Source organism: Franzmannia qiaohouensis, assembly GCF_031451695.1.
Taxonomy (GTDB): domain Bacteria; phylum Pseudomonadota; class Gammaproteobacteria; order Pseudomonadales; family Halomonadaceae; genus Franzmannia; species Franzmannia qiaohouensis.
Genome location: NZ_JARWAM010000006.1, coordinates 112,253 through 223,303 on the forward strand (window position 1 = coordinate 112,253; position 111,051 = coordinate 223,303).

At 65.0% G+C, this 111,051-nt stretch carries 114 protein-coding genes and 2 tRNA genes (2 of these 116 only partly in view); 60 read left to right on the forward strand and 56 right to left on the reverse strand.

Translation table 11 applies throughout. The features are described 5' to 3' along the window. The 3 genes in view from QC821_RS09600 to QC821_RS09610 are tightly spaced (at most 20 nt apart) and all read right to left on the reverse strand, a layout consistent with a single transcriptional unit that may run on beyond the window. On the reverse strand, positions 1-314 hold the 5' end (the start) of the coding sequence (locus QC821_RS09600; RefSeq protein WP_309720249.1) for an aldehyde dehydrogenase. The gene continues 1,183 nt to the left of window position 1, outside the view; only the first 314 of its 1,497 coding nucleotides appear in the window; it begins with the start codon at positions 312-314; its stop codon lies off the left edge, out of view. Continuing rightward, the gene (locus QC821_RS09605) at positions 311-1,693 is read right to left on the reverse strand and encodes an aspartate aminotransferase family protein (protein WP_309720253.1); all 1,383 of its coding nucleotides are present in this window, start codon (positions 1,691-1,693) and stop codon (positions 311-313) included. Before QC821_RS09605 ends, QC821_RS09600 begins: the two co-directional genes overlap by 4 nt. A 20-nt stretch (positions 1,694-1,713) precedes the next feature. Next, positions 1,714-2,490 carry a gamma-glutamyl-gamma-aminobutyrate hydrolase family protein gene (locus tag QC821_RS09610; protein ID WP_309720256.1) on the reverse strand — a complete coding sequence of 259 codons (777 nt, stop codon included), beginning with the start codon at positions 2,488-2,490 and terminating at the stop codon, positions 1,714-1,716. Between the two features lie 267 nt (positions 2,491-2,757). Here QC821_RS09610 and QC821_RS09615 point away from each other — a divergent pair, with 267 nt between their 5' ends. Beyond that, positions 2,758-4,137 carry a glutamine synthetase family protein gene (locus QC821_RS09615; protein ID WP_309720259.1) on the forward strand — a complete coding sequence of 460 codons (1,380 nt, stop codon included), beginning with the start codon at positions 2,758-2,760 and terminating at the stop codon, positions 4,135-4,137. Between the two features lie 80 nt (positions 4,138-4,217). On the opposite strand, the gene QC821_RS09620 is transcribed toward QC821_RS09615, so the two are convergent. The 14 genes from QC821_RS09620 to hemA all read right to left on the reverse strand — a co-directional run bounded on the left by QC821_RS09620 (position 4,218) and on the right by hemA (position 19,326). Continuing rightward, positions 4,218-4,763, reverse strand: coding sequence for a glycine zipper 2TM domain-containing protein (locus QC821_RS09620; RefSeq protein WP_309720262.1), 546 nt, complete (start codon positions 4,761-4,763; stop codon positions 4,218-4,220). Positions 4,764-5,000: 237 nt separating this feature from the next. Beyond that, positions 5,001-6,290 (reverse strand): NAD(P)/FAD-dependent oxidoreductase, encoded by a 1,290-nt coding sequence (locus QC821_RS09625; protein ID WP_309720264.1) that lies wholly within the window; start codon positions 6,288-6,290, stop codon positions 5,001-5,003. Between the two features lie 352 nt (positions 6,291-6,642). Continuing rightward, complete coding sequence (locus QC821_RS09630; protein WP_309720267.1) at positions 6,643-7,473, reverse strand: ABC transporter permease subunit; 831 nt, start codon at positions 7,471-7,473, stop codon at positions 6,643-6,645. 2 nt (positions 7,474-7,475) lie between these two features. Then, complete coding sequence (locus QC821_RS09635; protein WP_309720270.1) at positions 7,476-8,387, reverse strand: ABC transporter permease subunit; 912 nt, start codon at positions 8,385-8,387, stop codon at positions 7,476-7,478. Positions 8,388-8,401: 14 nt separating this feature from the next. Further along, positions 8,402-9,538 (reverse strand): polyamine ABC transporter ATP-binding protein, encoded by a 1,137-nt coding sequence (gene potA / locus QC821_RS09640; RefSeq protein WP_309720272.1) that lies wholly within the window; start codon positions 9,536-9,538, stop codon positions 8,402-8,404. A 66-nt stretch (positions 9,539-9,604) separates the two neighbouring features. Further along, positions 9,605-10,708: a polyamine ABC transporter substrate-binding protein gene (locus tag QC821_RS09645; protein ID WP_309720274.1), complete on the reverse strand. Its 1,104-nt coding sequence runs from the start codon at positions 10,706-10,708 to the stop codon at positions 9,605-9,607. Positions 10,709-10,832: 124 nt separating this feature from the next. After that, positions 10,833-12,179 (reverse strand): glutamine synthetase family protein, encoded by a 1,347-nt coding sequence (locus tag QC821_RS09650; protein ID WP_309720276.1) that lies wholly within the window; start codon positions 12,177-12,179, stop codon positions 10,833-10,835. A 54-nt stretch (positions 12,180-12,233) separates the two neighbouring features. Continuing rightward, entirely contained in the window at positions 12,234-13,523 is a 1,290-nt protein-coding gene (locus QC821_RS09655) for an NAD(P)/FAD-dependent oxidoreductase (protein ID WP_309720278.1), read from the reverse strand. A 176-nt stretch (positions 13,524-13,699) separates the two neighbouring features. Further along, positions 13,700-14,620, reverse strand: coding sequence for a LysR family transcriptional regulator (locus QC821_RS09660; protein WP_309720281.1), 921 nt, complete (start codon positions 14,618-14,620; stop codon positions 13,700-13,702). Positions 14,621-14,630: 10 nt separating this feature from the next. After that, positions 14,631-15,386 (reverse strand): HesA/MoeB/ThiF family protein, encoded by a 756-nt coding sequence (locus QC821_RS09665; RefSeq protein ID WP_309720775.1) that lies wholly within the window; start codon positions 15,384-15,386, stop codon positions 14,631-14,633. Between the two features lie 7 nt (positions 15,387-15,393). Continuing rightward, positions 15,394-15,894: an Lrp/AsnC ligand binding domain-containing protein gene (locus QC821_RS09670; RefSeq protein ID WP_095622024.1), complete on the reverse strand. Its 501-nt coding sequence runs from the start codon at positions 15,892-15,894 to the stop codon at positions 15,394-15,396. Positions 15,895-16,080: 186 nt separating this feature from the next. Then, positions 16,081-16,920, reverse strand: coding sequence for a peptide chain release factor N(5)-glutamine methyltransferase (prmC, locus tag QC821_RS09675; RefSeq protein ID WP_309720285.1), 840 nt, complete (start codon positions 16,918-16,920; stop codon positions 16,081-16,083). Next, positions 16,920-18,008 carry a peptide chain release factor 1 gene (gene prfA / locus QC821_RS09680; RefSeq protein WP_309720288.1) on the reverse strand — a complete coding sequence of 363 codons (1,089 nt, stop codon included), beginning with the start codon at positions 18,006-18,008 and terminating at the stop codon, positions 16,920-16,922. The genes prmC and prfA overlap by 1 nt, the downstream gene beginning before the upstream one ends. A 46-nt stretch (positions 18,009-18,054) precedes the next feature. After that, positions 18,055-19,326: a glutamyl-tRNA reductase gene (gene hemA / locus QC821_RS09685; protein WP_309720291.1), complete on the reverse strand. Its 1,272-nt coding sequence runs from the start codon at positions 19,324-19,326 to the stop codon at positions 18,055-18,057. 168 nt (positions 19,327-19,494) lie between these two features. Between hemA and QC821_RS09690 the strand changes: the two genes are divergently transcribed. The 9 genes from QC821_RS09690 to QC821_RS09730 all read left to right on the forward strand — a co-directional run bounded on the left by QC821_RS09690 (position 19,495) and on the right by QC821_RS09730 (position 26,776). After that, positions 19,495-21,231 (forward strand): tetratricopeptide repeat protein, encoded by a 1,737-nt coding sequence (locus tag QC821_RS09690; RefSeq protein WP_309720294.1) that lies wholly within the window; start codon positions 19,495-19,497, stop codon positions 21,229-21,231. Between the two features lie 64 nt (positions 21,232-21,295). After that, a complete protein-coding gene (gene lolB, locus QC821_RS09695) occupies positions 21,296-21,916 on the forward strand; it encodes a lipoprotein insertase outer membrane protein LolB (RefSeq protein ID WP_309720297.1) in 621 nt (206 codons plus the stop codon). Further along, a complete protein-coding gene (gene ispE / locus QC821_RS09700; RefSeq protein ID WP_309720300.1) occupies positions 21,909-22,760 on the forward strand; it encodes a 4-(cytidine 5'-diphospho)-2-C-methyl-D-erythritol kinase in 852 nt (283 codons plus the stop codon). Before lolB ends, ispE begins: the two co-directional genes overlap by 8 nt. A gap of 76 nt (positions 22,761-22,836) precedes the next feature. After that, a tRNA-Gln gene (locus tag QC821_RS09705) sits at positions 22,837-22,911 on the forward strand. Between the two features lie 67 nt (positions 22,912-22,978). Further along, entirely contained in the window at positions 22,979-23,920 is a 942-nt protein-coding gene (locus QC821_RS09710) for a ribose-phosphate pyrophosphokinase (protein ID WP_176475823.1), read from the forward strand. A gap of 115 nt (positions 23,921-24,035) precedes the next feature. Beyond that, positions 24,036-24,707 carry a 50S ribosomal protein L25/general stress protein Ctc gene (locus tag QC821_RS09715; RefSeq protein WP_309720305.1) on the forward strand — a complete coding sequence of 224 codons (672 nt, stop codon included), beginning with the start codon at positions 24,036-24,038 and terminating at the stop codon, positions 24,705-24,707. A 123-nt stretch (positions 24,708-24,830) separates the two neighbouring features. After that, entirely contained in the window at positions 24,831-25,424 is a 594-nt protein-coding gene (pth, locus tag QC821_RS09720; RefSeq protein WP_309720308.1) for an aminoacyl-tRNA hydrolase, read from the forward strand. Positions 25,425-25,556: 132 nt separating this feature from the next. Further along, the gene (gene ychF, locus QC821_RS09725; RefSeq protein WP_309720311.1) at positions 25,557-26,648 is read left to right on the forward strand and encodes a redox-regulated ATPase YchF; all 1,092 of its coding nucleotides are present in this window, start codon (positions 25,557-25,559) and stop codon (positions 26,646-26,648) included. A gap of 51 nt (positions 26,649-26,699) precedes the next feature. Next, positions 26,700-26,776, forward strand: a tRNA-Met gene (locus QC821_RS09730). A gap of 103 nt (positions 26,777-26,879) precedes the next feature. Here QC821_RS09730 and QC821_RS09735 read toward each other — a convergent pair. Beyond that, complete coding sequence (locus QC821_RS09735) at positions 26,880-28,178, reverse strand: M18 family aminopeptidase (protein WP_309720314.1); 1,299 nt, start codon at positions 28,176-28,178, stop codon at positions 26,880-26,882. A gap of 128 nt (positions 28,179-28,306) precedes the next feature. Here QC821_RS09735 and QC821_RS09740 point away from each other — a divergent pair, with 128 nt between their 5' ends. Together QC821_RS09740 and ligB are read left to right on the forward strand one after the other, a co-directional pair. After that, complete coding sequence (locus tag QC821_RS09740; RefSeq protein ID WP_309720317.1) at positions 28,307-30,346, forward strand: carboxy terminal-processing peptidase; 2,040 nt, start codon at positions 28,307-28,309, stop codon at positions 30,344-30,346. A 113-nt stretch (positions 30,347-30,459) separates the two neighbouring features. Then, positions 30,460-32,181 carry an NAD-dependent DNA ligase LigB gene (gene ligB, locus QC821_RS09745; protein ID WP_309720320.1) on the forward strand — a complete coding sequence of 574 codons (1,722 nt, stop codon included), beginning with the start codon at positions 30,460-30,462 and terminating at the stop codon, positions 32,179-32,181. On the opposite strand, the gene QC821_RS09750 is transcribed toward ligB, so the two are convergent. From QC821_RS09750 to QC821_RS09765, 4 genes are all read right to left on the reverse strand, one after another. After that, entirely contained in the window at positions 32,167-33,390 is a 1,224-nt protein-coding gene (locus tag QC821_RS09750) for an RNA polymerase sigma factor (protein ID WP_309720322.1), read from the reverse strand. The genes ligB and QC821_RS09750 overlap by 15 nt on opposite strands. A 3-nt stretch (positions 33,391-33,393) precedes the next feature. Further along, positions 33,394-33,753 carry a YciI family protein gene (locus tag QC821_RS09755; protein ID WP_309720325.1) on the reverse strand — a complete coding sequence of 120 codons (360 nt, stop codon included), beginning with the start codon at positions 33,751-33,753 and terminating at the stop codon, positions 33,394-33,396. A 90-nt stretch (positions 33,754-33,843) separates the two neighbouring features. Then, the gene (locus QC821_RS09760) at positions 33,844-34,470 is read right to left on the reverse strand and encodes a LysE family translocator (RefSeq protein WP_095621988.1); all 627 of its coding nucleotides are present in this window, start codon (positions 34,468-34,470) and stop codon (positions 33,844-33,846) included. Positions 34,471-34,581: 111 nt separating this feature from the next. Next, a complete protein-coding gene (locus tag QC821_RS09765; RefSeq protein WP_422720101.1) occupies positions 34,582-35,478 on the reverse strand; it encodes a LysR family transcriptional regulator in 897 nt (298 codons plus the stop codon). Positions 35,479-35,598: 120 nt separating this feature from the next. Between QC821_RS09765 and trpB the strand changes: the two genes are divergently transcribed. Beyond that, the gene (gene trpB / locus QC821_RS09770) at positions 35,599-36,804 is read left to right on the forward strand and encodes a tryptophan synthase subunit beta (RefSeq protein ID WP_309720332.1); all 1,206 of its coding nucleotides are present in this window, start codon (positions 35,599-35,601) and stop codon (positions 36,802-36,804) included. A gap of 20 nt (positions 36,805-36,824) precedes the next feature. Beyond that, positions 36,825-37,643: a tryptophan synthase subunit alpha gene (gene trpA / locus QC821_RS09775; RefSeq protein WP_309720335.1), complete on the forward strand. Its 819-nt coding sequence runs from the start codon at positions 36,825-36,827 to the stop codon at positions 37,641-37,643. Between the two features lie 200 nt (positions 37,644-37,843). Here the strand turns inward: trpA and QC821_RS09780 are convergent, their stop codons facing one another. After that, entirely contained in the window at positions 37,844-38,749 is a 906-nt protein-coding gene (locus QC821_RS09780; protein ID WP_309720338.1) for a LysR substrate-binding domain-containing protein, read from the reverse strand. A 143-nt stretch (positions 38,750-38,892) separates the two neighbouring features. On the opposite strand from QC821_RS09780, the gene QC821_RS09785 reads away from it, so the two are divergent. Next, positions 38,893-39,588, forward strand: a complete 696-nt coding sequence (locus QC821_RS09785) for an FMN-dependent NADH-azoreductase (RefSeq protein WP_309720341.1) — start codon at positions 38,893-38,895, stop codon at positions 39,586-39,588. A gap of 136 nt (positions 39,589-39,724) precedes the next feature. Beyond that, positions 39,725-40,678 (forward strand): OmpA family protein, encoded by a 954-nt coding sequence (locus tag QC821_RS09790; protein WP_309720343.1) that lies wholly within the window; start codon positions 39,725-39,727, stop codon positions 40,676-40,678. Positions 40,679-40,700: 22 nt separating this feature from the next. Here the strand turns inward: QC821_RS09790 and QC821_RS09795 are convergent, their stop codons facing one another. Then, positions 40,701-41,441, reverse strand: a complete 741-nt coding sequence (locus tag QC821_RS09795) for an SDR family NAD(P)-dependent oxidoreductase (protein WP_309720346.1) — start codon at positions 41,439-41,441, stop codon at positions 40,701-40,703. Positions 41,442-41,554: 113 nt separating this feature from the next. Between QC821_RS09795 and QC821_RS09800 the strand changes: the two genes are divergently transcribed. Continuing rightward, positions 41,555-42,166: a TetR/AcrR family transcriptional regulator gene (locus QC821_RS09800; protein ID WP_309720349.1), complete on the forward strand. Its 612-nt coding sequence runs from the start codon at positions 41,555-41,557 to the stop codon at positions 42,164-42,166. On the opposite strand, the gene QC821_RS09805 is transcribed toward QC821_RS09800, so the two are convergent. Beyond that, entirely contained in the window at positions 42,163-43,752 is a 1,590-nt protein-coding gene (locus QC821_RS09805) for an MFS transporter (protein ID WP_309720352.1), read from the reverse strand. The two genes, QC821_RS09800 and QC821_RS09805, sit on opposite strands and share 4 nt — an antisense overlap. A 111-nt stretch (positions 43,753-43,863) precedes the next feature. On the opposite strand from QC821_RS09805, the gene QC821_RS09810 reads away from it, so the two are divergent. From QC821_RS09810 to QC821_RS09835, 6 genes are all read left to right on the forward strand, one after another. Beyond that, positions 43,864-44,667 (forward strand): helix-turn-helix transcriptional regulator, encoded by an 804-nt coding sequence (locus QC821_RS09810; RefSeq protein ID WP_309720355.1) that lies wholly within the window; start codon positions 43,864-43,866, stop codon positions 44,665-44,667. Between the two features lie 172 nt (positions 44,668-44,839). Continuing rightward, positions 44,840-45,772, forward strand: coding sequence for a CysB family HTH-type transcriptional regulator (locus QC821_RS09815; protein WP_309720358.1), 933 nt, complete (start codon positions 44,840-44,842; stop codon positions 45,770-45,772). 99 nt (positions 45,773-45,871) lie between these two features. Continuing rightward, positions 45,872-46,924, forward strand: coding sequence for a sulfate ABC transporter substrate-binding protein (locus tag QC821_RS09820; protein WP_309720361.1), 1,053 nt, complete (start codon positions 45,872-45,874; stop codon positions 46,922-46,924). 65 nt (positions 46,925-46,989) lie between these two features. Further along, on the forward strand, positions 46,990-47,820 hold the full coding sequence (cysT, locus tag QC821_RS09825; protein WP_309720364.1) for a sulfate ABC transporter permease subunit CysT: 831 nt from the start codon (positions 46,990-46,992) through the stop codon (positions 47,818-47,820). A gap of 12 nt (positions 47,821-47,832) precedes the next feature. After that, on the forward strand, positions 47,833-48,720 hold the full coding sequence (gene cysW, locus QC821_RS09830; RefSeq protein ID WP_309720366.1) for a sulfate ABC transporter permease subunit CysW: 888 nt from the start codon (positions 47,833-47,835) through the stop codon (positions 48,718-48,720). Positions 48,721-48,744: 24 nt separating this feature from the next. Continuing rightward, on the forward strand, positions 48,745-49,824 hold the full coding sequence (locus tag QC821_RS09835; RefSeq protein ID WP_309720369.1) for a sulfate/molybdate ABC transporter ATP-binding protein: 1,080 nt from the start codon (positions 48,745-48,747) through the stop codon (positions 49,822-49,824). A gap of 125 nt (positions 49,825-49,949) precedes the next feature. Here QC821_RS09835 and QC821_RS09840 read toward each other — a convergent pair whose 3' ends face one another. Together QC821_RS09840 and QC821_RS09845 are read right to left on the reverse strand one after the other, a co-directional pair. Next, positions 49,950-50,333 (reverse strand): VOC family protein, encoded by a 384-nt coding sequence (locus QC821_RS09840; RefSeq protein ID WP_309720372.1) that lies wholly within the window; start codon positions 50,331-50,333, stop codon positions 49,950-49,952. Positions 50,334-50,359: 26 nt separating this feature from the next. Then, positions 50,360-51,529, reverse strand: coding sequence for an MFS transporter (locus QC821_RS09845; protein WP_309720375.1), 1,170 nt, complete (start codon positions 51,527-51,529; stop codon positions 50,360-50,362). 67 nt (positions 51,530-51,596) lie between these two features. On the opposite strand from QC821_RS09845, the gene QC821_RS09850 reads away from it, so the two are divergent. After that, a complete protein-coding gene (locus QC821_RS09850; protein WP_309720378.1) occupies positions 51,597-52,148 on the forward strand; it encodes an Lrp/AsnC family transcriptional regulator in 552 nt (183 codons plus the stop codon). Here QC821_RS09850 and ada read toward each other — a convergent pair. Then, positions 52,046-53,215 carry a bifunctional DNA-binding transcriptional regulator/O6-methylguanine-DNA methyltransferase Ada gene (ada, locus tag QC821_RS09855; protein ID WP_309720380.1) on the reverse strand — a complete coding sequence of 390 codons (1,170 nt, stop codon included), beginning with the start codon at positions 53,213-53,215 and terminating at the stop codon, positions 52,046-52,048. The two genes, QC821_RS09850 and ada, sit on opposite strands and share 103 nt — an antisense overlap. A 255-nt stretch (positions 53,216-53,470) precedes the next feature. Between ada and QC821_RS09860 the strand changes: the two genes are divergently transcribed. The 3 genes from QC821_RS09860 to QC821_RS09870 all read left to right on the forward strand — a co-directional run bounded on the left by QC821_RS09860 (position 53,471) and on the right by QC821_RS09870 (position 55,039). Continuing rightward, positions 53,471-53,821, forward strand: a complete 351-nt coding sequence (locus QC821_RS09860; protein WP_309720383.1) for an antibiotic biosynthesis monooxygenase family protein — start codon at positions 53,471-53,473, stop codon at positions 53,819-53,821. Between the two features lie 102 nt (positions 53,822-53,923). After that, positions 53,924-54,499, forward strand: a complete 576-nt coding sequence (locus QC821_RS09865) for a histidine phosphatase family protein (RefSeq protein WP_309720386.1) — start codon at positions 53,924-53,926, stop codon at positions 54,497-54,499. Between the two features lie 102 nt (positions 54,500-54,601). Next, entirely contained in the window at positions 54,602-55,039 is a 438-nt protein-coding gene (locus QC821_RS09870; protein WP_309720389.1) for a VOC family protein, read from the forward strand. A gap of 50 nt (positions 55,040-55,089) precedes the next feature. Here the strand turns inward: QC821_RS09870 and gcvA are convergent, their stop codons facing one another. Beyond that, entirely contained in the window at positions 55,090-56,010 is a 921-nt protein-coding gene (gene gcvA / locus QC821_RS09875; protein WP_309720391.1) for a transcriptional regulator GcvA, read from the reverse strand. Between the two features lie 138 nt (positions 56,011-56,148). Between gcvA and QC821_RS09880 the strand changes: the two genes are divergently transcribed. Both QC821_RS09880 and QC821_RS09885 read left to right on the forward strand, forming a co-directional pair. Further along, complete coding sequence (locus QC821_RS09880; RefSeq protein WP_309720394.1) at positions 56,149-56,868, forward strand: FMN-dependent NADH-azoreductase; 720 nt, start codon at positions 56,149-56,151, stop codon at positions 56,866-56,868. A 127-nt stretch (positions 56,869-56,995) separates the two neighbouring features. Continuing rightward, complete coding sequence (locus QC821_RS09885; protein WP_309720397.1) at positions 56,996-57,442, forward strand: GNAT family N-acetyltransferase; 447 nt, start codon at positions 56,996-56,998, stop codon at positions 57,440-57,442. Positions 57,443-57,460: 18 nt separating this feature from the next. Here the strand turns inward: QC821_RS09885 and QC821_RS09890 are convergent, their stop codons facing one another. Genes QC821_RS09890 through QC821_RS09905 form a run of 4 tightly spaced genes read right to left on the reverse strand, consistent with a single transcriptional unit; the run spans position 57,461 to position 60,615 of the window. Continuing rightward, positions 57,461-58,231, reverse strand: a complete 771-nt coding sequence (locus QC821_RS09890) for a phosphodiesterase (protein ID WP_309720399.1) — start codon at positions 58,229-58,231, stop codon at positions 57,461-57,463. A gap of 5 nt (positions 58,232-58,236) precedes the next feature. Continuing rightward, complete coding sequence (gene arsH, locus QC821_RS09895; RefSeq protein ID WP_309720402.1) at positions 58,237-58,986, reverse strand: arsenical resistance protein ArsH; 750 nt, start codon at positions 58,984-58,986, stop codon at positions 58,237-58,239. Further along, positions 58,983-60,146, reverse strand: a complete 1,164-nt coding sequence (locus QC821_RS09900) for an MFS transporter (protein ID WP_309720405.1) — start codon at positions 60,144-60,146, stop codon at positions 58,983-58,985. Before QC821_RS09900 ends, arsH begins: the two co-directional genes overlap by 4 nt. A 49-nt stretch (positions 60,147-60,195) precedes the next feature. Beyond that, on the reverse strand, positions 60,196-60,615 hold the full coding sequence (locus tag QC821_RS09905) for a PadR family transcriptional regulator (RefSeq protein ID WP_309720408.1): 420 nt from the start codon (positions 60,613-60,615) through the stop codon (positions 60,196-60,198). A 125-nt stretch (positions 60,616-60,740) separates the two neighbouring features. Here QC821_RS09905 and QC821_RS09910 point away from each other — a divergent pair, with 125 nt between their 5' ends. Beyond that, positions 60,741-61,472 (forward strand): DUF899 domain-containing protein, encoded by a 732-nt coding sequence (locus tag QC821_RS09910; RefSeq protein ID WP_309720411.1) that lies wholly within the window; start codon positions 60,741-60,743, stop codon positions 61,470-61,472. Between the two features lie 18 nt (positions 61,473-61,490). Here the strand turns inward: QC821_RS09910 and QC821_RS09915 are convergent, their stop codons facing one another. Next, complete coding sequence (locus QC821_RS09915) at positions 61,491-62,297, reverse strand: helix-turn-helix domain-containing protein (RefSeq protein ID WP_309720414.1); 807 nt, start codon at positions 62,295-62,297, stop codon at positions 61,491-61,493. A 99-nt stretch (positions 62,298-62,396) separates the two neighbouring features. On the opposite strand from QC821_RS09915, the gene QC821_RS09920 reads away from it, so the two are divergent. Then, positions 62,397-62,855: a carboxymuconolactone decarboxylase family protein gene (locus QC821_RS09920; protein WP_076748592.1), complete on the forward strand. Its 459-nt coding sequence runs from the start codon at positions 62,397-62,399 to the stop codon at positions 62,853-62,855. Between the two features lie 15 nt (positions 62,856-62,870). Here the strand turns inward: QC821_RS09920 and QC821_RS09925 are convergent, their stop codons facing one another. From QC821_RS09925 to QC821_RS09940, 4 genes are all read right to left on the reverse strand, one after another. Next, positions 62,871-63,728, reverse strand: coding sequence for a PhzF family phenazine biosynthesis protein (locus QC821_RS09925; protein ID WP_309720419.1), 858 nt, complete (start codon positions 63,726-63,728; stop codon positions 62,871-62,873). Between the two features lie 81 nt (positions 63,729-63,809). After that, entirely contained in the window at positions 63,810-64,709 is a 900-nt protein-coding gene (locus QC821_RS09930; RefSeq protein ID WP_309720422.1) for an arylamine N-acetyltransferase family protein, read from the reverse strand. Positions 64,710-64,971: 262 nt separating this feature from the next. Beyond that, positions 64,972-65,886, reverse strand: coding sequence for an ectoine hydroxylase (gene thpD / locus QC821_RS09935; RefSeq protein WP_309720425.1), 915 nt, complete (start codon positions 65,884-65,886; stop codon positions 64,972-64,974). Between the two features lie 184 nt (positions 65,887-66,070). After that, entirely contained in the window at positions 66,071-66,790 is a 720-nt protein-coding gene (locus tag QC821_RS09940) for a GntR family transcriptional regulator (protein WP_309720428.1), read from the reverse strand. Between the two features lie 146 nt (positions 66,791-66,936). On the opposite strand from QC821_RS09940, the gene QC821_RS09945 reads away from it, so the two are divergent. From QC821_RS09945 to QC821_RS09955, 3 genes are read left to right on the forward strand one after another with little or no spacing between them, the layout of a single operon-like run. Then, positions 66,937-69,036 carry a TRAP transporter permease gene (locus tag QC821_RS09945; RefSeq protein WP_309720431.1) on the forward strand — a complete coding sequence of 700 codons (2,100 nt, stop codon included), beginning with the start codon at positions 66,937-66,939 and terminating at the stop codon, positions 69,034-69,036. Between the two features lie 56 nt (positions 69,037-69,092). Further along, entirely contained in the window at positions 69,093-70,070 is a 978-nt protein-coding gene (locus tag QC821_RS09950; protein ID WP_309720434.1) for a TAXI family TRAP transporter solute-binding subunit, read from the forward strand. Between the two features lie 21 nt (positions 70,071-70,091). After that, positions 70,092-71,423: a class-II fumarase/aspartase family protein gene (locus QC821_RS09955; RefSeq protein WP_309720436.1), complete on the forward strand. Its 1,332-nt coding sequence runs from the start codon at positions 70,092-70,094 to the stop codon at positions 71,421-71,423. 76 nt (positions 71,424-71,499) lie between these two features. Here QC821_RS09955 and QC821_RS09960 read toward each other — a convergent pair whose 3' ends face one another. Further along, the gene (locus QC821_RS09960) at positions 71,500-72,393 is read right to left on the reverse strand and encodes a LysR family transcriptional regulator (protein WP_309720438.1); all 894 of its coding nucleotides are present in this window, start codon (positions 72,391-72,393) and stop codon (positions 71,500-71,502) included. Between the two features lie 159 nt (positions 72,394-72,552). Here QC821_RS09960 and QC821_RS09965 point away from each other — a divergent pair, with 159 nt between their 5' ends. Continuing rightward, positions 72,553-72,864 carry a hypothetical protein gene (locus tag QC821_RS09965; protein ID WP_309720441.1) on the forward strand — a complete coding sequence of 104 codons (312 nt, stop codon included), beginning with the start codon at positions 72,553-72,555 and terminating at the stop codon, positions 72,862-72,864. A 120-nt stretch (positions 72,865-72,984) separates the two neighbouring features. Here QC821_RS09965 and QC821_RS09970 read toward each other — a convergent pair whose 3' ends face one another. Next, the gene (locus tag QC821_RS09970; RefSeq protein ID WP_076748600.1) at positions 72,985-73,479 is read right to left on the reverse strand and encodes an Lrp/AsnC family transcriptional regulator; all 495 of its coding nucleotides are present in this window, start codon (positions 73,477-73,479) and stop codon (positions 72,985-72,987) included. A gap of 134 nt (positions 73,480-73,613) precedes the next feature. Between QC821_RS09970 and QC821_RS09975 the strand changes: the two genes are divergently transcribed. Next, the gene (locus QC821_RS09975) at positions 73,614-74,234 is read left to right on the forward strand and encodes a LysE family translocator (RefSeq protein ID WP_309720445.1); all 621 of its coding nucleotides are present in this window, start codon (positions 73,614-73,616) and stop codon (positions 74,232-74,234) included. 210 nt (positions 74,235-74,444) lie between these two features. Here the strand turns inward: QC821_RS09975 and QC821_RS09980 are convergent, their stop codons facing one another. After that, the gene (locus tag QC821_RS09980; RefSeq protein WP_309720448.1) at positions 74,445-74,945 is read right to left on the reverse strand and encodes a MarR family winged helix-turn-helix transcriptional regulator; all 501 of its coding nucleotides are present in this window, start codon (positions 74,943-74,945) and stop codon (positions 74,445-74,447) included. 91 nt (positions 74,946-75,036) lie between these two features. On the opposite strand from QC821_RS09980, the gene QC821_RS09985 reads away from it, so the two are divergent. The 14 genes from QC821_RS09985 (at position 75,037) to QC821_RS10050 (ending at position 83,648) form a co-directional block, all read left to right on the forward strand. Then, entirely contained in the window at positions 75,037-75,981 is a 945-nt protein-coding gene (locus QC821_RS09985; RefSeq protein WP_309720451.1) for an EamA family transporter, read from the forward strand. 37 nt (positions 75,982-76,018) lie between these two features. Continuing rightward, complete coding sequence (locus QC821_RS09990) at positions 76,019-76,660, forward strand: nitroreductase family protein (RefSeq protein WP_309720454.1); 642 nt, start codon at positions 76,019-76,021, stop codon at positions 76,658-76,660. Positions 76,661-76,727: 67 nt separating this feature from the next. Beyond that, positions 76,728-77,195, forward strand: a complete 468-nt coding sequence (locus QC821_RS09995; protein ID WP_309720456.1) for an OsmC family protein — start codon at positions 76,728-76,730, stop codon at positions 77,193-77,195. 71 nt (positions 77,196-77,266) lie between these two features. Then, entirely contained in the window at positions 77,267-78,109 is an 843-nt protein-coding gene (nfo, locus tag QC821_RS10000) for a deoxyribonuclease IV (RefSeq protein WP_309720458.1), read from the forward strand. A gap of 5 nt (positions 78,110-78,114) precedes the next feature. Next, entirely contained in the window at positions 78,115-78,267 is a 153-nt protein-coding gene (locus QC821_RS10005) for an Nmad3 family putative nucleotide modification protein (protein WP_309720461.1), read from the forward strand. After that, positions 78,255-78,461 carry a ParD-like family protein gene (locus tag QC821_RS10010; RefSeq protein ID WP_309720465.1) on the forward strand — a complete coding sequence of 69 codons (207 nt, stop codon included), beginning with the start codon at positions 78,255-78,257 and terminating at the stop codon, positions 78,459-78,461. Before QC821_RS10005 ends, QC821_RS10010 begins: the two co-directional genes overlap by 13 nt. Beyond that, a complete protein-coding gene (gene map, locus QC821_RS10015) occupies positions 78,454-79,239 on the forward strand; it encodes a type I methionyl aminopeptidase (RefSeq protein WP_309720467.1) in 786 nt (261 codons plus the stop codon). The genes QC821_RS10010 and map overlap by 8 nt, the downstream gene beginning before the upstream one ends. Before the next feature lie 39 nt (positions 79,240-79,278). Beyond that, positions 79,279-80,139: an Nmad3 family putative nucleotide modification protein gene (locus QC821_RS10020; protein WP_309720470.1), complete on the forward strand. Its 861-nt coding sequence runs from the start codon at positions 79,279-79,281 to the stop codon at positions 80,137-80,139. Positions 80,140-80,256: 117 nt separating this feature from the next. Further along, on the forward strand, positions 80,257-80,976 hold the full coding sequence (locus tag QC821_RS10025; protein WP_309720473.1) for an SDR family NAD(P)-dependent oxidoreductase: 720 nt from the start codon (positions 80,257-80,259) through the stop codon (positions 80,974-80,976). A 53-nt stretch (positions 80,977-81,029) separates the two neighbouring features. Then, positions 81,030-81,392, forward strand: coding sequence for an ArsR/SmtB family transcription factor (locus QC821_RS10030; protein WP_309720476.1), 363 nt, complete (start codon positions 81,030-81,032; stop codon positions 81,390-81,392). Next, entirely contained in the window at positions 81,389-81,940 is a 552-nt protein-coding gene (locus QC821_RS10035) for an SRPBCC family protein (protein ID WP_309720479.1), read from the forward strand. The genes QC821_RS10030 and QC821_RS10035 overlap by 4 nt, the downstream gene beginning before the upstream one ends. After that, positions 81,913-82,308 carry a VOC family protein gene (locus QC821_RS10040; protein ID WP_309720482.1) on the forward strand — a complete coding sequence of 132 codons (396 nt, stop codon included), beginning with the start codon at positions 81,913-81,915 and terminating at the stop codon, positions 82,306-82,308. The genes QC821_RS10035 and QC821_RS10040 overlap by 28 nt, the downstream gene beginning before the upstream one ends. A 13-nt stretch (positions 82,309-82,321) precedes the next feature. Next, positions 82,322-83,026 (forward strand): DUF899 domain-containing protein, encoded by a 705-nt coding sequence (locus QC821_RS10045; protein WP_309720485.1) that lies wholly within the window; start codon positions 82,322-82,324, stop codon positions 83,024-83,026. An 82-nt stretch (positions 83,027-83,108) separates the two neighbouring features. Then, positions 83,109-83,648, forward strand: coding sequence for a GrpB family protein (locus QC821_RS10050; protein WP_309720488.1), 540 nt, complete (start codon positions 83,109-83,111; stop codon positions 83,646-83,648). Positions 83,649-83,667: 19 nt separating this feature from the next. Here the strand turns inward: QC821_RS10050 and QC821_RS10055 are convergent, their stop codons facing one another. The 3 genes from QC821_RS10055 to aroQ all read right to left on the reverse strand — a co-directional run bounded on the left by QC821_RS10055 (position 83,668) and on the right by aroQ (position 86,081). After that, the gene (locus QC821_RS10055; RefSeq protein WP_309720491.1) at positions 83,668-84,675 is read right to left on the reverse strand and encodes a zinc-dependent alcohol dehydrogenase family protein; all 1,008 of its coding nucleotides are present in this window, start codon (positions 84,673-84,675) and stop codon (positions 83,668-83,670) included. A 66-nt stretch (positions 84,676-84,741) separates the two neighbouring features. After that, positions 84,742-85,497, reverse strand: a complete 756-nt coding sequence (locus tag QC821_RS10060; protein ID WP_309720494.1) for an aminoglycoside adenylyltransferase family protein — start codon at positions 85,495-85,497, stop codon at positions 84,742-84,744. Next, entirely contained in the window at positions 85,494-86,081 is a 588-nt protein-coding gene (aroQ, locus tag QC821_RS10065) for a gamma subclass chorismate mutase AroQ (protein ID WP_309720496.1), read from the reverse strand. The genes QC821_RS10060 and aroQ overlap by 4 nt, the downstream gene beginning before the upstream one ends. Positions 86,082-86,203: 122 nt before the next feature. Here aroQ and QC821_RS10070 point away from each other — a divergent pair, with 122 nt between their 5' ends. Further along, on the forward strand, positions 86,204-86,833 hold the full coding sequence (locus tag QC821_RS10070) for a cell wall hydrolase (protein WP_309720498.1): 630 nt from the start codon (positions 86,204-86,206) through the stop codon (positions 86,831-86,833). Here QC821_RS10070 and QC821_RS10075 read toward each other — a convergent pair. After that, positions 86,830-87,705: a LysR family transcriptional regulator gene (locus tag QC821_RS10075; RefSeq protein WP_309720501.1), complete on the reverse strand. Its 876-nt coding sequence runs from the start codon at positions 87,703-87,705 to the stop codon at positions 86,830-86,832. The genes QC821_RS10070 and QC821_RS10075 overlap by 4 nt on opposite strands. A gap of 88 nt (positions 87,706-87,793) precedes the next feature. Here QC821_RS10075 and QC821_RS10080 point away from each other — a divergent pair, with 88 nt between their 5' ends. Then, on the forward strand, positions 87,794-88,543 hold the full coding sequence (locus QC821_RS10080; protein ID WP_309720503.1) for an NAD(P)H-dependent oxidoreductase: 750 nt from the start codon (positions 87,794-87,796) through the stop codon (positions 88,541-88,543). On the opposite strand, the gene QC821_RS10085 is transcribed toward QC821_RS10080, so the two are convergent. The 3 genes from QC821_RS10085 to QC821_RS10095 form a co-directional block, all read right to left on the reverse strand. After that, the gene (locus tag QC821_RS10085) at positions 88,540-89,943 is read right to left on the reverse strand and encodes a TolC family protein (protein ID WP_309720505.1); all 1,404 of its coding nucleotides are present in this window, start codon (positions 89,941-89,943) and stop codon (positions 88,540-88,542) included. The genes QC821_RS10080 and QC821_RS10085 overlap by 4 nt on opposite strands. Before the next feature lie 22 nt (positions 89,944-89,965). Then, positions 89,966-93,139 carry an efflux RND transporter permease subunit gene (locus tag QC821_RS10090; protein ID WP_309720508.1) on the reverse strand — a complete coding sequence of 1,058 codons (3,174 nt, stop codon included), beginning with the start codon at positions 93,137-93,139 and terminating at the stop codon, positions 89,966-89,968. 87 nt (positions 93,140-93,226) lie between these two features. After that, positions 93,227-94,381 carry an efflux RND transporter periplasmic adaptor subunit gene (locus tag QC821_RS10095; protein WP_422720102.1) on the reverse strand — a complete coding sequence of 385 codons (1,155 nt, stop codon included), beginning with the start codon at positions 94,379-94,381 and terminating at the stop codon, positions 93,227-93,229. A 295-nt stretch (positions 94,382-94,676) separates the two neighbouring features. Here QC821_RS10095 and QC821_RS10100 point away from each other — a divergent pair, with 295 nt between their 5' ends. Together QC821_RS10100 and QC821_RS10105 are read left to right on the forward strand one after the other, a co-directional pair. Next, the gene (locus tag QC821_RS10100; protein ID WP_309720513.1) at positions 94,677-95,651 is read left to right on the forward strand and encodes a LysR family transcriptional regulator; all 975 of its coding nucleotides are present in this window, start codon (positions 94,677-94,679) and stop codon (positions 95,649-95,651) included. A 63-nt stretch (positions 95,652-95,714) separates the two neighbouring features. Further along, positions 95,715-96,101, forward strand: a complete 387-nt coding sequence (locus QC821_RS10105) for a RidA family protein (RefSeq protein ID WP_309720516.1) — start codon at positions 95,715-95,717, stop codon at positions 96,099-96,101. On the opposite strand, the gene QC821_RS10110 is transcribed toward QC821_RS10105, so the two are convergent. After that, positions 96,073-97,959: an ABC transporter ATP-binding protein gene (locus QC821_RS10110; protein ID WP_309720518.1), complete on the reverse strand. Its 1,887-nt coding sequence runs from the start codon at positions 97,957-97,959 to the stop codon at positions 96,073-96,075. The genes QC821_RS10105 and QC821_RS10110 overlap by 29 nt on opposite strands. 69 nt (positions 97,960-98,028) lie before the next feature. Here QC821_RS10110 and soxR point away from each other — a divergent pair, with 69 nt between their 5' ends. Beyond that, positions 98,029-98,478 carry a redox-sensitive transcriptional activator SoxR gene (gene soxR / locus QC821_RS10115; RefSeq protein WP_095621882.1) on the forward strand — a complete coding sequence of 150 codons (450 nt, stop codon included), beginning with the start codon at positions 98,029-98,031 and terminating at the stop codon, positions 98,476-98,478. Between the two features lie 75 nt (positions 98,479-98,553). Further along, positions 98,554-98,961: a YciI family protein gene (locus QC821_RS10120; RefSeq protein ID WP_076748616.1), complete on the forward strand. Its 408-nt coding sequence runs from the start codon at positions 98,554-98,556 to the stop codon at positions 98,959-98,961. On the opposite strand, the gene prpF is transcribed toward QC821_RS10120, so the two are convergent. The 5 genes from prpF to QC821_RS10145 all read right to left on the reverse strand — a co-directional run bounded on the left by prpF (position 98,958) and on the right by QC821_RS10145 (position 105,668). After that, a complete protein-coding gene (gene prpF, locus QC821_RS10125; RefSeq protein WP_309720526.1) occupies positions 98,958-100,151 on the reverse strand; it encodes a 2-methylaconitate cis-trans isomerase PrpF in 1,194 nt (397 codons plus the stop codon). The genes QC821_RS10120 and prpF overlap by 4 nt on opposite strands. Continuing rightward, positions 100,148-102,781: a Fe/S-dependent 2-methylisocitrate dehydratase AcnD gene (acnD, locus tag QC821_RS10130; protein ID WP_309720529.1), complete on the reverse strand. Its 2,634-nt coding sequence runs from the start codon at positions 102,779-102,781 to the stop codon at positions 100,148-100,150. Before acnD ends, prpF begins: the two co-directional genes overlap by 4 nt. Positions 102,782-102,818: 37 nt before the next feature. Further along, the gene (gene prpC / locus QC821_RS10135; RefSeq protein WP_309720532.1) at positions 102,819-103,946 is read right to left on the reverse strand and encodes a bifunctional 2-methylcitrate synthase/citrate synthase; all 1,128 of its coding nucleotides are present in this window, start codon (positions 103,944-103,946) and stop codon (positions 102,819-102,821) included. Between the two features lie 84 nt (positions 103,947-104,030). Continuing rightward, complete coding sequence (prpB, locus tag QC821_RS10140; protein ID WP_309720535.1) at positions 104,031-104,918, reverse strand: methylisocitrate lyase; 888 nt, start codon at positions 104,916-104,918, stop codon at positions 104,031-104,033. 36 nt (positions 104,919-104,954) lie between these two features. Next, positions 104,955-105,668 carry a GntR family transcriptional regulator gene (locus tag QC821_RS10145; RefSeq protein WP_095621876.1) on the reverse strand — a complete coding sequence of 238 codons (714 nt, stop codon included), beginning with the start codon at positions 105,666-105,668 and terminating at the stop codon, positions 104,955-104,957. Positions 105,669-105,923: 255 nt separating this feature from the next. On the opposite strand from QC821_RS10145, the gene pabB reads away from it, so the two are divergent. Both pabB and QC821_RS10155 read left to right on the forward strand, forming a co-directional pair. Further along, entirely contained in the window at positions 105,924-107,285 is a 1,362-nt protein-coding gene (gene pabB, locus QC821_RS10150; protein WP_309720538.1) for an aminodeoxychorismate synthase component I, read from the forward strand. Positions 107,286-107,448: 163 nt separating this feature from the next. Further along, the gene (locus QC821_RS10155; RefSeq protein WP_076748623.1) at positions 107,449-108,069 is read left to right on the forward strand and encodes a phosphoadenosine phosphosulfate reductase domain-containing protein; all 621 of its coding nucleotides are present in this window, start codon (positions 107,449-107,451) and stop codon (positions 108,067-108,069) included. 85 nt (positions 108,070-108,154) lie between these two features. On the opposite strand, the gene cysB is transcribed toward QC821_RS10155, so the two are convergent. Beyond that, entirely contained in the window at positions 108,155-109,126 is a 972-nt protein-coding gene (gene cysB / locus QC821_RS10160; RefSeq protein ID WP_309720542.1) for an HTH-type transcriptional regulator CysB, read from the reverse strand. A gap of 269 nt (positions 109,127-109,395) precedes the next feature. On the opposite strand from cysB, the gene trxA reads away from it, so the two are divergent. After that, on the forward strand, positions 109,396-109,719 hold the full coding sequence (gene trxA, locus QC821_RS10165; RefSeq protein WP_095621872.1) for a thioredoxin: 324 nt from the start codon (positions 109,396-109,398) through the stop codon (positions 109,717-109,719). A 19-nt stretch (positions 109,720-109,738) separates the two neighbouring features. Here the strand turns inward: trxA and QC821_RS10170 are convergent, their stop codons facing one another. Then, a complete protein-coding gene (locus tag QC821_RS10170; protein WP_309720546.1) occupies positions 109,739-110,872 on the reverse strand; it encodes an AI-2E family transporter in 1,134 nt (377 codons plus the stop codon). A 177-nt stretch (positions 110,873-111,049) separates the two neighbouring features. Between QC821_RS10170 and QC821_RS10175 the strand changes: the two genes are divergently transcribed. Continuing rightward, positions 111,050-111,051 carry a 2-nt sliver of an SIMPL domain-containing protein gene (locus QC821_RS10175; RefSeq protein WP_309720548.1) on the forward strand. It continues 787 nt past the right edge of the window, so just 2 of its 789 coding nucleotides fall inside the window; only part of the start codon is in view: it crosses the right edge, with 2 bases visible at positions 111,050-111,051; its stop codon lies off the right edge, out of view.

Sequence of the window (111,051 nt, forward strand, 5' to 3'; positions counted from 1 at the left end):
AGCGCCAGCTCGTGCTTGTGGGCCGCCATCAGGTCCGCCAGGCGCAGCAGCACCGCCTTGCGCTTGCCCGGCGCCAGCCGCGACCACTCGCCGCGTTCGAAGGCGGCGCGGGCGTGCTCGACCGCCAGCTCGGCGTCGGCGGCATCGCAGCTGGCCACCTCGGCCAGGGTCTCGCCGGTGGCCGGGTTGACGCTGGCAAAGGTCTCGCCGCTGACGGCATCGACGAACTGGTCGTCGACGAAGGCGCGGGTCTCGAAGGTCAGCGAGGCGGCCAGCGCCTGCCACTCGGCCAGGGTAGTGGGACGGGTGCTCATGCCAGGGTCTCCTGCAATGGGGGTGTCGGGGTGTTGGCCAGGCGCCGCGCGGTCTCGTCCAGCGCCGCGCGGGCCTTGTCCACCAGTTCGTCGATCTCATGGTGAGCGATCACCAGCGGCGGCGAAATGATCATGGTATCGCCTACCGAGCGCATCACCAGCCCGCTGGCGAAGCAGATGTCGCGGCACAGGTTGCCCGCGCCCAGCGACTTGTCGAAGCGCTCGCCGGTGGCCGGATCGATCAGCTCCAGGGCGCCGATCAGGCCCAGCGAACGCGCCTCACCAACCAGCGGGTGCGCGGCGAGCTCGGTCCAGCGCCGGGACAGATAGGGGCCGAGATCATTGCGCACCCGCTCGATGATACCCTCGCTCTCCATCAGTTCGAGGTTCTTGAGCGCCACGGCGGCGCAGGCCGGATGCCCCGAGTAGGTGAAGCCGTGGAAGAACTCGCCGCCCTCCTCGATCAGCGTCTCGGCGACCCGGTCGCCGACCAGCACTCCGCCAATCGGCAGGTAGCCCGACGACAACCCCTTGGCGATCGGCATCAGGTCCGGCTCGAGGCCGTAGTGCACGCTACCGAACCACTCGCCGAGGCGCCCGAAGCCGCAGATCACCTCATCGACCACCAGCAGGATATCGTACTTGTCGAGCACCGCCTTGACCGCCGGCCAGTAGCTCTCGGGGGGAATGATCGCGCCCCCGGCGCCCTGCACCGGCTCGGCGATAAAGGCTGCTACCCGCTCTTCACCGAGGGCCAGGATTTTCTCTTCCAGGGCCGCGGCGCACTCGCGGCCGAAGGCCTCGGGGTCCTGACCGTCCGCCTCGCCGAACCAGTAGGGCTGGCGAATATGGCAGATGCCCGGCACCAGCGGCCCGCCCTGGGCATGCATCGGTGCCATGCCGCCGAGGCTCATGCCGGCCACGGTGGAGCCGTGATAGGCGTTATCGCGGGCAATCACCAGCTGCTTGTCGGGCCGCCCCTTGAGCGCCCAGTAGCGGCGCACCATGCGCAGCACGGTGTCGTTGGCCTCGGAGCCCGAGCCGGTGAAGAACACCCGGTTGATATGCCCCGGCGCCAGCCGGCACAGCGTCTCGGCCAGCTTCACCGCCGGCGGATGGGTGGTCTTGAAGAAGCTGTTGTAGTAGGGCAGCTCGCGCAGCTGCCGGGTGGCGGCGTCAACCAGCTCCTCGCGACCGTAGCCGAGGTTGACGCACCACAGCCCGGCCATGCCGTCGAGGATACGGTTACCCTGGTCGTCGACGATATACACGCCCTGAGCGCTGACGATGACGCGGCTGCCCTCTTCGCCGAGCGCCTTGAAGTCGCTGAAGGGGTGCAGGTAGTGGGCGCGGTCGAGCGCCTGGAGATCATGGGTCATGGTGCTATTTCCTCAGCGTGTCAGGCGTCGATCAGCATGGCGGCGCCACGACGCTCCGCGGCCCGCTCGCGGCAGGCCGCGGCGAAGCCGTGAAACAGGGCGTCGTAGAGAGGATGCTGGGCGGGCTGCCACTCGGGGTGCCACTGCACCGCCAGGGCGAAGCGCCGCGCGCCCTCCACCGACAGCGCCTCGATCACCCCATCCGGCGCCACTGCCTCGGCGCGCAGCCCCAGCCCCAGCTCGGCCACGCCCTGCTGATGCAGCGAGTTGACGCGACTCTCCGGCGAAGTATGCAGCTCCGCCAGCGTGCCACCGGGCAGGATCGTCAGATCGTGGCTCGGCGCATACTGGCTCGCCTTGTCGCCCTCTGGTTCGCGGTGATCGAGCAGCCCCGGCACCGTCTGAAGCGCCTGATACAGGGTGCCGCCGAAGGCCACGTTGATCTCCTGGAAACCGCGACAGATGCCGAATAGCGGCATCCCCAGGTCCAGCGCAGCAGGAATCCAGGCAAGCGCCGCGGCATCACGATGCAGGTCGCCGCGGGTATTCTGCGGGGCCGGCTCGGCACCATAGCGGGCCGGCGCCACATTGGTGTAACTGCCGGTCAGCAGCAGGCCGTCGAGCTCAGCGAGCAAGCTCGCCTCCAGGCCGCCGCCATCTTCCCACACCGGCAGCACCAGCGGGGCAAGCCCATAGTCGCGCAGCGCCTGGAGATACTTATCGGTGACCATGTGCGCGGGGTGGCCTTCTACCTCGCGGCGACAGGCAATGACCCCGACCAGCGGTCGACTGGACATACACGACTCCTTGCTACTCGCTAATAGGGCCCTACACAGGGCCAGGGCTGTTATGCTTTGTTAAACATTACATGCCATACACGTCGCTGCCAACCCTCCACCCCGACTCGGCAATTACGTCAAAACCGCCGAAAAATAGCCCTAAAACAGGCCCTATCAAGCGACGAACGCAAATGGCATGGGCAAGCCACTAGCCGTAAATAATTTGACAACACCCGCGCCGGTCGGAAAAGATGACCCCATGACTCCAACTACAAGGGACTCCCCATGTCGGTGACCGCGTCTGCTGGCGAGGCCGAGACCTTTCTCGAGCGCCATCCCGATATCGACAGTGTCGACCTGCTGATCAGCGACCTCAACGGGGTGATGCGCGGCAAGCGCATCCCGCGCGACAATCTGACCAAGGCCTTCAGTGCCGGCATCAACCTGCCCGCCTCACTGTTCGCCCTCGATATCAACGGCAACACCATCGAGGAGACCGGCCTGGGGCTGTCCAGCGGCGACGGCGATCGCATCTGCCGCCCGGTGGAAGGCACCCTGAAACCCTGCCCCTGGCTGCGCAAGGGGCGTCAGGGCCAGCTGCTGATGACCATGTTCGACGCCGACGGCAGCGGCTTCTTTGCCGACCCGCGTCAGGTACTGCAGCGGGTGCTGGGGCGTTTCACCGCCGCCGGCCTGACCCCGGTGGTTGCCGTGGAGCTGGAGTTCTACCTGGTCGACCGCAGCCGCGACGCCCTCGGCTCCGCCCAGCCGCCCTGCTCACCGACCACCGGCGAACGCGCCTCCCAGAGCCAGCTCTACTCGATCAACGAGCTCGACGAGTACGCCGAGTTTCTCGAGGACATCCAGGCCGCCGCCGCCGCCCAGCAGCTGCCGCTGGATACCGCCCTCAAGGAGTGCGCCCCCGGCCAGTTCGAAATCAATCTGACCCACTGTGACGACGTGCTCAAGGCCTGCGACAGCTCGGTGCTGCTCAAGCGTTTGATCAAGGGGGTGGCCATCCAGCACGGCTTCGAGGCCACCTTCATGGCCAAGCCCTACGGCGACGAGGCCGGCAACGGCACCCACGTCCACATCAGCCTGCTCGACGCCCACGGCCGCAACGTCTTCGCCGCCGCGGATGACGATCCGCTGGGTACCCCGGCGCTGGGGCACGCCGTCGCCGGGCTGCTGGCCCTGATGCCGGCGTCGATGGCGATCTTCGCCCCCAACATCAACTCCTTCCGGCGCTTCCAGCCGGGGCTCTACGTGCCCATGGCGCCGACCTGGGGCTACGACAACCGCTCGGTGGCGGTGCGCATTCCCTCCGGCCCCAATACCGCGCGGCGCATCGAGCATCGCGTGGCCGGCGCCGACGTCAATCCCTACCTGCTGCTGGCAACGCTGCTGGCCTCCATCGATCACGGCCTGCGCCAGCAGCTGACCCCGCCGCCGCCGATCGAGGGCAACGCCTACGACCAGTGCGAGCCGAGCCTGACCAATAGCTGGCAGCAGGCGCTGACCCTGCTCGGCGAGGACGAGGTGCTCACCGAGGCCCTCGGCGAGCAGTTCCTGCACGTCTACCTGGCCAACCGCCAGGCCGAGCGCGACCAGGCGATGCAGGCGGTCAGCCAGCTTGAGTATGACTGGTACCTGCGCCAGGTCTAGGCGCGTCCGAAAACACCCCAAAAAAAACGACACCGCCCGCGCCAATCGGCGCGGGCGGTGTTGCGTAGTAGAGTTTCCTCTTAGCCTTCGCGGACATTCCACTGCGGCACCCCATCCTGCATCAGCACCTGATTGCCTTGCGGGGCATCCTCGAGGCGTACGCTGTAGACACGATCCTCGAAGCGGTACTCGACGTCGTACCCCTCATGCTCTTCGCGGGTGTCGACCACGGTGTTGCACTGCCGCTGGGTGGTGGTCCGGCCCTGGTTGGCCTCGACCCGGCCCTGGACTTCGCGGCCGGCCAGACCGCCGCCGACGGCGCCGGCCACGGTGGCCAGCTTCTTGCCACTGCCACCGCCAACCTGGTTACCCAGCACGCCGCCGACCACCGCGCCGGCGGCGGTGCCGAGCAGACGGTTGGGGTCGCGGCTCGGCGCCTGCTGATGCACCACCACGTCTTCGCAGACCTCTCGGGGGGTCTCGACGCTGCGGGTTACCGCGTCGACGCTCAAGATATCGGCGTAGGTCGGCTCACGGTCGAAGGTCTGCACCTGATAGGCGCCTACCGCCAGGCCACCCAGGCCCAGCACCGCCAAGGTCGACCCGATCACGATTGACTTGTTCATTACTGCCTCCTGATGTCTCTCGACTTGGCGTTGGCCGGACCGCCATGGCGGCCCGGAAGAAGTTCCAGGTCGTCGACTCCGGGCAATGTGCTGCTGACCGGCTCGCCTCCTGCAAGCGCTGGCCAGCGCGATGCGATAGTCAGAGTATAGTTCGTGAACGGTGTTCGACAGCCGTTCTGACGGGGTTCAACAATGCTTTCATAATCCCCATGCGGCGTCGCTCGATGGAGACAGCGCTCAACCTCCCAGGCGATCGCGCAGCGAGTAATACCACGCCCCCAGCGCCGACAGCGGCACCCGCAGCAGCCGCCCGCCGGGGAACGGCAGGTGTGGCAGGCCGGCGAAGGCGTCGAAGCGCTCGCCCTCGCCTTCGATGACCTCGGCGATCAAGCGCCCGGCCAGGTGGCTGCAGGTCACGCCGTGTCCGGAGTAACCCTGGGCGTAGTAGACGTTGGCGTTGAGCCGGCCGAACTGCGGCAGGCGATTGAGCGTCATCAGGAAGTTGCCGCTCCAGGCGTAGTCGATCTTGACGTCGCCGAGCTCGGGAAAGGTCTTGATCAGCTTGGGGCGGATCACCGCCTCGATGCTGGCGGGGTCCTGGCCGCCGTAGCTGACGCCGCCGCCATACAGCAGCCGGCCGTCGCCGGTCAGGCGGTAGTAGTCGAGCAGGTAGTTGCAGTCCTCCACCGCCATGTCGTTGGGCAGCAGCGCTCGGCCACGCTCGCCGAGGGGCTCGGTGGTGACGATCTGGGTGCCGCAGGGCATCGACTTGCCTTCCAGCTCGGGTACCACGCCCTGCAGGTAGGCGTTGCCGGCCAGCACCACGCGTTGGGCCACGACGCTACCCTCCGGGGTGCGCAGCCGCGCCGGCTCGCCTTGGGTGAGCTCGAGCAGCGGCGACTGCTCATAGAGGGTACCGCCGAGCGCCTCGAAGGCCGCCGCCTGGCCGAGCACCAGATTGAGCGGATGCAGGTGCCCGCCGGAGTGGTCGACCAGCGCGCCGACGTAGCGCTCGCTTTGCACCTCGCGCTTGAGTGCCTCACCCTCGAGCAGTTCCAGCTCGCGGTTGCCGTAGCGCTGCCACAGCGCCTGATGCTCGCGCAGCCCCTCCATCTGGCGAGCGTTGCAGGCGGCGAACAGGTTGCCGTTCTTGAGATCGCAGTCGATAGCGTACTGCTCGATGCGCGAGCGGATGATGCGGTTGCCCTCGAAGGCCATGTCGCCCAGGGCGCGGGCGGTGTCGAGGCCGTACTTGGTCTCGATGACATCCATGTCACGGCTGTAGCTGTTGACGATCTGGCCGCCGTTGCGCCCCGAGGCGCCAAACCCCACCCGCGCCGCCTCCAGCACCACCACCTTGTAGCCGCGCTCGGCGAGATGCAGCGCCGACGAGATGCCGGTGAAGCCGGCCCCCACCACGCACACGTCGCAGCTTACCTCGCCGCTGAGGCTGGGTCGTTCGGGGCCGGCATTGGCCGTGGCGGCATAGTAGGACGCCACGTGCGGGGTGGCAGGCCTCTGGGTCATAAGTCATCTCCAAATCGTGTATAGGCGATAGATAGTTTGCCTTGGCGCCACTCACTTAGGTGGGAGCGAAGTCATTCGCGATTGCAGCGCGTAGCGCTGCCCTCCGTCCCATGGCAAGCAACCCCATCGCGATTGAAATCGCTCCCACTTTGCCTTGGCGCCATTCGCTTATGTGGGAGCGAATTTATTCGCGATTGCAGCGCGTAGCGCTGCCATGCGCCCCATGGCAAGCAACCCCATCGCGATTGAAATCGCCCCCACCTTTTTCCTTGCCGCCTCTCGCTTATGTGGGAGCGAATTCATTCGCGATTGCAGCGCGTAGCGCTGCCATTCGTCCCATGGCGAGGGCGGATCAGCCGGCGTCCTGCTGCGCCATGGCCATGCGCCGCTTGTTCTCACTGCGGCGCATGAAGTACCAGGCCAGGAAGGTCGCCAGCGACACCGTCAGGATGATCAAGGTGGCCAGGGCATTGATCTTCGGCGAAACCCCCATGCGCACCGAGGAGAACACCACCATCGGCAGGGTACTGGCGCCGGGGCCGGAGACGAAGCTGGCGATCACCAGGTCGTCCAGCGACAGGGTGAAGGCCAGCAGCCAGCCGGCGGCCAGCGCCGGAGCGATCATCGGCAGGGTGATCTGGAAGAAGGTCTTGAGCGGCGGCGAACCCAGATCCAGCGCCGCCTCCTCGATCGACAGATCCACCTCGCGCAGCCGCGATGCCACCACCACCGCCACATAGGCGCTGCAGAAGGTGGTATGCGCGATCCAGATGGTGACCATGCCGCGGTCCGCCGGCCAGCCGATCATCTGCGCCATGTGCACGAACAACAGCAGCAGCGACAGGCCGGTAATCACCTCGGGCATTACCAGCGGCGCGGTGACCATGCTCGACAGCGCAGTCTTGCCACGAAAGCGCGTGAAGCGGGTCATGACGAAGGCCGCCATGGTGCCCAGGCACACCGCCATGGTCGCCGAGAAGAAGGCGATGCGCAGGCTGGTCCACACCGCCGCCAGGATCTGGCGATCGCGGAACAGCTCGATGTACCAGCGCCCCGAGAACCCCGCCCACACCGTCACCAACCGCGACGAGTTGAACGAGTAAAACATCAGGATCGCCATCGGCAGGTACAGGAACAACAGCCCAGCAATCAGCATCAGCGTGGTAAAGGATGGCTTCTTCATGGTCACTCCTTCAGCTCACGGCTCTGATAGCGATGGAACAGCGCGATGGGGATGATCAGGATCGCCAGCATCACCATCGCCAGCGCCGAGGCCACCGGCCAGTCACGGTTGTGGAAGAACTCCTCCCACAGCACCTTGCCGATCATCACCGTATTGGGCCCGCCCAGCAGTTCGGGAATCACGTACTCGCCCACCGCGGGGATGAATACCAGCATCGAGCCGGCGATGATGCCGCCCTTGGAGAGCGGCAGGGTCACCTTGAGGAAGGTGTTGAACTTGCGCGAACCGAGGTCCGACGCCGCTTCCAGCAGCGAGCCGTCGAGCCGCGACAGGTTGGCGTAGAGCGGCAGGATCATGAACGGCAGGTAGGCGTAGACGATGCCCAGGATCACCGCGAAGTTGGTGTTCATCATGCGAATCGGTGAGTCAATCAACCCCAGCCACAGCAGGCCGTTGTTGATCAGGCCGTTGTTGCTGAGAATCCCCATCCAGGCGTAGACGCGGATCAGAAACGAGGTCCATGACGGCAGCATCACCAGCAGCAGCAATACCAGCTGCCAGCGCGCCGGCGCACGTGCCATGGCGTAGGCCATCGGGTAGCCGATCAGCAGGCAAAGCAGCGTCGAGAGGAAGGCGATCTTGACCGAGCCCCAGTAGGCAGCGACATACAGGGTATCGGTGGTCAGGAACAGGTAGTTGCCGAAGTTCAGCGCGATGTTCAGCGTCTCGGCGCTGTAGTCGAAGATCGCGCTGTAGGGCGGCACCGAGATCGCTGCATCGGAGAGGCTGATCTTGAGCACGATGCCGAACGGCAGCAGGAAGAACAGCGTCAGCCACAGCAGCGGCGCGGCGATCACCCAGCCACGACCGGGGCGCAGCGCACGCGGCAATCGCGCTAGCAGTGAAGACTTCATGGTTCGCTCCTCACTCAGTCGCGCAGCACCACGGCACTGCGGTCGTCCCAGTGGATGTAGACGCTGTCGTCCCAGGTGGGGCGCTCGCCGCGACGCTCGGTGTTGGCCAGGCTGGCCTTTACCAGGTGGCCCTGCTCGGTGCGCACGAAGTACACCGAAAAACCGCCCAGATAGGCGATATCCTCGACCTTGCCCGCCGCCCAGTTGTAGTCGCCGCTTGGGCGCTCTCGGCTCAGCCCGGTCTTCTCGGGGCGAATCCCGGCCCACACCCGGCGGTTGTCGGCCTCGGTGCTGACGCCGTGGCTGATGTAGATCTGGCGCCCCAGCTGAGGGCTGTCGATCACGCAGTGGTCCGCCTCATCGGCGACGATATCGCCCTCGAACAGGTTCATGGTGCCGACGAACTCCGCCACCATGCGGCTCGCCGGACTCTCGTAGACGTCCATCGGCGAGCCGACCTGGGCGATCCAGCCATCGGCCATGATCGCCACGCGGTCGGCCATGGTCATGGCCTCCTCCTGGTCGTGGGTGACCATGATGCAGGTCACCCCGACCCGCTCGAGGATCTCCACCACCTCGAGCTGCATCTCGGTGCGCAGCTTCTTGTCCAGCGCACCCATGGGTTCGTCGAGCAGCAGCAGCTTGGGCCGCTTGGCCAGCGAACGCGCCAGCGCCACGCGCTGGCGCTGGCCGCCGGACAGCTGGTGCGGCTTGCGCTTGGCGAAGCGCTCCATGTGCACCAGCTTGAGCATCTCGGCCACGCGCGAGTCGATCTCCTGGCGCGGCAGCTTGTCCTGCTTGAGGCCGAAGGCGATGTTCTGCGCCACCGTCATGTGCGGAAACAGCGCATAGGACTGGAACATCATATTGATCGGGCGCTCATAGGGCGCCATCTTGGTGATGTCCTCACCGTCGAGCAGCACCTGCCCTTCACTGGGCTTCTCGAATCCTGCCAGTATGCGCAGCAGCGTCGACTTGCCTGACCCCGAGCCGCCGAGCAGCGCAAAGATCTCGCCGCGACGGATGCTCAGGTTGACGTCGTCCACCGCCAGCGCGCCGTCGAAGCGCTTGCTCACACGACGAATATCGACCAGGGCGTCTTCATCGAGACGCCGATGATGGGCCTGTTCCAGGCTCTGGGATTGCGGCATCGTCAAGCCCCCGAGTGTATTCGCGAAAGGGAGGCGGCCGGCCCCAGGGCCGGCCGCGGTTCGGGGTTACTGACCGGACTTGACGCGGTTCCAGATCCGCGTGCGCATGCGCTGGACGGCGAGCGGCTTCTCTTCCGCCACGTAGAGGTTGTCCATCACCTCCTGGTCGGGGTAGACCGCCGGATCATTGAGGATCTCGGGGTCGAGGTACTCGTTGGCGGCCAGGTTGGGGTTGGCGTAGACCACGTACTCGGTGATCGCGGCGGCGATCTCCGGCTCGAGGATGAAGTTGATGAAGGCGTGGGCATTCTCAGGATTCGGCGCGTCGGAGGGAATCGCCATCATGTCGAACCACAGCGCCGCGCCCTCCTTGGGAATGCTGTACTCGATGGTGAAGTCGCGACCCGCCTCGGCGGCACGGTCGGCGGCCTGGAAGATATCGCCGGAGTAGCCGGCGGCCACGCAGATATCGCCGTTGGCCAGGTCCGAGATATACCGCGAGGAGTGGAAGTAGGTGATGTTGTCGCGCACCGCGGCGATCAGTTCACCGGCGGCCTCGAGGTCCTCACTCTCTTCGGAGAGCGGCGACAGGCCCAGGTAGGCCATGGCCGGTGATAGCATCTCGTCGCCGGAGTCGAGCATCGAGATGCCGCAGCCGCCCTGGTTGAGGGCGGTGGTGATCTCGGGGTCGAAGATAAGCGCCCAGGAGTCCAGCGGCGCATCGTCGCCGAGGATCTCGGTCACCCGCTCGAGGTTGTAGCCGATGCCGTTGGTGCCCCACATGTAGGGGATCGAGTACTGACTGCCCGGATCGACATACTCCAGATCATCCATCAGGTCGGGATTGAGGTTGACCATGTTGGGGATCTGGTCGTGGTCCAGCTCCATGTACACGCCGGCACTGATCTGACGCGTCAGATAGTGGTTGGAGGGCACCACCACGTCGTAGCCGGAGCGTCCCGAGAGCAGCGCCGCTTCCAGCACCTCGTTGCTGTCGTAGACATCGTAGACGACCTCGATCCCGGTCTCCTCGGTGAATCGCTCGAGGGTGTCCTCGGCGATATAATCCGACCAGTTGTAGACCCGCACCTCGTTGGCCTGGGCCGCCGCGGCCGCCAGACCCAGGGTGGCAGCGGCAACCGCTACCGATAGCGTGTGATATCGAAACATCGTGGCACCTCATTCTTCGGATTGTTGTCGTCAGCCTCGGCGGCTGGCACCTGGCTAGCGTATCCGGAGCCCCCGCGAGGGCCGTCAACGCTAGGTTTCACTTACTGCTCGATGATCGGCATGCTCATACGCTCAGCAGCAGGAACTCACGTTCCCAGGAGCTGATCACGCGCTTGAAATTTTCGTTTTCGACCCGCTTCACCGCCACGTAGCCCTGCACGAACTTGCGCCCCATGTACTCCTCCAGCTCGTGGCAGTGCTCCATGCGCTCCAGCGCCTGCTCGAGGGTGAACGGCAGGCGCAGATTGCGCCGCTCGAAGGCGCGCCCCTTGACCGGCGCGCTGGGGGCGATCTGCTTGATCATGCCCATGTAGCCGCACAGCAGGCTGGCCGCTATCGCCAGGTAGACGTTGGCGTCGGCACCCGGCAGGCGGTTCTCGACCCGGCGATTGTGCGGCGAGCTATCCGGCACGCGTAGCCCGCAGGTACGGTTCTCCTCGCCCCACTCGACGTTGACCGGCGCCGAGGTATCGGGCAGGAAGCGGCGGAACGAGTTGACGTTGGGCGCCATCAGCGGCAGCGCCTCGGGGATGTACTTCTGCAGGCCCCCGACGTGCCACAAGAACAGGTCGCTGTGGGTGCCGTCGGCGTTGGCGAACACGCTCTCGCCGCTGGCGATGTCGAGTACGCTCTGGTGCAGGTGCATGGCACTGCCCGGCTCGTTGGTCACCGGCTTGGCCATGAAGGTTGCCGCCACGTCGTGCTTGAGCGCCGCCTCGCGCAGGGTGCGCTTGAACAGGAACACCTGGTCGGCCAGCACCAGCGGGTCGCCGTGACGGAAGTTGATCTCCATCTGCGCGGTGCCCTCTTCGTGGATCAGGGTGTCGATATCCAGCCCCTGCTCCTCGCACCAGTCGTACATGTCCTCGAACAGCGGATCGAACTCGTTGGCGGCGTCGATGGAGAACGACTGGCGGCCGGTCTCCTGGCGCCCGCTGCGGCCGATCGGCGGCTGCAGCGGCAGGTCCGGATCCTCGCAGCGCTTGGTCAGGTAGAACTCCATCTCCGGGGCCACTACCGGCTGCCAGCCCTGGTCGGCGTAGAGCCTGAGGATCTTCTTCAACTGGTTGCGCGGCGACAGCTCGATGGGATTGCCCTGCTTGTCGAAGCAGTCGTGGATCACCTGGGCGGTGGGTTCCAGGGCCCAGGGTACCGGGTAGGCGGCGCTGATATCGGGCTTGCAGATCATGTCGATATCGGCAGGATCGAGCAGCGAATAGTAGATGTCGTCCTCGACGTAGTCGCCGGTCACGGTCTGCAGCAGCACGCTCTCGGGAAGACGCATGCCCTTCTCGGCAACGAACTTTGAGACCGGCGCGATCTTGCCGCGGGCGATGCCGGTGATGTCGCTGACCAGGCACTCGACCTCGGTGATGCGTCGCTCTTTCAGCCAGCTTTCCAGATCTTTCATGGGAACCTCTTGGTGGCTACCGGCCGGCGCACCGGCAAGCAAATTCTGTTGCTGTTACAGCCTGTCGCGCAGCTTGTAGTACTGGGTCGCCAGTACCAGCAGCGGCGTGCGCAGACGCCGACCGCCGGGGAAACGTCGGTGCGGCATGGCGGCGAAGACATCGAAGCGTTCGTGCTGACCGGCGATGGTCTCGGCCAGCAGCTGGCCGGCCAGCCCGGCCAGGGCCATGCCGTGACCGGAATACCCTTGAGCGTAATAGAGATTGGCGTCGAGGCGACCGAAGTCCGGCGCGCGGTTGACGGTGATCGCCACGTCGCCGCCCCAGCGGTACTCGATGGGCACTCCGGCCAGCACCGGGAACAGCCGCGCGATCTTGGCATCGATGCGCGCCTCGAGCCCGGGCGGCTCGCGGCCGTTGTAGCTCACCTCGCCGCCATAGATCAGCCGCCGGTCGCCGGACAGCCGATAGTAGTCGAGCACGAAGTTGGCGTCGGACAGGGCGTCGTTGTGGGGCAGCACCTGGGCGGCCTGGGCCTCGCTGAGCGGCGCGGTGGCGATCATGTAGTTGGCCGCCGGCATGATGCGGCCGTCGAGCTCCGCCACCAGGCCGCGCAGATAGGCGTTGGTGGCCACCACCAGGCTCTCGGCGACCACCACGCCCTGGGCGGTGGTCACCCGTACCGGTGCGCCGCGCTGGATCTCCAGCGCCGGGGTGTGCGGGTAGAATTCTGCCCCGGCCTGCTCAGCGGCGCGCGCCAGGCCGAGGGTATAGTTGAGCGGGTGCAGGTGACCGGCCTCGCTCTCGAACAGCGCCCCGGGGTAGGCGTCGCTGACCACCCGTTCACGCAGGGCATCGCCCTCCAGCCAGCTCAGCGCCTGGTAGTCGTAGTCGCGGGCCAGGCGGTCGCGAAACGCCTGGAGCTCGCGCACGTGGCGCGGCTTGACCGCGGCATGCAGATAGCCCCAGGCCAGGTCGCAGGGGATCGCATGACGCTCGACCAGCGCCGCAGTCAGGCGCACCGCCTCGCGGGTCATCTCCCAGATCTCGCGGGCCCGCGGCCGCCCCAGCGCCTTCTCCACGGTGGCGATGTCGGTGCCCAGGCCGGGCAGGATCTGCCCGCCGCTGCGCCCCGAGGCGCCGTAGCCGATCTCGCCGGCCTCCAGCACCGCCACCGAGTAGCCGCGCTCGGCCAGGTGCAGCGCCGTGGAGCAGCCGGTCACCCCGGCGCCGATCACGCATACGTCGACGCGGCGCTCGCCGACCAGCGGCTGGCTGGCCACCGGGCGCACGGCAATGCTGTCGCGGTAGTAGGATGCGGGGGCCTCGAAGGTCGGATCGGCCATGCGGGGTTCCTTGTCGAGCGAATCTGATCGCCGGTTATTGTTGTTGAATTCTTTCACCACCGGTAACGCGCGATGTGTACAAGCGAAGCAACATCACGCGTCTAGTCTGCCACCAGACCACCGAGGCATGTCAAGTATTCAATAACGATCAACGCTCAACCGGCGATCTACCTGTTTCATGGATGATGCGCCAGGGCATCGAGAAACGCCTCCAGCACGCGATGTGGGCGCCGGTCGCGGCGCATTACGGTGACGAAGGGTGTCGAATACTCACCACCACTGACCGCCAGTCCCCGCAGCCGACCGGCATTCACCCAGGGCGCGGCGAGGTGGTCGGGCAGGTAGCCGATATAGCAGCCGGTGAGGATCAGGAACGCCGCCCCCTCGCGGTCCGAGGCGCTGGCCGTACCGTTGAGCCAGGCGTGGGGTTCGCGGGCGGCCTCTGGCAGCGGATAGCTGGGCTGCACCGCGTCCCAGTCGGCCAGCGCCTGGGGCGCCAAGCCGGCATCGGCACTATCGAACAGCGGATGGCCGACCGCGCAGTAGAGCTGCGAGCGCTCGCTGTAGAGAACGCGGCTCTCGAGGCTCGCCAGCAGGTTGATCTCGGGCACCACCCCGAGGTGCAGGCGGCCGTCGAGCACGCCCTGGGCGATGCTGTCGGGGGGTTCCATGTGGATATTGATGCGCGCCTCGGGGCCACGCTGCTTGAGCTCGGCCAGCGAGTGGGTGATGCGCATCTGCGGCAGGCTGACCAGGTTGTCGGTAATGCCGATGTTGAGCTCGCCGCGCAGGGTGCGGTGCAGGCCGTTGACCTCGGTGCGAAAGGTCTCCAGCGAGGCCAGCAGGGTCAGCCCGGCGGCATACACCTGGCGCCCCTCTTCGGTAAGCGCGAAGCCACTGCGGCCGCGCTGGCAAAGGCGCAGGCCGAGACGCTTCTCGAGGTCGGCCATGTGCAGGCTGATCGCCGAGCGGCTGATGCCCAGCTCGACCTCGGCGGCGGTGAAGCCGCCGCACTCGGCCACCGCCTTGAACACCCGGATCAGGCGAATATCGAAGTCGCTGACCCGGCCGGGAAACGGAGACTTGCGCTCGACCATGACGGCGCGCTCAGCGCGACCGGCAGGCCGCGCAGGCCGGGTCGCGGGGCACCTTGAAGTGGCGCCACTCGCCGCGCAGGCCGTCGAAGGTAGAGAGCCCGCGGTGCGGCGTGCCGGCACCGCTCAGCAGCTTGACTGCCTCTAGGGCCTGGAAGGTGCCGATCACCCCCACCAGCGGTGCCACCACGCCGTTTTCGGCACAGCGCAGGGCGTCATCCGCCTCCCCTGCCTCGCCGGGCGGATACAGGCAGGCGTAGCAAGGGCTCTCGGCATCGCGCGGGTCAAACACCGCCAACTGCCCGGAAAAGCGGATCGCCGCCCCGGAAATCAGCGGCTTGCCCGCCGCCAGCGAGGCACGATTGATGGCGTAGCGGCTGGAGAAGCGATCGGTGCAGTCGATCACAACATCGCTCTCGGCCACCGCCGCCGCCAGCGTCTCGCCGTCGAGGTGCGCATCGAGCACCTCGACCCGGCAGTCGGGGTTGAGCGCCAGGGCCGCCTCGCGGGCCGATGCCGCCTTGTTGCGCCCCAGGTCGTCCATGCCGTGGGCGATCTGGCGCTGCAGGTTGGAGAGCTCGACCACGTCGGCGTCGGCCAGGGTCAGCCTACCGACGCCGGCAGCGGCCAGGTAGAGCGCCACCGGCGAGCCCAGGCCGCCGGCGCCGATCACCAGCGCATGGCTGGCCAGCAGTCGCTCCTGGCCGGCGATCTCGATCGGCTCGAGCATGATCTGGCGGCTGTAGCGCAGCAGCGCCTCATCGTTCATGGCGGCATCACTTGTCACTGAAATCCTCGATATCCGGCACGTGCAGGGAGAACTCCTCCTTGACCTCCTCCATCACCACGTAGCTCTTCGACTCCTTGACCCCGGGCAGGGTCAGCACCACGTCGCCGAGCAGCTGGCGGTAGGCGGACATTTCCGGAATCCGGCACTTGAGGATATAGTCGAACTGACCGGAGACCAGATGGCACTCCTGGATCTGCGGCAGCTTGCTCACCGCGCGGCGAAACTCGTCGAATACCGCCGGCGACTGGGTCTCGAGACTGATCTCGACGAACACCAGCAGGTTGGCCTTGAGCGCCTTGGGGTCGAGCACCGCCTTGTAGCCGCGGATGATACCCGAGCGCTCGAGGCGCTTGACGCGCTCCAGGCAGGGCGTGGTGGAGAGCCCGACCTGGGCAGCTAGGTCAACGTAGGAGATGCGCGCGTTGTCCTGCAGGCAGCGCAGGATCTTGAGGTCGATACGGTCCAGCGAACGTGTCTTGGCTTTCATTGTAGTGTGCTATCCGGCCAATGGCAGTTGAGTTGGTACTTGCCAGCAATATCCACTGCTAAGATTAGAATAACAAGCAATAAACAGCAGACTCTAGCTATTAACCAGCAATTGAGAGCGTGCAACAGCGCGCCCTGCCAATACTATTACCACACTCGCCGAACGCCGCTCCAGCCATGCGGCCGTTCAGCCGTCAACGCAGCCCAGGCTGACCCGCTCACGTCCGCCGAGATCATCGAGAGTCGCCACCTGGCAATAGCCCGCCTCATGCAGCGCCGCACGCACTTCAGGGCCCTGGTCCATGCCGTGTTCGAGCAGCAGCCAGCCGCCGGGTAGCAGATAGCCGCGGGCCGCACCGATCAACCACTGCAGGTCGGCCATGCCGGCTGCCGCAGCGACCAGCGCCGAGTGCGGCTCGAAGCGCACGTCGCCCTGCCCCAGGTGCGGATCGTCTGGCGCAAGATAGGGCGGATTGGCGACGATCAGCGCGAAGCGCTGGCCATCCAGCGCCGCAAACCAGTCGCTCTCGCAAAATCGCGCGTTGCTGATCGCCAGGCGCTCGGCGTTGCTACGAGCCAGCGCCACGGCGCCTGGTGCATGATCGACGCCAAGCACCTGCCAGCCGGGCCGCTCGCTGGCAAAGGCCAGGGCGATGGCACCGCTGCCGGTGCCCAGGTCGAGCAGCGACCCGCTGTCTGCCGTGGCCCTGTCCAACGCCGCCTCTACCAGCCGCTCGGTGTCCGGCCGCGGGATCAGGGTCGCCGGCGAGGTGGCCAATACCAGCCCCCAGAATTCGCGCTCGCCGGTCAGATAGGCCACCGGCCAGCCGCTGTCGCGCAGCGCCACCAGCGCCTCGAAGCGCGCTCTTGGCCAGGCCTCGATGTCGCGGTCGCCCCAGGTGTACAGCCAGGTGCGATCGCGCTCGAGCACGTGGCATAGCAGCACTTCGGCGTCGAGCCGCGGGCTCGGCGAGCCGCTGCCTGCCAGCCGCTCGGCGGCCCGTGCCATCAGCCGGTCGAGGCGCATCATGCCTCCTGCAGGGCGGCCAACTGCTCGGCCTGATACTCGTGGATCAGCGGCTCGATGACCTCGTCGAGCTGCTCGCCGGTGATCACGTCGTTGAGCTTGTAGAGGGTCAGGTTGATGCGATGATCGGTGATCCGTCCCTGGGGGAAGTTGTAGGTGCGGATGCGCTCGCTGCGGTCGCCGGAGCCCACCAGGCTGCGCCGCGCGTCGGCCTGCTGCTGGCGCTGGCTGTCCACCGCGCTCTGCTTGAGCCGCGCGGCCAGCAGCGACATCGCCTTGGCGCGGTTCTTGTGCTGGCTACGCTCCTCCTGGCACTCCACCACCACGCCGCTGGGCAGGTGGGTGATACGGATCGCCGAGTCGGTGGTGTTGACGTGCTGGCCGCCGGCGCCGCTGGAGCGGAAGGTGTCGACGCGCAGGTCGCCGGAGTTGATGTCGATGTCGCCCACCGCATCGGCCTCGGGCATCACCGCCACGGTACAGGCCGAGGTGTGGATGCGCCCCTGGGACTCGGTGGCCGGCACGCGCTGCACGCGGTGGGCGCCGGACTCGAACTTGAGCCGCGCATAGACGCCGTCGCCCTTGACCCGCGAGATGATCTCCTTGTAGCCGCCCTGCTCGCCGTGGCTGGCGCTGACCACCTCGACTCGCCAGCCGCGCTTCTCGGCGTAGCGCGAGTACATGCGAAACAGATCGCCGGCGAACAGGGCGGCTTCATCGCCGCCGGTGCCGGCGCGTACTTCGAGAAACACGCTGCGACCGTCGTCCGGGTCCTTGGGCACCAGCAGGCGCTTGAGCTCCTCCTCCAGCGCGGCGAGACGCTCGCGGCCGTCGGCCATCTCCAGCTCGGCCAGCTCGCGCATCTCGGCATCGCTGTCGCCAGTCAGCTGCTCGGCGGACGCGACGTCGTCCTCCACGCTGCGGTATTGGCGCCAGGTGGTGACCAGATCATCGAGCTCGGCGTACTCCATCGAGTAGTCGCGAAAGCGCTTCTGGTCACCGATCACCTCGGGCTCGGCCAACAGAGCGGAGAGCTCCTCGAACCGTTCATGGAAGGATTCCAGTCGCTGGCGCAGTGTGGCTTTCATTGACGATCCTGTAATGGTGAAACGAAGCGAGCCGTGGCTCGGTCGGCTAGACGTCCTGGGGCGGCGCCGAGGGGTCGATCAGCAGCGTCTCGGCGGCGGCGATGACATCGTGACGCTCGGCGCCGGAGGCCTCGCGCAGGCGTAGGGTGGGGCCGTGCATCAGTCGATTGGCCAACTGGCTGGCCAGCCGCGAGACCACCCGCTGGGGGTCCTCGCCCCGGGCCAGCTGGGCCAGCGCCTGGGCCTCGGCCTCGGCACGGATGCCTTCACCCTGCTCGCGGTAGCGGCGAATCAGCTGGCCGGCACCGCGCACCCGACGCTCGTGCTGCCAGCTGCCGACGCCGTGCTCGATCAGCGACTCGGCCTGGTCGGCAGCGACCTGGCGGTGGCGGCGATTCTCCTCGATGACCTCGTGGAGGTCGTCGACGGTATAGAGGAAGATATCCGACAGCTCGCCGACCTGCGGCTCTATGTCGCGGGGCACGGCGATGTCGACCATGAAGATTGGCCGATGGCGGCGCTTTTTCAGCGCCCGTTCGACCATGCCCTTGCCGAGAATAGGCAGCGGTGCGGCGGTCGAGGAGATCACGATGTCGGCGCGCTCCAGGGCATGCGGGATCTCGTTGAGGGTGATCGCGGTGCCACCGAACTCGCCGGCCAGCCGCTCGGCGCGCTCGCGGGTGCGGTTGGCCACCACCAGTTCACGCACGCCGGCCTCGTGCAGGTGGCGGGCCACCAACTCGATGGTCTCGCCGGCGCCGATCAGCAGCGCCCGGGAGTGGGAGAAGTCGTCGAAGATATGGCTGGCCATGCTCACCGCGGCATAGGCCACCGACACCGGGTTCTCGCCGATGCCGGTTTCGGTACGCACCTGTTTGGCCACCGCAAAGGTGTGCTGGAACAGCCGCTCCAGCTCGCCGCCCAGGCCGCTGTGCTGGCGCGCCGCCTGATAGGCGTCCTTGAGCTGGCCGAGAATCTGCGGCTCGCCGAGCACCATCGAGTCGAGCCCCACCGCCACCCGCATCAGGTGGCGCGCGGCGTCGTGGTCGAGGTAGTGATAGGCGCAGCGCGTCAGGTCCTCGACGCCGAGGCCGTGGAAACGCCCCAGCCAGTCGAGGATCCGGCCCTCGCCCTGGCTGTCGGTGACGCAGTAGAGCTCGGTGCGGTTGCAGGTCGACAGCACCGCTGCCTCCTCGACACCCGGCAAGGCGCGCAGCTCGGCGAGCGCCGCCTCCAGCTGCGAGGGGGTGAATGCCACCTGCTCGCGGACCTCCACGGCAGCGGTCTTATGGTTGATTCCAAGGGCCAGAAGCGTCATGCAGTCAGCGTCTTCGCTAGGGGGAACGGCGAACTCGTCACGGTGGATCCTGTCCATTAAGACAGCGCATTCTACCACAGCCCACCACGCGGGCACTCCCCGAGATGGCTTTGCTGCCGCCTCGCAAGGCGTTTATGCTGAGCCCTCGGCTCTGGAAACGAGATCATCATGCCAGCACGTTCATCACTCACCGCCGTGACGGCCTCCGCCGCACTGCTGCTGGCCGCCTGCCAGAGCACGGCGGTGACGCCCTTCGCCGAACGCGAGGACCCCCTGGCATCGGCGCCGCCCATCGAGCGCGGCCTGGATGCCGAAGGCCTGGCTACCCTGATGACCGCCGAGATCGCCGGCCAGCGCGGCGACTACCGCACCGCCAGCCAGGGCTACCTGGCCATGGCCGAGCGCTATCAATCGGTTGCGCTGATCGAGCGCGCCGCCCTCGCCGCGCGCTTCAGCGACGATCCCGGGCTGTTCGAGACCACCGCACGGCGCTGGCGCGAACTGGCGCCGGAGGCCGAGGCCCCGGCGCGGCTGCTCTCCGGGCTCGCCATGCAGCGCGGCGACTGGCAGGACGGACTCGACCAGCGCCTGGCGCTGGCGCGGCGCGGCGGCCACGCCGAACTGACCAATTTCGTCGAGCAGGCCATCGATGCCGGCGCCAACCTGGCACCGCTGCTCGACAAGCTGCTCGAGCATCTCGAGGTCGTCGACACCTCGCGCACCCAGCACCACGACGCGGTACTGGCCACCGCCCTGCTCGAGGCGGCAAGCGGCCAGCCTGCCCGCGCCCAGCAGCGCCTCTACGGCCTCGACGACAGCCACGCCGAGCTCCCCGAACTGTGGCTGACCCGCGCCCGCCTGGCCCTCGACCGCAGGGATGCCGCCGCCGCCCGTGACGCCTCGCGGCGCGGCCTCGAGGTCTCGCCGGACGACGGTCGCTTCATCCTGATGCTGGCCCAGAGCGAGCTGATGCTGGGCAACGTCGAGGCCGCCGAGGCGCAGACCGACACCCTGCTGGAGCGCCATGTCGGCAGCGGCGACCTGCGCCTGGCACTGGCCCAGCTGTATCTCGACGAAGACTACCCGGAGCCAGCGCGGCGCCTGCTGCTACCGCTGATCAGCGCCGACGACACGCCAGCGCTGGCCTTCACCCTGCTTGGCGCCATCGCCGAAGAGGAGGGCGAGGTCGACAACGCCCTGCTTTATTACCGTCAGGTACCATCCGGTGAGCACTTCCTGCAGGCGCGGCTATTCGCGGCACGCATGCTGATAGAGGCCGACCGCCTGCCCGACGCCCGCGCCTTCCTGCGCATCGAGCGCCTGCGCCACTCGGATCAGGCCGCCAGCCTGGCTGCCCTGGAAGTCGAACTGCTGGTTCAGCATGGCCTCGATGCCGAGGCCGAGGCCCTGCTCGAGCAGCAGCTCGACGAGACACCGGACAGCGACGAACTGCTCTATCTGCGCGCCATGCGCGCCTTCAATGCCGGCGACCTCGCGGCCATGGAGCGCGACCTGCAGCGCATCATCGACAATGACCCGGATCACGCCATGGCGCTCAACGCGCTGGGCTATACGCTGGTCGACCTCACCGAGCGCACCGAAGAGGGCATGGCACTGGTCGAGCGTGCCTACCGCCTGGCGCCGGACAATCCGGCAATCCTCGACAGCATGGGCTGGGGCTACCATCGGCTCGGCGACGACGAGCGCGCCCTGCCCTACCTGGAGCGCGCCTACGCCAGCATGCCTGACCAGGAGATCGCCGCACACCTCGCCGAGGTGCTGTGGGAGCTGGGTCGAGAGGAGGAAGCCCGCGAGCTGATCCGTGAGGCCTACGCGCGCTTCGAGGAGCGGCCGGTGGTCGACGAACTGCTCGAGCGGCGCCCCGAGCTCGCCCCGGAGCCATAAGCGGTGCGAGCCGATATTTTCACCATCAAGAATGCCTGATCGACCACAGGGAAGAGTGCCCCTTATGAACCCCACCAAGACAGTGACGTCACTGGCGCTGCTCCTCGCGCTGCTGATCATGGCCGGCTGCGCCACGCGCGCCCCGGACCCCGACGCCCTCGCCGACCGCGGCGAGTGGGGCGAGCAGCGCAGTGCCGTGGAGGCGCTGGAGCGCTGGCGGCTGGCCGGCCGGGTCGGCATCCGCGCCCCCGGCGACTCGACCACCGCCAACCTCGACTGGCTGCAGCGCCCCCACTACTACCGCCTGCTGCTGAGCGGCCCGTTCGGCGCCGGCAGCAGCATTCTCGAAGGCCGCGACGGCCGGGTCAGCCTGACCACCAATCAGGGCCGCTTCGAGGCCGAGAGCCCCGAGGCGCTGATGGAAGAGCAGCTCGGCTGGGCACTGCCGGTCTCGGCCCTCGACCACTGGGTACGCGGCCTGCCCGACCCCGATAGCCGTCACGACCTCGACCACGACGACCAGGGCTTTCCCGAGCTGCTGCGCCAGGACGGCTGGGAGATCGAATATCGCGACTGGACAGAGGTCGAGTCACTGTGGCTGCCGCGGCGTCTGATCATGACCTTCGACGAGATTCGTGTGACCCTGGTGGTCAACGACTGGCGGCTGGAGGAGAGCGGTGAGTGAGCCCCGCGAGCTGGTCTTGCCAGCACCGGCCAAGCTCAACCGCATGCTGCACATCACCGGGCGGCGCGCCGACGGCTACCATGAGCTGCAGACGCTGTTCCAGTTCCTCGACCACGGCGATGAACTGCACTTCCGCTGTCGCGAGGATGGCGAGATCCACCTGAGCCCTGGGCTACCCGGCGTGGCCGATCACGACAACCTGATCGTCCGCGCCGCGCGGCTATTGCAGCGCGACAGCGGCTGCGGGCTGGGCGCCGACATCCACCTCGACAAGCGCCTGCCGCTGGGCGGTGGCCTAGGCGGCGGCAGCTCGGATGCCGCCACCACCCTGCTGGCACTCGACCGCCTGTGGGGACTGGATCTCGGCGAAGAGCGCCTGGCCGCCCTGGGCCTTGCCCTGGGCGCCGACGTACCGGTGTTCGTGCGCGGCCGCGCGGCCTGGGCCGAAGGCATCGGCGAGCGACTCACGCCGGTCGAGTTGGATACCCCCTGGTTCGTGGTGATTCACCCCGGCGTAGAGGTCTCGACCCCGGCGGTGTTCCAGGCCCCACAATTGACACGCAACACCCCCCCCATTAGTATGGCGCGCGCACTGCAGGGGGCGGCAACGTGGCGCAATGACTGCGAAACCACGGTGCGCATGCTTTATCCCGAGGTCGCCGGCGCCATCGACTGGCTGGCAGGCCAGGCACCGACCATGCTGACCGGCACCGGCGCCTGCCTCTTCGCTAGATTGACGAGCGAAACGCAAGCCGATAGCATTTTGCAGCGGATAAGCCATGACTGGCAGGCCTTCAAGGCCCGCGGTCATAACGTTTCTCCCCTTCATGCGGCGCTGGGATAGGCGGACACCACGCCTGCCTTCTGTTGGCCAAGGCGTCATGTAGATGCATGCCGTGGGGAGTGAGCGGTTAGGTTACTGGGGTATAGCCAAGTGGTAAGGCACCGGTTTTTGGTATCGGCATTCCCAGGTTCGAGTCCTGGTACCCCAGCCATCCCCCCATCCTCCCAGGCCCTGTGCATCCCTGAACGAGACCCAAGACTCCCAAAAGGTGGCTGCGCGTGTCAAAACTGATGGTTTTCGCCGGGAACGCCAATCCCGAACTCGCCCGCAAGATTGCCGAAGGACTCGATAACCGCCTCGGCCATGCGACGGTTGGCCAGTTCAGCGATGGTGAAATAGCGGTCGAGATCAACGAGAACGTGCGCGGCAAGGATGTCTTCATCCTGCAGTCCACCTGCGCGCCGACCAACGACAACCTGATGGAACTGATCCTGATGGTTGATGCCCTGCGGCGCGCCTCGGCGGCGCGGATTACCGCCGTCGTGCCCTACTTCGGCTACGCACGCCAGGATCGTCGGGTGCGCTCCGCCCGAGTCCCGATTTCGGCCAAGGTGGTTGCCGACATGATGGTCAAGGCCGGCGTCGACCGGGTCATGACCATGGACCTGCACGCCGACCAGATTCAGGGCTTCTTCGACGTCCCGGTAGACAACGTCTACGGTTCGCCGATTCTGCTCGACGACATCGAGCGCCAGAATTACGACGATCTGGTGGTGGTCTCGCCAGACGTCGGCGGCGTGGTCCGCGCCCGGGCCATCGCCAAGCAGCTGAATGCCGATCTCGCCATCATCGACAAGCGTCGCCCCCAGGCCAACCAGGCCCAGGTGATGCACATCATCGGCGAAATCCAGGACCGCACCTGCGTAGTGGTGGACGACATGATCGATACCGCCGGCACCCTGTGCAAGGCCGGCGAAGCGCTCAAGCAGCACGGCGCCCGCCGCGTGGTGGCCTACGCCACTCACCCGATCCTGTCGGGCCCGGCGGTGGACAACATCATGGGCTCGGTGCTCGACGAGGTAGTCGTCGCCGATACCATCCCGCTGTCCGAAACCGCCCGCCGCAGCGGCAAGATTCGCCAGCTGTCGGTGGCCGGGCTGATCGCCGAGGCGATCCGTCGGGTCAGCAACGAAGAATCCGTCAGCGCGATGTTCCACTGACAGCCGTCACGGCACAGCGCGCGGATACGTGCCCGGCACTTGCCGGGCTCCGAGGACGCCATCCGTCTGGTCGCGGGCGATGGTGTTCTCTTGATTAACCATGAGGTTATACCCAATGTCAGATTTCACTCTTACTGCCAGCGTTCGCAACGACCTGGGGAAAGGTGCGAGCCGCCGCCTGCGTCGTGCGAACCAACAGGTGCCGGCCATCATCTACGGTGGTGAAGCCGCACCTGAGTCCATCGCGGTGGACAAGACCTCCTTCTACAAGGCGATCGAGGACGAAGCGTTCTTCTCCTCGCTGATCACCATCGAGGTCGCAGGCAAGCCGCAGCAGGTCGTGGTGCGCGATCTTCAGCGTCACCCCTACAAGCCGCTGGTTACCCACGCCGACTTCATGCGCGTTGACGCTAGCCACGAGATCACCCTCAACGTGCCGCTGCACGTGGTAGGCGACGACAAGTGCGCGGCGATCAAGGACCATGACGGCGAGCTCCACGTGCTCAACAACGAAGTGGAAATCAGCTGCCTGCCGAAGGACCTGCCGGAGTACCTGGAGATCGACATCACCAATGTCGAGCTGGGCACTACCCTGCACTTGTCCGATCTGGAAGTGCCGGCCGGCGTGACCATCGTTGCGCTGACCCACGGTGAAGATCACGACAACGCCATCCTCAGCGTCACCAAGTCCAAGGTGCGCGTCGAGGAAGACGATGACGCGCCGGAAGCACCTGCAGCGCCCGAGAGCAAGAGCGACGGTGCCGCAGACGAGGACAAGTCCGAGTAATCGGGCCGCGTCCGGGGCACTCTTGCACGCGGTACTTTATACGCAGGAGTGCCCCTCTGAGGTACGATCAAGCGCTTCGGCGCTTGATTTTTTTTGCCTGCACTCTCAAGGAGGATTCGCGACATGCCTCAGGTCAAGGCGCTCATCGGGCTCGGCAATCCGGGCGACAAGTACACGGAGACGCGCCACAACGCCGGCGCCTGGCTGGTCGAGGCCCTCGCCAAGGACCACCACACGCCCCTGCGTGCCGAGCGCAAGTTCCTCGGCCACTATGCCAAGATCGTACTCGCCGGCCACGAGTTGCACCTGCTCAACCCGCAGACCTACATGAACCGCAGCGGCGGTGCCGTGGCCGCGCTGTGCCAGTACTTCAAGATCGCCCCGGACGAACTACTGGTGGCCCACGACGAGCTCGACATCGCCCCCGGCACCGCGCGCTACAAGAGCGGCGGCGGCCACGGTGGCCATAACGGCCTGCGCGACATCGTCAGCGCACTGGGCAACGACAAGTCGTTCCACCGCCTGCGCATCGGCATCGGCCACCCCGGCGAGGCCGGCCAGGTGGTCAACTACGTGCTGGGGCGTCCCAGCAAGGCCGAGCGCAGCGCCATCGACGCCGCCCTCGGCGAAGTCGAGGCCACCCTGCCCGATGCCATCAGCGGCGACTGGGCCCGGGCCATGAATCGGCTGCACAGTTTTACGGCGCCAAGCGCCTAGAAGGAAGACGTAAGAGGGAAGAAGGAAGAGCGTGCGGCGCCGCTCTTCCAGCTTATGGCCCGCCCATGCCCCATCCCGTACAATGTCGCCAACTTTTCCCGCCTCTCGACACAGAATTCTCAGGAACAGACTATGGGTTTCAACTGCGGTATCGTCGGCCTGCCCAACGTCGGCAAGTCTACGCTCTTCAATGCACTGACCAAGTCCGGCATCGACGCCGAGAACTTTCCGTTCTGCACCATCGAGCCCAACGTCGGCATCGTGCCGATGCCCGACCCGCGCCTCGACAAGCTGGCGGCGATCGTCAAACCGCAGAAGGTGCTGCCCACCACCATGGAGTTCGTCGATATCGCCGGCCTGGTGGCCGGTGCCTCCAAGGGCGAGGGGCTGGGCAACAAGTTCCTGGCCAATATTCGCGAGACCCAGGCGATCGCCCACGTGGTGCGCTGCTTCGACAACGACAACGTCATCCATGTCGCCAACGAAGTCGACCCGCGCGCCGATATCGAGACCATCAACCTCGAACTGGCGCTGGCCGACCTGGACACCGTCGAGCGCGCCATTCAGCGCCTGACCAAAATCGCCAAGGGCGGCGACAAGGACGCCATCGCCACCAAGGCTATCCTCGACCGCATCCAGCCGCACCTTGCCGAAGGCCTGCCGCTGAGAAGCGTCGGCCTCGATGACGACGAAAAGAAGCAGCTCAAGAGTTTCGGCTTTTTGACCCTCAAGCCAACCATGTACATCGCCAACGTCAACGAAGACGGCTTCGACGATAATCCCTACCTCGACGTGGTACGCGAGATCGCCGCTGAAGAAAACGCCGTAGTGGTGCCGGTATGCAACCAGATCGAGGCCGAGATCGCCGAGCTGGATGACGAGGAGCGCGCCATGTTCCTCGACGAGATGGGCATGCAGGAGCCGGGGCTCGATCGCGTGATCCGCGCCGGCTATGCGCTACTCGACCTGCAGACCTACTTCACCGCCGGGGTCAAGGAAGTGCGCGCCTGGACGGTCAAGGTCGGCGCCACCGCCCCCGAGGCCGCAGGCGTAATCCATACCGACTTCCAGAAGGGCTTTATTCGCGCCGAAGTGATCGGCTACGACGACTACGTCGAGCTGGGCGGCGAACAGGGCGCCAAGGATGCTGGCAAGTGGCGCCTGGAGGGCAAGGAGTACGTGGTCAAGGATGGCGACGTGATCCACTTCCGCTTCAATGTCTAAGCCTAAAAGTATTGACGGATCATGATCTTATCCATATAATTCGCCCCCGTTGGCTACGTAGCTCAGCTGGTTAGAGCACATCACTCATAATGATGGGGTCCCCTGTTCGAATCAGGGCGTAGCCACCACGAATCGATTACCCCGCTGCTCCGGCAGCGGGTTTTTTGCGTTCAGGAACAGCAGCTCGGCATCCAGCTAAGATCTGCGCTGGCCTGAGCGGCCAGCGCCAGCTCAGCTCAGCGTGGGGCGATTGAGGAAGGCCTTGAGGGCACGAATCATGTGTGCGACATCGCGGCTGCCGGCCGTCTCGCGGATCGAGTGCATCCCCCACTGGGCAACGCCCACATCCAGCGTCGGCACGCCGAGCTCGGTGGCGGTGATCGGGCCGATGGTACTACCGCAGCCCATGTCGGCGCGGGTCACGAAGGTCTGCACCGGCACCCCGGCCTCGCGGCACAGGTCGCGGAACATGGCCGCGGTGGCGCTGTTGGTGGCATAGCGCTGGTTGGCGTTGACCTTGATCACCGGCCCGCCGTTGATCGCCGGCCCGTGGGCGGCATCGTGCTTGTCGGCGAAGTTGGGATGCAGCGCGTGGGCGTTGTCGCAGGAGATCATCCTTGACGCTTGAATCAGCCGGACGAACGGCTCTTCTCCCGGCGTGCCGAGCTGTTCGCAGACCCGGCGCAGCACGTCGGCCAGGAACGGACCCTGGGCACCGCAGGCGCTGGCACTGCCCACTTCTTCATGGTCGTTGGCTACCAGCACCGCGCCCTGCTGGCCATCCGCGTCGAGCAGCGCCTCGAGCCCGATGAAACACGACAGCAGGTTATCGAGGCGGGCACTGGCGATCAGCTCACCGTTGACCCCGACCCGCGCCGGCGGCTGGGTATCGTAGAGCGCCAGTTCGAAGTCCAGCACCTCGGCTTTCTCCAGGCCGTGCTGCTCGTAGAGCCAGCGCCCCAGCAGCGCCTCCAGCCCCTGTTCCCCGCCGCCCTGCAGCAGCACCGGTGCCATCTGGGTCTGGGGATTGATGGCACGGCCGTTGTTGGCCTCGCGGTCGAGGTGAATCGCCAGGCTGGGGACGATCGCCACCGGTCGCTCGACGTTGAGCAGCATGCCCTGCAGGCGCCCATCCTCACGGCGCACATGAACGCGGCCGGCGAGCCCCAGGTCGCGGTCGAACCACGGCGCAAGCAGCGCCCCGCCGTAGACTTCCACCCCGAGCTGCAGCCAGCCTTGCTGGTGCAGCGTCGCATTGGGCTTGAGACGCAACCCCGGGCTGTCGGTATGGGCGCCAATCATGCGCAGCGCGCTGAGCGGTTCGCTAGGCAGCTGCAGGGCGATGATCGAGGAGTCGTTGCGGGTCACATAGACCCGCTCTCCGGGGCTGAGCTGCCAAGCCTGCGTCTCCTCCAGGCGACGGTAGCCGGCACGTTCCAGACGCCGCACCATATTGGCTGTGGCGTGCCAAGGCGTCGGAGATGCTTGCAGAAAGGACAGCAATCGTTCCAATGTAGCGTCGTGGGGCATGATCATCCTCATCTAAGAGTCTGTGTCCGGCGACGCAGGCTGATACAATGCCGGCTCGGCCATGGCAACTCAGGTGCCGGACGCTGGTCTAGGGAAGAAGTGTACATGAAACCGGGAGTGCTTCATTGATGAGCCTGATTGCAGCCATTCGGCAATTGAGTGCCCTTGTGCTGGTGCTGACGCTAAGCACCGCGATCCATGCCCAACCCGAACCCTCCGACGCTCAACGTCAGGCTGCCACCGAGGTCGCCGAATCGCTACGCTATGGCCACTATGCCGATGTGAGCCTCGGCAAGGCCTGGTCGCGGGAGGCCTTCCAGCGCTATCTGGACGTGCTCGACGGGCAACGGGCCTATCTCACCCAGGCCGATGTCGATGAATTTCGCGACCTCGAACGTCGTCTCGACGACGTGCTCTACGATGGCGACCTGGAACCGGTCTTCGCCCTGCACAGCCGCTATCAGCAGCGCCTGGAGTCGCGGCTCAACTGGATTCTCGATCGCCTCGACGAGGGCTTGAACTACACCTACGACGACGATGACCGTCTCGAGCTCGACCGCGACGAGGCGCCCTGGGCAGAGAGCCAGGCAGAGCTCGACGAGCTATGGCACAAGCGGCTCAAGAATGCCGCCCTCAGCCAGATCCTCAACGACCTCGACGACGAACAGGTCATCGACAACCTGCGCCAGCGCTACGAGGGCCAGCTCTCCCGGGTGCGTCAGACCAACAGCGAAGACATCTTCGGGCTGTTCATGGCCGCCATGACCAGCACCATCGACCCGCACACCGAATACATGTCGCCGCGCCAGGGTGAGTCCTTCGACATCCAGATGCGGCTGTCGCTGGAAGGCATCGGTGCGCTGCTGCAGAGCGAAGGCGAGTACGTCAAGGTCTCGAGCCTGGTGCCCGGCGGCCCCGCCGAGCGCGCCGGCGTGCTGGAACCGGCCGATCGCATAATCGCCGTGGGCCAGGATGACGAAGAGGAGATGGTCAACGTCATCGGCATGCGCCTCGATGAAGTGGTCGACCTGATCCGCGGCCCCAAGGGCTCGGTGGTGCGTCTCGACGTAGTGCCCGCCCAGGCCGTCGACATGACCCGCTCACGGGTGGTGGAGATCACCCGCGATACCGTCAACCTGGAGGACCAGGCAGCCAGCAGCGAAGTGGTCGAAATCCGCCGTGACGGCCGCGACCACCGGGTCGGGGTGATCAAGATCCCGACCTTCTACGTCGACTTCGATGCCTGGCAGGCCGGCGAGGACGAGTATCGCAGCACCACCCGTGACGTGGCCCGCGAGGTTGAATCGCTCAAGGAGCAGGGCGTCGATGGCATCGTCCTCGACCTGCGCAACAACGGCGGCGGCGCACTGCAGGAGGCCAACTCGCTGATCGGCCTGTTCATCGACCGCGGCCCCACCGTTCAGGTACGCGACGCCCGCGGCCGGATCAGCCTCTACGGCGACACCGAAAGTGGCAGCCTCTACGAGGGGCCGCTGGGTGTGCTGGTCAACCGCCTGTCGGCCTCGGCGTCGGAAATCTTCGCCGGCGCCATCCAGGACTACGGCCGCGGCCTGGTGCTCGGCAACCGCACCTTCGGCAAGGGCACCGTTCAGACTATCGACGACCTCAGCCACGGCCAGGTCAAGCTGACCCGCGCCAAGTTCTATCGCATCTCCGGCGAGAGTACTCAGCATCGCGGCGTGGAGCCGGACATCGTGTTCCCCAGCCTGCTCGACCCCGAGATCATCGGCGAGAGCGCCCTCGACAACGCCTTGGAGTGGGACACCGTGCGCGCCGTGCAGTACCGCAACTACGGCGAACCGTGGCGCTATCTCGAAGAGTTGAGCGCACAGCACCGCGAGCGCGTGGAGAGTCATCCCAACTTCATCTACCTCGAGTCCCAGGCCGAGCTGGCCCGCGAGCTGCGCGAAGAGCAGACCAGCGTCAGCCTCAACCGCGAGCAGCGCCAGCGTGAGATGGAAGAGCTGGAGAGCCGCCAACTGGGCCTCGAGAATGACCGCCGTCGCGCGCTAGGCCTCGACCTGCTCGACGACTGGGTCGACGCCCGCGGCGAGGATCAGGAGGAGAGCGAGCCCGCCGAGCGCGCCAAGCTGCTGGAAAGCGCCGAGGTACTGCTCGACTACACCCTGCTGTCCGAACGCCGCTAACTCGCACCACGCACTGCCCGCCTGCCCCGCCACCCTGGCGGGGCAGGCGTTTGTGTATTCGACTATGCTGATATCAACGCCGCGCCACGCACGGCAGCGACAGGGATGTCAGCATGCTCACCGACTCGACCCTCACCGCGGGGCGACCACTGCGCCGCCGCGCGCGGCTCCTTATCTTCGCCCTCCTGAGCAGCCTCGCCTGGCCGCTGCTGGCCGACGAATGCCGGCCCATCGACGAGGCCAGCCGCGCCCAGCTGGAGGCGCGGCTGGCCGAGTGGGACGCGGCCTACTACGCGCGCGGCGAGCGGCTGGTCGACGATAGCCTCTACGACCAGACGCGCCAGCGGCTGGCACGCTGGCAGGCCTGCAGCGGCGAGTCATCCGTCGTCACGGCGCATGAACCCGACGGGCCGCTCGAGCACCCGGTGGCCCAGACCGGCCTGGCCAAGCTCGACGACCGCGACGCCGTGGCGCGCTGGATGCAGCGCCGCCGGGCACACTCACTGTGGGTGCAGCCCAAGGTCGACGGCGTGGCCGTGACGCTGGTCTATGACGATGGTCAGCTGGTGCAGGCGATCAGCCGTGGCGACGGCGAGCGCGGCAGCGACTGGCTGGCGCATCTACGCCGGGCGCCCCACGTTGCGCAACGCTTGGCGGCCCCCTATCCCCCCAGGGTGGTACTGCAGGGCGAGCTCTATCAGCGCCTCGAGCAGCACGTTCAGGCCGAACACGGCAGTGCCGGGGCGCGCAGCGCCATCATCGGCCTGATGGCGCGCCACGCCTGGCAGCATGAGGCTGCCGCTCGGGTGGGGCTATTCGTCTGGGATTGGCCGGATGGCCCAGCCGACATGCAGCAGCGCCTCGAGCGGCTTGCCGCCTGGGGCTTCAGCGATAGCGTGGCGATGACCCAGGCCGTGACGCAGGCCGATGAGGTGGCCGCCTGGCGCCAGCGCTGGTATCGCGGCGCCCTGCCCTTCGCCACCGACGGCGTAGTGGTGCGGCAGAGCCAGCGGCCCGCCCCGCACACCTGGCAGCCGGCACCGCCGGCCTGGGCGGCGGCCTGGAAACACCCCGCTCAGCAGGCGCTGGCCGAGGTCCGCGGCGTCGAGTTCCGGGTCGGCCGCACCGGGCAGATCACTCCGGTGCTGCAGCTCTACCCCACCGCCCTCGACGACCGCACGATACGCCGCGTCAGCCTTGGTTCACTGCGCCAGTGGCAGCAGTACGACATCCGACCCGGCGACCACGTCACGATTCGGCTCGCCGGACTGACCATCCCTCAATTCGAGGCCGTACTAACCCACCGCCAGCCGCGCCCGCCGCTGGAGGTCCCTGACGCCGAGACATATCACCACCTCAGCTGCCTGCGTCTGACGCCCGGCTGTGAGAGCCAGTTTCTGGCCCGGCTGACGTGGCTCTCCGGGCCGGACGGCCTGGACATGGCCGGCCTCGGCGAAGGCAGCTGGCAGCGCCTGATCGACGCGGGACTACTCAAGGATCTGCTCGACTGGCGCGACCTCAGTCCCGCGCAGCTGCGCCAGGCCCACGGCGTCGGCGAGGTGCGCGCCGCGCAGTGGCACGCCCTGTTTGCCGACAGCGCCGAGCAGTCGCTACCACGTTGGCTGGCAGCCCTGGGGATGCCCAGGGTAGCGCCCGCGGCACTTCAAGACGCCAATGGCGATGTCACCCTGGCCGAACTGCGTCAGCGCTCCGCGGCCGACTGGCGCGCCGGGGCAGGCATCGGCGAGATCACCGCCGAGCGGCTGGTGGCGTTCTTCAGCGATTCGCGCATCAACGCCTGGCTCGACGCCCTAGCCGAGTCAGCCGAGGGCTGACTGCACCTCGGCCAGGCGGCGTTCGAGGAAGCGCCGCTCGGCGGCCTGGGTCGATAGCGCCAGCGCCTCGCGATAGGCCACGGCGGCCTCGTCATGGCGCATCAGGCGCCGCAGCAGGTCGGCGCGTACCGCCGGCAGCAGATGGTAGCCCGGCAGGTGAATCTCATCGAGCAGCGCCAGGCCGGTTTCCAACCCGTCGGCCATGGCGATCGCCACGGCACGGTTCAGCGCCACCACCGGCGTCGGCTGCATGGCGTAGAGCAGACTGTAGAGCGCTGCAATGCGTCGCCAGTCGGTGTCGGCGGCACTTGGCGCCTCGACGTGCAGTCCGGCAATCGCGGCCTGCACGCAATAAGCCCCGAGCGGACCTTGCCGAAACGCCGAGTCGAGCTGGGCGCGGCCCTCTTCGATCGCCTCGCGATCCCAGCGCGAACGTGCCTGATCCTCCAGCAGCACGATATCGCCATTCTCATCGAGACGCGTCTCACGGCGCGCATCGTGAAACAGCATCAAGGCCAGCAAGCCCCGCGCCTCGGGCTCGGCGGGCAGCAGGCCAACCAGCAGTCGGCCCAGGCGGATGGCTTCGTGGCACAGCTCCTCGCGTACCAGGCGCTCGCCGCCGCTGGCCGCATACCCTTCGCTGAAGATCAGGTAGATCACCGCCAGCACCGCGTCGAGGCGATCGTTGAGGGCGTCGTCATCCGGCACCTCGAAGGGGATGCCGGCATCGCGAATCTTGGCCTGGGCGCGCACCAACCGCTGGGCCAGGGTCGGTACCGGCAGCATGAACGCCCGGGCGATCTCCTCGGTGGTCAGGCCGCCCAGGGTACGCAGGGTCAAGGCAACCTGGGCGGGGCGCCCAAGCGCCGGGTGGCAGCAGGTAAACATCAGCCGCAGGCTGTCCAGCGGCACATCATCGTCATCCGGCGCCGGCGGCTCCCCCAGGGTCTGCTCGAGATGCACGACCAGCTCGCCCTGCTTGCGCTCGAGCATCTGGCGATGGCGCAGCTGGTCGAGCGCCTTGTGTCGGGCGGTGGCGGCCAGCCACGCCAGCGGACTGGGCGGCGTACCCTGCTCCGGCCACTGGCGCATGGCGGCCTCGAAGGCCGCCTGCAGGGCATCCTCGGCCAGGGCGAAGTCGTTGAATCGGCGAATCAGGCCGGCCAGCAGGCGGCCATGAGCCTCACGATAGAGTGCGTCGAGATTCATCGCCTACAGGCGGTAGGCGGGGTCCACCGGCCGCACTTCGACCGAGCCCCCGACGCGCAGTGGCGGAATGCGCCGGGCCAGCGCCAGTGCCTCGTCGAGGTCGCGACACTCCACCACATGGAAACCGCCCAACTGCTCGCGCGCCTCGGCAAAGGGCCCATCATGCGTCACCACCTGGCCATTCTGCTCGCGCAGCGTGGTGGCGCTCTCTACCGACTGCAGCCGAGCCCCGCCGCGGTAGGCGCCGCTGGTGACCATCTCCTGGATCAGCGCCTGGTAGTCGTGCATCACCGCATCGCGGGACGCTTCCGGCAGCCCTTCCCATAGCGCTTCATCGATACAGCACATCAGCATATATTGCATGACGGTTCTCCCGGTTGCCTGGCAGGGCGACGCGCCCTGATCACCCCTCTATCGTCACAGGTCGGCGTCTTTCGACATCGCCAGCTGGCGTCAGCGTTGCTTCATGGCCGCCACCGACAGCCCCGTGACTACGAAGGTCAGGCCGGCACCGACGTTGAGGCCGGCGACCACCCGCGGTCGCGCCTGCAGCCAGGCGGACAGTCGCGCCGCAAATACCCCCATCAGCGAGAAGCCCACCGCGGTCAGGGCGGCGAACCAGACACCGTAGACCAGCATCTGCGCCGTGACGGAACCCGCCGTCGGATCGACGAACTGCGGAATGAAGGCCAGCACGAAGAGCCCCGGCTTGGGGTTGAGGGCCGCAGAGAGAAAACCGATGGCGAAGATACGCGACAGCGGCTGGCGCCGGGCGGGAGCGAAGTGGATCAGGTTACGCGCCCTCAGTACCCGAATGCCGAGCCAGATCAGGTAGCCGGCACCGAGCGCCTTGACCACCCAGAAGGCCAGCTCCGAGGTCTGCAGCAGCAGGGTCAGGCCGAAGGTCGCCGCCAGGACATGCAAGAGGATCCCGGTACCGGAGGCCAGCCCCGAGGTCCAGGCCGCGCGCCACCCCTGGCTCAGGCCGCGTCCCACCGCCAGCAGGTTATCCGGCCCCGGAGCGAGCACCAGCAGAATGCAGGCTGCGGTATAGGCGACCCAAATCTCGAACGTAAACATTGGCCTCTCCTTGATCGACACCTCGTCCCGGTCACCGGAAAGGATAGAACGCCCTGGAAAAGGTGCCACTGTCGACGTATTTCGCCGTGGCGCCCCCAGTGGAGAGGTCGCTTATCGCGACAAGTGCATATCGTTCAGCTCGCGCCTGAGCCATTCGACCAGGCGAGCACTGCGCTCTTGATGGTCGCTGGGGGCAAGCCACAGACACAGCCGAGCGGGTGTCTCGACGCTCCCCCAGGGTGCGACGAGGCGCCCTGTCCGCAGGTCATCCTCGACCAGCAGTCGGGGCGCTATCGCCACACCCAGCCCCGCCACTGCCGCCTCCATCAGATAGTAGAGGTGGTCGAAGCCCTGCCCTTCGGTCAACGCCCGATCGAGGCGCATCGAGTCGAGTGCATGTGCGTGGGCCCACTGCGGCCAGGCCTGAGGCCGCGAGGCGGTATGCAGCAGCTTGGCGTCAAACAGCGTTGCCGGCCGCTGCGGATCGAACCGAGCGGCTAGCTGCGGACTCGCGACCGCGCAGATGTGCTCTGCCGACAACTCGATTACCTCCACGCCCGCCGGCCACGGCGGTTCAGAAAAGGTCAGCGTCGCGCTTACCTCGTCCCTTCCAGGGGTAGCGTCGCCCGCACTGGAGACGACATGCAGCTTGAGTTCTGGCAACTCACGATGCAGGTGATCGAGCCGCGGGATAAGCCAGCGTGCCAGGAGAGTGCCCGGACAGGCCAGGATGAACGGTGCCGCCTCGACATCGCGCTTCAACTGGGCACAGCCATCGCGCAAGCGGGCAAAGGCCTCGCCTACGCTGCGCTGTAGCCGCTCCCCGTGACTCGTGAGTTCCAGGCCTCGGCCTGCCTTGGCGAACAGTGCCACGCCGAAATGTTCCTCGAGGCTACGCAGCTGTCGGCTGACCGCACCGTGGGTCACGCTAAGTTCATTGGCTGCAGCCGTGACGCTGCCCAAGCGCGCGGTGGCCTCGAAAGCGCGCAAGGCGCTGAGGGAGGGCATGGTGTTTAGCATCGATCTGTGACTCAGGCTCACATAAAGCAGCCATCTTATCGATTTTTCACCCCGCCTGTCTGCGTTAGCTTCGCTGCATGACTTCCCACGATCCCTGCGAGGTGCCCCATGACCGACGACTCGATGCAGCCTGATGCCAATGGCATGTTCGGCCGCTTCGGCGGTCGCTTCGTCCCCGAGACGTTGATGCCACTGATTGCCGAGCTTCAGGCCGAATACGACGCGGCCCAGAGCGACCGCGAGTTCCAGTCCCGACTCGCCTACTTCCAGCGCGACTACGTCGGACGGCCCAGTCCTCTCTACTTCGCCGAGCGCCTGACCGAGCACTTCGGCGGAGCAAAGATCTACTTCAAACGCGAGGAGCTCAACCATACCGGCGCGCACAAGATCAACAACTGCATCGGCCAGATCCTGCTGGCCAAGCGCATGGGCAAGACACGCATCATCGCCGAGACGGGCGCCGGCATGCACGGCGTTGCCACGGCCACCGTGGCGGCACGCTTCGGCATGCCATGTATCGTCTACATGGGCACCACGGATATCGAGCGCCAGCAACCCAACGTGTTCCGCATGAAGCTGCTCGGCGCCGATGTCGTCCCGGTCACAACGGGTACCGGCACGCTCAAGGACGCGATGAACGAGGCCCTGCGCGACTGGGTGACCAACATCGACGACACCTTCTACATCATCGGCACCGTGGCGGGGCCGCACCCCTATCCCGCCATGGTGCGCGACTTCCAGGCGGTGATCGGACGCGAAACTCGCGCGCAGCTCCTCGAACAGGAGGGGCGTCTGCCCGACTCTCTCGTCGCCTGCATCGGCGGCGGCTCGAACGCCTTGGGCTTGTTCCACCCCTTCCTTGACGACGCGACGGTCGCAATGATCGGCGTAGAGGCCGGCGGCAAGGGCGTCGAGACCGGCATGCACGCAGCAAGCCTCACCGGCGGTGTGCCCGGTGTACTGCACGGCAATCGCACCTACCTGCTGCAGGATGGAGATGGGCAGATCGTCGATGCCCACTCGATATCTGCCGGGCTCGATTATCCGGGCATCGGTCCAGAGCACGCCTGGCTGCACGAACAGGGGCGAATCGACTACGTCTCGATCACCGATAACGAAGCCCTCGAGGCGTTCCAGAGCTGCTGCCGCCTGGAGGGCATCATCCCGGCGCTGGAGTCGGCCCATGCCCTGGCCGAGGTCGCCAAGCGCGCGCCGACACTACCCCGCGACCACCTCATGGTGGTCAACCTGAGCGGACGTGGCGACAAGGACATGATGAGCGTCGCCCATCACCTCGGTGAGGACTACCAATGAACGCTGCCAAGGAAACACCCATGCACGACGCCACTCGCCTCGACAAATGTTTCACCGCGCTCAAGGCGGCGCAAAGGCCAGCGCTGGTGACCTACATCACCGCCGGCGATCCCGACGTCGAGACCTCGCTTGATATCCTCAAGGGACTGCCGGCGGCTGGCGCCGATGTGATCGAGCTCGGCATGCCATTCAGCGATCCCATGGCCGACGGCCCGGTGATCCAGAAGGCCGCACAGCGCGCCCTCGAGAGTGGACAGAACATGGCCGGGACGCTCGAGATGGTGCATGCCTTCCGCCAGCAGGATACGCAAACGCCGCTGGTGCTGATGGGCTACTACAATCCCATCTACCGCTACGGCGTGGCGCAATTCCTGGAAGATGCCGCCCACGCCGGTGTCGACGGCTTGATCGTGATCGACCTGCCACCCGAGCATGACGCCGAGCTATGCCTGCCAGCCAGGGAGCACGGCATTGCCTTCATCCGCCTCGCCACGCCGACCACCGACAGCCAACGGCTCCCCCGGGTGCTGGAGAATGCCTCAGGCTTCCTGTATTGCGTCTCGGTGAATGGCATTACCGGTGGCCTCGCCCCGGCACTTCACGATGTCGAGCGCATGGTGGGCCATCTGCGCGAGCATAGCCACCTGCCGATAGCGGTCGGTTTCGGCATTCGCAGTGCCGAACAGGCAGCAGCGATTGGTCGGTTCAGCGACGCCGTGGTCGTCGGCTCGGCCCTGGTAGAGCGCATTGAAAGCGCCGAGCCCCGGCGCGGCGCCGTCGAGGCGGTTCATGGCCTAGTGCGCGAACTGGCCGAAGGCGTACGCCGAATTGCACCCTAGCAGACAGTTCTCGGACGCTGTCCAAGAGACGTGGCGCTGCACAGCATTCGGCTCCGGCGACTGCTCAGATCGGGCGCCTGGCCAGCAGCGCCCACACCCCCCGCGCCCGAAAGCAGCGAACCACCCGGTAGATTGAAGCCGCGCTGGGCACGCGGCGTGGACAGAAGCGGCCACGAAGGCCAGCCAGAGCTCGAGCACTCTCACCACTCCGTCCCCTTATTCGGCGCTTCTGCAAAAGCCCCTCGCAGCCACTCGGCCACCCGCTCAAGGGCAACATGGCCAGCGAAGCGGCTGTGCCGAATCAGTTGATAACGCAGCCCAGGAAGCCTTGGTCCGAAGGGGACCTGCAGCACGCCACGTTCAAGTTCATCTCTCACCAGCGTTTGGCTCAGCAGCGCCACGCCTTGGCCGGCAATGGCGGCCTGGATCGCATGGCTCTCGTCGGAGAAGGTCAGGCTCGCGCCCAGGTCGGCGATGCTGCCACCCGCCGCTTGGCACCAGTGCTGCCAAGACGGCAGGCCCAGCGTAGCGCAGTACCAGTCGAAGACGATGTGTCGGACCCTGTGCAGATCCTCATACCCGCTCAGCCCCAGCTGAGGGCTGGCCACCAGGGCAAAGCTGTCCTCCGCCAGCACCTCCGCCTCATACTCCGGGTAAGGCCCCATGCCGTAGCGAATCGCCAGCGCGGCATCGCGCGATAAATCCAGGGGCACTTCGCTGGCGTGAATGCGCAAGTCGATATCTGGGTGCCGTTCATGGAAGTAGGCCAGCCGCGGCAACAGCCAGTGGCTGGCAAAGGCTGGGGTGCAGGAGAGCGTGACGCTGGCCGGCGCCGTCTGCTCGCGCAGCGCCTCAAGGGCTTCACCGAAGGCGTTGAAGCCGTGGCACAACACCGGATACAGATGTTCCGCCGCCGCCGTCGGCACCACCTGGCGGACGCGCCGCTCGAACAGGGCCACATCAAGTAGCGCTTCCAGCTCCCTTACCTGCTGACTGATGGCCGCCGGGGTCACGCCCAGCTCCTCGGCGGCCTGCTTGAAACTGCGATGTCGCGCCGCCGCCTCGAAGGCGCGCAGCTGGGAAAGTGGCAACTGGCGTCGATTCATTGGAGGCTTACCCTGGAGGGCACTATAGGAAAGCTGAGTTTATTCATCTTCCAAGAATAGATCGTTTGTCAGCCCATTGTAATGGCATGGATCCTGTCACTTGCACATCACTATCGATGAACGCAGTTAACAGGAGATGACCCATGACCACCCTACTCCACCTTGATGCCAGCGCGCGCCCCGGACGCTCCGGGATCGATCCTCACGGCTCCCACTCGCGTCGTCTTAGCGCTCGTTTCGTCGAGCAATGGCAAAAGGCCCGTCCCGGTGACCGCATTCTCTATCGCGACCTGGGCCAGCATCCGCCTCATCCGGTCAGCGGAGAGTGGATCCATGCCGCCTTCACCAAGCCGGAGACGCGCGAATCCTGGATGCACGACGTTCTGGCCGAGAGCGACGCGCTGGTCGACGAGCTACTCGAAGCGGACCTGATCGTTGCTGGCGTACCGATGTACAACTTCGGCGTCCCGGCCGGCTTCAAGGCCTATATCGACAACATCGTGCGGGTCGGGCGCACCTTCGGCTTCGATCGCTCGCGCCAGGGGCTGCCCTACTGGCCTATGTTGACCGATATGCACAAGCGGCTGGTGGTGCTGAGCTCCCGGGGCGACTACGGCTACGCGCCAGGCGAGCGTATGGCCCATACCAACCACGTCGAGCCGCACATCCGCACCGTATTCGGCTACCTGGGCTTCGAGAACGTGCACGGTATCGCGGTGGAGTACGACGAGTTCGGCGACGAACGTCTGAAGGCCTCGCTGGCCCAGGCCGAGCAGGAGATCGACGCATTGGTCATGGCATGGGCGAAGAATCTCGAGGAGGACCTGGTCGACGCCTGATAGCCAACAGGCCACGCGCAGCGTGGCCTGTAACTGGTACCGAATGGGATCAAGCACTGGACATCGGCGGTCGATACGGCGATAAAAAAGCATCTTAAATATGCAAGCAACAATAACGACAATCAGGAAACATCAGATGGAACTGAAGCGACTGACTCATCTCGCCGCACTGCTGCTTGCCTGCTCGACGCCCGCCATTGCCGATATCGAAGGCTCCGCCGACCATCCACTACTCGGCCGATTCGGTGATGCCACCATCAGCGCCTACCAGGCCTCCAACTACGATGTCGCGACGCTGCCCAGTGGCCCGATCGCGAATGCCAGAGCAGTCGACAACCAACTCGAGCTCCAAGGCCGCGTGACCCGTATCGGCTACCGACTACCCGTCGCGCATAGCGCCCTCGAAGTCGCCCGAAATTATGAAGCCACCCTGGCCGAAGGAAATTTCGACGTCCTCTTCAGCTGTGCCGGCTCCGACCAGTGCGGATTCGGGTTCAGCCGCTACGTACTCAACTTGGGTGTAGTCTTCCCACGGGGCTTCGATAGAGCCGCATTCAATGAGAGCTTCCGCGCGCTGCTGGCCAAGCGTGCCGACGCGCAAGGTACGGCCCACGTCTTCCTCTATTTTATGGAAGACCGTGCCAATAACAGGACACTGGTGCGGCAGATCGTGGTCGAGAGCGAGCCGCTGCAGCTCGGCCAGGTCAGCGTCAAGGATGCCAGCGCCCTACAGGCTGCCCTCGATACCGATGGTAGCGTGATCGTCGATGGCATCTTCTTCGCCGCCGACAGCGCCACCATCGAGGCGGAATCGGCCGAAGCCCTCGAACAGATGGCCGAGCTGCTGCGCAGCGCACCGGAACTGGCCGTCTATATCGTTGGCCACACCGACAACCAGGGCAGCCTCGACTACAACCTCGAACTCTCACAACGGCGCGCCAATGCCGTCGTCGAAGCCCTGAGCGCTCTCGACGGCATCGACGCCGCCCGGCTGGATGCCCGAGGAGTGGCATCGCTCGCCCCGATAGCCAGCAATGCCGGTGACGCCGGCCGCGCGCAAAACCGTCGAGTCGAGCTGGTCTTGCAATAAGCAGACTGCTTCGCGCGCTTGGCTAGATATTGGCACCGCCGTCGATGGTGAATTCTGCACCGGTCACCGAACGTCCTTCCGGCCCCGCCAGCCAGGCCACCAGGCCGGCCACGTCGTCGGCCTCGTTGTAGCGAGGTATGGCCATCAAGCTGCGCTGGAGATCGGAGAGCTCTCCATCGGCGGGGTTCATGTCGGTATCGGTGGAACCCGGATGCACGATATTGACGTTGATACCGCGCGGCCCGAGGTCCCGCGCCAGCCCCTTGGTCAGCCCCACAAGGCCCGCCTTGCTCATGGCGTACAGGCTGATGCCGGGCCAGGGCACCCGAACGGCGAGGTTGCTGCCGATGGTGATGATGCGCCCGCCCTCTGGCATATGCCCCACCGCCGCCATGGCAGCCACGACGGGCGCCCGCAGGTTGATCGCGATCGTACGATCCAGCTCTTTCAAAGTAACCTCTTCGATAGACCCGGTCGGGAAGATACCCGCATTGTTGACCAGAATATCCAGCCCACCTAACTTGGCCACCGTGCGCTCGACGGCCGCCTTGAGCGCTGCGTCGTCAAGGTTGTCGGCGCGAATCGCCATAGCACGGCCACCCGCCGAGACGATCTCGTCCACCACTGTCTGCGCCTGGGCTTCGCCGCTGACGTAGGTCACCGCCACACTTGCCCCTTCCGCCGCCAGCCGCCGGGCAATGGCGGCACCGATACCGCGGCTGCCACCGGTGATCAACGCGACTTTGCCATTCATTCGCTGCATGCCTTGCCTCCGTTCTCTTGATTTATGTAGTGGTCATTACATAAACAAAATGGCTAGACATGCGAGTCGCTGTCAAGATATTTTGTAGTTATCGATACAAAAAGGAGCAAGACATGCCCCAACGCGGTAGGCCCCGCGGCTTCGATAGGGAAGAAGCCCTGCGCAGTGCCATGGAGGTGTTCTGGTCCCAGGGCTACGACAACGCCTCGCTTGCCGACCTGACCCGAGCCATGGGCATTAACGCTCCCAGCCTCTACGCTACCTTCGGCGGTAAGGAGACACTCTTCCAGGAAGCGGTAAAGCTCTACGTACGCACGGAGGGTAGCGGCATCTGGGAGCAGGTCGAAACAGCGCCGACGGCACGCGCTGCCATCAAACATGTGCTGCATGCCACGGCCGAGGCCTTCACGCGCGGTGCGACGCCACGGGGCTGCATGATCGTGCTTGCCGCCCCGCAGATGCAGGGCGCCAACTCACAGGTCTGCGATGCCTTGAAGGCGCACCGGCAGGCCAACGGTTGCCTGCTGGAGCGCCGACTGAGGCGTGCTGTAGAGGAAGGCGAGTTGCCCGCTTCCAGCGATTGCACGGCAATCGCCAATTATTACGTCACTTTGCAGCACGGCATGTCGATTCAGGCCCGTGACGGCGCCTCAAGAGAAACACTGCAGGCCATTGCCGACTGCGCCATGGCGAGCTGGAACGCACTGACTAGTTGTTCGGCCTAGCAGAGCGAGCAGGGCTCGCCTTCTTCGTCCGATCGCTCCTGAGCTTCTCCGCCTATCGCCCCGACATGGCGCAAGCTGACGATGGAGACCATCGCCAGCGCCAGGATGGCGATGCCGCCCACGGTGGCGGTCACGTTCAGCCCGGCGGTGAAGGCCTGCTGGGCTTCCAGCAATACGCCAGCGGGGAGGCTCTCGCCAGCCGCAACGGTGGCCCATAGGCTCTCCTCCACGATGCCCGCCACCTCGGCAGCGCCATTATCGGCCATCATCGCGCTGACCTGGGCGCGATAGACGAAGGTGGCCAGACTGCCCAGCAGGGCCACGCCCAGCGCAACGCCCAACTCCTGCACCATCTCCGACATGGCCGAGGCCGAACCGGCCTTTTCCGCCGGCGCCGCGCCTACCACCAGGTCGGTGCCCAGCGCAGCGATGGTACCCAGGCCGAGATAGACCAGCGAGAACCCGGCGATCGCCATGCCCACTCCGCTGGAATTCACGTCGACACTGGCCAGCAACCAGTAGCCCAGCGTCGAGAGCGTAAGGGCGGCGCCCACCACATAGCCAGGACGAATACGTCGCGCGATCAGCGGTGCCACGATGCCCGCCAGTACCATCATCAGCGCCGGCGGCCCCATCCACAGCCCGGCCGCCAACGGCGTAAGCCCCGCCACCAACTGTAGATACTGAGTTACCAGCAGCATGACACCGGAAACGCCGACCAGGCCCACCAGCAGTACGATCAGTGCTGCGCTGAAGGTGCGACTCCCAAACAGCCGCATATCGAGCAGCGGATTGGCCAGGCGCTGCTGACGGCGCACGAAGGCGACCGCCATTACCCCACCCAGCGCTAACGTCAGAATCGAAATGGGCTCGAGCCCCGCCTTGGCGATCTCCTTCACGCCATACACGGCCGGCAGAATCGCCGCCAGCGAGAGCAGCACGCTGGTGAAGTCCAGCGGGCCACTGCGAGAAGCACGATACTCCGGCAGCAGCATCGGCGCCGCGATCAGCAGTACGACCACCACCGGCACCGCCACCAGAAAGGCCGAGCCCCACCAGAAGCGTTCCAGCAGTACGCCACCCACCACCGGCCCCAGCGCCATGCCCAGGGCGAACATGGTGGCCCATATACCGATGGCCAGGGCGCGCTGGCGTACATCGCCGAACATGTTGCTGATCAGCGCCAGGGTCGACGGCATCAGCGTCGCACCGGCCACACCGAGCACCGCGCGGGCGGCAATCAGCATGGCGGCGCTGGTGGAGTAGGCCGCGATCACCGAAGTGACGCCGAAGGCCACGGCACCGATCATCAGTAGCCGGCGACGGCCGATGCGGTCACCCAGGGTGCCCATGGTGATCAAGAAGCCGGCGATCATGAAGCCGTAGGCATCCATGATCCACAGCGCCTGGGTGCTGCTCGGCTGCAGATCCGCCGCCAGGGCGGGCAGCGCCAGATAAAGAATAGTGACATCGAGGCCGAGCAGTGCCGTGGGCAATGCCAACACCGCCAGGCCGGCCCACTCCTTGATACTCGCCCGCTGCCGGGATGAACGCGAACTCGAGTCCCGCTCTGTGATGGTAACCATGCCATGCTCCTGTTCCTTGGGGTTGGCATGGTAGTCTTGACCTGATCTTATAGGGGTACAATATAGCCACTTATCCTATTACCATGAGCAACACCACACAGGAGCAATGCCATGGTAGGCCGCAGCCTCGACAGGACACGTAGCGAACTCACCGATTTCCTGATCCATCACCGCAACAAGCTGACGCCGGCCGACGTCGGCCTGCCCAGCACCGGACGCCGCCGCACACCGGGGCTGCGTCGCGAAGAGGTGGCAACCCTCGCCGGCGTGGGACTGACTTGGTACACCTGGTTCGAACAGGGGCGTGACATCAACGTCTCGGAGAGCTTTGTGCTCAACGTTTCCAAGGCACTCAAGCTCGACGACGCCGAATGCTGCCACCTGTTCCTGCTCGCCCACCGCCGCCCGCCGCCGGTGGAGGCTTACCAATGGCAGGCAATCCCGCCACTGGTGCAGACGCTGATGGACGATATGGCAAGGCCTGCCTATGTGATGAACCTGCGCTGGGACGTGATCGCCTGGAACGCCGCCGCCGATGCCCTGCTTGACTTCAGCGCTAGGGACCCCGGCGAGCGCAACATGATGCGCCTGCTGTTCGCCGACCCCGCACTACGCAGAAAGCTGCCCGACTGGCATCAGGATGCCTCCCGCCTGCTGGCCCAGTTCCGCTGCGACCTGGCGGCCGCCCCCGAGGACCCGGCCATGCAGGAGCTGATCGACGCCCTCACCAAGCTCTCGCCGGATTTTCGCCGCTGGTGGGAACAACCCAACCTGGAGGCCTACCGCTACGGCATCGGCACGCTTCTCGATGCCGACTCCAATCCGAGGGAGTACCAGCACGCCACGCTGCTGGTCGACGAGCATCGGCATCTCAGGATGGTGGTTTACTTCGCCTCCACAGGCTCCTTGGGATAAAAACAAGTATCTCGGTAAATCGAGATCGCTTTCTGAACCACACGAAACACGGGCTTGACCGGTGTGTTCCCCTCTCACCGGTGGGCTAATATACATATCGCAATAAATGCTTTTAAAGAATAAAAAAGATTATTTTATATTCTAATAAAATTTTTTAGCAGGAGGCCTCCGCATGAACTTTCAGCAGCTGCGCATCGTGCGGGAAACCGTGCGCCACCACTTCAACCTCACGGAGGCGTCCAACGCGCTATTCACCTCACAATCAGGGGCCAGTAAGCATATCCGAGACCTGGAGGAGGAACTGGGCATCGAACTCTTCGAGCGTCGCGGCAAGCGCATCCTGGGGCTCACCCAGGCGGGCTCCTCCCTGATCGAGATTATCGAGCGGATCCTGCTGGATGCCGAAAACCTAAAGCGCTCGGCCCATCAGCTGACCCATGAGGACCGAGGCAGCCTGGCTATCGCCACTACCCATACCCAGGCCCGTTATGCGCTGCCGCCGATCATCGCTCGCTTCAAGCAGGTCTTCCCCAGGGTTCATCTGGAACTCCACCAGTGTGGGCCCGAGGAAATTGTCTCGCTGCTCAAGGCCGGCAAGGTGGACATCGGCATCGCCACCGAGGCGCTCCATGAGGAGAGCCAGCAATTTGCCTGCTTTCCATTCTATCACTGGTATCACGGGGTAATCGTGCCGGAGGGGCACCCCTTGGACGATGGCGTACCGTTAACGCTGGAGCATATCGCTAAGCACCCCATCGTGACCTATCACGAGGGCTTCACCGGACGGGCACGCATCGACCAGGCCTTCTCCGCAGCCGGTGTGATCCCCGATATCGTGCTGACGGCGCTAGATGCCGATGTGATCAAAACCTACGTAGAGCTAGGGTTAGGGGTGGGGCTGATCGCTTCGATGGCTTATCACGACCATCGCGACCAGGGCCTGACCCTGCTCGATGCTAGCGACCTGCTGCCACGCAATACCACTTACTTGGCGCTGCGACGCGGGCATTTCCTGCGCTCCTATGCCTACCGCTTTCTCGAGCTGTGCCGCGAAGATCTCGATGAAGCCACCGTGCAGCAGGTACTAGCTGGGAAGGCAGCGTAAGCTCATTTTGAGATAAACTATCCATTTTTTGTTCGTTAATGTGCTTAGTAGACGGCGTTAGCCTGATGTCATCACCTCATGACTCACGGAGTTAACGCCATGCCTCATTGGACCCTTCGCCCCCATTTCACTCTGCTTCCCCTTGCTGCCGCCGTGCTGGGCAGCACCCTGCTCAGCGGCCTCTCGAGCAGTGCCATCGCCCAGGAACGCGTGGATCTGCTCAACGTTTCTTACGACCCCACCCGCGAGTTCTATCGCGAGTACAACCAGGCCTTCGCCGAGCATTGGCTGGAAGAAGTTGGTCAGCAAGTCAACGTGCGCCAGTCCCATGGTGGCTCCGGCTCCCAGGCGCGAGCGGTGATCGATGGCCTGGACGCCGACGTGGTGACTCTGGCGCTGGCCTATGACATCGACGCTATCCACGACCGCGCAGAGTTGATTCCGGCGAACTGGCAGGCGCGCCTGCCCAACAACAGCTCCCCCTATACCTCGACCATCGTGCTGCTGGTGCGCGACGGCAACCCCAAGAACATCCAGGACTGGGACGACCTGGTGCGTGACGACGTCGAGGTGATCACCCCGAACCCCAAGACCTCCGGTGGGGCGCGCTGGAACTACCTGGCCGCCTGGGGCTATGCCCTTGAGAAGTACGACGGCGACGAGGAGCAGGCCTACGAGTTCGTGCGCCAGATCTACGACAACGTGCCGGTGCTCGACCCGGCCGCCCGGGGCGCCACCAATACCTTCGTCCAGCGCCGTATCGGCGACGTCTTCATCGCCTGGGAGAACGAGGCCTTCCTGTCGGTGGAGCAGCTCGGCCAGGGCGAGTACGAGATCATCGTGCCCTCGCTCAGCATCCTCGCCGAGCCGCCGGTGACCGTGATAGATGCAAACGTCGATCGCAAGGGCACCCGCGAGGTAGCCGAGGCCTACCTGGAATTCCTGTACACCGACGAGTCCCAGCACCTGGCCGCCAAGCACTACTACCGGCCCAGCAATGAATCGATCCTGGCCGAGTATGAGAAGCTCTTCCCAGAGCTGAACCTGTTCACCATCGACGACGTTTTCGACGGCTGGAAGAGCGCCCAGGAGACCCACTTCAACGACGGTGGCGTGTTCGACCGCATCCTTGAGGAAATCAACCCGGGCTGAGAACACCACCCATTCAAAGTGTAGGGGCGCTCGCCCAGGGCGCCTCGAGCCGTTGAGGAACCATCATGTCCATCACCCTGCCACGCCGCCGGGTCATCCCGGGTTTCGGGCTGACCATGGGATTCACGCTGCTCTACCTGGGGCTGGTCTTCCTGATCCCGGTGGGCGCCTTCCTGCTCTACACCACCACCATGAGCTGGGAGACCTTCTGGAACGCCGTGACCCAGCGCCAGGTCGTGGCCTCCTACAAGCTCTCCTTCGGCGGTTCGCTGATTGCCGCCACCATCAATCTGGTGTTCGGCGCCCTGGTCGCCTGGGTGCTGGTCCGCTACCGCTTCCCCGGCAAGCGTCTGGTGGATGCCCTGGTGGACCTGCCCTTCGCCCTGCCCACCGCGGTGGCCGGCATCGCCCTGGTCACCCTCTACGCCAGCAGCGGCTGGGTCGGGCAGTACCTCGACCTGTTCGGTATTCGCGTGGCCTACACCCAGTTGGGGGTAATCGTGGCGCTGACCTACATCGGTCTGCCTTTCGTGGTGCGCACCGTGCAGCCGGTGCTTGAGGATCTCGAGGCCGAGTGGGAAGAGGCCTCGGCGAGCCTCGGTGCCGACCGTTTCACCACCGTTCGTCGGGTGATTCTGCCTGCACTACTGCCGGCGCTACTGACGGGTTATGCGCTGGCCTTCGCCCGCGCCCTGGGGGAGTACGGCTCGGTGGTGTTCATCTCCGGCAACCTGCCTTTTCGCACCGAGATCACCCCGTTGCTGATCGTCGCCAAGGCCGAGCAGTACGACTACCACGGCGCCGCCGCCATCGGCACGGTCATGCTGCTCGCCGCCTTCATCATGCTGCTGGTGATCAACGGCCTGCAGTGGTGGACCAGTCGGCGACACGGATAACAGGAGCCCATCGTGACCACCTCGACAACCGTTCTGGAAACCAACGACACCCTCGCCACCCGCTGGCGACGCGCCACCGAGGAGCCCGCCTGGCTGCGCCTAACGCTGATCGGCGTGGCACTGACCTTCCTGGCGCTGTTCCTGGTACTGCCTCTCACCGTGGTGCTGTATGGCGCCTTCGAGCAGGGCCTCGACGTCTGGTACGCCGCCATCCGCGACCCCGACGCCATGGCGGCGATTCGCCTGACCCTGCTTATCGTGGCCATCGTGGTGCCGCTCAATACCCTGTTCGGCATCGCCGCCGCCTGGGCCATCGCCAAGTTCGAGTTCCGCGGCAAGCCGATCTTGATCTCGCTGATCGATATGCCCTTCGCCATCTCGCCGGTGGTGGTGGGCCTGATCTTCGTGATTTTGTTTGGCTCCCAGGGCTGGCTGGGCCCATGGTTGTCGAGTCATGACCTGCGCATCATCTTCGCCGTACCCGGCATCGTGATCGTGATCGCCTTCGGCACCCTGCCGTTCATCGCCCGCGAGCTGATTCCCTTGATGCAGCAGCAGGGCAAGGAGGAGGAGGAAGCCTCACTGACCCTGGGCGCCAGCGGCTGGAAGACCTTCTGGTACGTCACCCTGCCCAACATCAAGTGGGGACTGATCTACGGAATCATCCTTTGCAATGCCCGCGCCATGGGGGAATTTGGTGCCGTAGCGGTGGTCTCGGGCCGGATTCGCGGCGAGACCAACACCATGCCGCTGCATATCGAGGTGCTCTACAACGAGTACATGTTTACCGCCGCCTTCGCCGTGTCGTCGCTGCTCACCGGCCTGGCCCTGGTCACCATCGCTATCAAGAGCGTGGTCGAGTGGCACGACGAGCGCCGCCAGCGCCTCGCCGCCAACTGACTTTCCCGCTTAAGGAACCCTGCCATGAGCATCGAGATCGACCACGTCAACAAGCACTTCCGCGACTTTGTCGCCGTCGACAACGTCAGCCTCACCTTCCGCGAAGGTGAGCTGACCGCCCTGCTCGGCCCCTCGGGGTCGGGCAAGACCACGTTGCTGCGCATCGTCGCCGGCCTGGAGCAGCCCGATACCGGGCGCATCCGCTTCCACGGCGAGGACACCACCGACCTGCACGTCAGCCAACGCGGAGTGGGCTTCGTTTTCCAGCACTACGCACTGTTCAAGCACATGACGGTGTTCCAGAACGTCGCCTATGGGCTAACCGTGCGGCCGCGTCGCAACCGGCCCAGCAAGGCCGAAATCACTCGCAAGGTCATGGAGCTGCTGTCGCTGGTCCAGCTTGACTGGACCGCCCACCGCTACCCTCATCAGCTCTCCGGTGGCCAGCGCCAGCGCATTGCCCTGGCCCGGGCGCTGGCCGTGGAGCCCAAGGTGCTGCTGCTCGACGAGCCCTTCGGCGCCCTGGATGCCAAGGTGCGGGCCGAGCTACGGCGCTGGCTGCGCCGCCTGCACGATGAGATCCATGTCACCAGCATTTTCGTCACCCACGACCAGGAGGAGGCGCTGGAGGTTTCGGACCGGGTAGTGGTGATGAACCAGGGCCGCGTGGAGCAGGATAGTTCGCCGGAGGAGGTCTATGACCACCCGGCCAACCCCTTCGTCTACCGCTTCCTGGGTAACGTCAATCTGTTCCACGCCCGGGTGCATGACGGGGTGGCGCGCATCGGCGACGTGGCGCTGCCCGCGCCAGAGTTCGAGGGCTATCAGAACGAGCAGGGCCAGGCCTATGTGCGACCCCACGAGATCGAGGTCTTCGCTGACCGCAATCACCAAGGCGCCCTGCGCGCCAAGGTAGAGCTCGTCTCGGTGGTGGGCCCCACGGTGCGGCTCGAACTGCGCACCGACAACAGCGAGGACCTGGTCCACGCCGAACTGCCCAAGCACCGCTTCCGGGCGCTGGGCCTCACCCAGGGCGGCAACGCCTGGATACGCCCGATCCACAGCCGGGTGTTTCTGCCCGACTCACGGGTGGCCAATGGGTAGTTCAATGCTGTGGTTTTTCGCTACTGGAAGAGTGCCCTTCGATTTTGGTTGCCACGTCATAGTCGACGGGCATGCTAGAGATTAGCACCGCCGGCGATAGTGGATTATTTCACCTCCGCAGCCGCTTAGGGGTAGACCACAAAGGCCAATTTATTGCCGTCGCCATCACGCACATAGGCCGCATAGAACCCTTCGGCGTACTGCGGCCGGTAGCCTGGCGCGCCTTCGTCACTGCCGCCATTGCTGATGGCTATCTCATACAACTTGTCGACCTGTTCCGGTGTGGTGAACTGGAAAGCCGTCATAGTGCCGTTTCCCACACTGGCTGCCTGGCTATCGAAGGGATAGCCGACAAAGAACCTGGGGAAGTCGAGGTCGCTTTCTCTTCCATAGGAAACGCAGGAATCATCTTTCCAGCAGATATCCCAGCCCATTTCAGCAAAAAGCGGATCATAGAATGTCAGTGCTTTTTCAAGATTCTTGGTACCCACCATCGTGTAGGCAATCATGCTGTTACACCTCCTTTCCAACGTCATCATGTCTCCGAGCGACAGCGTAGCGCAGCCTGTTTTCTGCGCCACTGCCCCAGCGCCCAACCCAGTGCCGGCAGCACCAACATCGCCGAGGCCCAGGCGCAGGCGGCAAAGCCATAGTGTGTGAAGATCGGCCGGTAGAGCAGCGCGCCGGCAAACACACACAGGTAGGTGATAGCGCTGTATAGCCCCATGATGGCCCCGCGCTGCACCGGGTCGAGTTCGGCAAGCTGGCGCATGAGCAGGTTCAAGCCCAGGTGATTGCCCACCCCCCAGGCAAGACAGAGCGCCAGTAGTACCAGCGGAAGCTCAGCGGCCGCCATCAGCCCCAGGTAGACAAGCATCAGACCGGCGAAGGACACACAGGCGGCAGCGCTGGCGCCATGACGATCAACCAACCGGCCCAGCGGTGCCGCGACGCCGAAGCCCAGGCCATAAACGGCAATGGCCAGCCCCGCGAAGGACGCAGGCAATTGCAGAACCTCGCCCAGGTGCGGGCCGAGATAGGTGTACAGGCCGTAGAACGCCGTCATATAGGCAGCGACATTCAGCAGCACCGAGCGAATGCCGGGAATTCGCAAGGCCTTGAGGGAGGAGCTCCGGGTTTCACCACCTGCACTGATTCCCCAGTGGCGGCAGCGCGATATTCCCAGTGCCAATACCACGGCAACCAGGGCCAGTACGGTAAAGACGGCGCGCCAGTGCAGCAGGTCGGCCAACAGCGCCGCAAGACCGACCCCGACCACCAGGCTCAGCGTCCATCCCGTCAGCACGAAACTCAGGGTCTGGCTCTCGCGCCCCTTCGCCGCCACCTGAGCGGTGAGGGTATAGATCGAAGGCAACGCCACGCCCGCCGCCAGCCCAGCAAGCCCCTGGGCTGCGATCAATGTCCAGAGCGCCGGCGAGACTGCGCCTAGCCCCAACGACACCGACAGCACCAGCAAGGCTCGCATCAGCGCCCGCTCGGCCCCGATGCGATCGGCCAACGCAGCCAGCAGCAGTGCACTGCCCGCCGTGGCCAGGCCATAGACCGCTGCAGCCGTCATCACATCAGCGGCGCTGCGCCCGGGGAAGGATGCCGCTACCGCGGCGGCGATGGGACTCAGCGTCAGCGAATTGGCACCGATCACGGCAATGGCTGCAGTTAATAGAACCAGATGACGACTGATCACGGTTCGCTCCAGATACAATTCGACATTACTATTGAAGAAAGGAATCCCATTCGGAGCAATCGCGAAAATGCCGAACTCAGAAAAAACAGAAGCTATTCGGGACAAGGGCCAGGCGGCACGTCCCCTGGACGGCTTCGACCGAACAATATTAGGCGAACTGGCCGTGGATGCCGGGCTCAGCTATGCCGAGCTGGGCAGCCGCGCCGGGCTCTCGGCCCCTGCCGTGCATGAACGAGTCAAACGGCTGCGTGCTTCGGGGCGCATCCGCGGCACCGTAGCGGTGCTGGATGGCCCCTCCACCGGCAAGCCCTTTCTTGCCTTCGTACACGTCGACGCCACCGGCTGGGGCAAGACCAAGGAACTGCTCGCACTCTCGGAGCTGCCCGAAGTCGAGGAGATTCACTCCGTGGCCGGCGATGCCTGCATGCTGCTCAAGGTGCGCTGCGCCAGCAGCCGTGCACTGGAAGGTCTGCTCGCCCGGCTCTATGCCCTGCCGAGTGTTAAAGCCACGCGTAGCTATGTAGTGCTGTCGACCTTCCTCGAGCGCACCCCACAAGCGGGAATCACCGAAGCGCTGGAGGAGGATTTTCCCGAACCGCCCTTACCGGCTTCTCGCTGACGTTCACGCTCGATCAGCGCCCGCTTTCTCTCGACGCCCCAGCGGTAGCCCGAGAGCGCCCCGTCGCTACGCACCACCCGGTGGCAGGGAATGGCCAGCGCAATGGTATTGGAGGCACAGGCCCTGGCCACGGCGCGCACCGATTGGGGCGAGCCGATTCGCTCCGCCAGCTCCTTATAGCTAATGGTGTTCCCTACGGGAATCTCGGTCAGCGCTTGCCAGACCCGCTGTTGGAACGCAGTGCCACGGATATCCAGCGGCAGCGCCAGCCCGAGGCCAGGCGCCTCGACGAAGCCCACCACCCGGGCCACCCAAGCATCGAACGCCTCTCCCCCCGGGACCAGGTTGGCACTCGAGAAACGATCCTGGAATTCCTGTAGCAGTGCCTCAGGATCGTTTCCCAGAGAGATAGCGCAGATGCCCTTGTCGCTCGCGGCGACCAGGATGCTGCCCAAGGAACACTCGCCAAGGGCAAAACGAATCTCCATGCCCTCTCCTCCCGAACGGTAGCGCTGCGGCGTCATGCCGAGCATCTTGTTGGAGCCGGAATAGAAGCGCCCGCTGGAATTGAAGCCTGCGTCATAGATCGCTTCGGTGACCGTTTCCCGCCCCGCCAGTGCCTGGCGAGCACGTTCCGCCCGGCAAGCGACCGCATACGCCTTGGGCGTCAGCCCCGTGGCCGACTTGAAGACGCGATGGAAGTGAAAGCGGCTCAGCCCGGCGGCTTGTGCCATTTCGTCGAGCGAGGGCAGGTCCTCCGATGTTTCGATAAGGCGGCAGGCTCTCGCGACGCTCTGGGCGTGTCGCTGGATCAACGACGCCTGCTCGGGGCGACAGCGCTGGCACGGACGGTAGCCGGCCCGCTCGGCTGCGGCCGCATCGGCATGGAACTCGGCGTTCTCGCGGCGCGGCCGGCGCGATGGACAAGTGGGACGGCAATAGATCCCGGTGGTACGCACGGCATAGACGAAGGCGCCGTCCGCCGCGGCATCGCGCGCCAGTACCGCGGCCCATTTCGCTTCATCGGAATCGAAGATGGCAAGTGGCTCGGTGGTTATCTCCTTCATGGCGGGCCTCCACTGTGAATTCGGCGTTTTCCGTATGTTCAGGATGAGCCCTGGACCCGCCTGGCACACTCCGTCCCTTGCTTTCAAAGTGAACCCATCTCCTTCACAGCATTTCGCAACATTTGCAGCATAGCACCGTCGGACTCGGCAACTGATGGCTTCCTCTTCAGCCGCAGCATCTACTTCATGTGGTTCGCGAATCGGAGTTACGATGAGATCGCGAACTGACGTACACAACGACAACACAGGGTTCCCATGATCGCCGTTATCTTCGAAGTCATTCCCAAGTCCGACCGCCGCGACCAATACCTCGACATCGCCGCCAGCCTGCGCCCGCTACTCGATGAGATCGATGGTTTCATCTCCATAGAGCGCTTTGAGAGCCTCACCCAGCCGGGCAAGATCCTCTCGCTCTCCTTCTGGCGCGATGAGGAGGCCATCGCCCAATGGCGCCAGCTCGAACGCCACCGCAGCGCCCAGGCTCAGGGTCGTGAAGTAGTATTCGACGACTATCGCCTGCGCGTGGCCGGGGTATTGCGCGATTACGGCATGCATGAACGCGAACAGGCGCCGGCCGACAGCCGCGAGCGCCACGAACATCCTTGAGCTCCGGCTCAATAGCGCCCAGTAGCTTGTACCTAGCGGGTCGCTTCAATCACCTGATTGATATAGCCTCATTGTCGATTCCAATCCGCTTGGTACCTCCCCATGCTCAGCCTGCGCCATCTCACTTTTGCCCTGCTAATCAGCGTGTTGGGCGTGATGCCCGCTAGCACTCAGGCTAACGAGGCAACCTGGCAGGCGCTGCAGGAGGGCGGCCTGGTGATTCTGATGCGCCATTCGCTGGCGCCGGGTGTCGGTGATCCTCCTGGGTTCGAGCGTGGCCGCTGTGACACGCAGCGCAACCTTTCCGCCAACGGGCGTGCCCAGGCCGAGGCGGCTGGCCGGGCGTTACGCCAGCGAGAGATCCCCATTGCGGCGGTGTTCTCGTCGCAGTGGTGCCGGGCCTTGGATACTGCCGAGCTAATGGATGTCGGTGAGGTCGCAGCGGCGCCGTGGCTTGACTCCTTTTTCCGTGAACGTAGCGAACAAGCAGAGCGCACCGAGAGCGCCCGCGAGCGCATTCTAAGCTGGCAAGGCCCCGGGAACCTGCTGCTGATAGCACATCAGGTGAACATCTCGGCGCTGGTTGGCGGCGGTGTGGGATCTGGCGAAATGATCGTAGTGCGCCCAGATGGCGACGATATGCAGCGGGTGGGACGGCTAAGCATTCGCGCTGATTAAGCAAGTGCCAACGATTTCCTGTAATGAAGTAGGTGTCGAAATTCGCCAGGCTGGATCGACCCAAGGAGGTAACACCCACAACTACCTGCCTGGAGGCCCATCATGCAGCTTTCCACCTACCTGATCTTCGACGGCAACTGCCGCGAAGCCTTCGAGTTCTACCAGCGCTGCTTCGACGCCAAGCTCGAGGCCGTATCCACCTACGCGGAGATGCCCGCCAGCGAGGGCATGGACGTTCCCGTGGAAGCCAGCAACCTGGTCATGCACGCCCGACTGCGCATCGGTGACCAGCTGTTGATGGCCTCGGATAATGCCCCCTTCTGCCCGGCGCCCTACGAAGGTATCAAGGGCGCGAGCATTGCGATTGGCGTCGACTCGGTAGAGGCGGCCGAACGGCTCTTCAACGCGCTGGCCGACAACGGCACCGTGCAGATGCCGCTCGAGGAGACCTTCTGGGCACATCGCTTCGGCATGCTAACGGACCGATTCGGTGTCGCCTGGATGATCAACTACGACAAGGAGGAGCAGGCCGCCGCCTAGCGCAGTACCACTTTCCCCCTGAGCCGCTCGGAGAGCAGGCACAGCTGACGTTATGAATGGCGCTCGACCCATGAGCGGCAAGCCCTCTCTCTGGCCTGGGGGTCCAGTAATCCAACGATCCACTCGCGCACGGCAGCGATGGCCGGCTCCTCGAGCCGCTCCGGGGGATAGACGAGATGAAAGGGCGAGACCGTGATCTCGGGGCCGAATGGCTGCACCAGACGTCCACTCCGCAGCTCCTCCGCGATCAGGTGCCGGCTCATCAGGGCTATGCCTTGGCCATCTAGCGCGGCGGAAATGCCGTGGGTTTCGTCGGAGAACATCAGCCCGGCGCTGACGTCGAGCCCCGGGACCTGGACCTGGCGCTGCCAGGCCGCCCAGTCCAATGGCGCGGGGGAAGAGAAGTGAAGCAGCGTATGGCGCACCAGTTCGGAGGGCTCGCGCAGATTCAGCGCCGGGCTGCAGGCGGGGATAAAGACATTGTCGAACAGCTTCTCTGCCGCCAGCCCAGGCCAGTGGCCCTCACCATAGCGGATCGCCATATCGGCGACGATGCCGTCCAGATCGACCGCTTGATGGGAAACCTGAATGCTCAGGTCAATCTGCGGGTGGGCGTCGCGCAGCAGGCACACCCAAGGCAGTAACCAGCGCGCGGCCACGGCCGGCGTGGTCGAGAGCGTTACCGCCTGGCGCGCCGGCGGCCGGCGCAGCTTGGTCACCGTTTCGGCGATGGCGTCGAAGGAGTCGCTCAGCACCCCAAGCAGCGCCTGGCCCTGGGCCGTCAGTATCAACTGCCGCGGCCTACGCACGAACAATGCCACCCCTAGATTCTCCTCGAGCTGGCGGATCTGATGGCTGATCGCCGTCGGCGTCACCGAAAGCTCCTCGGCCGCTCGCTTGGCGCTGAGATGTCGCGCCGCCGCCTCGAAGGCGCGCAGGGCAGAGAGCGGAGGGAGTCGTCGCGGCATCATGGCTGAATTTTATTTTCCGTTATCGAAAAAGAATCGTCGTTTGTCGACTCATAAAGCTTCTGGCCTGATGGCATTAGCCGTCAAGAGACGGCTGAAAGAAATTCACCTGGGAAATGCTATCAGATAAAGGAGCCACCCATGACACGCTTACTTCACCTCGATGCCAGTCCACGTCCCGGTCGCGCCGGTAGCCATGATCACGGCTCACACACTCGACGCCTGACCCACCACTTCGTTTCGCGCTGGCGTGCCCTGGAGCCAGACGCCGAGATCGTCTATCGCGATATCGGCGCTACCCCACCCCAGTTGACCAGCGTCGAATGGATCGAAGCCGAATTCACGCCCGCCGAACAAAAAACGGAATCGATGCGAGCAGTGCTTGCCGAGAGCAATGCCCTGGTCGATGAGGTCGTAGGGGCCGACATCCTGGTACTCGGCGTGCCGATGTATAACTTCGGACCAACGGCTGCGTTCAAGGCCTGGATCGATAATATCGTTCGCATTGGCCGCACGGTCGACTTTGACCTTCAATACGGTGCACATCCCTACGTTCCGCTGGAGCATTATGTGCCGCTGTTGGCCGACCGCCCCCGCCACGCAGTGCTGCTCTCCTCACGCGGCGGCTTCGGCTTCGATCAACAGGGCCCTCTGGCCGCCTTCAATCATATGGAACCGAGCGCGCGCACCGCCCTGCAGTTCATCGGCATCGGCGGCTTCCACGACATCGCCATCGAGCACCAGGAAGTAGGTGGCGAGGCACTGGCGACCTCGACCGAAAGCGCCCTGGCGCGTGTCGACAGGCTAGTCGAGCACCTGCATGCCGAAATGACCACAACAGGTGTGCCGCAGACGGCCTGATGACGGCCCTTCGAGGAGGCTGAACACCGGGGCGCATGACGTCCCGGCCTCCTCACTGTAGCCTCGACAGGTAACGCTTGGTCGAAAGCGCACTGAGCGCTCCCAATGAATACGCCTCAGGAACACCATGCTCATAAAACCCGTACCCAATACCGAAGCACCTCTCGATCTCCTGCTGGAAGCAGACCCGTCGGCAGACAACATTAGACGCTACCTCAATCGCTCAACCTGCTGTATCGCGACAGTAGGCGAGGAAACCGTCGGCACCTATGTCATCCAGCCCACTGGCGACGGCGTTTATGAGCTGATGAACATCGCCGTCGCCCCGGCGCATCGAGGAAAAGGTATTGGCACGAAGCTGCTGGAGCACGCCGTAAACATGGCCCGTGAGCTGGGCGTGCGTCGCCTGGAGCTGGGCACCGGCACCTTCGGCTACCAGCTCACCTTCTATCAGCGCGCGGGATTTCGGGTCGTCGCCGTGGAGAGGGATCATTTCCTTACCTACTACGACGAACCAATCTTTGAGAACGGCATTCAGCACAAGGACAGGCTGCGGCTGGCCCTCGAGTATTGAGCCTGGAAGCTGCCTGCATCAGCGATCGATGGAAATATCCACATAGTTCACAATTACCCTTTCATCGTCGAACAGCAAAACTCCATATCCAGGGTCTTCATCACAACGTATCAGGCGACTGGCCTGCATATCGAAAGCAAACTGCGTATTGGTACTCTTCAGCGTCGCAAAGGGGTGGCCGCTCCATCGGCCCGATACGTTCCGGTGTACATGCCCGCAGAAGAGGTGCGTCGGGGCACGTCGTAATTGCAGCAAATCGCTCAGTCCTTCGCTCTCCAACAGCCTGAGCCTGTCGAGTGCGGGCACGCCGATTTCCATCGGCGGGTGGTGCAGGAAGATCAACACCGAACGAGCCGACGCCGCCACGAGCTGCTCTGCCAGCCAATCGAGCCGATAGGGGCAGAGTTCGCCATGGTGCCCCTCGCTTGCCAGGGTATCGAGATAGATCAGGCGCGTCTCACCGATATCGTCGCTTCCCTGAACAAAACCTCCGGCCATGGGAATATCGGGAAATGCCCCATGCAGCGCGGCGCGATCATCATGATTCCCCACCAGCAGCCGGTAAGGCATGGGTAGCCGTTCCAACTCCTCGCGTAGCAATCCATAGGCGCCTGGATTGCTTAGTTGAACGAGATCGCCGGTGAGCACGATCAGCTCCGCATCCGCGTGCTCGCGGCGTATTTCGTCGAGGCAGAGCCTGAATCGCTGCCAGGCCTCGGTAGGGGGCTGGGACGTTGTCTCGTCGAGCTCGATGAGGTGTGGGTCGGTCAGCCAGAGTACCTTGTGCATCGGCTCTACTCCGTCGTTTGCACAACCACTGCTTTGTCGGTCACTGGATCGGCCTTGGCGCCGGCCGCTTCACGGCGCTCCGAGTAGCGATCCACCAGCGTCTCACTATGGGGTCGCATCAGCAGGGTAAAACGCACCAGCTCCTCCATCACATCGACGATACGGTCGTAGAGCGGCGAGGGCCGCATGCGCCCGGCCTCGTCGAATTCCTGGTAGGCCTTGGGCACGCTGGACTGGTTGGGGATGGTGAACATGCGCATCCAGCGCCCCAGCAAGCGCAGGGTATTCACCGCGTTGAACGACTGCGAGCCGCCGCTGACCTGCATGACCGCCAGGGTACGCCCCTGGGTGGGGCGTACCGCCCCCATGCTCAGCGGCAGGTGGTCGATCTGCGTCTTCATCACGCCGGTGATCTGCCCGTGGCGCTCGGGGCTACACCACACCTGCCCTTCCGACCAGATGGCAAGCTCGCGAAGTTCGCGCACGGCAGGGTGATCATCGCCGGCCACCTGGTCCGGCAGCGGCAGGTCGGAAGGGTCGAAGATACGCGTCTCGGCGCCGAAGTGGCGCAGCAGCCGCGCCGCCTCCTCCACCGCTAGGCGCGAGAAGGAGCGCTCGCGTAGCGAACCGTAGAGCAGCAGGATGCGCGGCGGATGCCCCAGCGGATCGGGCAGGCCCTGGCCGGGCCGCTGGAGAGCAAAGCGCTCATCGAGTGCCGGGAGATGGTCGGGGTCGGACAGTGTGCGAAGCCTCATGTCGCCTCCTTCATGGCGTGGGTTTGCAGAACGAGCAGTGCCACCAGGGCGGCGAGCCCCAGGGCGGAGGAGAACAACAGCGCCTGGGTGCCGAAGCGCTCGATCAGCAGGGCGAATGTCAGCGGCGCCAGCGCCTGGCCGAAGCGTGCCGGCACCATCAGCACGCCCTGACGCAGGCCATAGCCGTGGGGGCCGAAGATGGCCAGCGGCAGCGTGCCCTTGGCGATGGTGAGAATGCCGTTGCCGGCGCCGTGCAGCAGCACGAACAGCGTGGCCAAGGGCGCCCCCAGCGTCATCACGCCGAGCGCTCCTATGGGGTGGGCGATCACCGCCAGCTTGGCCGAGAGCAGCGGATGGAAACGCTGCAGTAGCGAGAACTCGAGCAGACGCGCCGCCACCTGCGCCGGCCCCACCAGCGCCGCGGCGGCAATGGCACCAGCAGGCGACAGGCCTGCGATCTGCAGCAACCATGGCAGGTGCGCCGCCATGCCGGTACTGACGAACCAGGTCACGGCGAAGACGAAGGCCAGCAGCGCCATGGGCAGCCAGGTCGTCTCCCCTTCGGCCGCGGACGCCTCGGTTCGGGGAGCGGGCGGTTGGATGCCGAAGGGAATCAACAGGCGGTTAAGCGGCAGGCCCAGCAGCAGGTGCACCGCCGCCCAGGTGAAGCAGGCGTTCTGCCAGCCGAATTCGGCGTTGAGCCAGCCGGTAATCGGCCAGCATACCGTGCTGGCAAAGCCCGCCAGCAGGGTAATACCGGTAATCGGGCCACGCGCCTCGCGGCCATAGAGCCCGGCCAGGGTCGAGAAAGCCGACTCATAAAGCCCCATGCCCATGCCGACGCCGATCACCAGCCACCCCACCCACAGCATCATGGGCCCGCTAGCCAGCCCCAGCAGCACCAGCCCCAGGGCGAACACCAGGCTGGAAATCGTCAGTACGTCGCGCCCGCCGAAGCGGTCGATGCGCCGCCCCACCGCCGGGCCCAGAATCGCCGAGACCACCAGCGCCGAGGAGAACGCCGCGAATACCGTGCCGGTGGAAAGGCCGAGATCCTGCGCCATGGGCACGGCGAGGATCGCCGGCAGGTAATATGTCGAGCCCCAGGCCAGGGTCTGGGAGACACCCAGGGCAATGACCACACGGGTGCGGCTGTTCACCTTATACCTCGATCAACGAGGTATCGAGGCCTGAAAAAACGCCCTGCGCTCATCCTTCATGCTCCTCCCGCTTCATCGACCCGCTCGCCATGCGGCGGCTCTCGACGATGCAATCGGTGGCTTCCAGCCAGGCATCTACCGCTACCTGGAAGGCCTCCCGGCCCTTTTCCGTCAGCGCGTAGACCTTACGCGAGCGCCCCTGCACCACCTCGGCGGTGGAGCTCAGGTAACCGCCAGCCTCGAACTCGTTGAGCATCGGGTAGACCGTCCCCTCCGAGGGGCTGCAGCAGCCCTTGGTGCTCTTTTCCACCGCCTGCACCACCTCGTAGCCGTGCATCGGCTTGCGGTGCAGCACGCTGAGCACGAAGTACTTCGACAGCGACATCTTGATCGTGCCGTGCCAGTACGAAGGCTCACTGTAGTCGGGAATCTTGCGGCCGGTGGCCGCATGAGGCTTTGTCTTGGTCATAACGGAAATCTATACCTCGATGCTCGAGGCGTCAATATTCTCGCATGTCGTCAAACGCCCTCCTGTCGAATCCGACCCCACCAGGACGACTACCTCGTGCAAAGACAGCAACAGGAGAACTCCTCATGTCAGCGCACGATGCAATATCCCGTCCCGTCGTCTCCCGCGATGAATGGCTCGCCGCCCGCAAAGAGCTACTGACAAGGGAAAAGGAGCTCACCCGCCTGCGCGACGACCTGAACGCCAAGCGCCGCGCCTTGCCATGGGTAAAGGTCGATAAGGAGTATGCCTTCGATACGAACGAAGGCCGCAAGACGCTCGGCGAGCTGTTCGATGGGCGCAGCCAGTTGATCGTCCACCATTTCATGTTCGGCCCCGGCTGGGGGGCGGGATGTATCGGCTGCTCCTTCACGGCCGACCACATCGAAGGTACACGGGTGCATCTCGAGCATCATGACGTGAGCCTGGTTCGGGTCTCCCGCGCCCCGCTCGACGAGATCGAGGCTTACCGGCGGCGCATGGGCTGGCAGGTGACGTGGGTCTCCTCGCACGGCAGCGACTTCAACTACGACTACCAGGTCTCGTTCACTCCCGAAGCGATCGCCCAGGGAACGGTCACCTACAACTACGCCACGGCTAACGTCTCGATCGAGGACCTGTCCGGCCTCAGCGTGTTCTATCGAAACGCCGATGGGGAAATCTTCCATACCTACTCGACCTACGGGCGCGGCGACGAACTCGTCGACAGCACCTACATGCTGCTCGACATGACGCCCCACGGCCGCAACGAGACGGGGCCTCACCGCAACCTGATGGACTGGGTGAAGCGCCACGACGAGTACGAATCACCGGGATAAGCTGCCCCACCGCCCATCTTACTGCTGAGGTTCGCGACCATACCGCCGCCGCACATAATCAAGATAGCCACCCGGGGTGAAGCCGGTCACGGACTTGAAGTCGTGGATGAAGTGCGACTGGTCGAAATAGCCGGCGGTGAAGGCAGTAGCGGTCAAGGAAGTGGCACTCCCGCCCAGCTTGATCAGCTCGCGGCTATGGGCGACGCGCAGCAGCCGAGCGTAGCGCTTGGGCGAGAGCCCCACGTGGCGCTGGAACAGCCGCTCCAGACGGCGCTGCCCAAACGGCAATTCCTCCACTAGCGCAGCGATGCTGACCGGGCCTTGGTGTTGCTGCAACCAGCCAAGCGAGAACACCAGCCCCGGCGGCACCGGCGCTGCGTTACGCAGCCTGCCCAGCAGATATCCCTCCAGCAGTGCCAGGCGCCCGGCCAGGTCAGAGACCTGCCACAGCCGCTCATGTAGCGTTTCGAGTGCGAGTCGGCGCAGCGCATCACCCGGCGTCAGTTCCCCGCCAGCCAGGGCCGACAGCGCCTCGCCAACGAAGGGAAACGCCATGCCCGGCAGGAAGCGTACACCGAGCAGGTCCAGCGTTTCCCCCACCGCCAGCCGCGCCGTGCGCCGCTTGGGGCCATCGACCCAACAAGCGCCACCCACTCGCTCACCGTCGCGCTCGAGCATGCCACCGAAGTTGAACAGCAGGCCGGCGGCACCATCCGGATGTAGCAGCTCCACCCCCGCCGCTTCGCTACTCGCTTGCCCCCTGGCCTGCCAGAAACACTGCACGTAGGGACGCAGTGCCGCGCAAGGCTGGAACCGACGAAGCATCAGGCCTGCAGCAGAGCGACCAGCAGGTCGAAAACCTACAATGCCACCGCTGTCTGTCTGGCTAGAGTGGGACCCTACTTTCACTCAGGAGACCTCCCAATGCGCATGAACTACTTCTCGGCCAGCCCCGAAGGCCTCAAGGCGATGCTCGGCCTACAGCAGCATGTCGCCAGCTCGGCAAAACAGGAAGCGCTGGGTGACGGCCTGATGGAGCTGGTCTATACCCGCGTTTCACAGCTCAACGGCTGCGCCTACTGCATCGACATGCACACCAAGGACGCGCGCAAGGCCGGTGAAACCGAGCAGCGGCTCTACGCCCTCAGCGCCTGGCGCGAAACGCCCTTTTACACCGAACGCGAGCGCGCCGCTCTCGCCTGGGCCGAGGCCAATACCCTGATTGCCGGCAACGGCATCGACGAGGCCTTGTACGAAGCCACCCGCGAGCACTTCTCCGCGAAGAGCCTGACCGATCTAACCCTGGCGGTCTGCACCATCAATGCCTGGAACCGTCTGGCAATCAGCTTTGCCGCCGAGGCCGGCAGCTACCAGCCCACGTGACTATTGCGTCGCGCCTTACCCTGCGGCACCGGCCCAATGCTCCAGGCTCACCGCCTGGCCGGTGACGACGATGCCGCCAGTAAGCGGGACATCCACCTGCAGGCGGCTGGGCCGGCCCATGGCCTCGCCCTGCCGGATCGTCAGCTGGGCAGGCGCCTGTAGCAGGCCGGCATCGCGCAGGTAACCACCCAGCGCCGCGGCGGCCGCACCGGTGGCAGGGTCTTCCACCACACCGCCCACCGGGAACGGATCACGGGCGTGGAAGTGCCCTTCGCTCTCGCGCCATACCAGCTGCAGCGTGGTCAGCCCTTCACGCAGCATCAGCGCCTTGAGACGCTCGAAATCGTACTCGAGCCGTTCGAGGCGCTGCTGCGTCTTGCATGCCAGCACCAGGTGCCAGGCCCCGGCGTAGGCTCGCGCCGGCGGAATATCGAGATCGAGCTCGTCCCCCTGCCAGCCGAGCAGTTCGCACACCGACTCGACCAATTCAGACTCGGCGGGGCGAAACTCCGGCGTCACCGACACCAGCGAAGCCCGCCACTCCCCTTTCACCTGATTGACCGTGACGCTCACCTGGCCCACAGCCGTATCGAGCAGGTAGCTGCCCGCCCCGCTCAGCTGGCCCATCAGCACACCGCCGGCCACCGTGGCATGGCCGCAGAAGCTAACCTCCGCCTCGGGGCTGTAGTAGCGCACCGTGCGACGCTCACCCTTGGACGGGGCGATAAAGGCGGTTTCGGAATAACCCACCTCTGCAGCGATACGTTGCATCTCGGCCGGCTCGGGCAGCGCCTCACCCAACCACACCCCCGCAGGGTTGCCACCGCTCGGGGTATCAGTGAAGGCTGCAAGGCGATGGAGGGTGCCGCTCATGGGAGTCTCCTCAAGTCTAACGATTGTCCATCATTTATGTTGGCAGCAAAGGATATAATCCTGCATAGCTTGGCTATTACCTCAGGTCCCAAGTTGCTCCTCTTCAGTTGACATCGCGACTAGCGACTCGGCCCGCCTCAGCAGCACCGCCTCCTGTTGCGCTGCAAGCACCAAACCGAAGCGCTCGCGCAGTATCTGCGGCAGCGCCTCGGCATCGAGTCGCTGCAGTTCAGGCGCCTCGCCGGGACGGAAGATCTTCAGCTCCAGATCGGTCAACGCCAGGCGCTCCTCAGCGCCGTTGTGCTGGGCGACGATGCGGCGCACGAAGGGCGAGTCCGGATGATGGGAGACGAGATAGTTCTGCTCTTCAAAGTCGGCACGGTAGTAAGGCTCGTCGCTGAACTGGTAGAGACTGAACCAGCCGCCGTGGCGGTGATGGCGCAGCAGCCAGTACCCCAGCGATGAGCGCTCCAGCCGATACTCCCAGCGGCCGTGGCGCGCCTCGACGCCCTCGTCGAGACGGATCGGCTCGCGCGGCCCAACGTTGCCGACCCCCACATCGACCAGCCACTGATGCCCCGCCACGGTGACGTTAAGGATGGTGTGCCCGAGTGGCGTCACCTTGTCCGCATCGTCGCCCATCAGTATCCGCGCACTGCGCCCTTCGACGACGAAGCCGAGCCGATCAAGCACAGTGGCAAACAGGATATTCTGCTCGTGGCAGTAGCCACCCCGCCGCCGCCTCACCAGCTTGTCCTGCAGGCTCTCCAGATCGAGGCGGATCTTGCCGCCGGTGACGATCTCGAGATTTTCGAAGGGCACCGCCGCGAGATGCGCACGCTGCAGCTCGTGCAGCGTGCTCAACGTCGGGGTTAGTGGTCCGCGATAATCGATGCGCGCCAGGTAGGCGTCGAGGTCAAGCGGCGATGTTTCCCACCGAGCCGAATCGCGAAGAGCGGATCGAGGCAGCGTAGCGGTCATAAGTGAAGACTCCCTATCCCAGCGGCACACCACCGCTGATGGCCTTGCCATGCCGACACATAAGGGCCGGCCCACTCTTCGGAGCCTAATACCTAAAGTTCAGTTGAGATCAATGAAACCGCAGGCTATCGCCGTCATAGCGACTGCCAATGCTGACTTTCATCCTGTATCGCGGACTATCACACCGTCGAGGAGGCAGCGATTGCTTACCTGCCTCCTCAACGAATGAACGTCACTCAGCCAACGCGACCAGGTGCGTCGCCTACGGCTCATCCAGCGGCTCGAGTGGCTGCCAATCGGAGCGTTCGGCCAAAAACTCAGGTCTTGGCCGGTTGCCGCAGTACGGTTCATGGAGCGTGTTCTCGACACTGTTATAGACGAAGAACAGATTGCTCCTCGGCCAACATGACATATTGATATTCGAGCCGTGCAGGGTATTGCACTCGAAAATGATCAGCGACCCGGCAGGCCCTTTGGGTGCTTCGATGTCGTTCTCCAGCATCAGCTCACGCAGGCTGCTGGCGGGCGGCACCCCGACCTCCTGACTCTTGAGCGACTCCTTGTAGTTGTTCTCCGGCGTGCGCCCTACACAGGGCACGAAGTAGCGGTGCGAACCGGGAATCAGCATCAGCGGCCCGTTGAACTCACCGTTATCGGTCAACACGATGGAGCAGCTCAGCGCACGCATGCGGGGCATGCCGTCCTCGCTGTGCCAGGTCTCGAAATCGGAGTGCCAGTCGAAGCCCTTGCCCTTGAAGCCGGGCTTGTAGTTGATCCGTGACTGGTGGATGTAGACATCGCTGCCCAGCAGCTGCTTGACGATTGCCAGCAGGCGAGGGTCACGCGTCAGACGGTTGAAACGCTCGGACACCTGATGGATGCCGAACACGGTGCGAATTTCCTCACGACCGGGTTCGAGAATCGTGCCCTCGGAAAGCTTCAGATCGGCATCGTCTTCGTAGCCCCGCAGCTCGTCGATAAAGGCCTGCATATCGTCCGCATCGAAGAAACCGTCGAACGACAGGAACCCGTCGCGTTCGTACGCTTCGACCTGCGACTTGTCCAACGGGCCGTTGGCGAGCTGTGTTTCATCGCCGTATACCACCGGATCGATGCGCTCGAACATGCCCAGTTTGCGTTCCAGGCGGGTGGGAAAGAGATCTTGCGAGTCTCTCATGGCAAACTCCTCCGTTAGTCTGCATTTAGCCGGTGCGTCACTGCACCCATTCCTAACGTAGCCGCCATCCCGCTCCCCAGCAATGCCCGGCAGCCCACGCCGCGTGCGCTTTACCCAAATACTTGGTCGCTCGCCATGCCATGGGCAATGCATGTCGCACAAGATGGGGCCGTTAGTACCTTTATTATCCTTGGCGCTTTAGCCGAATCTCATAGCGATAGTGTTGAGCGGGCAGGATGCTGATAGCCACGATGAGGCTTTCTCCCTCCGCATCGAGGTAGTGGCGGGTGAGTTCCAGGGCATGATCACCCGCGGCCACCTCCAATTCGTCTGCCAGGTGCTCGGGCACGGGGACGGCGCTGACGGCTTGGCGGATTTCATGGACCAGCACCGGGTGGCGCTCTTCGAGCAGCGCATAAATCAGGCCGGAGTATTCGGGAATCTCGTCCACGATATCGGCATAACGCTCGCATAGGTAGACATCGGTCCACCCCACCGGAGCTTGCTGGCTTTCGACATGACGCGTCTGGCTGATACGGACCCAACGTCGTCCCGGCCGCTGGTCGAGCTGTTCAGCCAAGGCTTCATCGGCAACGATGTAAGTAGCACCATGCACCTTTCGCCATGAGGGGCCAGCGAACTGCAGCAGATCGCCACTGGCGGTCATAGCATGCACATAGGTCGGCGACGCTTCCGTTGCCTTGATCCGGGTGGCAGCACCCTGTTTGCGCTCCAGCAGACCCAGGCGCTGAAGCTGAGACAACGCGCTGCGAATGGTCGAACGACTCACCCCAAACTGAGCGCAGAGCTCTGCTTCGCTAGGCATGGGGTCGCCGACCTGAAAGCCACCGCTGCGGATGTCCTGCATGATGCGCTGCGCCACATTGGTGTATCGCTTTTTCATTCGCCCGCCATCCCGTTTTTTTCAGATGCCATCTTATCGCCAACTTGACAGATAACTCAGCCCACTGCTACATATTCGTACAAGACATCTTGTACGTACAAGTTAGAAGCAAAAATATAGCGGGGAGCGCCAGAGCGGAAAGTACAATGAACAACAATGAGAGAAGCGCACAAGAGCGAGCAGCGCTCGACGAGCTGTCTGAGCTGGACGCCGAGGGACATGACCGTACCCTTGCCCCTGGACTGATGATTGCCTTGGGCCTTTTTTCTGCGTGCTATGCACTATTTCACCTCGCCGTACTCAACTTCTGGTCGATCGACGAGTGGGTCTACCGTGTACTGCACGTCAACTTGGGTGCGGTGATCGCTTTCATCGGAGTCAAGGCATGGCGGGGTGAGCGAGGTACGCGTGTGCCCGTACCGGATTGGCTGCTCGTTGTGACAGCCATTGGCTGCAGCGCTTACATTATCGCCAATCTTGACCAGCTGATCATGCGAACTGGGGTGATCACCACTACCGGAGATTTCATCTGTGGTGCCCTGGGTACGCTGGTGGTACTCGAGTTTGCCAGGCGCGTGTCCGGCCTTGTGCTACCTATTATCGCCCTCGTCTTCGTATCCTATATCTTTATCGGTCCTTGGCTGCCGGGCATTCTGCGTCACTCCGGCTTTCAGGCGGACAATTTCTTCTCTTTCCTCTACAGCCAGGAAGCGATTTTCGGAATGACCGTGGCCGCTTCCTCTCGTTACCTCATTCTTTTCGTGGCGTTTGCGGTGTTTCTGAAGGCCTCCGGAGCTGGGCAGTATTTCATGCGCCTTGCGCTAGCACTGTTCGGTGCTACCCGTGGCGGCCCCGGCAAGGTATCGGTGTTCTCAGGATTGCTGTTCGGCTCCGTATCAGGCTCGGCGGTGGCCAACGTCGTAGCATCGGGCACCTTTACGATTCCCATGATGCGACGCGTCGGTTACCCCCGCGAGAGTGCGGGAGCCGTCGAGGCAGCATCTTCCTCGGGTGGGCAATTGGCACCACCGGTCATGGGTGCTGGTGCCTTTATCATGGCTGAGATCACCGGAATACCTTATTCCGAGATTATCCTTGCCGCCGCGCTGCCCTGCTTGCTGTTCTACATCGCTATCTTTCTGACGGTCGACCGCCAGGCACTGAGACTAGGCCTGCATGGTATTCCTCGTGCCGAGCTGCCCGGCTTCCGCGAGCTGGCTCGCGACATGTTCATGCTGCTGCCGCTGCTGGTACTCCTTTATCTGCTGATGTCAGGGTATTCGATCATTGCAGCGGGCACCTGGGGACTGGCATCAACGCTACTGGTGATGCTGTGTCGTGAACTCGAGTTTCGCTCCACAGTGTTGGCACTGCCACTCACGCTTTTCGTACTGCTCCCCTTGACCGGCCTGCAGGTGAACTTTGCCGGGGCCATTGCCACACTACTCAGCGCTGGAATGATCGTAATACTCACCGTTATTCGGGGGCGCATAAAGCAGCTCCCCAAGGCGCTGCGTTCCATGGCCGCCTTGATCTATTCGGGCATGGGAGAGTCATCCAGAAAGTCGCTGCAGCTGATCAGTGTTATGGCATGTGCCGGAATCGTGGTCGGTGTCTTGGGCCTGACCGGTTTGGGAGGTCGTTTCTCCTCGCTGCTGCTGACGGTGGCTGGCAATAGTCAGGAGCTCGCCTTCTTACTGGCCATGATCATTTCCATCGTGCTTGGAATGGGGATGCCGACCACCGCCGCCTATGCCATTGCTGCAGCAGTAGTGGCCCCTGCGCTGCAACAGATGGGGGTTTCGGCACTGGCCGCACATATGTTCGTTTTCTATTGCGCGGTAATTTCCGCCATTACTCCGCCAGTCGCAATCGCGGCCTTTGCCGGCGCAGCGATTGCCGGTGGCAAGCCCTGGCCTACTTCGCTGCGCGCCATGCGCTTCGGTATTGCCGCGTTCGTGCTGCCCTTCATGTTCTATACCAGCCCCGAGATTCTGCTGCTGGGTCATTGGCTGGATACGCTGCATGTCTTTGGCACTGCCCTCGTAGCTATTTATTTCATCGCTGTTGCGGGAGAGGGCCAACTAAACGGCAACGCCCATATCCTTGAACGCTGTCTTGCGGCTTTGGCCGCAATCCTTCTGCTCTGGTCGAGCCTTTACACCGATATTGCCGGGCTCGGCCTCGCAGCGGGGCTAATAGCGTGGAGCAGGCGTAGAGTCGCGCCCCCGCTAAAGGCCACCTAGTGAAGGTCTACGCAAGTCGACATTAACCAGGCCACAACAACAAGGAGTACACGCTTATGTCTCACACTCGAGTACCATTCCGCTTATATGCCATCGCGGCCGTCGCGGCCTGTCTCAGCGTGCCGGCAATGGCACAGGATCGCCCCTCCTCCATGACGCTAGCGACCGCCTCGCCTGGCGGGGTATACGCCATCTATGGTGAAGGCGTTGCACAGGTAATAAGTAATATCGTCGAGGTTCCCACCTCAACGCGTCAGACCCAAGGCCCAGCCCAGAATCTGGTGCTATTGCAGAGTGGACAGACGGAACTTGCCATGGTGACATCAGGCCCCGCCTTTGAAGCCATGAACGGCGAACTCGAGCTTCTCGCTGGTCAGGAATATGGTGAACTCCGTGCGCTGTTTGCCATGTACCCCACCCCCTTCCAGATGATCGCCCCGGCAGATGCCGAGGTTTCCTCTCTGGAAGACTTTGATGGTAAACGCATAGGCGCTGGTCCTAGGGCAGGTACCGGCGGAGAATACTGGACACGTTGGCTTAGGGAAATGGGGATCGATGCCAGCCTGCAATATGGCGGCATTGGTGATCAGGCGAGTCAGCTCGCCGATGGTCGGCTCGACGGCATCGTCACAGCAGGCGGCATACCTCACCCGTCGCTCTCTGAACTCGAGAGCACGCAAGACGTGGTTATCTTCGGCATGTCTGACGGCACCCTTGGCGAGATTCTTGAACAGAACCCCTATGCGGTTGAATTCACCATTCCTCACGGCACCTACGACTCACCTGAAGGAGACCTCCAGACGGTCGCCATGTGGAACTTCATGGTGGCAGACGACAGCATGTCGGAGGAGATGGCCTACGAGATTACCAAGGCCGTGCTGGAAAACAATGAACGGATGACCTCCACACATTCCGCCGCCAAGGACACCTTGGCAGAGAATATCGTCAACAACACCTTTATTCCGCTCCACCCCGGTGCCATGCGCTACTACGAGGAGATAGGCGTAGAGATTCCTGAAGAGATTCAACCCTAGGAATGGAGGGAGTAGAAGCAGATGAGTCTCGCATCGACAGCCCCCGGTCTTCTAGCCGATAAGGCAGGCTATCGCCGCACGGGTGATATCTTCGGAGAGGAGGGAACGATCGACGCCTACTTGGCTTTCGAACGTTCTCTGGCAGAGGTCCAGGGGGCACTTGGCGTGATTCCTCGGGAGGCTGTGGCCCCCATCCTGAAAGCGTGTCAGCGGGACAACCTGGAGAGGGAGGCGCTGCGGCGCGATGCTGCACAGGTGGGTTACCCGGTCGTGGCGCTGGTGGAGCAGCTCGCTTCTCGGGCCGGCCCGCCTGGCCAGTGGGTACACTACGGTGCCACCACACAAGATGTCATGGACACCGCACTGGCCCTGCAGATTCGACAGGTAGCTGATGCAACCCTCGATGAGTTGGCCAGCGTCGAGACACTGCTCGCCGAACTGGCCATTCGTCATCGTCATACGCTGATGATTGGCCGCTCCAAGCTGCAGCACGCCGTGCCCATCACTTTCGGCTATAAGGTAGCAGTATGGTTGGATCAACTGATACGTCGACGCAAGGTGCTGGCACGAGCCGTCCAGGAAGCGGCGGTGGTTCAATTCGGCGGTGCCACCGGCACCCTGGCGTCACTGAACGGACAAGGGGTTGCGGTACGTGCAGCGCTGGCCAGGCAGTTAGGGCTCGGTGAGCCCGATATCAGCTGGCACGTCACACGCGACCGGGTTGTCGATGTCATCTATGCGGAAGCTTCCCTGGCGGCAGCACTGGGGAAGATCGCCACCGACATCGCGTTGATGATGTCGACGGAGGTGGGAGAACTCCGCGAGCCTGCTGCCGAAGGCAGGGGAAGCTCCTCCACCATGCCGCAGAAGCGCAACCCGGTGCTGTGCGAGGCCATTATAGAGGCAGCCCGGGACGTGCGTGGCACCACCGCCCGCGCGCTGGATGCCATGCTCCAGGATCATGAGCGTGGCATCGGCCATGGCTATGGAGAGCGCCGCGCACTGGCCGCGGCCATGATGGAGACGGCTGGTGCCGTATCTCTGACTCTGGAATTGCTTCAAGGGCTGGAGGTAAACGCAGCGGCAATGGTTCGCAACGTCAAGCTCTCCCGCGGCCTCGTCTACGCAGAAGCCGCCATGCTCGAGCTGGCCGACGAGCTTGGCCGAGTCGAGGCGCATCACCTGATACGCAAGATTTGTCAGGACGTTGAACAGAGCGAACTAACCCTCCCACAGGCGCTAGCGGAAGCGGGGCTCAACGTACCGGAAAGCACCTTTCATACCGAAACCCAGGTGGGTGCACTGTCGACCATGATCGATCGAGTCGTGATGAAAGCCCGCTCCAGAGGGTAGAGAAACGATAGACTAAGCCCTGCATCAGCAGCATTGTTCACGGCAGGCACACTATCGTATGAAAGTGTAATGGTCGTCAGCTAGTCTCGCCAAAGGCACCCACCACATGCCCTGCCAAGGCGTCGCCGGCTTCGCTGAGGTCACTGCGCTTGACCAGCGCGATCTGGTAATCGCCCAGCGGCGGCAGCTGATCCTGCTCGATACGCCGCAGCGGTGCACGAATCAGGCTGCGTGGAAAGGGCGCCACGGCAAGGTCGGCGAGCATCGCCGCCTCCTGACCCGCGGAGTGCTCACAGGTATAGGCGACGCGGTAGCCAATGCCGGCACTGTCGAGAGCATCCAGTGCCATTTTTCGCCAGGCACAGCCCTGGTGGGCCAGCGCCACCGGCAATGGTGAACGCTGCACGGCCACGCCCCCCTCGCGGCCCACCCATACCAGCGGCTCGCTATGCACGATCTCACCGCGCGGCTCTTGGCCCGGGTTGCCCGCGGTGATGAGTATCAAGTCCAGCTCGCCGGCATCCAGGCGCTGCAGCATGCTGGCGCTACTGCCCACCACCACATCGACATGCACCGCCGGATGCGAGCGGGCGAACTGGGCCAATACGCCAGGCAGGATGCGCGTGCCGACATCGTCGGTGGTGCCGAACCCCACCCGCCCCTCGAGCGCGGGCGCCAGAAACTGCGTCACCGCCTCCTCGTTGAGCTTGAGCAGCCGCCGGCCGTAACCCAGCAGCATCTCGCCCTCGGGTGTGAGCCTTACCTGGCGGGCTTCGCGCACGAACAGCGGCTGGCCCAGGGTCTCCTCGAGGCGCTTGATCTGCATGCTGAGCGCCGACGGCGTACGGAAGACCTGCTGAGCGGCGCGCGTGAAGCTGCCGCTCTCGGCAATCGTCACGAAGGTCCGCAGCACATCGCTATCCAGCAGAGGCAAGGCACGATGGCCGGAGAGTGAGGGCATCTGTGTCATGGTCACACCTTTCAGTTTTCCTTAACTGAGACTGTAGACCTTTTCGTTTGTTTGATCAAAGAGCTCAAGCCATGCTGTTACCCAGAGGTCGCGACCCTCCATTCACAACCAGAGAGACATCGCAGCCGCCGCTAACGGCTGCCTGTATGGAGGTGCGAGATGACCCAGTATCAGCCCATTCATCGTCCAACGCCGACTGACGACAAAGCGCCCACACCGCCGCCCCGACTGGCGCTATATATGCCGGCCACGCCACCGCTCGGACTCATCTATGCTCTTGAGCTCTGGTGGTGGCGATACCGCCGGCGCCGCCAGTTCCGGCAGCGCTTCCTGCCACTGCTGGCGCATGACGACCATATCCTCGAGGACATGGGGCATCAGCGTGACGACATCCAGTGGGCTTCGCGCCTGCCGCTGAAAGAGGATGCGCACAAGGCCCTCACGGAGCGCCGAGCGCGGCACAAGCGCTAGCGGTTTGATCAGCAGCGTGTTCGAGGATCCCTATCATGCCAGCGCCGAGCAACGCACAAAGGGGGGGGACCGTCCCCCTTTGTGCCTTCTGACACCGTATCCCGGCAGATCTCATGTCACTCAGGGACTCTCTTCACGTGACAGTTGCTGCAACGGTAACGGGCCTGCCTGCTTAACGGTCTGGATGGCAAAGTTGCTGCGGATATCACTCACCCAGGGCAGTCTTAGCAATGTCTCGGTCAGGAATGACTCATAGGCAGCCAGGTCAGGCACCACGACCTGGAGCAGGAAGTCGGCCTCCCCTGATACCAGGTGGGCGGAGATCACCTCTGGCAGCGCCTGAACCGCTTTCCGAAAAGCACTCGCCTGCTCCTCATGATGCCTCTCCACCTTGATACCAACGAAAACGGTGAGACCAAATCCTGTCTCGCTGCGCCCCAACTCTGCATGGTAACCACGAATGACACCTGCAGCCTCCAACCTGCGCACTCGACGCAGACAGGGCGAAGGCGACAACCCAACCTCTTCGGCAAGCTGAACATTGGTCAGGCGGGCATCGCGCTGCAGCGCGGCAAGAATCCGCCGATCCAAGTTGTCTAGCGCACGTTTTAGCATGATTCACACATTCCGGGAGATAGAGGGGCACAGTGTGCCAATATTTATCTTTATAACGGCAAACTACGCAAGGACATGCCTGGAGGACGCCCCATAAACTGACGCAGGTATCAGCCAACCTTGGAGACTGCGTCGTGGAACTCTGGGTATTTACTAGCACACTGGTCATAGTCTATCTGTTGCCGGGACCGGACATGATCCTGGTACTACAAACTGGCGTCGCCAACGGGCGCCTCCCTGCATTGGCCACTGCGGCGGGACTCGCCGTGGCACGAGGCGCCCACGTCTTGCTCGCGGCCACCGGGCTTGCCGCCCTCTTCGCTGCAAGCCCCTGGACCCTGGATGTCATCCGACTGGTGGGTGCCTGCTACCTGATGTGGCTGGGTATCCAGATACTGCTATCGGGCCCAGGCCTCGCAGTTGTCGACGCGATCCGGCCCCCCACTCCCTCGATGGAACTGAAAGCGGCTTGCAAGCGCGGACTGCTCACCAACCTGCTGAACCCCAAGTCGTTGCTCTTCTGTTCCGTCCTGTTGCCCCAGTTCCTGAACGCCGAGCGAAGCGACATTCTGCTGCAATTTCTGCTCCTCGGTTTACTCGTGGTTGGCGTTGGGATCCTATTCGACACGCTCTATGCCATGGCCGCTTCGCTGCTCAGAGAGTGGCTGACCAGCCATCCAATGATGCAACGTCTGCAGCGCGGGGTTTTCTCTGCTTTGCTCATCGGCTTCGGCGCACAGCTGATGGCTTCCTGAGCGAAGAACTCATGCACGGCATCACTGGTTAGAGCACTCAACCGCGGTTATCGACAAGAATCGCGGCAAGAACCAGCCGTGGCAGGCGGCGTAGTCTTTCGAGGGCCATATCACCTCGCCAGCAGGGCCGATCCCGGCGTAGCGTTAGGGCCCACCAGACAAGCCGTGCCAGCGATGAACGACACGACCTCAAGCTTAGTTTAGGCATCCCTACTTGTCGTACGACTCTCCCTCCAGCCCATCCAGCAGCTTGCCGAGCAGCTGGCCGAGCGCTGCCTGCTCTTCACGGCTCAACGCCGCCAGCATGTTCGCCTCGTTCGCCACATGCAGCGGGACGAGCCGGTTAATCAGCGCCAGTCCATCGTCCGTCAACGACACCAGGGTGCCACGACGGTCGTCGGGATTGGGATTACGCCTGATCAGCCCCGCCCGCTCCAGGCGATCCAGCCGGTTGGTCATGCCCCCGGACGAGACCATCAGCGCGCCGAACAGCTGGGTCGGCGTCAGTGCATAGGGCGCCCCGGCGCGGCGCAGGGTCGCCAGCACGTCGAACTCTCCCGGCTGCAGGTCATGCGCCTTGAAGAAAGCCTCGAGCCGGTTGCGGGTATGCAACTGGCTGGTCTTCAGGTAGCCGACCACCTCCATCGGGAGCAGGTCAAGGTCAGGCATCTCGCGCTGCCACTGGGTGATCGCCGATTTCACTCTGTTCATTGCCAACCACCTATCTTGGTACTAAGATATTTTATCTCGACGACAAGATACTTTTTGAAGAGATACTTTATGTCGAGATTTAGGAGGAATGATGTCGAATGCACGACTGCCGCGCAAGGGTGCGGACCGACACGGGCTCTACGCCCTGGGCTGCCTGCTGCTGGTGGGTACTTTCCTGGCGCTGTCGCTGGTAGTGGCCAAGCTGGCCGACGGTGCAGGAGCACCGCGGCTGACCTTCCTGATGGCCGCCATGACGAGGGCCGGCCTGGTGCTGAGCGCGATCGGAGCGATACAGCGTCAGACGATGAGGATCAATCTGCGCAGCCTGGAGTATGCCGCCGTGGCGGGCGCCTTGTTCGCCGTACCCAACGCCTTGGCCTTCCTGGCGATACGCCACGTCGGGGCCGGGTTCATCTCGCTCAGCTTCGCCTTCCCGATCCTGATCACCTGGGTGCTGGCCGTTTGGCTGAGCCTGGAGCGCTTGCGCGCCCTACGCCTGCTGGGCGTGCTATTAGGGCTCTCCGGCGGGCTGGTGCTGGCCACGGCCAAGGCCGGTGGCGCAGGCGATGCCCAGGGCTGGGTGCTGCTGGTATTGGCCATGCCGCTACTGATCGCGCTGGGCAACATCTACCGCACCCTGCGTTGGCCGACAGGCACCTCGCCGGTGTTCCTGGCAGCCCTGATGATGTTCGGCGGCGCCACGACGCTGCTGCCCTTCGTGCTGCTGTTCGAGCCCGGCGAGTACCAGGCACTGCTGACAAGCGGGGCCGCGATGCGTCTGCTGCTGGTGGAAATCGCCGTATTCTCGGTGCTCTACCTCTTCTATTTCGTGCTGCAGAAACTCGCCGGCCCTGTCTACCTGAGCCAGATCGGCACGGTAGCGGCGCTGGTCGGCACGCTGATCGCGGTACTGGCGCTCGGCGAGGCGCCGCCCCCCAACCTGGGCCTGGCCGCGCTGCTGGTGGCGCTGGGCACCCTGCTCTTCCATCGCGGCGCCCGCGCCGCATCCATGTCGAGGGACGCAACGCCCACATGATGGCGTCACCCTCGCAATTCCCTACACGGAGTAAACCATGAACCTCATCGATGCCTTGAACTGGCGCTATGCCACCAAACGCATGAACGGCAAACAGGTGCCCCAGGCACAGCTCGACAGGATCCTCGAGGCAGTGCGCCTGGCGCCCTCCTCCTACGGCCTGCAGCCCTATTCCGTGCTGGTGATCGAGGACCAGGCGCTGCGCGAGCGGATCAGCCCGGTGGCCTTCGGCCAACCACAGATCACTGAGTCCTCGCACCTGCTGGTCTTCGCCGCCTGGGAGCCCGTGGAGGAGGCCCACGTCGACGACTTGATCGAGCTCACCGCCGAGACGCGTGACCTCCCCGCCGAGGCGCTGACAGCGTACGCAGGCGCCATCAAGGAGACCGTTAACGGCTTTGCCTCTGACCAGGACAAGTTTCAGTGGGCCGCCAAGCAAGCCTATCTCGCCCTGGGCACGGCCCTGGCCGCAGCCGCCATGGAAGGTATAGACGCCTCGCCCATGGAGGGCTTCGACCCGGCGGCGCTGGATGATCTGCTGGGGCTCAGGGAACGTAACCTGCGCAGCGTCGCACTGATGGCGCTAGGCTATCGTGACAGCGAAGCCGACCGCTACGCCGATCTTGCCAAGGTGCGCTGGCCGCGCGAGAAGCTGTTCATCCAGATACCGCCAGCATGACGGCTGCTCATCGCAACGTTCTATTGAAAGCACAGTGCTGGCCTCAGTATGCAGGAGCATCACCGCAATGCCTCAACACGACTACCACGTACAAGTCACCTGGACCGGCAACCTCGGCAGCGGCACCCGTGACTACCGCGCTTATTCACGGGACCATGACATCGAGATCGCCGGCAAGGCCACACTTCAGGGTTCGGCGGACCCCGCCTTCCTCGGCGATGCCGGGCGCCACAATCCCGAGGACATGCTGGTCGCCTCACTCTCCGCCTGCCATATGCTGTGGTACCTACACCTGTGCGCCGAGGCCAGGATCGTCGTCGAGGACTATACCGACCAGGCTCAGGGCAGCATGGCCTTAACCAGCAGCGGCGGCGGTCATTTTACCCAGGTGACCTTGCGCCCGCGGGTCACTGTCAGCGGCGACAGCGATGCACGACTCGCCGAGCGGCTGCATGAGCGCGCCCATGCACTCTGCTTTATCGCCAACTCGGTCAACTTCCCGGTGACCTGTGAACCGAGCATCGTCCAGTCATGAAAGGCGACTGATGCCGGCGTGTCGGAATGCTAAGCTTTGGTCTTCTCGAAACCCTTAGCAAGGAAGTTCGCATGAAATATCTCGGTGCCCACGTCAGTGCCGCCGGCGGACCGGATCAAGCCGTGCTGCGTGCGGTGGAGATCGGCGCCGATGCCTTCGCACTGTTCACCAAGAACCAGCGCCAGTGGAAGGCCAAGCCGCTCACCGACGAAGCCATCGAGGCGTTCCGCAGCGCCTGCCGCGAACACGGCTTCGGACCACAGCAGATCCTCCCCCACGACAGCTACCTGATCAACCTCGGCCACCCGGATGCCGCCGGGCTCGACAAGTCCCGCGCCGCCTTCCTCGACGAGTTCCAGCGCTGCGAGCAGCTCGGCCTCTCGCTGCTCAACTTCCACCCCGGCAGCCACCTGAAGAAGATCAGCGAAAGCGAGTGCCTGACCCGCATCGCCGACTCCATCAACCATGTGCTGGCCGAGACCCGGGGCGTCACCGCCGTGATCGAGAACACCGCCGGCCAGGGCACCAACCTGGGCTGGCGCTTCGAGCACCTCGCCGAGATCATCGACCAGGTCGACGACAAGTCGCGGGTCGGGGTGTGCATCGATACCTGCCACGCGTTTGCTGCCGGCTACGACCTGCGCACGTCGGAGGCCTGCGCCGCTACCCTCGATGAGCTCGGCAAGGTGGTCGGCTTCGAGTACCTGCGCGGCATGCACTTGAACGACGCCAAGAGCGCCTTCGCCAGCCGCGTCGACCGCCACCACAGCCTGGGCCAGGGCAACATCGGCCTCGATGCCTTCACCACCATCATGCGCGACCCGCGCATCGACGGTATCCCCCTGGTGCTGGAGACCATCGAGCCGGCGATCTGGGCCGAGGAGATCGCCTGGCTGCGCGCCCAGCAGCACTGATCGCCATGAAACTGATCCTAAGCCGCAAGGGCTTCGACTCCTCTGCCGGCGGCGTACCCAGCGCCATTCTCGCGAATGGCCAGCTGCTTGAAATTCACCATCCAAAAATATACGATTCATATATTAATCGTATAATGGTGATCCAATGGGAATCGTAAAAATCAGCGATGAGCTGCATGATCAGATCCGCAAGGCCAGCACTCCCATGCTCCGCTCCATCAATGCTCAGGCTGAGTATTGGATAAAGGTTGGCATGCTCGCCGAAACCCATCCCGAGATGACATTCCACGACATCATGCAAGAACAGTTGCGGATGGCCTCGGTAGATACGCAGCGGGTCATCCATGAGTGACGTCGTGATCAAAGGACCCGATGAGCTAGACCTGATGCGCCACTCGGGTCGATTACTCGCCTCGGTATTCGCCTACCTCGATGCCCATATCGAGGCAGGCGTGTCGACCATGCAGATCAACGACCTAGCGGAAAAGTACATCACGCATACCCTACAGGCACGCCCCGCCAGCAAGGGGCAGTACGGCTTCCCCTTCGTACTCAATACCTCCTTGAATCATGTCGTCTGCCATGGCATGCCATCGGCGACGAAACACCTCAAATCCGGCGATATCGTCAATGTCGACATCACTCTCGAAAAGGGTGGTTTCATCGTCGATTCCAGCAAGATGTATATGATCGGTACCATTTCACCGGCCGCGAAGCGTCTGGTGGATAGCACCTACGAGTCCATGTGGCAGGGCATCAGGGCCGTGAAGCCCGGGGCGACTCTCGGCGATGTCGGGCATGCGATCCAGCAGCATGCCACCGCAAACGGATATTCCGTAGTCCGAGATTACTGTGGCCACGGCATTGGCAGAGAGATGCATGAGGAGCCACAGGTTCTGCATTATGGTCAGCCCGGAAAAGGCTTGGTGCTTCAGAAGGGTATGACCTTCACCATCGAGCCGATGATCAATCAAGGCAAAGCCAAGGTGAAATCGAAGCGCGACGGCTGGACCGTGGTCACCAGCGACAAGATGCTATCCGCCCAGTGGGAGCATACGATAGCAGTAACAGCGGATGGCTATGAAGTCTTGACGCTACGTGAGAGTGAACGCCCCCCTCGCATTCAATAACGTCCCCATAGCGCCTTTATTCCCGGCATAGGAGAGAAGGTGAAACTGATCCTAAGCCGCAAGGGCTTCGACTCCTCGGCCGGCGGCGTGCCCAGCCCCATCTTGCCGGATGGCCGGCTGCTCGCACTGCCGATCCCGGATGCTGCCTCGACGATTCACTATGCGGATATCAACTTCGACGGCGCGCCGCTAAGCCGGCTGGTCGAGCCGCTCACCCGCGGCAAGATCACGGCAGAACATGGCGCCCACCTCGACCCCGACCTGATCCCCGAGATGCTGCCGCGGGCGCCCGGCTGGCGACCGCTCTTCGGTCAGAGCGGCCAGGCCCAGGGGCATCTGCGCAACCACGGCGTCGGCCCGGGGGACCTGTTTCTCTTTTTCGGCCTGTTTCGGCGCGTCGAACGTCATGCCAGTGGCTGGCGTTGGGTGCCTGGTTCGAGGCCCCGGCATGTGATCTGGGGCTGGCTGCAGGTCGCTTCAGTGGTGTCGGTAAGCGCGGCCCGCACAGATGATTATCGCTGGGCAGCCTATCATCCCCATTTTCAGCGCCAGGACGCCCCCAACAACGTGCTCTATCTGGCCCGCGCCCAACCGGCCAGCGGAGGCCAGGAAGATGGCGTATCCCGCGCCGGGGTATTCTCCCATTTTGCGACTCAGCGACAGCTGACCGCAGCGCAGGCAACGCGGGTCTCCCAGTGGCGGCTGCCCCTGTGGTGCTACCCACACGCTGGCCGTACGCCCCTGACCTATCACGCCAACCACCAGCGCTGGCGCCAGCACGCCAACCACACCGAGCTCAACGCCGCGGCGCGCGGACAGGAGTTCATCCTGGATTGCGACGAGTATCCCGAGGCCCTTCCATGGGCAGGTGCACTGATGCAAGGCGGCCGGCCTGTCTAGATCAACGCCCGCGTATCTGCCTGTCCCCACGACGCTTGACCTCAAGTGAAGTCCAGGAACTAGCCTCACTGACGAACGAGCCGACAACCGGCTCGCCGATATGCGAGGAGACAGCAGATGCGAATCATGATCGTGGGTGCGAGCCAGGGGCTGGGTCGAGCCTTCATCGAAGGGCTGGGCGACAGCGGCGATAGTCTGATCGGCGTATCGCGCAGCGTGCCGACGAGGCTGATCGAGCGCGCCGGCATCGACATCGAGTGGATTGCCGCCGACCTGGCCTCGCCCGAGCCGGCGGCCGCCAAGGTGGCCAAGGCGATGGCAGGGGGCAAGCTGGATGTGCTGATCTATAACCTGGGGCTGTGGGAAAGCCGGGCCTTCGAGCCGGACTACCACTTCCTGGCAGACAGCCCCGCAGAGATCCAGCGCATGGTCACGGTCAACGTCAGCGGGGCCATCCTGCTGATCCAGGCGCTGCTTCCCGCGCTGCTGAGCTCCGCCGCCCCACGCATCATCCTCACCGGCTCGACCTCCGCGCTACCAGGCCACGGCAGGCCGGAGGTCACCTTCAGCGCCACCAAGTTCGCCCTGCGCGGCATCGCCGAGGCGCTGCGCGAGGGCTTTCGTGACCAGGGCCTGGCGGTCACCTGCTTGCAGCTCGGCTATCTCAATACCGAAGACGACCTTGCCGTGCCCCTCGAGCGCGCAGCCCAACGCGACGAGGGCGCGTCCATTCCGCTTCACGACGTGGTCCATTTGGTTCGCACTTTGCTGGCGCTGTCGCCGAACACCTACGTCAGGGAAGTGGTGATGCCGGCCATTGGCGATACGCGCTTCTAGAAATATTCAACCATGTGGTTGACAAGGTATCGACAACCCGCTATCTAAACCATATGGTTGAATCTAATGAAACGCATCTGGACCGGGTCTTCCACGCCCTGGCCGACCCCACCCGCCGCCTGCTGCTCGAGCGGCTGGCAGCCGGTGAGCGCAAGGTCGGCGAACTGGCCGAGCCGTTCCCCATGTCACTGGCTGCCGTTTCCAAGCACGTGCGCGTGCTGGAGCAGGCAGGGCTGGTGGAGCGGCGCATCGAAGGACGCGCCCACTTCTGCCGACTGCAACCGCAGCCGCTGGCGGCCGCGGAAGAGTGGCTAAGCGTCTACGAAGGCTTCTGGAGCCAGCGCCTGAACGCATTGGAAGCGGCGATGAAGGCCGAGCCCCATGACAAATTGTCGGATGAGGGGGAGGGACAATGAGTAACACCGGCTACGGAGAGAAGATTGCCGAGGACAGCATCCGCTTCGAGCGCCTGCTGCCGGGGCCCATCGAACGAGTCTGGGCCTTCCTCACCGAATCCGACAAGCGTGGCCAGTGGCTCGCCCCCGGCACCATGGAAACGCGAGCAGGTAGCGCCTTCGCACTGCACTTCCACAATAGCCAACTGACGCCCGACAAGACGCCGCCCACGGAGCGCTTTCGCCCGTACGACGGCGGCTTCACGACGCAGCACCAGGTGCTGCGTTGCGAACCACCCCACGTGCTTGCCTGGACCTGGGGCGGGGGCAACGAAGCCCCATCGGAGGTGACCTTCGAACTCAGCGAGATCGGCGATCAGGTACGCCTGGCGGTGACCCATCGTCGTCTCGCCGACGACGACACCATGGTCAACGTGGCCGGCGGCTGGCATACCCATCTCACCGTTCTGGAAGGCGTGCTGGAGGGCCGCCGCCCCGCCCCTTTCTGGCCCACCTTCGAGCGCCTGGAGGAGGAGTACCGATGCCTCATCATGTCACCCCGCAGCTGATGTTCGACGGCAACGCCGAGCAGGCCATCAGGTTCTATGTCTCGCTGTTCGAGGAGGCCGAGATCGTCCGGCTCGAGCGCTATGGCCCGGGCGAGCCAGGGTCGGAAGGCAGCGTCAAGCAGGCCGAATTCACCCTCGCAGGCAGGCGCTACACCTGCATCGACAGCCCGGTAAAGCACGACTTCACGTTTACGCCTTCGATATCGCTGTTCGTCGAGTGCGAAAGCGCCGGAGAGTTCGAGCGCCTCCGTGAGCAGCTCGGGGCGGATGGCGAGACGCTGATGCCACCCGACGACTACGGCTTCAGCACTCGTTTTACCTGGCTCAGCGACCGCTTCGGCGTGTCGTGGCAACTCAACCTGGCCTGAGAGGAAGAACATCATGGCACCCCTGGCCCTGCCCCCCATCGTCTCCGAAGAAGAATGGCGCAGCGCTCTGGACGAACAGATCGCCCACGAGAAGGCTCACACGAGGGAACGCGACAGGCTCAATGCCGCCCGCCGCCGCCTGCCGATGGTCGAGGTGAGCGCCGACTACGTGTTCGATGGGCCACAGGGTAACACCACCCTGATCGACCTGTTCGAGGGACGCCGCCAGCTGATCGTCTACCATTTCATGTTCGGCCCCGACTGGGAGGCCGGCTGCGACGGCTGCTCCTGGGTGGTGGACGCCATGACTCACCCCGCCCACCTGCACGCCCGCGACACCAGCATGGTGCTGGTCTCCCGTGCACCGAGGGAAAAGCTTCTACGCTATCAGGCACGCATGGGCTGGCAGCACCCGACGTGGTACTCGTCGCTCGGCAGCGACTTCAACCAGGACATGGGGGTGACGAGCTGCAATTGTCATGCTCCCGACACCGATCGTGGCGAGCGGCATGGCATCAGCGTCTTTGTGCGCGACGACGAGCGTATCTATCGGACCTACTTCAGCGGCAAACGCGGCGTGGAGTACCTCGGCAGCCTGTGGTCCTACCTGGATCTGACGCCCTACGGTCGCCAGGAGAGCTGGGAGGACTCACCGGCGGGCTGGCCGCAGACACCGCCCTACGTGTGGAACCGCCGCCACGACGAGTACGAAACCTGAGCAAGCGGCCCAGCGAGTTAGCAGCTAAGGCCATTCACGCCGAGGAAGCAGTCAAATGGGCACTCGGCGATTAAGGAGTCCCATGAACGACGCCCAGTCGCTGCAGCAGGCCATTGACGAGCCAGTGCAGTTGGTGGAGTACGATTCCACCTGGCCGGCCCGCTACGCCGCCGAACACGACCGCTTGCTGCAGCGATTCCACGCCGATTTGCTCGACGTGCAGCATATCGGCAGTACCGCCGTGCCCGGCATGCCGGCCAAGCCCATCATCGACGTCATGGCCGGGGTCGCTTCCATGGCCATGGCCGACGCCCTGTTCGAACCCATTCTCGATTACGGCTACGTGACCTCGATTGAGTTCAACGCCGGCCTGAGCGACCGTCGCTGGTTCATGCGCCACGCCAACGGCCGGCGTACCCACCACCTGCATGTAGTGGTGCACGACGGCGAACTATGGCAACAACGACTCGCCTTCCGAGACGCTCTGCGCCGAGACCCGGTGCTGGCCACTCGCTACGCCGCGCTCAAGCGCGAGCTCGCCGCCAGCCACCATGAAGATCGCGAAGCCTATACCCAGGCCAAGGGGGAGTTCATCTCCTCGGTGCTGGCAAGCTCCAGATAACCGTACCCTTGCCGCCAGGCTAGAAAGACAGGCAGATCTTGCCGAAGTGGCGACCCGCCTCTTCGTGACGGAAGGCATCGGCGATCTTTTCCAGCTCGAAGGTGCTGTCGATGATCGGGCGCACGCCGATGGCCTCGATACCGCGCACCATCTCCTGTTGCTGGGCGCGGCTGCCGACGATCAGCCCTTGCAAGCGTGCCTGCTTGGCCATCAGCTTGATGGTCGGCACCTCGCCACCGCGGCCGGTCAGGATACCGATCAGCGCAATATGGCCGCCGATGCACACCGCATCGATGGACTGCGGCAGAGTGCCGGGTCCGCCGACCTCGATGACGTGATCCACACCCCGCCCGTTGGTCAGTGCCTGTACCGTCTTGCCCCACTCCGGGTCGGTCTTGTAGTTGATGGTGTGGTCGGCACCGAGCTCCTTGAGTTTCTCGATCTTCTCATCGGAAGAGGAGGTAGAGATCACCCGCGCGCCCATCGCCTTGGCGAACTGCAGGGCGAAGATCGAAACGCCACCGGTACCCAGGGTGAGCACGGTATCGCCGGCCTTGAGGTTGCCGTCCACCACCAGCGCGCGCCAGGCGGTGAGGCCCGCCGTCGTCAGGGTGGCGGCCTCGGCGTGGCTATAGCCCTTGGGCGCGTGGGTAAAGCAGGTGGCCGGGCGGATCACCTGCTGGCGGGCGTAACCGTCGACGCCGTCGCCGGGGGTGGTCTTGAAATCCGCCACCCGCGCAGGGCCGTCGAGCCAGTAGGGGAAGAAGGTGGAGACCACCGCATCGCCCACCGCGAACTCCTCGACGCCTTCGCCCACCGCCTCGACCACGCCCGCCCCGTCGGACATGGGGATGCGGCCATCGTCGGTGGGGATCATGCCGGCGACCACGGCATAGTCGTGGAAGTTGAGGGAGCTTGCCTTCACCGCCACGCGGATCTCGCCCGGGCCCGGCTCGCCGGGCGCATCGCGCTCGACGACTTGCAGCTGGTCCAGCCCACCAGGGCTGCGCAGTGTCACGACTTTCATGGCGTACTCCTTCTTGAACCTAAAAATGAGCGTGCTAAGAGACTAGCCCAACATGCCTGCGGCAGGTCAAGCAATGGTTCGCTGCATATAACCCGCCAGCGCTTTCACCTGCGACATGCGCGGCGCCCAGTCGTCCCCGCCCCCTTCGAGATAGGCGCGTCGCGCCAACGCCAGTGCGTCGCGATGCTCCAGGGGCAGGCGCTCAAGCGCCCAGGCGGCGGCCTCGTCCTTGGGGGCGATCTGCCCCGTTTCCAGGGTCATCCACATTCGCGCCAGGGTCAGCAGCACGTTGCGCTCATCGCCCTCGAGGCCATCTATCAGGCCAGGCAGCGAATCGATGATTGCGCGTCGCAGGTCAGCCTCGGGAATCGGCGCGATCAGCTCTGCCAACTTGGGCCCGCACAGAGCCAGGCTTTGCTGCCTGGCAGTGGTCAGCACCACCGCCAGGTCGGGGTCGGCTGCCGCCGGCGGAATGCGGCCCTGCGCGAACGCCTCCCGCAGCCATTCGCCATAGACCAGCTCGCTGCGCGGCGGGTAGCGCCAGGGCACCACTGCCTGCCGGCACAGCAGCGTCACCTCCAGCGGCCTGGGCGTACCGTCGTCGTAAGGGGCGCCGGACACCGCCTTCAGCGACTCGACAATGCGCCGACGCACCCGTTCATCAGGCGGCCGGCCGATGATCGCCAGCACGTCAACGTCGCTACTGGGGCGCAGCCCACCAGCAAGCGCCGAGCCGAACAGATAGACACCGACGACGCTATCGCCCAGCTCGCGCTTCACGATGTCGAAGGCGGCCTGGGCCTCGTCGGGCAGCGGAGTCACGGCATCCTATCCTTCAGCGGCTGCAGTGCCACGCTACGCGGCTCGCCGTCGAAATCGTCGCTGACCAGCACCTCGGCGCGCTGGCGCAGGTAGTGTCCTGCACCCTCTACCTCGGCGATGCGCTGCATCTCGGCCAGGGCCTCGATCATCTGCGGCGTCAGGCGGTCGAGCACCGGGCGTACTTCTCCACCGAGGTCAGGCGGATCGGCGAATGGCGGGCGCCCCTCCTCGGTCCACTGCAGGTGGAGCCGCCGTTGAATCTGCTTGCTGGCCTCGAACTGCTGCTGAAAGAAGTCGCGGGCGAAGCTCTCATCGATGCCTGCCGCAACCGCCTCCTCGGCCACCGACTCGAGGATCTGCGCTTCGCGCTCCGGCGCCTCGATGGCTGCCCCTGAGTTCCACTTCGACTGCGCCACCAGCGGCGCCACCTCGAGGCGCTCATCAACCAGTTGCAGCATGACATCGATGGCCGCCTGGTCCTGCTCCGGCGGTGCCGGCGGCTGTGTCTGACACCCGGCGAGCAGCAACAAGACAACGAGGCCGGCAAGATGGCAACGCCATGTAGCTCGATAGCCAAACGACATGGTAACGACTCCTTTCGTGATTGAACGACACTCAGTTTGGCAGCACGCTCGGTGTGCGGCCACCGGACTATACTTCGTTTACCCGCGACGTCTCCCGGCGTCCACGCTCTGAGAATCCTCCCATGCGCCAACCACCCGTGACCGCCCTGCTTGCCGCGTTCGTGTTCACGTCGCTACTCGCCACGGCCACGGCAGTCGTCGCTTCGCCCTCGCCCAAGGCACAGGCCGCCCTCGACAAGGCCGAGGTGCTGGAGCAGGTCATCGCCCCGGACGTCGAGGCCACACCACCCGAGGCCCCCATCACGCCAGGCGAAGCCCAGGCCGTGGATCCCGCCGGCCAAGCGGCGCTGGAAGACCCGCTGACCTGCCTTGCCCGCGCCCTCTACTGGGAGGCCAAGGGCAACCCCGAGGCGGAGAAAGCCGGCGTTGCCCACGTGGTCCTGAACCGGCTGGCGCATCCAGGATTCCCCAATACGGTGTGCGAAGTGATTACCGACGGCTCTGAGCAGGGACCTTGCCAATTCTCGTGGTGGTGTGACGGCCGCGCAGATGAAGTGGTGGAGGACGACGCCTACGAGATCGCCAAGGAGATCGCCCGCCAGGCCCTCAACCAAACGCTTCCCGACCAAACCGGCGGGGCACTGTATTTCCACGACCGCAGTGTGCAGCCGGACTGGGCCGCAGCGTTTCCACTGACCGCCGAGACCGACATCTTCCTGTTCTATCGCCCCAGCAGCGGGGCAGCGCGTTAATCGCCATGCTTGCCAGCCAGCTGTGAAGTTCGCTCCACTAGCGCCTCGGCCATAAATGCCATGAACGCCCTGACACGCGCCACCCGCCGCAGGTCGGGATGGGTCAGCAGCCACAGGTCGGTGGCAAGCTCGGGGAGCGGCTCACCGATGCGTGTCAGCCCCGGGTCGCCATCGGCAAGATAACAGGGCAGCACGGCCCTCCCTACCCCCTCGCGCACCGCGGCGTACATCCCCAGCATGGTGTCGACGCGATAGCGGCAGCGCTGGTTGGCGCCGCTATCGGCCATCCAGGTGTCGAGTGCGGTATAGCCCAGGTGGCGGTCCGGCCCGACCCAGGTATCTGGCGCCGTTTCGCCACGCGCATAGACCGCCTGGGCAATACGCCCCGCCGGGCGGCCAACCAGGTGTTCCGGCGGCGCAGCCGCGGGCCGCACCGCCACATCGGCATCGCGCTGGGAGAGATTGAACAGCTGGTTGGACACTGCCACCTCGAGGGTGATCTCGGGATGCTCGCGCCGGAAGTCGGCAAAGATCGGCGACAGCAGCCCCATCAGCAGCGTATCGGTGGTGGTGACACGCATAGTACCGGAGAGGCGCAGGTCGCGCCCCACCACCCGCCGCTCGGCCCCCAGCACCTCGCTCTCGACCCGCGCCGCGACGGCGGCCAGGTCTTCCCCGGCCGCCGTAGGCGCATAGCCAGTGCGAGAGCGCTCGAACAGCCTGACCCCAAGTCGTGCCTCGATGGCATTGAGGCGCCGAAATAGCGTGGCATGGCTTGCCTCCATGCGGCGCGCCGCCCCCGCCAGCGAGCCTGCGCCGGCAATCGCCAGGATCACCCTGAGATCATCCCACTGCAGCCCCTGTTCATTCATGCAAAGTCACTTCTCATGGAAAGGGAATGTTCGATCATAAATGAACAGCATAGCCTCGAACCTACACACTCCTTCAAAGGTTTCCGCCATGAACGTGCTGATCGTGTTCTGCCATCCCGAACCCCGCTCCTTCAACGGCGCCCTCAAGGAGGTCGCCGTGGAAACCCTGCAGCGCCAGGGCCATGATGTCGAGGTCTCGGATCTCTACGCCGAAGGCTTCGATCCGGTGGAGCGCCCGGCGCACTATGCCGCACGGGTCGATCCCGACACCTTCCTGCCGCTCACCGAACAGCGACACGCTTTCAAGGAGCAGGCCCTGCCAGGCGACGTGCAGCGCGAAATCGCGCGGCTCGAGCGTGCGGATCTGATCATCCTGCAGTTTCCGCTGTGGTGGCACGGGCTGCCGGCGATGCTCAAGGGCTGGTTCGACCGGGTGATGGTCTACGGCGGACTCTACTCCGGCAGCATGCGCTACGACCGTGGCCGCCTGGCGGGCAAGCGGGCGATCTGCTCGGTGACCACCGGCTCGCCGGCGGCGGCCTTTAGCCGCCATGGGCGCGGCGGCGACATGGCAACGCTGATGTGGCCGACACACTGCTCGCTCTACTACCTGGGCCTGGAGGTGCTGGCACCGCAGGTCGTCTATGGTGTGCAGGGCGGCGGGCTCAGCTACCAGGCCGAGGGTGAATTCCGCGAGCACCTCGAGAGCGCTAAAGCGAGCTGGGCCCAGCGGCTGCCCAGCCTCGAGGATGCTGCGACGATTCCCTTCAGCGGCTGGCGGGACTGGGACGAGCACGGCGTGCTGAAGGCGCAGCATCCGCTGAGCTGGAGGCCTTAAGCACGCTGCGGCCAGCCGCCCGCCAGCGCGCGATAGAGCCCCACCAGCGCCGTGGCCGAACGCGTGTGACTGCGCGCCAGGCTATCCTCGGCTTCCAGCAGCGAGCGCTCGGCATCGATGACCTCCAGGAAGTCGATGACGCCCACCTCGAAGCGTTCGCGGGCCTGGCGCGCCGCCTCGGCGCTGGCCTCGGCGGCTTCAACCAGATGCTCGCGCTCGCGCAGCGCCTGGGCATAGCGGGCCAGCGCCGTCTCCGCCTCTTCCAGCGCTTGCAACACGGTCTGCTCGTAGCGGGCCAGGTTGGCCTCGGCGTCGGCATCGGCGGCGGCCATACGCGCACGTACCCGGCCGCTGTCGAGAAACGACCAGTCGACCCCCAGCGCCAGCAGCCGCGTCTCGCTGTCGCGACCGAACAGATCGCCGGTGCTGGCGGACTGGGTGCCGAGCAGGCCACTGAGGGTGAAGCGCGGGTAGAGATCGGCGGTAGCCACGCCGATGCTGGCGGTGGCGGCGTGCAGACGCCGCTCCGCCGCAGCGATGTCCGGGCGGCGGCGCAACAGCTCGCCGGACAGGCCGATCGCCACCTTCTCATGCAGCGCCGGCAGCGCTGCCGGCGCCTCCAACCGCGCAATCAGCGCGCCCGGCTCGCGACCGGTCAGCACCGCCAGGCGATGGACGATGGCGGCGATCTCGCCTTCCAGTGCTGGAATCCTCGACAGTGTGCTCTGCAGCTGGGCCCGGGCCCGCACGCTGTCGAACTCGGTGCCGCGCCCCGCCTCGAGGCGCGACTCCACCAGCGTCAGCGACTCACGCTGGTTGTCGGCGTTGGCCTGGGCGACCCGTAGCTGCTCCTGCAGCCCGCGCAGGCGCACGTACTGGTCGACCAGCTCACCGACCACCACCACCTGCATGGCGCGCACATCTGCCGCAGAGGCCTCCGCCTCCGCCTGCTGCGCCTCCACGCTGCGCCGCACGCGGCCGAAGAAGTCGAGCTCCCACAGCGCGGCGGCGCCGGCGTCATAGCTCTCGACATCACGCTGCGAACGCGTCGCCTGGGGCATCTGGTCGGCGCTGGCGCGCTGATGGGCGGCGCCGGCCTGGCCGGTGACGCTGGGCGCCAGGTCGCGACGCGACTGGCGCAATAGGGCCAGGCTGCGGTCGTGGCGGGCCAGGGCAATGCGCAGGTCGTGGTTGGAGTCGAAGGCTTCCTCGACCAGCTCGCTCAACAGCGCATCGTCGAAGCTGCGCCAGAAGTCGCGCTCAACCGCCTCGGGGGTCACCAGCCCAGCCTCGGCACGCACCAGGGCAGCGGCCTCGGGCAGCGCCGGTGCACGGTAGTCCGGCCCCACCGCGCAGGCGGCCAGCGCCAGGGTCAGTGGCAACAGCATCAGGTGTCGCATGGCTCTCATGGGTTTGGCCAGATCAGGCATGGTAGGCGCCCTCCACAGGCTGCGCGTCGCGTGGGTCGGGTTGGCCACGCGTGACCAGCTTGCGCAGCGCGACGTAGAACACCGGGGTCAGGAACAGGCCGAACAGGGTCACGCCAAGCATGCCGGCGAACACCGCCGTGCCCAGCGCCTGGCGCACCTCGGCGCCGGCGCCACCGGCCAGCATCAGCGGCACCACCGCCGCGGTGAAGGTGATCGAGGTCATGATGATCGGCCGCAGGCGCAGGCGGCAGGCCTCCAGCGCCGCCTCGACGATGCCGCGGCCCTGCATCTCCAGCTCGCGGGCGAACTCGACGATCAGGATGGCGTTCTTGCACGCCAGGCCAATCAATACCACCAGCCCCACCTGGACGAAGATATTGTTGTCACCGCCGGTGAACTTCACGCCGATCAGCGCCGAGAGCATGCACATCGGCACGATCAGGATCACCGCCAGCGGCAGGGTCCAGCTCTCGTAGAGCGCCGCCAGCGCCAGGAACACCAGCAGGATCGCCAGCGGGAAGACCACCAGGGCGGCACCGCCCTGGTTGACCTGCTGAAAGCTCAAGTCGCTCCACTCAAAGGTCATACCGGCGGGTAGCACCGCCGGCGCCAGGCCCTCGACCAGCGCCAGCGCCTGGCTCGACGACAGCATCCGGGGGTCGGATTCGCCCATCAGGTCGGCGGCCGGATAGCCGTTGTAGCGGATCACCGGATCCGGCCCGAAGGTCTCGTTGATACGGATCATGCTGCCGATCGGCACCAGCTCGCCAAAGGCGTTGCGGGTACGCAGCCGATCGATGTTCTCGACGTCCAGGCGGAAGCCGCCATCGGCCTGGGCGATCACCTGCCAGGTGCGGCCGAAGCGGTTGAAGTCGTTGACGTAGGCCGAGCCAAGATAGACCTGCAGGGTCTCGAACAGGTCGCTGAGCGGCACCCCCTGCGACTTGGCCTTGACCCGATCCACGTGCAGGTCGAGCTGCGGCACGTTGGCCTGGTAGGAGGTGATGGGATAGCCCATCCCCGGGGTCTGTGCCAGCGCCCCGCTGAGGCCGTCGACGGCGTTCTGCAACTCGCCGTAGCCGAGGTTGGCGCGATCCTGCACGAACAGCGAGAAGCCCGAGCCGGAACCGAGCCCCAGGATCGCCGGCGGCATGAAGGCGAAACTGAAGGCCTCCTGCAGGGCGGCGAACTTGCCGTTGAGCTCGGCGGTGATCTCCTCGGCACTGCGCTGGCGGTCGCCGAACGCCTCCAGGCCGAAGAACACCGTGCCGGAGTTGGGCGTGTTGGTGAACTGCAGCGGATTGAGGCCGGGGAACGCCACTGCCGCCTCGACCCCCTCGGTCTCCAGGGCGATCTCGGTCATGCGCCGGACCACCTCCTCGGTGCGATCCAGTGAAGCCCCCTCGGGCAGCTTGGTGCCGCCGATCAGGTACATCTTGTCCTGGGTGGGGATGAACCCGCCCGGCACCGCCTGGAACATTAGCCCGGTAGCGGCCAGCAGCAGCACATAGATGCCGAACACTACGCCACGCCGGCGCAGGCTGCGCCCCACGCCACGTTGATAGCGCTCGGAGCTGGCGCCGAATAAGCGGTTGAAGGGGCGGAACAGCCAGCCGAACAGCAAGTCGATGAGCCGCGACAGGCGGTCCTTGGGCGCATCGTGGGGCTTGAGCAGCAGCGCGGCCAGCGCCGGCGACAGCGACAGCGAGTTGATCGCCGAGATCACCGTGGAGATGGCGATGGTCACTGCAAACTGGCGATAGAACTGGCCGGTGACGCCCTCCAGGAAGGCCATCGGCACGAACACCGCGCACAGCACCACCGAGATCGCAATGATCGGCCCGCTCACTTCACGCATGGCCTGGTGGGCCGCCGCCAGCGGCGCCAGTCCCTCCTCGATATTGCGCTCGACGTTCTCCACCACCACGATGGCGTCGTCGACCACGATACCGATCGCCAGTACCAGCCCGAACAGGGTCAGGGTATTGATCGAGAACCCCAGCAGGTAGAGCACCGCAAAGGTACCCACGATCGACACCGGCACCGCCAGCAGCGGGATGATCGAGGCCCGCCAGGTCTGCAGGAACAGCGTCACCACCAGCACCACCAGCAGTACCGCCTCGAGCAGCGTCTTGATCACCGACTTGATGGAGTCGCGCACGAACACCGTCGGATCGTAGACGATCTCGTGCTCCACGCCCTCGGGAAAGCGCTCGGCCAGCTCGACCATCTTCTCGCGTACCGCATCGGACAGCGCAATGGCGTTGGAGCCCGGCGCCTGGAAGATGCCAATCGCCACCGCCTGCTGGTTGTCGAGCAGTGAGCGCAGCGAGTACTCGGCGGCGCCAAGCTCGAGCCGCGCCACATCGGAGAGGTAGGTGATCTGGCCGTCGCTGCCGGCCCGCACGATGATGTCGCCGAACTCCTCCTCGCTGGCCAAGCGCCCCTGGGCATTGATCGAGATCAGGAAGTCCGAGGCCTGCGGCGTCGGCGGTGCGCCGAGCTGGCCCGCCGAGACCTGCACGTTCTGCTCGCGGATCGCGGCCAGTATATCGCCGGCGGTCAGCCCCCTGGCGGCGGCGCGGTCGGGATCGATCCACACCCGCATGGCGTAGTCGCCAGCGCCAAACAGCATCGCCTGGCCGACGCCGGGCAGGCGTGCCAGCTCGTCGCGAACGTGTAGCGCCGCGTAGTTGCGCAGGTAGGTGCTGTCGTAGCGCCCGTCCGGCGAGATCAGCTGCGGCACCATGGTCAGGTCGGGCGACTGCTTGTCGGTGGTCACGCCCTGGCGGCGCACCGCCTCCGGCAGCCGCGCCAGCGCCTGGCTGACCCGGTTCTGTACCTGCACCTGGGCCGCATCCGGGTCGGTACCGGGGCGAAAGGTCAGGGTCATCGCCAGCACCCCGTCGGAGCCGGCCACCGACTTCATGTACATCAGGTCCTCGACCCCGGTGATCGCCTCCTCCAGCGGCGTGGCCACCGTCTCGGCGATCTCCTTGGGGTTGGCGCCGGGATACACCGCCCGCACCTGCACGGTAGGCGGCACCACGTCCGGGTACTCGCTGATTGGCAGCAGCGGGATACTGATCGCCCCGGCAATAAAGATCAGGATCGACAGCACCGCGGCGAAGATCGGCCGGTCGACGAAGAATTTCGCAAAATCCATGGCAAGGCTCCCGCCTCGGGGCAGACGCAGAGCGTCAGCCCTGGGGGCATCGTTCAGGGGTTAGGGTTGGCACTGGAGTGGTAACGCTCAGCGAGTGGCGGCGAGCTCCGTGCCGCCGGCGGTTGGCCCACGCATGTCGACGCTTTCGGCTGCCACTTCCATACCCGGGAAGAAGATCCGCTGGGCGCCGCGCACCACCACCCGGTCGCCGGACTCGAGACCGGACGCGACGACCCTCAGCCCCTCGGCCATGCGACCCAGCTGCACGTCTCGGCGCTGCGCAATCCCCTCGTCGTCGACCACATAGACATACTTGCGGTCCTGGTCGGTGAGCACTGCCTTGTCGTCGATGAGGATGGCCTGCTGCGAGCCGCTGCCGAGCAGCTGTACCCGAGCAAACATGCCCGGCGCGAAGCGCCCCTCGCTGTTGTCGAGCACGGCCCGCATCAGGATGGTGCCCGCGGCGGCGTCCAGCCGGTTGTCGACGAAGTCCACCTCGCCCGGGTACGGATAGCTCTCATCGCTGGCCAGCCCAACGCGGACCGGCGTGCGCTCATCGCGGGAACTCGCGCGCTCGCCGCTGCGGGCCATGGCGTCGTAGTTCAGGTAGGCCCGCTCGTCGCTGTAGAAGTGCACATGGACCTGGTCCAGCGAGACGATGCTGGTCAGCGGCGTGGCCTCGGAGACCAGGTTGCCGACGGTCACCAGGGCCCGGCCGGTGCGCCCGGAAATCGGCGCGCGGACCTCGGTAAACGCCATGTCCAGGCTCGCCGTGTCGAGCGCCGCCTGCGCCGCAAGGACCTCGGCATTGGCCTGGGCCGCTGCCGCCCGACGCTGGTCCAGCTCCTCGCGGGAGATGGCCCGGCTCTGCGCCAGGGTCTCCGCCCTGGCGACCTCGCTGCGGGCAAGCTCGGCGCGGGCACGCGCCCGCTCCAGGTCGGCCTCTGCCAGCGCCAGTGCAGCCTGGTAGGGACGCTGGTCGATCACGAACAGCACCTCCCCCGCCTCGACACTCTGGCCCTCGGTGTAGTGAATGCTGTCGATATATCCGGTCACCCGCGGGCGTAGCTCTACCGTCTCCACCGCCTCGATACGGCCGGTGAATTCGTCCCAGAAGCGCACGCTCTCAACCACCACATCGGCCACGCTAACCTGGGGCGGCGGCGGCGCCTGCTGCGCACTGTCGGCCTGGCTGTCACAGCCGGCCAGGAACAGGAGTCCCACCGCCATGGCGGTAACCATAAGGCGTCTGGGGAGACCCGTGGGTTGGAACATCTCGTGGACGTTCATAAGTGACCTCTATCGACTCGGAATGGCGAAATCCACCGACGACTCTCGTCGGGCCTGGCAGTTGAATTGCCGTGGACGCTAACCAGTCGATTGATGTGACGGGGAATCGACACGCGGCAACCTGACGCAATGCGCCACCATAAAGCCCTATTGACAACTTGATTAGTCAGGCAACCAGGGAAATACTGTCCCATTGACGGGACAGTTAACGTGCGGCATCTCCCAAGCACGGCACAGGACAGCGACAATGTTGCAGGATCTCAACGACGCCTTGATCTTCGCCAAGGTGGTAGAACAAGGCAGTTTTATCGCCGCGGCCAAGCAGCTGCATCTTTCCAAGACAACGGTGAGCCGCAAGGTACAGGGGCTCGAGGAGCGCCTGGGCGCGCGACTGCTGCACCGCACGACACGCAACCTGAGCCTTACCGAGGCAGGCGCCGTTTACTTCGACTACTGCAATCGTATCGCCCAGGATCTCGACCAGGCAGAGAACGCCGTGCAAAGCCTGGAAGATAGTCCGCGTGGCTGGCTGCGGGTCACGGCGCCCTTTACCCTCTGCACCGAGTTCACCTCGGACCTGATACGCGAGTTTCACGAGCGCTATCCCCAGGTGCGTATCGAGATGGTGCTATCCAACGATCGTCTCGACCTGGTGACCAATCAGATCGACGTTGCACTGCGCGTCGGGCCCCTGCCGGATTCGACCTTGATAGCCCGTCCCTTGGCACGCTACCGCTCCTTCGTCTATGCCAGCGACCGCTATATCGCCATGCACGGCGAGCCAAGCGAACCGGCGGAACTGGCCCGCCACCCCGCCCTGGCCAAGTGCACCGACCAACGCGGCCAGCGCTACCTGTGGCAGTTACATAATGGAACGCGTCAGGTGGAAGTAGAGATCGACCCAATTGCCATCGCCAACGATCCCTTTGTGCTGCGCGGGCTGCTGGTCGAGGGGCAAGGCATAATGCTGGCCAGCGAGATCGTCGCCTGCCTGGGGCCGGAGGAGCAGCGGCTGCGGCGGGTGCTGGATGGCTGGGAGGGACCCGAGGTTGAACTGAATGCGGTCTTCCCTGGAGGGCGCCTGATCTCTCCCAAGGTGCGCACCTTCGTCGACTTCGTCGTCGAACGTATGCGGATCGAGAACTTACCCACTGCCGAGCCGTGGCATCCCCAGCTTCAGCCTGCCGCCGAGATGGCAGAGAACGCCGCAGTCACTGCCTGATACGGCAGGAACCCTTTGGGCCCGGGAGGGTCGTATAGGTGCTTGTTTTGATAAGGAGATCACATGCCAGAGCACCACAACGACCCCACCCTGCCAAGCCCGCACTTTCCCGGTAGTCATATCGTGATGGACGACCGCTACGCCTTCGTCTCCGGCCTGACCGCCGCGGATATCCACGGCACCGAGGGCGATATCGGCGATATCAAGGAGGAGACGCATCGCGTCATGCGCGAGCTCCAGCGCATGCTGGAGATGGTCAACGTGCACATGAGCGACGTGGTGAGAGTCGATGTCCACCTCGCCGACCTCGACGAGATTCACGACATGGACAGCATCTACGCGGAATTCTTCGAGGGACCGAACTATCCGGCGCGCACCTGCACCCAGTCCCCCAAACTGTTCGGGGGCTGCCGCGTCGAGATCACGTTGATGGCGCGCCGGCCGGACTGAGCGCCCTCTCACCGTCGAGATCCACGCCCAGAAAGCCCCCTGACTGGCGCCGCCACAGCGCGGCATAGAGGCCATCCTCGGCCAGCAGTTCGCGGTGGGTACCGGTCTCGACGATACGCCCCTCGTCGATCACCACCAGCCGGTCGAGCATGGCGATGGTCGAGAGGCGATGGGCGATGGCGATCACCGTCTTGCCCTGCATCAGGGTGTAGAGCTGCTCCTGAATCGCCGCCTCGACCTCGGAGTCCAGCGCCGAAGTGGCTTCATCGAGCACCAGGATCGGTGCATTCTTGAGCAGCACCCGGGCGATCGCGATGCGCTGGCGCTGGCCGCCGGAGAGCTTGACCCCGCGCTCGCCAACATGGGCATCCAATCCGCGCCGGCCCTGCACGTCGACCAGGTCATCGATGAAGCTGTCAGCATGGGCGCGGCGCACTGCCTCCAGCACCTGGGCCTCGCTGGCATGCGGGCTGCCGTAGCGAATGTTGTCGCGCAGCGAGCGATGCAGCAGCGAGGTGTCCTGGGTCACCATGCCGATCTGCTGGCGCAGCGATGACTGGGTGACCGCGCCAATATCCTGGTCGTCGATCAGGATGCGGCCCCCCTCCAGGTCGTAGAAGCGCAGCAGCAGGTTGGCCAGGGTCGACTTGCCGGCGCCGGAGCGGCCAATCACCCCGACCTTCTCCCCCGGCGCGATGGTCAGGCTCATGCCGTCGAAAACCCGCTGGGCCTCGCCGTCCGGCCGCGCATAGCCGAAGCGCAGCGCATCGAAGCGAATCTCGCCCTGCGACACCTCGAGCGGTCGGGCCCCCGGCGCGTCCTTGACCTCGGGTTCACGGGCAATGGTATTGATGCCGTCCTGCACCGTGCCGATATTCTCGAACAGTCCTGCCACCTCCCACAGGATCCAGTTGGACATGAAGCGGATGCGCATCACCAGCGCGATGGCCACCGCAATCACCCCCAGCGATACCGCCTCCAGGTACCAGGCGCCGATGGCGATGGTCGCGACCCCGGCCAGCAGCAGCGAGTTGAGTAGCGTCAGGCTCACCGTCAGCTTGGTGGCCAGGCGCATCTGACGGTGCACCGTGGCCATGAAGCCCTCCATGGCATCGCGGGCGTAGTGCTGCTCGCGCTGGGTATCGGCAAACAGCTTGATGGTCTGGATATTGCTGTAGCTGTCGACGATGCGCCCGGTCATCCGTGCGCGGGCGTCGGCCTGCTCCATGGAGACCTGGCGCAGGCGCGGCACGAACACCCTCATGATCGCGATATAGCCGACCAGCCAGGCCACCAGCGGCAGCATCAGCCACGGCTCGGCGTTGCCCATCAGCAGCATGGCGCCGATGAAGTAGACGATCACATAGACCAGCAGGTCCATCAGCTTCATCACCGTCTCGCGAATCGCCAGCGCCGTCTGCATCACCTTCTGCGAGACCCGACCGGCGAACTCGTCCTGATAGAAGGCCATGCTCTGGCCGAGCATATGGCGGTGCGCCAGCCAGCGGCCGATCATCGGATAGTTGCCGAAGATGCTCTGATGGGTGATCAGCGACTGCAGCAGCGTCAGCAGCGGCAGGCCGACCACCACCAGCGCCGCCATGCCGGCCAGGCGCCAGCCATATTCGGCGAAGAAGCCCTCGCGCTCGGCGGCCGCCAGCCAATCGACCAGGTCGCCCATATAGCTGAAGAACAGCACCTCGACCGCCGACACCAGCGCGGTGAGCAGCGACATCACGATCAGCAGCGGCAGCACCGGCCGCGAGAAGTGCAGGATGAAGGCACCCAGCCCGCGGGGCGGCGTCTCGGGCACGCCAGGCGGATAGGGGTTCACCAGATTTTCGAAGAATCGGAACATGTCATCACCTTGTGTTGAGGCGACCAGCAGGGTAAAACCTCAAGTAAACTACAGGTCAAGGAAAATCGCATGTCCCGTAGCATCCCACGTGAACTCAGTGTCGGCGAGGTCGCCGCGCGCAGCGGCGTGGCCGTCTCCGCCATTCACTTCTACGAAGCCAAGGGGCTGATCGCCAGCCGCCGCAACGCCGGCAACCAGCGCCGCTTCACCCGCGACGTGCTGCGCCGGGTAGCGATCATCAAGGTCGCCCAGCGCACCGGCATCTCACTTGCCGAGGTGGGTGAGGCCTTCGCCACCCTGCCCGACCACCGTGCCCCCAGCGCCGCCGACTGGCAGCGCCTCTCGGCCAACTGGCGGGAAACTCTCGATGAACGCATTCGCTGTCTGACCCAGCTGCGCGACCAGCTCGACCACTGCATCGGCTGCGGCTGCCTGTCGATGGACGACTGCCCGCTGCGCAACCCGCGCGACACCCTTGCCGAGCAGGGCTGCGGGGCGCGCCTGCTGGAACCGGGCTGAAACCTCACAGCAGGCTGTCGAATCGACAAGGCCAGGTTCGACACACGGGGGTACCCACCAGCGAGGAGAGATCGCATGCGTTTCATGATCATCGTCAAGGCCAGCCAGGAGAGCGAGGCCGGCGCCATGCCGGAGGACAGCATGGTTGCCGCCATGGCCGAGTTCCACGAGCAGCTGGCCAATGCCGGCGCCCTGCTCGACGCCTCGGGCCTGCAGCCCAGCGCCAAGGGTTGGCGCATCGAGTACCGCGACGGCGAGCAGCTGCTCACCGACGGCCCCTTCAGCGAGGCCAAGGAGCTGATTGCCGGCTACACCCTGATCAAGGTCGCCTCACGCGAGGAGGCGCTGGCGTGGACGCAGCGCTTCCCCAACCCCGGCGGCCCAGGGGGCAACGCCGAGATCGAGGTGCGCCAGCTGTTCGAATTGGAGGATTTCGCGCCCGGCGAAGGGATTCAGCGCTTCCGGGCGCTGGGCACGGTTTAGCCTGCCACCTCACCTGGTACCCGTACCCACCCCTCCATCAACACCCGGGCGCTGCGGCTCATGGTGACCTGCTCGACCCGCCAGTCGTCTCCCGCCCGGCTCGCCTTGGCGCCGACCCGCAGCGTGCCCGAGGGGTGGCCGAAGCACACCGAGTCGCGCTCGCTGCCGCCGGCCGCCAGGTTGACCAGGGTGCCGGGGATCGCCGCGGCGGCGGCGATGGCCACCGCCGCGGTGCCCATCATGGCGTGGTGCAGCTTGCCCATGGAGAGCGCCCGCACCAGCAGGTCGATCTCCTCGGCCGCCACCTGCCGGCCGCTGGAGGCGGTATAGCCTGACGGCGGTGCCACGAAGGCCACCTTGGGCGTGTGCTGGCGGCTACCCGCCTCGCTGACGTCCTTGATCAGCCCCATGCGCAGCGCACCGTGGGCGCGCAGCGTCTCGAAGCGCAACAGTGCCGCCGGGTCGCCGTTGATCGCCTCCTGCAGTTCGGTGCCGGTATAGCCGAGATCGGCGGCGTTGACGAAGATGGTCGGAATGCCGGCGTTGATCAGGGTCGCCTCGAGGCGCCCGCCCGCCACCACCTCGGACGGCACCTCCAGCTCATCGACCCGGTTGCCGGTGGGGAACAGCGCGCCCTCGCCGTCGGCGGGGTTCATGAAGGCCACCGGCACTTCCGCCGCCGGGAAGGTCACCCCGTCGAGCTCGAAGTCGCCAGTCTCCTGCACCTGGCCGTTGGTGACCGGCACCCGCGAGACGATGGTCTTCTCGATATTGGCCTGCCAGATGCGCACCTCGACCACCCCGTCGGCGGGAATCCGCGCCGGGTCGACCAGGCCGTTGGCGATGGCGAACGGCCCCACCGCGGCGGAGAGGTTGCCGCAGTTGCCGCTCCAGTCGACGAAGGGCGTGTCGATGGAGACCTGGCCGAACAGGTAGTCGACGTCGTGGTCGGGGCTCTCGCTCGGCGACAGGATCACCGCCTTGCTGGTGCTGGAGGTCGCCCCGCCCATGCCATCGACCTGCTTTTGATACGGGTCGGGGCTGCCCAGCACCCGCAGCAGCAGCGCATCGCGGGCCGGCCCGGGCGCCTGGGCCGCGGCCGGCAGATCGGCGAGGCGGAAGAACACCCCCTTGCTGGTGCCGCCGCGCATGTAGGTCGCGGCAATGCGGATCTGCGGCGTATGGCTCATGCGTTGGCCCCCTCGCTGGATTCGAGGAAGTCCTGGGCGAAGCGCTGCAGCACGCCGCCGGCGGTGTAGATGGTCAGCTCCTCCTCGGTATCCAGGCGGCAGATCACCGGCACCCGCTGGGTCTCGCCGCTGGAGCGGTGGATCACCAGGGTCAGCGTCGCCTGCGGCGCCGCCGCGCCCTCGACGTCATACACCTCGGTGCCGTCGAGCGCGAGGGTGTGGCGGGTGGTGCCCGGCTCGAACTGCAGCGGCATCACGCCCATGCCGACCAGGTTGGTGCGGTGGATGCGCTCGAAGCCCTCGGCCACGATCGCCTCCACGCCGGCCAGCGCCACGCCCTTGGCCGCCCAGTCCCGCGACGAGCCCTGGCCGTAGTCGGCGCCGGCGATGATGATCAAGGGCTGGCTGCGCGCCATGTAGGTCTCGATGGCCTCCCACATGCGCGTTATCTTGCCCTCCGGCTCGATCCGCGCCAACGAGCCCTGGCGCACCTTGCCCGCGTCGTCGCGAACCATCTCGTTGAACAGCTTGGGGTTGGCCAGGGTGGCGCGCTGGGCGGTGAGGTGGTCGCCGCGGTGGGTGGCGTAGGAATTGAAGTCCTCCTCCGGCACGCCCATCTTGTCCAGGTACTCCCCCGCCGCGCTGTCGAGCTGGATGGCATTCGACGGCGACAGATGGTCGGTGGTGATGTTGTCGGGCAGGATCGCCAGTGGCCGCATGCCCTTGAGGCTGCGCTCGGCGGACATCTTGCCCTCCCAGTAGGGCGGACGGCGGATGTAGGTGCTCTGCGGGCGCCAGGCATAGAGCGGCTCGGTCCTGGCCGCCGCGCTCTTGTCCAGGTCGAACATCGGGATATAGGTCTGGCGGAACTGCTCCGGCTTCACCGCCCGCTTGACGATGGCGTCGATCTCGGCGTCGTCGGGCCAGATATCCTTGAGCGTCACCGGATTGCCGTCGGCGTCGACGCCCAGGGCGTCCTTCTCGATATCGAAGCGGATAGTGCCGGCGATGGCGTAGGCCACCACCAGCGGCGGCGAGGCCAGGAAGGCCTGCTTGGCATAGGGGTGGATGCGGCCGTCGAAGTTGCGATTGCCCGACAGCACCGCCACCGAGTAGAGGTCGCGGTCAATGATCTCCTGCTGAATGACCGGATCCAGCGCGCCGGACATGCCGTTGCAGGTGGTGCAGGCATAGCCCACCACGCCGAACCCCAGCGACTCCAGCTCGCCCATCAGGTCGGCCTCTTCGAGGTACATCTTGACCGTCTTGGAGCCCGGCGCCAGCGACGACTTCACCCACGGCTTGCGGATCAGGCCGAGGCGGTTGGCGTTGCGGGCGATCAGCCCCGCCGCCACCATGTTGCGCGGGTTGGAGGTATTGGTGCAGCTGGTGATGGCGGCGATGATCACCGCGCCATCCGGCAGCTTGCCGGCCTGCTCCTCGGCGCGGGCGGCGTCGAGCCCCACCGCCACACCGCGCTTGGCGAGCTCGCTGGTAGGCAGGTGGGCGTGGGGGTTGGAGGGCCCGGCCAGGGTGCGGGTCACGCTGGAGAGATCGAAGCGCAGCACCCGCTCGTACTCGACCTCGGCGAGGCTATCGGCCCACAGCCCGGTGTGCCTGGCGTAGGCCTCGACCAGCGCCACCTGCTCGTCGTCGCGGCCGGTAAGGGTCAGGTAGTCGATGGTCTGGGCGTCGATGTAGAACATCGCCGCGGTGGCGCCATACTCCGGCGTCATGTTGGAGATGGTGGCGCGGTCGCCGATGCTCAGCGCCTCGGCACCCTCGCCGTAGAACTCCAGGTAGGCCCCCACCACCCGCTCGCGGCGCAGGAACTCGGTAATCGCCAGCACCATGTCGGTACCGGTCACGCCGGGCTGCAGCTTGCCGCTCAGCTCCACGCCGACGATGTCCGGCAGGCGCATCATCGAGGCGCGGCCGAGCATCACGCTCTCCGCCTCGAGGCCGCCGACGCCCACCGAGATCACCCCCAGGGCATCGGTCATCGGCGTGTGGCTGTCGGTACCCACGCAGGTATCCGGAAAGGCGACCTTCCGGCCGCTGGCATCGGGCTGGACCTGCACCACCGGCGACATCTTCTCCAGGTTGATCTGGTGCATGATGCCGTTGCCGGGCGGGATCACGTCGACGTTCTCGAACGCGGTCTTGGTCCAGTTGATGAAGTGGAAGCGGTCGTCGTTGCGGCGGTCCTCCACCTGGCGGTTCTTGTCGAAGGCGTCCGCCTCGAAACCGGCATGCTCCACCGCCAGCGAGTGGTCGACGATCAGCTGGGTGGGCACCACCGGGTTGACCTTGGCCGGGTCGCCGCCCTGCTCGGCAATGGCGTCGCGCAGGCCGGCCAGGTCGACCAGCGCGGTCTGGCCGAGGATGTCATGGCACACCACCCGCGCCGGGTACCAGGGGAAGTCGAGGTCGCGCTTGCGCTCGATCAGCTGGCGCAGCGCATCGCTGAGCAGCGCCGGGTCGCAGCGTCGTACCAGCTGCTCGGCCAGCACCCGCGAGGTGTAGGGCAGCCCGGCGTAGGCGCCGGGGGCGAGGTCCTCGACCGCGGCACGTGCATCGAAGTAGTCGAGCTCGGTGCCGGGAAGCGGCTTGCGGTAGTCGGTGTTCATGATGTCACCCCGTGGTCGGTGGGCACTGGCGCGCGGTTCAGTCGCGCTGCTCGATAGGCAGCCAGTCGCGGGCGTCCGGTCCCACATAGTCGGCGCTTGGGCGGATAATGCGGTTGTTGTCGCGCTGCTCGAAAACGTGGGCGCACCAGCCGGTGACCCGCGAGCAGACGAAGATCGGCGTGAACAGCTTGGTCGGAATGCCCATGAAGTGATAGGCGCTGGCGTGGAAGAAGTCGGCGTTGCAGAACAGCTTCTTCTCGCGCCACATCACCGCCTCGACCCGCTCGGAAACCGGGTAGAGCACGCTGTCGCCGACGTCCTCCGCCAGCCGCTTGGACCATTTCTTGATGATCGCGTTGCGCGGATCGGACTCGCGGTAGATGGCGTGGCCGAAGCCCATGATCTTCTCTTTACGCTCGAGCATGCCGAGGATCTCGCGCTCGGCTTCGTCGGCGGAGGTCCAGTTCTCGATCATCGCCATCGCCGCCTCGTTGGCGCCGCCGTGCAGCGGGCCGCGCAGCGAGCCGATGGCGCCGGTCACGCAGGAGTGCATGTCGGAGAGCGTCGAGGCGCACACCCGGGCGGTGAAGGTCGAGGCGTTGAACTCGTGCTCGGCGTAGAGGATCAGCGACACGCTCATCACCTGGGCGTGCAGCTCGCTGGGCGCTTCGTCGCGCAGCAGGTGCAGGAAGTGGCCGCCCACCGAATCGTCGTCGGTCTCGGTATCGATGCGCACGCCGTCGTGGGAGTAGCGGTACCAGTAGCAGATGATCGACGGCAGCACCGCCAGCAGGCGGTCGGCGGCGTCCTGCTGCTCATCGAAGTGCTCCTCGGTCTCGAGGTTGCCGAGCATCGAGGCGCCGGTGCGCATTACGTCCATCGGGTGGGCATCGGCGGGGATCTGCTCGAGCACCGCCTTGAGCGGCGCCGGCAGCCCGCGCAGGCGTTTGATCCTGGTGATGTAGGCGTCGAGCTCGGCCTGGGTGGGCAGCTTGCCCTTGAGCAGCAGGTAGGCGACCTCTTCGAAGCGCGCCTTGTCGGCCAGTTCGGCGATGTCGTAGCCGCGGTAGGTCAGCCCCGAACCGCTCTGGCCCACGGTGCACAGCGCCGTGCTACCGGCGCTCTGGCCACGCAGGCCGGCGCCCGCAAGGGGTTTATCTGTCATGACGTTCTCCTTCTCCCAAACCTTCCGGCCGGTGAATATTGGATATTGTTATGGGGTATGCGTTGGCGTGACATGCTGCGCAAACTAGGCGTTGTTCTCCTGCACGAACAGCGCGTCGAGCTTGCGCTCAAAGTCGTGATAGTTGAGGAAGTCGTAGAGCTCGTCGCGGGTCTGCATCAGCTCGACCACGTCGCGCTGGTGGCCGTTAGTGTGGATGCTCTGGTAGACCTTGAGCGCCGCGGCGTTCATGGCGCGGAACGCCGAGAGCGGATACAGCACCATCTGGCAGCCCACCTCGGAGAGCTCCTGCTGGGTGAACAGCGGCGTGGCGCCGAACTCGGTGATATTGGCCAGGATCGGCGCATCGACCCGGTCGCAGAACGCCTGGTAGTCGTCGAGGCTGTGCACCGCCTCGGCGAAGATCGCATCGGCGCCGGCCTCGACGCAGGCATTGGCGCGCTCGATGGCGGCATCCAGCCCCTCCATCTGGAAGGCGTCGGTGCGCGCGATGAGGAAGAATTCCGGGTCGATGCGCGCGTCGGCGGCGGCTTTGATGCGATCGACCATCTCCGCCTGGCTGACGATCGCCTTGTTGGGGCGATGCCCGCAGCGCTTCTGGGCCACCTGGTCCTCGAGGTGCACGGCGGCCACCCCGGCGCGCTGCATCTCCTTGACCGTGCGTGAGATATTGAAGGCGCCGCCCCAGCCGGTGTCGATATCCACCAGCAACGGCACGTCAGTGGCGCCGGTGATGCGGTGGGCGTCCTGGACCACGTCGTTCATGGTGGTCATGCCCAGGTCGGGCAGGCCGAAGGAGGCGTTGGCCACCCCGCCGCCGGAGAGATAGATCGCCTGGTGCCCGACCCGCTCGGCCATCAGTGCGGTATAGGCGTTGATGGTGCCGACGATGGGCAGCGGCTGATTGGCGTTGAGCGCGGCGCGAAAGCGGGCACCGGGAGTGGCATGGCTCATGGGGCTCTCCTTGTAGGGGGCGGAATAATGACGTGGTTACGACGCCGGCTGGCCGGCTTCCTGCTCGAGCACCGCGGCATAGCGCTCGGCGACATTGGCCCGCGAGGCGCTGACGTGGCGGCGCATCAGCAGCTCGGCGAGCTCGGCGTCGCCGCTCTCGATGGCGTCGACGATGCGGTGGTGCTCGACGAAGGCGCGCTGCGGCCGCGAGCCGCTGGCACTGAACTGGGTGCGGTAGAGGCGCACCAGGTAGTAGAGGTCGTCGCAGAGGATCGTCATCAGCATGCGATTGTGGCTGCCCTGGACGATGCGATAGTGAAAGTCCAGGTCGCCCTCGCGCTGGAAATAGGCCTCGCCGCGCTTGAGGTCGGCCTGGCGTTCGTGCAGCGCCAGCACCTCGCGCAGCCCGGCGATCTCCTCGGCGGTCATGTGCTCGGCGGCAAGCCTGGCGGCCATGCTCTCCAGCGCCTCGCGCACGTCGAATAGCTCGAGCAGCTCCTTCATCGACAGCTTGACCACCCGCGCGCCGACGTGGGGCACCCGCTCGATCAGGCGATGCACCTCGAGGCGGCGCATCGCCTCGCGCAGCGGCCCGCGGGAGATACCGTAGGTCTTGGACAGGCCCGGCTCGGTGATCTTGGCGCCCGGCGCCAGGTCACCGCGCACGATGGCCTCCTGCAGCTGGTTGAAGACCCGCTCGGCAAGGGTGCGGACTTCTGGCGTATTCAGTTCTGGCGTGGCTTGATTCATGATTAATTGTCGACAATTGGGTTCTAAAGGCACTCTACCCAGCCGTCGTCGAGGAATCAAGCACCGGCTACGCTGCGCGGCCTACGCCTTTGGGCGTAGAGCCCGACCGTTGCGCTGCCCGCCCACCGAGACATTGTCAACAATAATGCTATTTTAGCATAAGGCGTTGATAGGCCGTCGCCTACGCCTTGACGGCAGGTGAGACAAACGCCCGAACGACGCCTAGAATGAGGCGCTCGTTGAGGAAAGTGCCGCATGACATCACCACTCGAGATCACCGCCCTGCCCTATCAGCCCGACCCGTTGGGCTATTTTGCCGCCCTGCGCCAGCAGCCTGGCGCGGTGCTGCTCGACAGCGGCCGCCCCCACGGCCCCGGCGGCCGCTACGACATCCTCAGCGCGCGGCCCCTCGAGACCCTCGAGATCGACACCCGCGGCCAGGCCCGCGACGCCCAGGGCAAGCCCCTGCCGGGCACGCCCATCGAGGCGCAGAAGGCGCTGCTGGCCAGCTTAAGGTGCGATCCGCCCGACAGCGAGCTGCCGTTCCTCGGCGGGCTGATCGGCTTCTGGAGCTACGACTTCGGCCGCTGCCTGGAACCGCTCGACGGCGCCGCCCGCAGCGCCACCGCCCTGCCCTGGAGCCGCGTCGGCCTCTACGACTGGGCGCTGATCCAGGACCACCAGGCTCAGCAGAGCTGGCTGGTGGCCAGCGCCGCGCGCCGCGCCGAGGTCGAGCAGTGGCTGGCCGCAGCGGCGCCCGAGGGCGCGCCGTTCAAGATCACCGCGCCGTTTACCGCCGAGCTCGACCGCGACGGCTACGGCCAGCGCTTCCGCCGCGTGCAGGCCTATATCCAGGCCGGCGACTGCTACCAGATCAACCTCGCCCAGCGCTTCAGCGCGCCCTACCACGGCGACCTGTGGCAGGCCTACCTGCGCCTGCGCCGGGCCACCCCCACGCCCTTCGCCGGCTACCTGGCGTGGGACGACAAGGCGGTGCTGTCGCTGTCGCCGGAGCGCTTCCTTCAGGCCCACGATGGCCAGGTCGAGGCGCGACCGATCAAGGGCACCCGCCCGCGCGGCGCCACGCCAGAGGAGGACCGCCGCCTGGCCGAGGCGCTGCTGGCCAGCGAAAAGGACCGCGCCGAGAACGTGATGATCGTCGACCTGCTGCGCAACGACCTGGGCCGGGTGTGCCGCCCCGGCAGCGTACGGGTACCGCAGCTATGTGGCCTGGAGAGCTACGCCAACGTCCACCACCTGGTCAGCAGCGTGCGCGGCGAGCTGGCCACGCGACGCTCGACCCTCGACCTGCTGGCGGCCTCCTTTCCCGGCGGCTCGATCACCGGCGCGCCCAAGGTGCGCGCCATGCAGATCATCGACGAGCTGGAGCCCAGCCGGCGCAGCGCCTACTGCGGCAGCCTCGGCTACGTCGACCAGCGCGGCCACATGGATACCTCGATTGCCATCCGTACCGCGGTGGCCGACGCCGGCCAGCTGCACCTGTGGGGCGGCGGTGGCCTGGTCGCCGACTCCGACGAAGAGGCCGAGTACCACGAGACCCTGGACAAGATCCGCCACCTGCTGGGTGCCCTGGACCACGACAGCGCCACGCCTTGACCTCAGCGGCGCGCCTTATCACGTTATGCGCTAACGAGGCACCATCAAACTCGCTTTTCGCTATATAACGACCTAACCAAACGATATTGGGGCGCTACCCGCCGCCTTTGGTAATCTGGCGCCATACACCAGAGCGGCGGTTCTCCGCCTTCAGGAGCTTTTGATGGAACTCGATATCGACAGCATCAACCAGCAGCACGGCCACGACCCCGAGGCCCTCACCCGCTGGGCGCTGAGCCTCGGCAAGCGCGCCATCTGCACCACCAACTTTCGCCCCTTCGAAGCGGTGATCCTGCACATGGTCACCCAGGTGCAGCCCGACATCCCGGTGGTGTGGATGGACAGCGGCTACAATACCCCCGCGACCTATCGCTTCGTCGACGAGGTCGTCAAGCGCCTCGGCCTCAACCTGATCACCTACCATCCGCAGCGCTCCCGCGCCCATCGTGAAGCCCTGGAAGGCGACTTTCCCGGCATCGACGACCCGCGCCACGCTGCCTTCACCGAAGAGGTCAAGCTCGAGCCCTTCCAGCGCGCCCTGCGCGAGATGGCCCCCGAGGTGTGGTTCACCGCGCTGCGCGCCGAAGACACCGCCGAGCGCGCTCGCATGCAGCCGGTCTCGCGCAACGCCGACGGCCTGATCAAGGTCGCCCCGGTGCTGCACTGGACCGCCAAGGAGATGTACCAGTACCTGCAGCAGCACGACCTGCCCAACAACTTCGACTACTTCGACCCCACCAAGGTGGAGGAGAAGCGGGAGTGCGGTTTGCACCTCCAGCACTGAGCCCATCCCCCCAGAACCAGAAGGCCCTACCGGTCGCACGACCGGTAGGGCCTCGTTGATTTATAACGCGGCGATTCAGGCTCGCCTAGCGCATGGGTAGTTCGATGCCCTCGAATAGCTCCTGCTCATGCCGCGGGCCGGCGGCCAGGGCGGCATCCACGCGGTTGCGGTCGAGGTGGGCGGCGAAGCCCTGCACGAAGTCGTACATATAGCCGCGCATGAAGGTGCCGCGGCGAATGGCGATCTTGGTGGTGGAGCTGGCGAACAGGTGGCTGGCGTCCAGCGCCACCAGGTCGCTGTCGGCCTCGGGGTCCACCGCCATGTGCGCGACGATACCGACCCCCATCTTGAGCCGCACGTAGGTCTTGATCACGTCGGCGTCGGCGGCGGTGAGGACCACATTGGGGGTCAGGCCGCGGGCCTTGAAGGCGTCGTCGAGCTGCGAGCGGCCGGTGAAGCCGAACACATAGGTCACCAGCGGGTACTCGGCCAGCGCCTCCAGGGTCAGCGTCTCGACATCCGCCAGCGGATGCCCCTGGGGCACCAGCACGCAGCGGTTCCAGCGGTAGCACGGCAGCAGCACCAGGTCGTTGAACAGCTCCAGCGCCTCGGTGCAGATGGCGAAGTCTGCGTGCCCCTCGCTGACCATCTGGGCGATCTGCTTGGGGGTGCCCTGCTGCATGTGCAGCGCCACGTCGGGGTACTTGTGGGTGAAGTCGCGAATCACCGGCGGCAGCGCATAGCGCGCCTGGGTGTGGGTGGTGGCGATGGAGAGGCTGCCGCGGCGCTCGTCGCTGTGCTCCTGGGCCACCTGCTTGATGTTCTCGGCGGTGCGCAGCACCTGGCCGGCCAGCTCGATGATCGCCTCCCCGGCCGGGGTCACCCGGGTCAGATGCTTGCCGCTGCGGGCAAAGATCTCCACCCCCAGCTCGTCCTCGAGCAGGCGGATCTGCTTGGAAATCCCCGGCTGCGAGGTGTAAAGGCTCTGGGCGGTGGCGGATACGTTGAGGTTGTGGCGCGTGACTTCCCAGATGTAGCGCAGCTGCTGCAGTTTCATCCCCGAAACCTCTTGCTGGTGGGCGGGCCGCAAGAATCGGCCGCCTAATACGACAAGGCAATAAGCCTGAATTTATAAATTACTTTATAGCATATAAAGCCAGGTGCCGTAACGGCGCGGGATCCGCCTCGCTGGCACCTTCCGATAGCTCCCCGCTATCATCAGCATTGGCTAGGCGATATTTGCCAGCAACGCGGGCTGCCGCTAACATCGGTCAGCTAACCTTGCGAAAGCACGCTCGACAAAGCGCAAAGCAACTGGAGATTTACATGGCTAATAACGTCGATGTCACCACTGCCAACTTCGAGCAGGAGGTCCTCAAGGCCGACAAGCCTGTCCTGCTGAAGTTCTGGGCACCCTGGTGCGGCCCCTGCAAGATGATGGCGCCCGTGGTCGATGAAGTCGCCGATGAGCGCGCAGATAACCTCAAGGTCGTCAGCGTCAACGTCGACGATGCCCCGGAAATCGCCGCCGAGCACGGCGTGCGTGGCGTGCCCACCGTGATGCTGTTCAAGTCCGGCGCCAAGGTCGCCTCACTGGTCGGTGCACAGTCCAAGTCTCAGCTCGCGCAGTTCATCGAGCAGAACGCCTGATCGCAGCGACACCACGTCGCTATTCGGCGCCCTGATGATCCTCATCATCGGGGCGCCGTCGTTTTAGGCGCACCCGCCCCGGCAATATCTCGTCTCCCGCCGCCTTTTTCTCCGCTCCTGGCCCCAGCAGCCGCGCGATCCAGCGCGTGTCCGGGTGGCTATCGAGGGCGATCTTGAGGGTCATGGTCAGCAGCACCGAGAGCAGCATGCCCACCGTGCCGAGTATCCAGCCCCACACCACCAATGATAGAAACGCCACGAAGGTCGACAACCCCAGCGCACGGCCCATCACCCGCGGCTCGACCAGGTTGCCCATCACGAAGTTGATCGCCAGATAGCAGAGTGCCAGCACCACCGCCGATCCCCAGCCGGCGTCCGGCGACACCAGCAGCAGCAGCACCGGCGGAATCGCCGCCAGCGCCGAGCCGATATTGGGAATGAAGTTGAGGCCGAAGGCCAGGGTCGCCCACAGCAGCGGAAAGCCCACGCCGACCGCCACGCAGGCGATCCATACCAGCACCCCGGTGACCAGGCTGATTACCGTCTTCACCGCCAGGTAGCGCTTGAGGGTCAGGCTGAACTCGCTGAGCCGGCGCAGGCTCGGCGCCGGGTCGAGCAGCGCCTGGGTCACCTTGTCACGAAAATTGAGCGTCTCGAACAGCATGAACACCACCAGCAGCCCGACGATCACGCTCTGCAGCAGCAGATTGCCCAGGTGGCCGAGGAAGGTCGGCACCATCTGGGTGACGTTGACATCCTCGAACCACTGGGCGAACTGCTCGGGCCGCACCGACATGCCGCGGCTGGCCAGCCAGTTGAGCAGATCATAGTAGTAGGTATAGGCCTGCTCCTCGATATCCGGCAGGGCGGCGATGAAGGTACTAAAGGTATTGGCCAGCAGCAGCATCAGCAGCAGCAGGAAAGAGCCGATCACCAGCAGGGTCACGCAGACCGACTTGCGCAGGCTCAGGCCAAGGCGGTTGAGCCACTGCACCGGTGCGGTACACACCACGGCGATGAACAGCGACAGCAGCAGCGGCACCAGCAGGTCGGCGCCGGCCTTCATGCCACCGATGATCACCACCAGCGCGGCCAGCGCCAGAGTCAGGTTGAGCGGGATGGTTCGGGACTGCTGATTCGAATCGGGATCCATGAGCCTTCCTGGCGTTATGATTGCTTTCATGATGGGCGCAGTTGCTCGCCGAGACAAATCCGCTTCACCGCGGCCCCAAAGATTAGGGAAACACGGTGCAGACGCGTACCACCCGGGAACCGCCCCCATCCAGCGCGCTCGAAGCAGCACACACTACACCTGCAAGGAGGCCACTCAAT

Coding starts and splice junctions, on each gene's coding strand:
- QC821_RS09605 (WP_309720253.1), bottom strand. CDS start 1,693: ATGACCCATGATCTCCAGGCGCTCGACCGCGCCCACTACCTGCACCCC.
- QC821_RS09610 (WP_309720256.1), bottom strand. CDS start 2,490: ATGTCCAGTCGACCGCTGGTCGGGGTCATTGCCTGTCGCCGCGAGGTA.
- QC821_RS09615 (WP_309720259.1), top strand. CDS start 2,758: ATGTCGGTGACCGCGTCTGCTGGCGAGGCCGAGACCTTTCTCGAGCGC.
- QC821_RS09620 (WP_309720262.1), bottom strand. CDS start 4,763: ATGAACAAGTCAATCGTGATCGGGTCGACCTTGGCGGTGCTGGGCCTG.
- QC821_RS09625 (WP_309720264.1), bottom strand. CDS start 6,290: ATGACCCAGAGGCCTGCCACCCCGCACGTGGCGTCCTACTATGCCGCC.
- QC821_RS09630 (WP_309720267.1), bottom strand. CDS start 7,473: ATGAAGAAGCCATCCTTTACCACGCTGATGCTGATTGCTGGGCTGTTG.
- QC821_RS09635 (WP_309720270.1), bottom strand. CDS start 8,387: ATGAAGTCTTCACTGCTAGCGCGATTGCCGCGTGCGCTGCGCCCCGGT.
- potA (WP_309720272.1), bottom strand. CDS start 9,538: ATGCCGCAATCCCAGAGCCTGGAACAGGCCCATCATCGGCGTCTCGAT.
- QC821_RS09645 (WP_309720274.1), bottom strand. CDS start 10,708: ATGTTTCGATATCACACGCTATCGGTAGCGGTTGCCGCTGCCACCCTG.
- QC821_RS09650 (WP_309720276.1), bottom strand. CDS start 12,179: ATGAAAGATCTGGAAAGCTGGCTGAAAGAGCGACGCATCACCGAGGTC.
- QC821_RS09655 (WP_309720278.1), bottom strand. CDS start 13,523: ATGGCCGATCCGACCTTCGAGGCCCCCGCATCCTACTACCGCGACAGC.
- QC821_RS09660 (WP_309720281.1), bottom strand. CDS start 14,620: ATGGTCGAGCGCAAGTCTCCGTTTCCCGGCCGGGTCAGCGACTTCGAT.
- QC821_RS09665 (WP_309720775.1), bottom strand. CDS start 15,386: ATGAACGATGAGGCGCTGCTGCGCTACAGCCGCCAGATCATGCTCGAG.
- QC821_RS09670 (WP_095622024.1), bottom strand. CDS start 15,894: ATGAAAGCCAAGACACGTTCGCTGGACCGTATCGACCTCAAGATCCTG.
- prmC (WP_309720285.1), bottom strand. CDS start 16,920: ATGCGCCTCGACCGGCTGATGGCACGGGCCGCCGAGCGGCTGGCAGGC.
- prfA (WP_309720288.1), bottom strand. CDS start 18,008: ATGAAAGCCACACTGCGCCAGCGACTGGAATCCTTCCATGAACGGTTC.
- hemA (WP_309720291.1), bottom strand. CDS start 19,326: ATGACGCTTCTGGCCCTTGGAATCAACCATAAGACCGCTGCCGTGGAG.
- QC821_RS09690 (WP_309720294.1), top strand. CDS start 19,495: ATGCCAGCACGTTCATCACTCACCGCCGTGACGGCCTCCGCCGCACTG.
- lolB (WP_309720297.1), top strand. CDS start 21,296: ATGAACCCCACCAAGACAGTGACGTCACTGGCGCTGCTCCTCGCGCTG.
- QC821_RS09715 (WP_309720305.1), top strand. CDS start 24,036: ATGTCAGATTTCACTCTTACTGCCAGCGTTCGCAACGACCTGGGGAAA.
- pth (WP_309720308.1), top strand. CDS start 24,831: ATGCCTCAGGTCAAGGCGCTCATCGGGCTCGGCAATCCGGGCGACAAG.
- ychF (WP_309720311.1), top strand. CDS start 25,557: ATGGGTTTCAACTGCGGTATCGTCGGCCTGCCCAACGTCGGCAAGTCT.
- QC821_RS09735 (WP_309720314.1), bottom strand. CDS start 28,178: ATGCCCCACGACGCTACATTGGAACGATTGCTGTCCTTTCTGCAAGCA.
- QC821_RS09740 (WP_309720317.1), top strand. CDS start 28,307: ATGAGCCTGATTGCAGCCATTCGGCAATTGAGTGCCCTTGTGCTGGTG.
- ligB (WP_309720320.1), top strand. CDS start 30,460: ATGCTCACCGACTCGACCCTCACCGCGGGGCGACCACTGCGCCGCCGC.
- QC821_RS09750 (WP_309720322.1), bottom strand. CDS start 33,390: ATGAATCTCGACGCACTCTATCGTGAGGCTCATGGCCGCCTGCTGGCC.
- QC821_RS09755 (WP_309720325.1), bottom strand. CDS start 33,753: ATGCAATATATGCTGATGTGCTGTATCGATGAAGCGCTATGGGAAGGG.
- QC821_RS09760 (WP_095621988.1), bottom strand. CDS start 34,470: ATGTTTACGTTCGAGATTTGGGTCGCCTATACCGCAGCCTGCATTCTG.
- QC821_RS09765 (WP_422720101.1), bottom strand. CDS start 35,478: ATGCCCTCCCTCAGCGCCTTGCGCGCTTTCGAGGCCACCGCGCGCTTG.
- trpB (WP_309720332.1), top strand. CDS start 35,599: ATGACCGACGACTCGATGCAGCCTGATGCCAATGGCATGTTCGGCCGC.
- trpA (WP_309720335.1), top strand. CDS start 36,825: ATGCACGACGCCACTCGCCTCGACAAATGTTTCACCGCGCTCAAGGCG.
- QC821_RS09780 (WP_309720338.1), bottom strand. CDS start 38,749: ATGAATCGACGCCAGTTGCCACTTTCCCAGCTGCGCGCCTTCGAGGCG.
- QC821_RS09785 (WP_309720341.1), top strand. CDS start 38,893: ATGACCACCCTACTCCACCTTGATGCCAGCGCGCGCCCCGGACGCTCC.
- QC821_RS09790 (WP_309720343.1), top strand. CDS start 39,725: ATGGAACTGAAGCGACTGACTCATCTCGCCGCACTGCTGCTTGCCTGC.
- QC821_RS09795 (WP_309720346.1), bottom strand. CDS start 41,441: ATGCAGCGAATGAATGGCAAAGTCGCGTTGATCACCGGTGGCAGCCGC.
- QC821_RS09800 (WP_309720349.1), top strand. CDS start 41,555: ATGCCCCAACGCGGTAGGCCCCGCGGCTTCGATAGGGAAGAAGCCCTG.
- QC821_RS09805 (WP_309720352.1), bottom strand. CDS start 43,752: ATGGTTACCATCACAGAGCGGGACTCGAGTTCGCGTTCATCCCGGCAG.
- QC821_RS09810 (WP_309720355.1), top strand. CDS start 43,864: ATGGTAGGCCGCAGCCTCGACAGGACACGTAGCGAACTCACCGATTTC.
- QC821_RS09815 (WP_309720358.1), top strand. CDS start 44,840: ATGAACTTTCAGCAGCTGCGCATCGTGCGGGAAACCGTGCGCCACCAC.
- QC821_RS09820 (WP_309720361.1), top strand. CDS start 45,872: ATGCCTCATTGGACCCTTCGCCCCCATTTCACTCTGCTTCCCCTTGCT.
- cysT (WP_309720364.1), top strand. CDS start 46,990: ATGTCCATCACCCTGCCACGCCGCCGGGTCATCCCGGGTTTCGGGCTG.
- QC821_RS09835 (WP_309720369.1), top strand. CDS start 48,745: ATGAGCATCGAGATCGACCACGTCAACAAGCACTTCCGCGACTTTGTC.
- QC821_RS09840 (WP_309720372.1), bottom strand. CDS start 50,333: ATGATTGCCTACACGATGGTGGGTACCAAGAATCTTGAAAAAGCACTG.
- QC821_RS09850 (WP_309720378.1), top strand. CDS start 51,597: ATGCCGAACTCAGAAAAAACAGAAGCTATTCGGGACAAGGGCCAGGCG.
- ada (WP_309720380.1), bottom strand. CDS start 53,215: ATGAAGGAGATAACCACCGAGCCACTTGCCATCTTCGATTCCGATGAA.
- QC821_RS09860 (WP_309720383.1), top strand. CDS start 53,471: ATGATCGCCGTTATCTTCGAAGTCATTCCCAAGTCCGACCGCCGCGAC.
- QC821_RS09865 (WP_309720386.1), top strand. CDS start 53,924: ATGCTCAGCCTGCGCCATCTCACTTTTGCCCTGCTAATCAGCGTGTTG.
- QC821_RS09870 (WP_309720389.1), top strand. CDS start 54,602: ATGCAGCTTTCCACCTACCTGATCTTCGACGGCAACTGCCGCGAAGCC.
- gcvA (WP_309720391.1), bottom strand. CDS start 56,010: ATGATGCCGCGACGACTCCCTCCGCTCTCTGCCCTGCGCGCCTTCGAG.
- QC821_RS09880 (WP_309720394.1), top strand. CDS start 56,149: ATGACACGCTTACTTCACCTCGATGCCAGTCCACGTCCCGGTCGCGCC.
- QC821_RS09885 (WP_309720397.1), top strand. CDS start 56,996: ATGCTCATAAAACCCGTACCCAATACCGAAGCACCTCTCGATCTCCTG.
- QC821_RS09890 (WP_309720399.1), bottom strand. CDS start 58,231: ATGCACAAGGTACTCTGGCTGACCGACCCACACCTCATCGAGCTCGAC.
- arsH (WP_309720402.1), bottom strand. CDS start 58,986: ATGAGGCTTCGCACACTGTCCGACCCCGACCATCTCCCGGCACTCGAT.
- QC821_RS09905 (WP_309720408.1), bottom strand. CDS start 60,615: ATGACCAAGACAAAGCCTCATGCGGCCACCGGCCGCAAGATTCCCGAC.
- QC821_RS09910 (WP_309720411.1), top strand. CDS start 60,741: ATGTCAGCGCACGATGCAATATCCCGTCCCGTCGTCTCCCGCGATGAA.
- QC821_RS09915 (WP_309720414.1), bottom strand. CDS start 62,297: ATGCTTCGTCGGTTCCAGCCTTGCGCGGCACTGCGTCCCTACGTGCAG.
- QC821_RS09920 (WP_076748592.1), top strand. CDS start 62,397: ATGCGCATGAACTACTTCTCGGCCAGCCCCGAAGGCCTCAAGGCGATG.
- QC821_RS09925 (WP_309720419.1), bottom strand. CDS start 63,728: ATGAGCGGCACCCTCCATCGCCTTGCAGCCTTCACTGATACCCCGAGC.
- QC821_RS09930 (WP_309720422.1), bottom strand. CDS start 64,709: ATGACCGCTACGCTGCCTCGATCCGCTCTTCGCGATTCGGCTCGGTGG.
- thpD (WP_309720425.1), bottom strand. CDS start 65,886: ATGAGAGACTCGCAAGATCTCTTTCCCACCCGCCTGGAACGCAAACTG.
- QC821_RS09940 (WP_309720428.1), bottom strand. CDS start 66,790: ATGAAAAAGCGATACACCAATGTGGCGCAGCGCATCATGCAGGACATC.
- QC821_RS09945 (WP_309720431.1), top strand. CDS start 66,937: ATGAACAACAATGAGAGAAGCGCACAAGAGCGAGCAGCGCTCGACGAG.
- QC821_RS09950 (WP_309720434.1), top strand. CDS start 69,093: ATGTCTCACACTCGAGTACCATTCCGCTTATATGCCATCGCGGCCGTC.
- QC821_RS09955 (WP_309720436.1), top strand. CDS start 70,092: ATGAGTCTCGCATCGACAGCCCCCGGTCTTCTAGCCGATAAGGCAGGC.
- QC821_RS09960 (WP_309720438.1), bottom strand. CDS start 72,393: ATGACACAGATGCCCTCACTCTCCGGCCATCGTGCCTTGCCTCTGCTG.
- QC821_RS09965 (WP_309720441.1), top strand. CDS start 72,553: ATGACCCAGTATCAGCCCATTCATCGTCCAACGCCGACTGACGACAAA.
- QC821_RS09970 (WP_076748600.1), bottom strand. CDS start 73,479: ATGCTAAAACGTGCGCTAGACAACTTGGATCGGCGGATTCTTGCCGCG.
- QC821_RS09980 (WP_309720448.1), bottom strand. CDS start 74,945: ATGAACAGAGTGAAATCGGCGATCACCCAGTGGCAGCGCGAGATGCCT.
- QC821_RS09985 (WP_309720451.1), top strand. CDS start 75,037: ATGTCGAATGCACGACTGCCGCGCAAGGGTGCGGACCGACACGGGCTC.
- QC821_RS09990 (WP_309720454.1), top strand. CDS start 76,019: ATGAACCTCATCGATGCCTTGAACTGGCGCTATGCCACCAAACGCATG.
- QC821_RS09995 (WP_309720456.1), top strand. CDS start 76,728: ATGCCTCAACACGACTACCACGTACAAGTCACCTGGACCGGCAACCTC.
- nfo (WP_309720458.1), top strand. CDS start 77,267: ATGAAATATCTCGGTGCCCACGTCAGTGCCGCCGGCGGACCGGATCAA.
- QC821_RS10005 (WP_309720461.1), top strand. CDS start 78,115: ATGAAACTGATCCTAAGCCGCAAGGGCTTCGACTCCTCTGCCGGCGGC.
- QC821_RS10010 (WP_309720465.1), top strand. CDS start 78,255: ATGGGAATCGTAAAAATCAGCGATGAGCTGCATGATCAGATCCGCAAG.
- map (WP_309720467.1), top strand. CDS start 78,454: ATGAGTGACGTCGTGATCAAAGGACCCGATGAGCTAGACCTGATGCGC.
- QC821_RS10025 (WP_309720473.1), top strand. CDS start 80,257: ATGCGAATCATGATCGTGGGTGCGAGCCAGGGGCTGGGTCGAGCCTTC.
- QC821_RS10030 (WP_309720476.1), top strand. CDS start 81,030: ATGGTTGAATCTAATGAAACGCATCTGGACCGGGTCTTCCACGCCCTG.
- QC821_RS10035 (WP_309720479.1), top strand. CDS start 81,389: ATGAGTAACACCGGCTACGGAGAGAAGATTGCCGAGGACAGCATCCGC.
- QC821_RS10040 (WP_309720482.1), top strand. CDS start 81,913: ATGCCTCATCATGTCACCCCGCAGCTGATGTTCGACGGCAACGCCGAG.
- QC821_RS10045 (WP_309720485.1), top strand. CDS start 82,322: ATGGCACCCCTGGCCCTGCCCCCCATCGTCTCCGAAGAAGAATGGCGC.
- QC821_RS10050 (WP_309720488.1), top strand. CDS start 83,109: ATGAACGACGCCCAGTCGCTGCAGCAGGCCATTGACGAGCCAGTGCAG.
- QC821_RS10055 (WP_309720491.1), bottom strand. CDS start 84,675: ATGAAAGTCGTGACACTGCGCAGCCCTGGTGGGCTGGACCAGCTGCAA.
- aroQ (WP_309720496.1), bottom strand. CDS start 86,081: ATGTCGTTTGGCTATCGAGCTACATGGCGTTGCCATCTTGCCGGCCTC.
- QC821_RS10070 (WP_309720498.1), top strand. CDS start 86,204: ATGCGCCAACCACCCGTGACCGCCCTGCTTGCCGCGTTCGTGTTCACG.
- QC821_RS10075 (WP_309720501.1), bottom strand. CDS start 87,705: ATGAATGAACAGGGGCTGCAGTGGGATGATCTCAGGGTGATCCTGGCG.
- QC821_RS10080 (WP_309720503.1), top strand. CDS start 87,794: ATGAACGTGCTGATCGTGTTCTGCCATCCCGAACCCCGCTCCTTCAAC.
- QC821_RS10085 (WP_309720505.1), bottom strand. CDS start 89,943: ATGCGACACCTGATGCTGTTGCCACTGACCCTGGCGCTGGCCGCCTGC.
- QC821_RS10090 (WP_309720508.1), bottom strand. CDS start 93,139: ATGGATTTTGCGAAATTCTTCGTCGACCGGCCGATCTTCGCCGCGGTG.
- QC821_RS10095 (WP_422720102.1), bottom strand. CDS start 94,381: ATGGTTACCGCCATGGCGGTGGGACTCCTGTTCCTGGCCGGCTGTGAC.
- QC821_RS10100 (WP_309720513.1), top strand. CDS start 94,677: ATGTTGCAGGATCTCAACGACGCCTTGATCTTCGCCAAGGTGGTAGAA.
- QC821_RS10105 (WP_309720516.1), top strand. CDS start 95,715: ATGCCAGAGCACCACAACGACCCCACCCTGCCAAGCCCGCACTTTCCC.
- QC821_RS10110 (WP_309720518.1), bottom strand. CDS start 97,959: ATGTTCCGATTCTTCGAAAATCTGGTGAACCCCTATCCGCCTGGCGTG.
- soxR (WP_095621882.1), top strand. CDS start 98,029: ATGTCCCGTAGCATCCCACGTGAACTCAGTGTCGGCGAGGTCGCCGCG.
- QC821_RS10120 (WP_076748616.1), top strand. CDS start 98,554: ATGCGTTTCATGATCATCGTCAAGGCCAGCCAGGAGAGCGAGGCCGGC.
- prpF (WP_309720526.1), bottom strand. CDS start 100,151: ATGAGCCATACGCCGCAGATCCGCATTGCCGCGACCTACATGCGCGGC.
- acnD (WP_309720529.1), bottom strand. CDS start 102,781: ATGAACACCGACTACCGCAAGCCGCTTCCCGGCACCGAGCTCGACTAC.
- prpC (WP_309720532.1), bottom strand. CDS start 103,946: ATGACAGATAAACCCCTTGCGGGCGCCGGCCTGCGTGGCCAGAGCGCC.
- prpB (WP_309720535.1), bottom strand. CDS start 104,918: ATGAGCCATGCCACTCCCGGTGCCCGCTTTCGCGCCGCGCTCAACGCC.
- QC821_RS10145 (WP_095621876.1), bottom strand. CDS start 105,668: ATGAATCAAGCCACGCCAGAACTGAATACGCCAGAAGTCCGCACCCTT.
- pabB (WP_309720538.1), top strand. CDS start 105,924: ATGACATCACCACTCGAGATCACCGCCCTGCCCTATCAGCCCGACCCG.
- QC821_RS10155 (WP_076748623.1), top strand. CDS start 107,449: ATGGAACTCGATATCGACAGCATCAACCAGCAGCACGGCCACGACCCC.
- cysB (WP_309720542.1), bottom strand. CDS start 109,126: ATGAAACTGCAGCAGCTGCGCTACATCTGGGAAGTCACGCGCCACAAC.
- trxA (WP_095621872.1), top strand. CDS start 109,396: ATGGCTAATAACGTCGATGTCACCACTGCCAACTTCGAGCAGGAGGTC.
- QC821_RS10170 (WP_309720546.1), bottom strand. CDS start 110,872: ATGGATCCCGATTCGAATCAGCAGTCCCGAACCATCCCGCTCAACCTG.